The sequence below is a fragment of the Streptomyces sp. NPDC048191 genome, assembly GCF_040652655.1.
Classification (GTDB): Bacteria; Actinomycetota; Actinomycetes; order Streptomycetales; family Streptomycetaceae; genus Streptomyces.
In genome coordinates this window covers 57,672-170,941 of record NZ_JBEZMO010000001.1, presented here as the reverse complement: position 1 = coordinate 170,941, position 113,270 = coordinate 57,672, and the positions used below count along the sequence as shown (strand labels likewise).

Here is a 113,270-nt window from a genome sequence, read left to right as displayed (position 1 = left end):
ATGTTCCGCAGGAAACGTCGGCAGACGGAATCCGCTGCGTCGACCGCCGAACCTGTTACCGGGTAATGCCGGCGTAGGGAGTAGGTCTCATGACCAACAAGGACGCACGCACGCCTGCCTCCGTTCAGGGCGAAAAGTCCCTGGAGGCCGGGAAGTCCATCGGCTGGCACAAGGCGTACGTCGAGGGTTCCCGCCCCGACCTGCGCGTGCCGGTCCGCCAGGTGCACCTCACCAACGGGCAGTCGGTCACCCTGTACGACACATCGGGCCCGTACACCGATCCACTCGTCGACACCGATGTTCGCAGGGGCCTGCCACCGCTGCGGGAGAACTGGATCATCGCCCGCGGCGACACCGAGGAGTACGCGGGCCGTCCCGTCCGCCCCGAGGACGACGGGGTCAAGCACACCTCGCCGCGCGGCGGACTGCGCAACCTCGACGCGGTCTTCCCCGGACGTCCGCGCCAGCCGCGCCGGGGGCGCAGCGGCGAGACGGTCACGCAGCTCGCGTACGCCCGCCGGGGCGAGATCACCCCGGAGATGGAGTACGTGGCCATCCGGGAGAACGTTTCCCCCGAGGTGGTCCGCGAGGAGATCGCGGCGGGCCGCGCGGTGCTGCCGGCCAACGTCAACCACCCGGAGATCGAGCCGATGATCATCGGCAAGCGGTTCCTGGTGAAGGTCAATGCCAACATCGGCAACTCCGCGGTGACTTCCTCCATCGAGGAAGAGGTGGAGAAGATGACCTGGGCGACCCGCTGGGGTGCCGACACGGTCATGGACCTGTCCACCGGCCGCAACATCCACACGACCCGTGAGTGGGTGCTGCGCAACTCCCCCGTACCCATCGGGACCGTGCCGCTCTACCAGGCCCTGGAGAAGGTCGACGGCAAGGCCGAGGAACTGACCTGGGACATCTACAAGGACACGGTCATCGAGCAGGCCGAGCAGGGCGTGGACTACATGACCGTCCACGCGGGCATCCGGCTGCCGTACGTCCCGCTCACCGCCAACCGCAAGACCGGCATCGTCTCGCGCGGCGGCTCGATCATGGCCGCGTGGTGCCTCGCGCACCACAAGGAGTCGTTCCTGTACGAGAACTTCGAGGAGCTGTGCGAGATCCTCGCCGCCTACGACGTCACGTACTCGCTGGGCGACGGCCTCCGGCCGGGGTCGATCGCGGACGCCAACGACGAGGCACAGTTCGCGGAATTGCGAACTCTTGGGGAACTCAACCAGATCGCCAAGCGTTTCAATGTTCAGACCATGATCGAGGGCCCGGGGCATGTCCCGATGCACAAGATCAAGGAGAACATCGACCTTCAGCAGGAGATCTGCGATGAAGCTCCGTTCTATACGCTCGGCCCGCTGACCACGGACATCGCGCCGGCGTACGACCACATCACCTCCGGCATCGGCGCCGCGATGATCGCCTGGTGGGGCACGGCGATGCTCTGCTACGTCACGCCCAAGGAGCACCTCGGCCTGCCCAACCGGGACGACGTCAAGACCGGCGTCATCACCTACAAGATCGCCGCGCACGCGGCCGATCTCGCCAAGGGGCACCCGGGCGCACAGCAGTGGGACGACGCGTTGTCGGACGCCCGCTTCGAGTTCCGGTGGGAGGACCAGTTCAATCTCGCCCTGGACCCGGACACGGCACGGGAGTTCCACGACGAGACCCTGCCCGCCGAGCCGGCCAAGACGGCCCACTTCTGCTCCATGTGCGGACCGAAGTTCTGCAGCATGAAGATCTCGCAGGACATCCGCCGCGAACACGGCAGCAGTCAGGCCGAGATCCAGGACGGAATGGCCCAGAAGTCGAAGGAGTTCGCGGCGAGCGGGAACCGGGTCTATCTGCCGATCGCCGACTGACACGCGGACCGGTGGTCCAGTGCCGGGCCGCGTAGAGCAGGCACTGGATCACCGGCGCGTCGAGGAGTGGGAGGCGGGCTACTCCGGCCGGTGTTCCGGGCCGCCGAAGTCCGGGCTCGTGTAGTCCGGGCTGGTGAAGCTCGGTCGGCCGGATTCGGTGCCGTCGACCGGGCTGCTGAAACCGGGGCGGTCGTATCCCAGACGGGGCATGCGGCCGCGCGGGGTGGGCGGGGTCGTGCGGTGCGGGACGGCCGGTCCGGGCTCGGCGAGGGCCTCCGTGAGGAACGGCAGGATGCCCCGCTCCAGCAGGGCCTCGCGCCAGGCCTCTCTGGCGCTGTCCAGCTCACGGTGCGCCGCGTCCAGCGCCTGGGCCTGTGGCGAGCTGCCGTTGCGCAGGGCGGTGAGAAGCAGTCCGACCGCGGCAAGGAGAATCGTGGCCGCGGTCACCGCGCCGAACACCCAGCCGGCGGTGAGCAGGGTCTGGGCGAAGGTCTGTCCGGGACTCAGCGTCTTCAGGATGTAGCCGACGAGGAGGAAGATCGCCGCGGCGGTTCCGGAGAGGACGGGAGTCAGTACGGCGATGACCGCGACGGCGCCCGCGCCGGTGTTCTCGGCCGCCTCGCCGAGGGTGGTGACGAGCCCGGTCGTGGCCGAACTCGGGTCCATGGAGGTGGGGTCCCCGGTCGTGGAGGGGGCCATCGCCGGGTGCCGCAGCTCCTGGCGGAGCTTCACATAGTGCTGGTATTCGGCCGCGGCGGCGGCCGTTATCAGTGCGGTGGCGTTGAGCGCCATGGTGCGCAGTTGTTCGGGATTGAGCCGCTGTCCGACAGCGGCCAGTTCCGGTCGCTGTGGTGCGGAGCGCAGCGCCTCATCGAGGAGCCGCTCGAATTCCTGGCGGTCCTCGTTCAGCAGGTGCTGCGGAACGCTGTTCATGTGCATCCCCCGATGCTCCGTAGGGCTTGGGGCTCGCACGCCGGCGAGCCGTCGGGCAGAAACGGAGGGGAGCCTGCTACGGATAAGCCGATGGTAGAGCCGTGACGGCGCACGGTGACAGGGGGTTGCCGGAAATTGCCCCAGGGCCTGCGTGTACTCCGCCGGGGGACGCCTGCCCGCGGAACGGTCAGGTAGTCAGGGGCAATTGGCGGACCAGTAGCTTTCCGGCCATGGTCACTCCGCCGTCCATCGCGATGGCGAGACCGTCGGCGTAGACGTGCGGTCCCTCCACGACCGGGCCGGTGCCCTCCTCGCCGTCTTCGGAGCCGACCTCACCCAGGAGGTAGGGAATCGGGCTGTGGCCGTGAACGATACGGGTGCCGCCGTACGTATCGAGCAGGGAGCGTACGGCGTCGGCGCCGCCCTCGTCGCGGAAGGAGAAGCGCTTGGTGAACTTGCGGAACAGATCCCAGCACTCGTCCGCGTCGTTACGGGTGAGGGTCTCGCGGACGGTGTCGTTGACCGCCTCGATGGAGTCGCCGTAGTCGAGGTAGACGGTGGTGTCCGAGTGCACGAGCAGATAGCCGTCGACCTCCTCCATCGCGTCGAGGCGGGCCATCCACTGCAGATGGTGGTCCTGAAGGCGGTCCATGTCGGTCTTCTGGCCGCCGTTGAGCAGCCAGGCCGCCTGGAAGGTGGCGGTGCCCGCCCCGGAGTTGACGGGGGTGTCGCCGAACCGCTTGGCGCCGAGCAGCAGCAGCTCGTGGTTGCCCATGAGGGCCTTGCAGTAGCCGCCGGCCGCCGCGGCCTCGGCGGACAGCCGCATCACGAGGTCGATGACACCGATGCCGTCGGGCCCCCGGTCGGTGAAGTCGCCGAGGAACCACAGCCGGGTGGTGCCGGCGCACCACTGGCCCGAGGCGTCGATCAGCCCCTGTTCCTGCAGGGCGGTCATCAGTTCGTCGAGGTAACCGTGCACGTCTCCGACGACGAACAGCGGTCCGGGGCCGGTCGCGGGCTGTGCGGCCGGGGCGGCGGGTGCCGGTTCGACCGGGACCCGCAGCGTGTCGGACCGGTTGATGACGGGCAGGTCGCGCTGGGTGGGCGTGTAGTCGTCGGGGTACGCCGCGTCGGCGAGCGGCGCGTTGTCGCCCGGCTGGGCGGTGCGGACGTACGGACCGGTCTCGTGGACGTACGCCGGCACCCGGAAGTCGCGCAGTGTCGCCGTCCGCTCCACTTCGGGTCCCTGACCGGCCCCCTGAGTCATCAGACCCCTCCACCATCGCGCCGCATCTGCACCCCTTCGGACTGCCTGGTCGCAGCTGTCCGCGGTGTCGTGGGCCCATCATAGGAATGCGCATCGCGCCGTGTGATGACCCAGGGGTGGTGAATCGGAACAAGACTCCAGTTCACTGCGGCTTTCGCCCCGTTTGGGCAGGGGTTCGGCCGGCTCCGTGCCCACCGAACCCCCGCCCGTCGGCCGTCGGCCCGCCGCTTCCCCTCCATCGGCCGGTGCACGCAGCGGGGTGAGCGCCCCGCTTTCCGGCGCTATTTCTCGTCCGGCGTCCGCGGCGGACTGACCGTCGTGCGCGGCTGACGCCGCTGGGAGGAGGTGCGCACGATCAGCTCGGTCGGTATCACCTGCTCGACCGGCTGGTCGGACTCCACGCCCTCGATCGCGTCGATGAGGAGCTGGATCACCGCGGTGCCGATGCGGCGGGGCTTCAGGGAGAGCGTGGTGATGGGCGGCTCGGTGCTGGCGTACACCATGGACTCGCTGCAGCACACGAGCAGCAGGTCGTCGGGGACGCGGAGCCCGTAGCGGCGGGCGGCGGCCAGCAAGTCGGTGCCGTTGGGGTCGAACAGGCCGTAGACCGCGTCCGGCCGGTCGGGGCGGGCGAGCAGCCGGTCGGCGGCGACGGCGCCCGCGCACGGGTCGTGCGCCGGGTAGGCCTCGTAGACAGGGTCCTGGCCGACCCGCTCGCACCAGCGCAGGTAGGCGGTGGTCGACAGGTGGGTGTACGTGTCCGTCGTCGTGCCCGTGAGCAGACCGATGCGGCGGGCGCCGGCGTCGGCGAGATGGTCGAGGATGCCGAGGACGGCGGCCTCGTGGTCGTTGTCGACCCAGGCGGTGACCGGCAGTGAGCCGGCCGGGCGGCCGTCGGAGACGACCGGCAGTCCCTGCCGGACCAGCTCGCTGACCACCGGGTCCTGATCGGACGGGTCGATGACGACGGTGCCGTCGAGGGCGACGTTGGACCACACGTCGTGGCGGGAGGTGGCGGGCAGGATGACGAGGGCGTAGCCGCGGGCGAGCGCGGCCGAGGTGGCGGCCCGTGCCATCTCGGCGAAGTACGCGAACTCCGTGAAGGTGAAAGGTTCATCCCCGTACGTCGTCACGGTCAGGCCGATCAGGCCCGACTTACCGGTACGGAGTGTGCGGGCGGCGGCCGAGGGACGGTACCCCAGCCGGTCGGCGACCTCACGGACATGGCGCCGGGTGGCATCCGGGAGCCGGCCCTTGCCGTTGAGTGCGTCGGAGACGGTCGTGATGGAGACCCCGGCGGCGGCGGCCACGTCTCTGATGCCCGCCCGGCCCGGTCGGCTGCCTCGCCGTGAGGTTTCCGCGCGGCTCACCTGGTGCTTCCCTGCTGCTGTCATGGCGAGCCGATAGTAGGGCTCATGTGGTGGGGTAGTGCGGACGCATATGCACGCGTTGACAGGCACGTTTCTGCATGGTCGCGGGGGGTCAACTGCCTTAGAAATAAAGGAAGTTGAACGATCCTGCTGCAGGACGTGACTTGTCGACGCGTATGGACCTGCCAAGTGCCCCATGTCTCGAAGAGGTCTCAACTCACCTGCACGGGTGATGCGCGCCACGGCGTGAGCCACCGGCGCATAGATATATGTACGGCGCGCCCCCTGAAACGTACGCCTTCGTACGGCGATGCCCCGTGATGGCGCCGGGTCGGATGCGGTTCGCGTATTGCAGGCTCGCGACCTGTACGCACCGGGGCCGAATCCTCATAAGGTGAGGAGTATTGGAAGCCGGCGGCGTCGACGGTCCGCCGGTGATCGCGAGGAGGACTGCGGTGAGCGAGACGAGCCCCAAGCTGCGCGCCGAGCTGGAGGGTATCCCCACCTACAAGCCGGGCAAGCCTGCCGCGGCCGACGGGCCGGTCGCCTACAAGCTGTCCTCCAACGAGAACCCCTATCCGCCGCTGCCCGGCGTGATGGAGAGCGTGACGGCGGCCGCCTGCGACTTCAACCGTTACCCGGACATGGCATGCACCGGGCTCATGAACGAGCTGTCCGAGCGCTTCGGCGTCCCGCTGTCCCACCTGGCCACCGGTACCGGCTCCGTGGGCGTCGCCCAGCAGCTCGTCCAGGCCACCAGTGGTCCCGGCGACGAGGTGATCTACGCCTGGCGGTCCTTCGAGGCGTACCCGATCATCACGCAGATCAGCGGCGCCCGGTCGGTGCAGGTGCCGCTCACGCCCGGCGATGTGCACGACCTGGACGCGATGGCGGACGCGATCACCGACCGGACGCGTCTGATCTTCGTCTGCAATCCCAACAACCCGACCGGCACGGTGGTGCGGCGGGCCGAGCTGGAGCGGTTCCTCGACCGGGTGCCCGGCGATGTCCTGGTGGTCCTCGACGAGGCCTACCGCGAGTTCATCCGCGACCCCGAGGTGCCCGACGGCGTCGAGCTGTACCGGAACCGGCCCAACGTCTGCGTCCTGCGCACCTTCTCCAAGGCCTACGGTCTCGCAGGGCTCCGTGTGGGCTTCGCCATCGCCCATGAGCCGGTCGCGGCGGCCCTGCGCAAGACGGCGGTGCCCTTCGGCGTCAGCCAGCTCGCGCAGGAAGCGGCGATCGCCTCGCTGCGGGCCGAGGACGAACTGTTCGGCCGGGTGGGCTCACTGGTGTGCGAGCGCACGCGCGTGGTCGACGCGCTGCGCGCCCAGGGCTGGACGGTGCCGGAGACGCAGGCGAACTTCGTCTGGCTGCGACTGGGGGAGCGCACGGTCGCGTTCGCTCAGGCCTGTGAGCAGCACGGTGTGGTGATCCGGCCGTTCCCGGGCGAGGGTGTGCGGGTGACGGTCGGAGAGACCGAGGCGAACGACATCTTCCTGAAGGTGGCGGAGGCGTTCCACAGGGAGCTGTAGCTCTACTCGTGGATCGGTTCCACACGGATGGGGTCGCCGTCTCGTACGGTCGCCAGAACGCCGGCGTCCCCGTCCAGGCTTCCGAGGACATTGCACGGGCTCGCGAGGCGGCACTCCTCGCCTCGCGAGATCGGCGTGGGGCCGTAGGGGAGGGCGAGGGCGTCGCCGTCCGTCCAGAAGGCCACCGTGCCCGGCTCCACGACCTGCCGGGCGTCCGTTTCACGTGAAACGGAGACACCTGTGTCGAAATAGACCTCCTCGCCCCATGTGCAGGCGCTGGAGACGAGCGGCAGTGCCTTGGCGAGCGCCTGTGCGGTCGGTGTGTCTGCGTCGAGGGTCGCGGTGATGCTGCCCGCGGGCCAGGAAATACGTATCTGCATGGCGCGCAATTCAACAAGATGTTGAAGTCGCCGCCAAGGCCTTGACGGGAAGGCGAAGGGGGGACCCCCCGCGGGTTGCCGAAAATCAGTGCGTCATAATAGCTTGTGAATGTGAACGCGTTCACAAGCGCGTCCCGATTGTCCTGTATGTGCGCGATGAACAGGGCAAACCGCCGCTGTACCACGGCGTAGTAAGGAGAGTGACGACGTGGACCTGGCTCTGGCGCCGGAGACACTGGCGCGCTGGCAGTTCGGCATCACCACCGTCTACCACTTCCTGTTCGTCCCGCTGACCATCTCCCTGGCCGCGCTCACGGCCGGGCTGCAGACGGCCTGGGTGCGTACGGAGAAGGAGAAGTACCTCAGGGCGACGAAGTTCTGGGGCAAGCTCTTCCTGATCAACATCGCCATGGGCGTGGTCACCGGCATCGTGCAGGAGTTCCAGTTCGGCATGAACTGGTCCGACTACTCACGCTTCGTCGGTGACATCTTCGGCGCACCCCTCGCCTTCGAGGCGCTGATCGCGTTCTTCTTCGAGTCCACCTTCATCGGCCTGTGGATCTTCGGCTGGGACAAGCTGCCCAAGAAGATCCACCTGGCCTGCATCTGGATGGTCTCGATCGGCACGATCCTGTCGGCCTACTTCATCCTCGCGGCCAACTCCTGGATGCAGCACCCGGTCGGCTACAAGATCGACAAGGCGAAGGGCCGTGCCGAGCTGACCGACTTCTGGGCCGTGCTGACCCAGAACACCGCGCTCAGCCAGGCCTTCCACACCCTGTCGGCGGCCTTCCTGACCGGCGGCGCCTTCATGGTGGGCATCGCCGCCTACCACCTGGCCCGCAAGAAGCACATCCGCGAGATGAAGACCTCGCTGCGGCTGGGCCTCGTCACCGTGGCCATCGCCGGTCTGCTCACCGCGGTCAGCGGCGATACCCTCGGCAAGGTCATGTTCAAGCAGCAGCCGATGAAGATGGCGGCGGCCGAGGCCCTGTGGGACGGGCAGAAGCCGGCACCCTTCTCGATCTTCGCCTACGGCGACGTGGAGAAGGGCCACAACACCGTCGCGATCGAGGTACCCGGCCTGCTCTCCTTCCTGGCCGACGACGACTTCACCTCGTACGTCCCCGGTATCAACGACGTCAACAAGGCCGAGCAGCAGAAGTTCGGGCCCGGCGACTACCGGCCCAACATCCCGGTCGCCTTCTGGGGCTTCCGCTGGATGATCGGGTTCGGCATGGCCTCCTTCGCCATCGGCCTGGCCGGGCTGTGGCTGACCCGCAAGAAGTTCATGCTGCCGCAGCACCTGCGGGTCGGTGAGGACGAAGTGCCGCATCTGGTGCTGTTCAGGAACAAGGCGCTGAGCGCGAAGCTCACCCCCTGGTACTGGCGCATCGCGACCTGGACCCTGGCCTTCCCACTGATCGCCAACTCCTGGGGCTGGATCTTCACCGAGATGGGCCGCCAGCCGTGGGCCGTCTACGGCGTCCTGCAGACCCGGCACGCGGTCTCCCCCGGTGTCTCCCAGGGTGAGGTCCTCACCTCGATGATCGTCTTCGCCTCGTTGTACGCGATCCTCGCCGTGGTCGAGGTCAAGCTGCTCGCGAAGTACATCAAGGCCGGCCCGCCCGAGCTGACCGAGGCCGACCTCAACCCGCCCACGAAGATCGGCGGCGACACGCGTGACGCCGACAAGCCGATGGCCTTCTCGTACTAGGCCGGGGGAACAGTCATGGAACTTCACGACGTCTGGTTCGTCCTGATCGCCGTCCTGTGGACCGGCTACTTCTTCCTGGAGGGGTTCGACTTCGGGGTCGGTATCCTCACCAAGCTCCTGGCCCGCAACCGGCCGGAGCGACGGGTGCTGATCAACACCATCGGACCCGTCTGGGACGGCAACGAGGTGTGGCTGCTCACGGCCGGCGGTGCGACCTTCGCCGCGTTCCCGGAGTGGTACGCCACCCTCTTCTCCGGCTTCTATCTGCCGCTGTTGGTCATCCTGGTCTGCCTGATCGTCCGGGGCGTCGCCTTCGAGTACCGGGCGAAGCGGCCCGAGGAGAACTGGCAGCGCAACTGGGAGACGGCGATCTTCTGGACCTCGCTGATCCCGGCGTTCCTGTGGGGCGTGGCCTTCGGGAACATCGTGCGGGGCGTGAAGATCAACCAGCATTTCGAGTACGTCGGTACCGTCTGGGACCTGCTCAACCCCTATGCCCTGCTCGGCGGTCTGGTGACGCTCACGCTGTTCACCTTCCACGGAGCGGTCTTCACCGCGCTCAAGACCGTGGGAGACATCCGGGTACGGGCCCGGGCGCTGGCTCTGCGGGTCGGGCTCGTCACGGCCGTCGTGGCGCTCGGCTTCCTGCTGTGGACACAGGCCCACAGCGGAGACAGCAAGAGCCTGGTGGCCCTCGTGGTGGCGGTCGCCGCCCTGGTGGCCGCTCTGGTGGCCAACCAGTTCGGGCGTGAGGGATGGGCGTTCGCGCTGTCCGGAGTCACCATCGTGGCCGCGGTGGCGATGCTCTTCCTGTCGCTCTTCCCGAATGTCATGCCGTCCACCCTCAACGGCGACTGGAGTCTGACGGTCACCAACGCCTCGTCGAGCGCCTACACCCTGAAGATCATGACGTGGCTGGCGGCCATTGCCACGCCCCTCGTACTGCTCTACCAGGGCTGGACCTACTGGGTCTTCCGCAAGCGGATCGGCACGCAGCACATCGCTCCCGAAGCTGCGGCCGGCGCCGCGCACTGAGTCCGTCGAGGGGGTGTTTCACGTGAAACACCCCCTCTGGGCCGAAGGGCACGTTTCACGTGAAACCAATCGATCCACGCCTGCTGAAGTACGCCCGCACCACCCGGCTCTTCCTCGTGGCGGTCGTCGGACTGGGAGCCGTCGGCGCGGGGCTGGTCATCACCCAGGCGATGCTCATCGCCGAGGTCGTCGTCGGTGCGTTCCAGCACGGGCAGTCCGTTGCTGGACTACGCACTCCCCTCCTGTTGTTGGCTGCCGTGGCCGTCGGTCGGTCGGGTGTCGCGTGGCTCACCGAACTCGCCGCCCACCGGGCGAGCGCGGCGGTGAAGTCCGAACTGCGGGGGCGGCTCCTGGACCGGACTTCGGCGCTCGGCCCGGGGTGGCTGGCCGGACAGCGCACCGGTTCGCTGGTGACTCTGGCCACGCGTGGGGTCGACGCCCTCGACGACTACTTCTCGCGCTACCTGCCGCAGTTGGGGCTTGCGGTGGTCGTACCGGTGGCGGTACTGGCCCGGATCGTCACCGAGGACTGGGTGTCGGCGGCGATCATCGTCGGCACTCTGCCTCTCATTCCGCTCTTCATGATGCTGATCGGCTGGGCGACCCAGTCGCGGATGGACCGGCAGTGGCGGCTGTTGTCCCGGCTGTCCGGGCACTTCCTGGACGTGGTCGCCGGACTGCCCACGCTCAAGGTCTTCGGCCGCGCCAAGGCCCAGGCCGAGTCCATCCGGCGCATCACGGGCGAGTACCGCCAGGCCACGCTGCGGACCCTGCGGATCGCCTTCCTCTCCTCCTTCGCGCTGGAGTTGCTCGCCACACTGTCGGTCGCCCTGGTCGCGGTGACGGTCGGCATGCGGCTCGTGCACGGCGACATGGATCTGTACATCGGTCTGGTGATCCTGGTGCTGGCGCCCGAGGCGTATCTCCCATTGCGGCAGGTCGGTGCGCAGTACCACGCGGCGGCCGAGGGTCTTGCCGCTGCGGAGGAGATCTTCACGGTGCTGCAGACGCCGGTTCCGGCGTCGGGTACCAGTGCGGTGCCTGCGGGCGCGCTGGCCTTCGAGGGTGTCAAGGTTCGCTACCCGGGACGCTCCGCGGACGCCGTGACGGAGGTGTCGTTCACCGTCGAGCCCGGTGAGACGGTCGCGTTGGTGGGGCCGAGCGGAGCGGGCAAGTCGACGCTGTTGAACGTGCTGCTCGGGTTTGTCGAGCCCACTGGGGGGCGGGTGCGGGTCGGGGGAGCCGACCTCGTGGACCTCGACCTGGAGGAGTGGCGGTCGCGGATCGCCTGGGTGCCGCAGCGGCCGCATCTGTATGCCGGCACCATCGCGGAGAACGTACGGCTGGCCCGGCCCGACGCGGACGACGTCGCCGTACGCCGGGCGCTGCGGGATGCCGGGGCGCTGGAGTTCGTGGACGCGTTGCCCGAGGGGGCCGGGACCGTGCTCGGGGAGGACGGCGCCGGGCTGTCGGCTGGGCAGCGGCAGCGGTTGGCTCTGGCCCGGGCCTTTCTCGCCGATCGGCCTGTGCTGTTGCTGGACGAGCCGACGGCTGCGCTGGACGGGGGGACGGAGGCGGAGGTCGTCGCGGCGGTGCGGAGGCTGGCCGCCGGGCGGACGGTGTTGCTGGTGGTGCACCGTCCGGCGTTGCTGGACGTTGCCGACCGGGTGGTGCGGCTGGAGAGCGTGGACTTGCCTGCTGCCCGGTCCGGCAGTGAGCCCGCCAGGGGACTCCGTCCCTTGGACCTCCAACCCGCCGTCCGGCTCGATGGGTTGGAGAGTGACCCTTCGGCCTCCGGGCTCGCTCGGTGGGAAAGCAGCTCCTCAGCTCCCGAGTTCGCTCGGCAGGAGCGCGGACCGCAGGGCTTCCCGGCTCCGGGGCCGGCAGGCGCGGCGGCAGAGGCGACTACTGGGCGGGATCGGCGTGGACTCGGGTGGGTTCGTGCGCTGGCTGGGCCCTGGCGGGGCCGGCTGGTGCTGGCGTTGGTGCTCGGAAGCCTTGCGCTGGGTAGTGCCGTCGGGTTGATGGCGACGTCCGGGTGGCTCATCTCGCGGGCGTCGCAGCAGCCACCGGTGCTGTATCTGATGGTGGCCGTGACGGCCACGCGGGCGTTCGGGATCGGGCGGGCCGTCTTCCGGTATGCCGAGCGGCTGGTGTCCCACGACGCCGTGCTGCGGATGCTGGCCGACACCAGGGTCGCGGTCTACCGGCGTCTGGAGCGGCTCGCACCGGCTGGGCTGCGCACAGCCCGGCGCGGTGATCTGCTCACCCGCCTGGTCGCGGACGTCGACGAGCTCCAGGACTACTGGCTGCGCTGGCTGCTGCCCGCGTCGGTCGCCGTCGTCGTCTCCGCCGCCTCCGTCGGCTTCACGGCCTGGCTGCTGCCCGAGGCCGGCGCCGTCCTCGCGGCGGGGCTCCTGGCGGCCGGCGTCGGCGTGCCGTTCGTCACCGCGAGCGTGGCCCGCCGGACCGAGCGGCGGCTGGCCCCGGCTCGGGGCGCCCTCGCCACCCGCGTCGCCGACCTGCTCACCGGCACTGCCGAGCTGACCGTCGCCGGTGCGCTGCCCGGCCGTAAGGACGCGGCCCGGCGAGCCGACGGCGCCCTCACCCGGATCGCCTCGCGCGCCGCCGCCGCGACCGCGCTCGGCGACGGGCTCACCGCGCTGATCTCCGGCCTGACCGTCACGGCGACCGCGCTGGTCGGCGCTCAGGCGGTGGCGGCGGGCCGGCTCGGCGGCGTGGCGATGGCCGTGGTCGTCCTCACTCCGCTGGCCGCCTTCGAGGCCGTGCTCGGGCTGCCGCTGGCCGTGCGCCACCGGCAGCGGGTGCGGCGGAGCGCGGAGCGGGTGCACGAGGTGCTGGAGGCTCCGGAGCCCGTGCGCGAGCCCGAACGGCCTCGGCAGGCGCCCGTCTCGCCGTTCCCTGTGGTGGTCAAGGGGCTGGCGGCGCGGTACCAGGGGCAGCAGAACGAGGCGCTGGCCGGGTTCGAGCTCACGCTGCGAGAGGGGCGACGGGTCGCCGTGGTCGGGGCGTCCGGCTCCGGCAAGACGACCCTGGCGCAGGTACTGCTGCGTTTCCTCGACCCGCTGGAGGGCTCGTACACGCTCGCCGGTGTGGACGCCTGCGCCCTGGCCGGTAACGACGTACGGCGGCTCGTCGGACTGTGTGCGCAGGACGCGCATCTCTTCGACAGCTCGGTGCGCGAGAACCTGCTGCTGGCCAGGAAGGACGCCACCGAAGCCGACCTGCGCCGGGCGCTTGACCGGGCCCGGCTGCTGGACTGGGTGGACGGGCTGCCCGACGGCCTGGACACGCTCGTCGGCGAGCACGGGGCGCGGCTGTCGGGCGGTCAGCGGCAGCGGCTGGCGTTGGCCCGCGCGCTGCTGGCCGACTTCCCCGTCCTGGTCCTCGACGAGCCCGCCGAGCATCTGGATCTGCCGACGGCAGACGCGCTGACCGCCGATCTGCTGGCCGCCACTCAGGGCCGCACGACGCTGTTGATCACCCATCGGCTGGCGGGGCTGGAGGCGGTGGACGAGGTGGTCGTGCTCGACGCGGGCCGGGTGGTGCAGCGGGGGACGTACGCGGAACTGGCCGCGGTGGACGGGCCGCTGCGGGCGATGGTCCAGCGGGAGGCGGAGGCCGAGTCGCTGGTGGGGGCGCGGTGAGGGAGCCAGTGAGAAAGTCACCGAGGCGGCCACCAGCGGCTGCTCGGTGAGGGGCTAGCCGCGCCGCGCGAGGAGTTGTTCGATCACGACCGCCACCCCGTCCTCGTTGTTGGCGACCGTACGGCCCGACGCGGCGGCGATGACGTCCGGGTGGGCGTTGCCCATCGCGTACGACTGGCCGGCCCAGGTCAGCATCTCGACGTCGTTGGGCATGTCACCGAAGGCGACGACCTCCTCGTGGGAGATGCCGCGCTCGGCGCAGCACAGGGCGAGGGTGCTGGCCTTGGACACGTCGGGGCCGCTCAGTTCCAGCAGGGCGCTGGGACTGGAGCGGGTGACGTTGGCATGGCGGCCGATCGCGATCCGGGCGAGGGTCAGGAAGGCGTCCGGGTCGAGTTCCGGGTGGTAGGCCAGGATCTTGAGCACGGGCTGGTCGGCGTCTGGGCCGTCGGGGGCGAGGAGCCGCTCGGCGGGCAGGAGGTTGTCCGGTATCTCCATGTGCAGCTTGGGATAGTTCGGTTCCTGGTGGAAGCCGTAGGTCTGCTCGATCGCGAACACCGTGCCGGGTGCCGCCTCGCGCAGCAGCCGTACGGCGTCCAGGGCGTTCCCGCGGGCCAGTTCGCGCACCTTCACGAAGCGGTGGGCGCCGGGGCCGCCGTGCAGGTCGACCACGGCGGCGCCGTTGCCGCAGATCGCCAGGCCGTGGCCGTGGACATGGTCGCTGACGACGTCCATCCAGCGGGCCGGGCGGCCGGTGACGAAGAAGACCTCGATGCCGGCCTCCTCCGCGGCGGCCAGCGCGGCGACCGTGCGCGGGGAGACCGACTTGTCGTCGCGCAGCAGGGTGCCGTCGAGGTCGGTGGCGATCAGCCGCGGCCGTACGGCGGCGGCGGACGGGGTCCCGGACTGTCTGGTCGCTGAGGTCACCCGGCCATTCTCGCGCATATGCCCGCACGGCCGTGCGGAACTGCGCACAGATGAGACACAGATGACGCCCAGCCCTGAGGCGGCCCGGATCAGCCCAGTTGGGCGGCGGCCTCCATGGCGATCTGCTCGAAGACCTTCTGGTCCGCGGCGAAGTCGGAGTCCGGGATGGGCCAGTGGACCACGATCTCGGTGAAGCCCAGCTCCTGGTGCCGGCCGGCGAAGTCGACGAACGCGTCCAGGGACTGCAGCGGCCGGGCGCGGTCCGGGGTGAAACCCGTGAGCAGGATCTTGTCCAGGCCGGTGATGTCCCGCCCGGCGTCCGCGCAGGCCTCGGTCAGCTTGGCCATCTGCCCGCGCAGGGCCTCGACGGACTGCTCCGGGGTGCCCGTCTCGTACAGCTTCGGGTCGCCCGTGGTCACCCAGGCCTGGCCGTGTCGCGCGGCGAGCTTGAGGCCGCGTGGCCCGGTGGCCGCCACCGCGAAGGGCAGCCGGGGCCGCTGCACACAGCCCGGGATGTTCCGCGCCTCGTGTGCGGAGTAGAAGCGGCCCTCGTACGAGACCGCGTCCTCGCTCAGCAGCCGGTCCAGCAGGGGCACGAACTCGGCGAGCCGGTCGGCGCGCTCGCGCGGGCTCCACGGCTCCTGGCCGAGTGCGGTGGCGTCGAAGCCGGTGCCGCCGGCGCCGATACCGAGAGTGATCCGGCCGCCGGAGATGTCGTCGAGGGAGATCAGCTCCTTGGCGAGGGTCACCGGATGCCGGAAGTTCGGCGAGGTCACCAGCGTGCCGAGGCGCAGACGCTCGGTGGCGGCAGCGGCGGCGGTCAGTGTCGGGACCGCGCCGAACCACGGGCCGTCACGGAAGCTGCGCCAGGACAGGTGGTCGTAGGTGTACGCGGTGTGGAAGCCGAGCTGCTCGGCCCGCACCCAGGCCGAACGGCCGCCCTCGCTCCAGCGGCGGTACGGCAGGATCACGGTGCTCAGTCGCAGACTCATGCGTCCGAGAGTAAGCGGCCCCCTGACGACGGACGAAACGGTCACCGTACGCGGCTGCTCAGCCACGGACTGAGCAGGGCCATCGGGACGTACTCCTTGTGCGTGCGGTCGCCGGGCAGCGGGACGACCAGGCGGTAGCCGGGCGGGAAGCGGCGCGCCGTGACATGGGCGAGGCCCTCGAAGACGGAGCGGAGGAAGGCGGGCACGTCGTCGCGGGGGACGTCGGGGCACTCGATGCCCTCGACGGTGATCAGCGCGTCATCCTCCGGGTAGAGCCGCACGCTCACCCGGGGCACGCCCCCGAACTCGACGTACGCCTCGTGCGGCAGGGAGCCGTCGGGGTCGGTGGTCACGCCGATGCCCGCGGCGCTGCGGCGGGAGGTCTGGTCGGCGCCGATGTCGTGGGTCACCTCGATCTCACGCGCGTAGTGGGCGGCGAGGGCGCGCAGCACGGTGACGGCGGCCTCGGTGGTCGGCAGGTGCCCGTTCGAGTGGTCCATACCACCGATCATGAGCGCAGTCGGGTGCCGGTGTCAGCGGGGCCGGGAAACCGCAGGTAACGCGGCGGTACGGCCCGGGTCAGCCAGACCCCGTTGGCGCTGACGTGGAAGACGTGGCCGTCGCGGTGCATGGCGCCGGCGTCCACCGTGAGGATCACGGGGCGGCCGCGTCGTGATCCGACCCGGGTTGCGGTCTCGCGGTCGGCGGAGAGGTGGACGTCGTGCCGGTTCATGGGCTTGAGTCCGTCCGCCCGGATCGCGTCCAGGTTGCGGGCGACGGTTCCGTGGTAGAGGTACGGGGGCGGGGTCGCCGGGGGCAGGCCGAGGTCGATCTCGATGCTGTGGCCCTGGCTGGCGCGGATCCGGTCGCCCTCGATCGCGAAGCGTTGTTTGTCGTTGGTGGTCACCACGTGGTCCAGTTCCTCGCGCGTGAACCGGAAGCCGTGGGCGGCGGCCGCCGTGATCAGCGTGTCGATCTCCACCCAGCCACCGGGATCCAGGGTGAGCCCGATGCGCTCCGGCTGGTGGCGCAGGTGCTTGGAGAGGTACTTCGACACCTTCACGGTGCGTCTTTCGTCGTGCGCTTCGTCCATGCGTCCAGCGTGCGGGAGAGACGCGCGTCACGCAGGTTTTTTTATTCGCAGGTTTGGTCCACAACCAAGTGCGGTTATCCACAGGTAAGTTGGCGATACTGTGGACAAGTGGGGGTCGGATCAAGCCGATTCGTCAACATCCCTGCCGCACAAGGCGTCTGAAGCCAGGACGTCCAAGGCACGTGCACCCACCTCGCGTTTGGCGGCCAGCGCGATGAACTCGGAAACGCGTTCTCGGCCAACGAGCCGTTCCACAGCGGCGACCGTCGCAGCCGGGAGAGCGACGGAACGGGAGCCGGAAGTCGATTCCACCGGCTTCTCGGCGCCCAGGTGGGTACGCAGGTGGCGGGTCGCCAACGAGCGCATGGCGCGGGCCAGTTCGGCGCTCATCGTCTGCTGCGCCAGGGGACGCAGTCGGCGCACGAGTGAGGCGGCTTCCGCCGCGTGCGCGTCCGTGCGGAGCCCGGGATCGCCGAGATAGCCGGCGAAGACGTACTCGGTGGTGAACTCCAGGAACCGGGCGGCGATGTGCTCGACCTGGGCCCTCAACTCCCTCAGGTGGTCCGAGATCGCGGACAGCGGTACGCCGGCGGCGTGCAACTCAACGGCGGCGGACAGCTCTTGGGGGCTCGGTACGAGAAACGTCTCGGCGTCGCCCTCGATCCGCTCCAGCACGCCGAGTTCGACCGCCTCGGTCACGGCGTCGTCGTCGGGGGCGCCGCCGAAGCGGGCGTCCAGTTCGGCGCGGGTGATGCGGTCGGGGCGCTCGTCCGTCCAGGGCCCTTCCACCTCGTTGACCAGACCGAGGACGCCGCCCAGGCCACGACCGGTGTCCCAGGCGTCCAGCAACTCCTTGATGGAGGCCAGGGTGTAGCCGCGGTCGAGGAGATGGGCGATCTGGTGGAGCCGGGTCACGTGCGCCTCGGAGTAGAGGTTCGCCCGGCCCCGGCGTTCGGGGCGGCGGAGCAGACCGCGGTCCTGGTAGGCGCGGATGGTTCTCACGGTGGTGCGAGTGCGGTGGGCCAGGTCCTCTAGGCGATAGGCACTTCGGGGTGGTGGGTCGGTCATGTCCGGGTCCCTCGCTGACGAGTCCACGAGCACCCCGCGAGGGGCGCCGGACCGTGTCCGATGTGCGGCTGCGGCGCGTGGGCGTGACCAGCCACCAGGAAGTCGCGGACGCCCACGCCACGCAACGCGTCGGCGCCGACTACAACTTCGGCTCCACCCGCGCGATGCGCCGCAGCGCGCCCGGCAGCACGCGCGACAGCAGATGCGCGCCCCGCGCCTCCGGTGTCACCGGCACCACTGCCCTGTTGCGGGCCACCGCGTCCAGGATCGCATCGGCGACCTTCTCCGGCGGGTAGTTGCGCAGCCCGTACAAGCGGGCCGAGTTCTTCTGGCGGCGGCGCTCCTCCGTCTCGTCCACGCCGGCGAAGCGGGCCGTGGCGGTGATGTTCGTGTTGACGATGCCGGGGCATATCGCGCTCACCCCGATGCCCTGCCCGGCCAGTTCGGCGCGCAGGCACTCGGAGAGCATCAGCACCGCCGCCTTCGAGGTGCTGTAGGCCGGCAGCGCCCGGGAGGGCTGGAAGGCGGCCGCCGAGGCGGTGTTGACGATGTGGCCGCCCTGGCCGCGCTCGGCCATCCGCGCGCCGAAGACGCGGCAGCCGTGGATCACACCCCACAGATTGACATCCAGGACCTTGCGCCAGTCGTCGGTCGTGGTGGCGAAGAACGAGCCCGACAGGCCGATGCCCGCGTTGTTGACCAGCACGTCCAGCACGCCGTACTCGCGGTGCACCTTCTCGGCGAGCTTCTCCATCGCCTGTTCGTCGGAGACGTCGGCCGTCTCCGCCCAGGCCTCGGGCGCGCCGACCAGCCTGGACAGTTCGGCGGTGCGCGCGGCGGCCTCGGCGTCGCGGTCGACGGCCACCACGCGCGCGCCGGCCTCCGCGAACGCGAACGCCGTGGCCCGTCCGATGCCGCTGCCGGCTCCGGTGATCAGCACCAACTGTCCGCCGAACCGGTCGGCGTGGCGGCCGGTGGCCTTCGGCTCGGGACGGCCGCCGTCCACGGACGTGATGAAATCCTCGATCCAGGAAACGAGTTGGTCGGGCCGCGTGCGCGGGACCCAGTGCTTGGCCGGCAGCGTGCGGCGGGTCAGCCGCGGCACCCACTGCTCCAGGTCGTCGTAGAGGCGCTCCGAGAGGAACGCGTCCCCCTGGGGCGTGACGAGCTGCACGGGCGCGTGCGCGTACGCGTCGGGGCGCGGCCTGGTCAGCCGGGCGCGGACGTTGTCCCGGTACAGCCAGGCGCCGTGCGCCGCGTCGGAGGGCAGGGAGGAGGTCGGGTAGTCGCCGCCGGGGACCTTCTCGACCCGCTCCAGGATCCTCGGCCAGCGCCTGCCGAGCGGGCCGCGCCAGGCCAGTTCCGGCAGGACCGGCGTGTGCAGCAGGTACACGTACCAGGACTTGGCGCCCTGGCCGAGGAGCTGGCCCACCCGGCGGGGCGTCGGACGCTTCACGCGCGCGTTGATCCAGTGCCCGAAGTGGTCCAGGGACGGGCCGGAGATCGAGGTGAAGGAGGCGATGCGGCCCTCCGTGCGGCCCACCGTGACGAACTCCCACGACTGCACCGAACCCCAGTCGTGGCCGACCAGGTGCACCGGGCGGTCCGGGCTGACCGCGTCCACGACGGCCAGGAAGTCGTCGGTGAGCTTGGGCAGGGTGAAGCCGCCGCGCAGCGGCTTGGGTGCCGTCGAGCGGCCGTGGCCCCGGACGTCGTACAGGACCACGTGGAAGCGGTCGGCGAGGCCGACGGCGACCTCCGACCAGACCTCCTTGCTGTCCGGGTAGCCGTGCACCAGCACCACCGTCGGCGCCCCCGGATCGCCCAGTTCGGCCACGCACAGCTCGACCCCGCCGGTCGCCACCCGGCGCTCCCGCGCACCTTTCAGCGTCACTTGTCCTCCGCCCAGCGCCGCACGTGCGGCAGATCGTCGTCCAGCCAGAAGGCGCTCTGTTCGGGATCCTTGGAGTCGGTGACCACGAGGATCTCCTCGAACTTCGCGCCCGTACCCCGGAAGCCGAGGTGCGGTTCGACCGCCCACAGGCCCGGCTGCGGCGGGTGGTCGGAGAAGCGGTACGGCGACCACAGGGGCGACCAGCCCTCGCGGTGGCCGTGCAGCGCGTCGGCGGCCAGGCCCCTGAGGGATTGGGTGCCGAACCCGAAGAGGTGGGGGGAGAAGCGGCGCTGCTTCACCCGGTCCACCTTGTGGGCGATCACGCCGAACGGGTACGCGCGATGCCGGTTGGCGTAGCCCTGGCGGACCATGAGCCGGTCCACGTCCTCGTAGATCTCGCGCAGCGGGCGCCGTTCGCGCACCTCGCGCAGGATCAGCTCGCGGTGCGCCTCCAGGTCGGCCAGCAGCCGGTCCTGTACCGGGTTGACGCCGAGCGAGCCCGAGTAGCCGATGTCCGCCGTGTATCCCTCGTACACCGGTGCCATGTCCAGGATGAACGGCATGCCGGGCTCAAGGGCGCGGTCGGTGGGGAAGAACTGCAGGGGTATGCGGAAGTTGACGAACGCGGTGCGGTCGCCGAACCAGGCGAAGGGGAGGTGGAACCAGTCCCGCACCCCGCGCTCGCGCAGCCACTCGCGCTGCATCCGCGCCGCCTCGCGCTCGGTCACGCCCGGCTCGAGCCGCGCCGCGACCGCCTCCGCGCACTCGTAGGCGAGGCGCTGCACCCGTCTGAACCCCCGCAGCTCCACGGAGAGTTCGCTGCTCACTGCCGTCGTCATGCCGCCCCGTCCCGTCGTGGCGCCGACTCGTCCCGCCGACCCGCCGACTCGTCTGTGGACCGCCGTACTCGTCCGTAACTTGACACTGGTGAATGTGACAGTTGTTAGAGACGGCGTCAATAGGCGGGCCGGAGCACCGGGGACAACTCGGGGTGATCCCTGGGCGGGCCATCCCTTAGGGCCCCGTAATACCTGGGTCTGACGCGAAGACGGCTCTGAGGTCTGACGACCGGCGTGGTCCGGATCACTACCGTCGAAGGCGTGACTGTGATCGCGACCGAAAGCCTGAGCAAGCGGTTCCCCCGGGTGACCGCGCTCGACCGGCTGTCCGTGGACATCGGACCCGGTGTGACCGGACTCGTCGGAGCCAACGGCGCCGGCAAGTCCACCCTGATCAAGATCCTGTTGGGTCTGTCCCCCGCCACGGAGGGCCGCGCCGAGGTGCTCGGCCTCGACGTCGCCACCAAGGGCGGCGCCATCCGCGAGCGCGTCGGCTACATGCCGGAGCACGACTGCCTGCCGCCGGACGTCTCGGCCACCGAGTTCGTCGTCCACATGGCGCGCATGTCCGGCCTGCCGCCCACCGCCGCCCGTGAGCGCACCGCGGACACCCTGCGCCACGTCGGTCTGTACGAGGAGCGCTACCGCCCCATCGGCGGCTACTCGACCGGCATGAAGCAGCGCGTGAAGCTCGCCCAGGCGCTGGTGCACGACCCGCAGCTGGTGTTCCTGGACGAGCCGACCAACGGACTCGACCCGGTCGGCCGGGACGAGATGCTCGCCCTGATCCGCCGCATCCACACCGAGTTCGGCATCTCCGTCCTGGTCACCTCGCACCTGCTGGGCGAACTGGAGCGCACCTGCGACCACGTCGTCGTCATCGACGGCGGCAAACTCCTGCGCTCCAGCTCCACCACCGACTTCACCCAGGCCACCGCCACCCTCGCGATCGAGGTCACCGACAGCGACGCGTACCCCGACGGCACCCGCGCGCTCCGCGACGCGCTGCACGCGCGCGGGGTGGACACTCACCACGACGGCGGCGGGCTGCCCGGTGCCGGACACATCCTGCTGCTCACCGCCCAGGGCGAGGAGACGTACGACCTGATCCGGGACGTCGTCGCCGACCTCGGACTCGGCCTCGTGCGCATGGAGCAGCGCCGGCACCACATCTCCGAGGTGTTCACCAACGACGCCGAGCACAGCGGCGACGAGCAGCGGAAGGAGGCCGTCGGCCATGGCGGTTGAGCACCCCGTGCAGCCCATGACCTCGCCCACGGGCGACCAGACCCGCATCCACGACATCGGCTACCGCGGCTACGACGGCCCGCGCCTCGGCCGGCCCTACGCCCGCCGATCCCTGTACGCGCAGTCCCTGCGCGGCGCGTACGGCCTCGGGCGCTCGGCCAAGTCCAAGGTGCTGCCGATGCTGCTGTTCGCCGTGATGTGCGTGCCCGCGGCCATCATGGTGGCCGTCGTGGTCTTCACCAAGGGGCATGACCTGCCGGTGACCTACACCCGCTACGCGATCATGATGCAGGCCGTGATCAGCCTGTACGTCGCCTCGCAGGCACCCCAGGCGGTCTCCCGCGACCTGCGCTTCAAGACGGTCCCGCTGTACTTCTCGCGGCCCATCGAGACCGCCGACTACGTACGGGCCAAGTTCGCCGCCCTGGCCTCGGCGGTCTTCATCCTGACCGCCGCCCCCCTGGTCGTGATGTACGTGGGCGCGCTGCTGTCCAAGCTGGGCTTTGCCCACCAGACGAAGGAATTCGCCGAGGGACTGGTCTCCGTGGCCCTGCTCTCCCTGCTCTTCGCCGGCATCGGCCTGGTCATCGCCGCCGTCACCCCGCGCCGTGGCTTCGGCATCGCGGCCGTGATCGCCGTCATGACGATCTCCTACGGCGCGGTCTCCACGCTCCAGGCCATCGCCGATGTGCAGAACCACTCCGGCGCCATCCCGTGGATCGGCCTGTTCTCGCCCGTCACGCTCATCGATGGCGTCCAGTCGGCCTTCCTCGGCGCGACCGCCCGCAACCCCGGAGCGGTCGACCCGTCGACCGGCCAGGGCGCGGTCTACGTCCTGGTCGTGCTCGCCCTGATCGCCGGCAGCTACGGCCTGCTGACGCGCCGCTACAAGAAGGTGGGACTGTGACCACGCCCAGCCCGTCCCCCGCCACCACCCTTCCAAGGAACGGGCTGCGCCCATGAGCACTCTCACCATCGACCACGTCTCCCGCTGGTTCGGCAACGTGGTCGCCGTCAACGACATCACCATGACCATCGGCCCCGGCGTCACCGGCCTGCTCGGCCCCAACGGCGCGGGAAAGTCCACCCTGATCAACATGATGGGCGGCTTCCTCGCCCCCTCCACCGGCACCGTCACGCTCGACGGGCAGCCGGTGTGGCGCAACGAGGAGATCTACCGGCACATCGGCATCGTCCCCGAGCGCGAGGCGATGTACGACTTCCTCACCGGCCGCGAGTTCGTCGTCGCCAACGCCGAGTTGCACGGCCTCGGTGACAAGGCGGCGCAGAGGGCGCTCGCCACGGTCGAGATGGAGTACGCGCAGGACCGGAAGATCTCCACGTACTCCAAGGGCATGCGGCAGCGCGTGAAGATGGCGAGCGCGCTGGTCCACGACCCGTCGCTGCTGCTGCTGGACGAGCCGTTCAACGGCATGGACCCGCGCCAGCGCATGCAACTGATGGAGCTGCTGCGGACGATGGGCGACGAGGGCCGCACGGTGCTGTTCTCCTCGCACATCCTCGAAGAGGTCGAACAGCTCGCCCGGCACATCGAGGTCGTCGTCGCGGGCAGGCACGCGGCCAGCGGCGACTTCCGCAAGATCCGCCGGCTGATGACCGACCGCCCGCACCGCTACCTGGTCCGCTCCAGCGACGACCGTGCCCTCGCGGCCGCGCTGATCGCCGACCCCTCGACGGCCGGCATCGAGGTCGACCACACCGAGGGCGCGCTGCGCGTCCAGGCCGTCGACTTCGGCCGCTTCACCACGCTGCTGCCCAAGGTCGCCCGGGACCACGGCATCCGGCTGCTCACGGTCTCGCCGTCCGACGAGTCCCTGGAGTCCGTCTTCTCGTATCTGGTCGCGGCGTAGGAGGCCGAAGATGTACGACCCCACCGTCGCCCGGCTCACCTACCGGGCCCTGCTCGGCCGTCGCCGGGCCCTCATCCTCGGCGCGCTGCCGCTGCTGCTGATCGTGATCTCCGTGGCCGTACGGGCCCTGACGGGAGCGGACGACCAGACCGCGTCCGACGTCCTCGGCGGCTTCGCGCTCGCCACGATGGTGCCGATCATCGGCGTCATCGCGGGCACGGGCGCGATCGGCCCGGAGATCGACGACGGCTCCGTCATCTACCTGCTGTCCAAGCCGCTGAAGCGGCCCGCGATCATCTTCACCAAGCTGATCGTCGCCATCGCCGTCACCATGGTCTTCTCGGCGGTGCCGACCCTGATCGCGGGCCTGATCCTCAACGGCAACGGCCAGCAGGTCGCGGTCGCCTACACGGTCGCCGCGCTGGTGTCCTCCATCGCCTACTCGGCGCTGTTCCTGCTGCTCGGCACGGTCTCCCGGCACGCGGTGGTCTTCGGACTGGTCTACGCGCTGGTCTGGGAGGCGCTGTTCGGCTCACTGGTGCCCGGCGCGCGCACGCTCAGCGTCCAGCAGTGGTCGCTGGCCGTCGCCCACAAGATCGCCGGCGGTGACCTGGTGACCTCGGACGTGGGCCTGCCGACGGCGACCGTGCTGCTGGTGGTGGTGACCGTGCTGGCCACCTGGTACGCCGGGCAGAAGCTGCGGACGCTGAAGCTGGCGGGTGAGGAGTAGGCCTCCGGCGGCTTGACGGGGACTTCACACCGGTCCGGGCACACTGGACAAAGCGGATGGATGGCTAGGAGGCCGTCGATGACAGAGGAGATGCCGGGAAACGACGGGCACGCGCGCTCCGAGGGTGACGTCTGGGATGGTCTGGACGAACTGGTCCTGGACGAGGCCTTCATACGGAGCGCCGAGACCTCCGAGCCGTCCGCGCGGGCCCGGATGCTCGCCGCCCGCTGGCGCGCCGAGGAGCCGGAGCCGCAGCCCTGGCGCTCCGACGAGCCTCCGGCGGGCTGGTTCTTCAGCAGGGCCCGGCGCCGCAGGTGGCGCCGCCGGTAATTCGGTGGCGTTCAACTCGGCGCCGGGGCAGAGTGGTTGTGCCCCATCCGCCGGGATCGTCCCGGCTCCACGATCTGGGAGAGGAGCAGGGCGATGTCCATGCACGGCAGTACGCCCAGCTCCCGACAGGGCGGCCCGAGGCCGGCTCCGGTGTAGTTACCCCACCGTCGAGCTCCGGGAGCTGCCCGGGGCGGCCGCTTCGAGCACGTGAGCGCTCCGCTCGCGTGGGCCGCCTTCCCTGTGGCCCCCACCCAAGGGGGCACCCGTCGCTGGGGTGGCCGGTGAGTCGCGCGACTCGGCGCCGCGAGGCGCTGCCCGCGCCCACCCGTGCCGCCCCAGCGGCAGGTTTCAGCCGGACGGCGACTGCGACTCCCCGAGCCGCACGGCATGCCTCCTACTGCCCCAGCAACCGCTCCAGCACCACCGCGATCCCGTCCTCCTCGTTGGAGGACGTCACCTCGTCCGCCACCGAGCGGAGCGCCTCGTGGGCATTGGCCATGGCCACGCCCCGGGACGCCCAGGCGAACATCGGGATGTCGTTGGGCATGTCGCCGAAGGCGATGGTGTCCGCGGCCTTCAGGCCCATACGGCGGGCGGCCAGGGACAGACCCGTGGCCTTGGACAGGCCCAGCGGGAGAAGTTCCACGATGCCCTCGCCCGCCATCGCCACGCTGACGAAGCCACCGGCGGCCTGCCGGGCGGCCTCCGCCAGCTCGTCGTCGCCCATCGCGGGGTGCTGTATGTAGATCTTGTTGAGGGGGGCCGCCCAGAGGTCGGAGGCGTCCGTGAAGGGGGTCGCCGGGAGGGCGCCCGTGACCGCGTAGCCCGGACCCACCAGCACCTCGCCGTCGAGGCCGTCCCGGCTGGCCGCCAGGTACAGCGGACCCACCTCGGCCTCGATCTTGGCCAGGGCCACGCCCGCCAGCTGCCGGTCCAGGGTGACCGAGGTCAGCAGGCGGTGCGCCCCGGCGTCGTAGACCTGGGCGCCCTGGGCGCAGACGGCCAGGCCGTCATAGCCGAGGTCGTCCAGGATGTGCCTGGTCCACGGGGCCGCGCGGCCGGTGACGACGACATGGGCCGCGCCCGCCGCGGTGGCCGCGGCGAGCGCGTCTCGGGTGCGCTGCGAGACCGACTGGTCGGAGCGCAGGAGCGTTCCGTCCAGGTCGGTCGCGATCAGCCGGTAGGGAAAGCCGGTCACTTGGCGACCGGCTCCAGGACCTCCCGGCCGCCCAGGTAGGGGCGCAGCACCTCGGGGACCCGGACCGAGCCGTCGGCCTGCTGGTGGTTCTCCAGGATCGCCACGATCGTGCGCGGTACGGCGCACAGCGTGCCGTTGAGGGTGGCGAGCGGCTTGACCTGCTTGCCGTCGCGGACGCGGATGGACAGCCGGCGGGACTGGAACTCGGTGCAGTCCGAGGTCGAGGTCAGCTCGCGGTACTTGCCCTGGGTCGGGATCCACGCCTCGCAGTCGTACTTACGGGCCGCGGAGGAGCCGAGGTCGGCGGAGGCGACGTCGATGACGCGGAAGGGCAGCTCCAGCGAGGTCAGCCACTGCTTCTCCCACTCCAGCAGCCGCTGGTGCTCGGCCCGGGAGTCCTCGGGGGCGACGTAGGAGAACATCTCGACCTTGTCGAACTGGTGCACACGGAAGATGCCGCGCGTGTCCTTGCCGTGCGAGCCGGCCTCGCGGCGGAAGCAGGGCGAGAACCCCGCGTACCGCAGCGGCAGCTTGTCGGCGTCGATGATCTCGTCCATGTGGTAGGCCGCCAGCGGGACCTCGGAGGTGCCGACCAGGTAGAGGTCGTCCTTGTCGAGGTGGTAGACGTCCTGCGCGGCCTGGCCGAGGAAGCCGGTGCCGGCCATGGACTGGGGGCGCACCAGCGCCGGGGTGAGCATGGGCGTGAAGCCGGCCGCGGTGGCCTGGGCGATCGCCGCGTTCACCAGGGCCAGCTCCAGCAGGGCGCCGACGCCGGTGAGGAAGTAGAAGCGGGAGCCGGAGACCTTGGCGCCGCGCTCGACGTCGATGGCGCCGAGCAGCTGGCCGAGCTCCAGGTGGTCCTTGGGCTCGAAGCCCTCGGCACCGAAGTCGCGGATCGCGCCGTGGGTCTCCAGCGTGACGAAGTCCTCCTCGCCGCCGACGGGCACGTCGGGGTGGACGAGGTTGCCGAGCTGGAGCAGCAGTTCCTGGGTCTCGGCGTCGGCCGCGTCGCGCTCGGCGTCGGCGGCCTTGACGTCGGCGGCGAGCTGGCTCGCCCGCTTCAGCAGCTCGGCCTTCTCGTCGCCGGTGGCCTTGGGGATCAGCTTGCCGAGCTGCTTCTGCTCGGCTCGCAGCTCGTCGAAGCGGACGCCGGAGGACCTGCGCCGCTCGTCGGCAGACAGGAGGGAGTCGACGAGCGCGACGTCCTCTCCACGGGCGCGCTGGGACGCGCGCACACGGTCGGGGTCCTCACGGAGCAGGCGAAGGTCAATCACGGGGCCAAGGCTACCGGTGCGGGCTTGCCGCTCACGAATCCCTATTCCCAGCGGTTCGGATTTGCCGTCGTTCGCCCGCTTACGCTCCGTTATGGGCGAAATGCGAAACGTGTCAGATCACGTCAAGGAAGAGTGTCTCATTCCCTGGGACGGGGCACGCCTCCGGTGCCCGGTTGACCGGATTCCCTTGTGGAGAACGGGACTTAACGGCCCCGCTGTCCACAGCGATCCACACCCCTCCGGAGAGTTATCCACAGGCTGTGTGGAAGGACTGTGGATTTCGGAATTGATCACTCCGGAACTTGTCGCCGGACTGAGGAATTCCCCGCTCGAACAGCGATGACACCCACTTTCGGGTGGAAAAAGGTCGCTCCAAAAGATGAACCAAAGGAAACGGGTGGACGAAGGGTGACCTGCCGGACGGTGGCCGCATCAGGGACGTGTGGGGCGATTTGTCGACCAGGTCATCCACCCTTGTCGACTTGTCCCCAGGTCGAGAAGCGGACCTGTGGATAACTTCTGTGGATAACGAAGATATGCAGGTAGTACTGGCCCGAAGTAGACTACAGCCGCCTCGGAACCGGCCGTCCCGGCACTCAGAACCGGCCGTCCTGGCAGCGCGCCACCCAGTCCGCCGCCGCCATGAACTCCCCGTCCGAGGTCCCCGCCCGGATCGCCGGAGCCTCGCCCGGAGTGATGTCCGCGCGCGGATAGGAGCCCAGGAAACGCACCTGGAGACAGATCCGCCTCAGCCCCATCAGCGCCTCCGCCATCCGCCGGTCGGAGATGTGGCCCTCCGCGTCGATGCAGAAGCAGTAGTTGCCGATGCCGGCGCCGGTCGGCCGGGACTGCAGCAGCATCAGGTTGATGCCGCGCGAGGCGAACTCGCCGAGCAGGTCGCGCAGCGCGCCGGGGTGGTCGTCACGCTGCCACAGCACCACCGAGGTCTTGTCGGCACCGGTCGGCGCGGCGGGCCGGGCCGGTCGGCCGACCAGCACGAACCGGGTCTGCGCGTTCTCCGCGTCGTGGATCCCGGTCTCCAGGGCCGTCAGGCCGTACCGCGCTGCGGCGAACTCGCCGGCGAAAGCGGCGTCGTATCGGCCTTCCTGGACCAGACGGGCGGCGTCGGCGTTGGAGGCGGCCGACTCCCAGTGCGCGTCGGGGAGGTGTGTGCGCATCCAGTTGCGCACCTGCGGCTGGGCCGCCGGGTGGGCGGAGACCGTCTTGATGTCCGTGAGCTTGGTGCCCGGCCGGACCAGCAGCGCGAAGGTGATCGACAGCAGCACCTCGCGGTAGATCATCAGTGGCTCGCCCGCGACCAGTTCGTCCAGGGTGGTGGTGATGCCGCCCTCGACGGAGTTCTCGATCGGCACGAACGCCGCCTCGGCCTCGCCGGCCCGCACCGCGTCCAGCGCGGACTGCACCGACACATACGGGACGAGTTCCCGGGTGGCCGTTTCCGGGAGCGTCCGCAGGGCGACTTCGGTGAAGGTGCCCTCGGGGCCGAGATACGCATAGCTCGCTGGCATGTCCTCACCCTAATAGCCGCACGCCGCCCGGGCGCGGATGTCTCACGACAGCCACTCGACCGGGTGGTTTGAGTACGGAAAGCCCAGCAGAACCGGTAAACCCCGTGAACCGCCGGGCTCGGGCTACCCCTCCAGCAGTCGCTGCCCCACGTACTCGCCCCGCGCCGCCCCGCCGGGCACCGCGAACAGTCCGCTCGCCTCGTGCCGGATGAACTGCGACAGCGCGTCGCCCCGGTCGAGCTTGCGCTGCACCGGCACGAAGCCGCGCAGCGGGTCCGCCTGCCAGCACACGAAGAGCAGACCGGCGTCGGGCGTGCCGTCCGCGTCGAAGCCGTCGTGGTAGGAGAAGGGGCGCCGCAGCATGGCCGCGCCGCCGTTCTTGTCGGGCCGGGTGATCCGGGCGTGCGCGTTGAGGGGGACGACGTACTCGCCCTTGGCGTCGGTCTTCTCCAGGTCCATCGGGGTCGTCTCGTCGCCCCCGGACAGCGGCGCCCCGTTGGACTTGCGGCGCCCGATGACCGCCTCCTGGGCGGACACCGACAGCTGCTCCCAGTCGTCCAGGAGCATGCGGATACGGCGTACGACGGCATAGGAGCCGTTCGCCATCCAGGCGGGCTCGCCGGAGGCCGGCACGAAGATCCGACGGTCGAAGTCGGACTCGGCCGGCTTCGGATTGCGGGTGCCGTCCAGCTGGCCCATGAGGTTGCGGGCCGTCATGGGGTGCGCGGTGGCGCCCGGCGTGCGGTTGAAGCCGTTCATCTGCCAGCGCAGCCGGGCCGCGCCGCCCGCGTCCTTCTGGAGCGCGCGCAGGGCGTGGAAGGCGACCAGGGCGTCGTTCGCACCGATCTGCACCCACAGGTCGCCGTCGCTGCGCGCCTTGTCGAGGTGGTCGGAGGAGAAGTCGGGCAGCGGGTCCAAGGCGCTCGGCCGCTGCTTCTCCAGGCCGGTCCTCGCGAAGAAGCCGTGCCCAAAACCGAAGGTGACGGTCAGCGAGGAGGGCCCGGCGTCCCGCGCCACGTCGGTGTCCTCGTGGGGCGCGGCCTCGCCCGCCATCAGCCGCTCGGCCGTCGTCGACCAGCGGCGCAGCAGGGCGGCGGCCTCCTTGCGGCCCGCGCCCGCCGTGAGGTCGAAGGCGACGAGATGGCCGCGCGCCTGGAGTCCCTCGGTGATGCCGGGCTGATGTTTCCCGTGAAACATCACCCGGTCGGAGCCCACCGAGGTCAGCGGAGTGGCCGGCGCGGGCGCGGCGGTATAGCCCACGGCCCCGCCTGCCGCGCCGAGCACGAGTCCGGTGGCGCCGGCCGTGCCGAGCAGCGCACGCCGGGAGATGCCGTGGCCGCCCGCGGAATCGGGCTCCCCCGCACCCTCGGCGGAGACACGGACCTGGGGGATGGACTGGTCGGGCATGGTGTGGTTCAGCCGATCTGCGCGTTCTTGGAGACGGTCACCTGGTCGATGTCGGAGGTCCGCACGGTGACGGCGACCTTCCAGTCCCCGGCCATGGGGATCTGCACTCCGCTCGCCGACCAGTGGCCGGTGGTGATGTGGTCGGGGGCCACGGGAAGCGGGCCGATCTTCTTCGCCTCCAGGGTGAAGGCGACCTTCACCTCGGGGACGTCGAAGGCCCGGCCGTTGGGCCGCTGGACGTACACATGCATCTCGTTGCCGCCGACGCGCGCGGGGTCGAGGTCGATGCTGACGACGCCCTTGCCGTCGGTGCCACCGGTGTCGAAGGACATGTCCAGGGTCAGCGCGCCGTTGGAGGGCGCCGTGGCCGAGCTCGAGGACGAGGTGGCGGCCTTGGCGTCCAGCTCGGTGCGGCCCGGCTCGGTCTGGGTCAGCCAGGTGGTGACGGCGAGCAGCACCACGGCGACGCCGGCCTCGGCGAGCACCGAGCGGCGCAGCCCGAAGCGGTGGGTGTCACCGTCCCGCAGGCGCTTCTGCCGGGCGGTGTCCATGGCGGCCCGCTGCCGGGCGAGCTGGGCGGCGCGCTCGGTGTCCCCGGGGCGGTCGCTCTTCCCGGCGGCCTTCGAGGCGGGAACGCGCTCCTTCCCGGACTGCTCGGTGGCCGGTGCCGTCTTCTCGGCCTCCCCCGGGACGGACGCCTTCGCGGGCTGCCGCTCGGCCTCCGCGGCGACGGCGGCCGTTCCGGCGCCGTCGGCGAGCCGGCCCGTCCACCGCCGCGACACCGAGGCGATGCCGACCAGTACCGCCACCAGCCCGATCTTGACCAGCAGCAGCTGTCCGTACCGGGTGTCGGTGAACGCCGACCAGGAGCCCAGCTGACGCCAGGACTGGTAGGCGCCGGTCGCGACGAGCGCGACGACACTGCCGAAGGCCACGCGGGAGAAGCGGCGCACGGCGGCGGCCTCCACCGGTGTCTCGGCGGGCGCCCGGTACAGGGCGACCAGCAGGGCGGTGAGCCCGCCCAGCCATGCGGCGACGGCGAGCAGGTGGACGACGTCGACAGGCATCGCGATGCCCGGCTGGAGCCCGACCGAGGCGTGCTCGGCCATGGCCCAGCTGGTCGCGAGCCCCGCCGAGACGACCACCCCGCCGACCGCGAGCCCGAAGGTCAGATCGCGCTTCTCCTGGCCCTCCTCCCGCTTGGTGTACGCGCCGAAGAGAACCGCGATGAACAGCGCGGCGGCGGCGAGCAGCAGCAGCCGGGAGACCAGGGCCGCACCGGTCTTGGTCTGCAGCACCTGGCCGAGCAGACCGAGGTCGAAGACATCGGCGAGCTTCCCGGAGGTGGTGTAGGAGCCGCGCAGGAGCAGCAGCCACAGGGTGGCCGCGGTGAGCGTGAGCCAGCCGCCGACGACCAGCCGCTGCAGGGCCCGTACGCCCGCGCCGCGCTGCCAGCAGGCGAGCACGAAGGCCGCGCCGCCCGCGAGAACGATGAACCCGGCGTACGACGCGTACCGTCCGAAGGCGTAGAGGCCGCCCACGGTCCAGCCGCCCGCGACCGGACCGGTGCCGGAGACCACGGTCTGCGAGGGCGCCCCGATGGAGAAGGTGTAGGCGCCGGAGACGGGGTGGCTGTCGGCCGAGACGATCTGGTACGTGACCGTGTAGGTGCCCTTGCCCAGGCCGCTCCTGAGCCGCACGGCGTACGTCGTCCCGCTCACGTTGGCGGGTTTGCCGGTCTGCACCGGCTTGCCCCGGGGGTCGAGGACGCGCAGGGAGTCGTCGTTCGTCGCCACCTTCTCGGAGAAGGTGAGCGACACCTGGGTGGGTGCCTGCTTGACCACCACCCCCTGTGCGGGGTCGCTGCCGGTCAGCGCCGCGTGCGCGGAGGCCGGTGCGGCTCCCGCGAACAGGGCGCCGGTGACGGCGAGGAGCAGCAGCACCAGGATGCGCAGGCTGCCCCGCTGTCGTGTGGGGGTGATGGTCCGCGTCACGGTGGTCGGTCCCTCCCTCAGTGGCCGGTCGACGGGTTGTACGTCGCGGACTTCACCGGCATCTCGACGGTGAGGGGCCCGGACTTGGCGAAGGTGAGCTTCACGGTGACCGTCTGGCCCTGCTCCGGCTTGCGCTTCAGCTTCTCGAACATCAGATGGTTGCCGCCGCTTTTGAACACGAGTTGACCGTGGGCGGGTACGGCGAAGGAGCTCTTCTCCTGCATCGCGCCGCCCATGGTGCTGTGCATGGTGACCTGGCCGGCGACCTCACTGGTCACCGAGGTCAGCTCGTCCCCGGCGCCACCCTTGTTGGTGACCGTCAGGAAGCCGGCGGCCATGTCGGCGGAGACCGGCTGCGGCATGTACGGACCGCTCACGGACAGTTCGGCCTCCCCGGAGCCGGAGCCGGAGCCGGAGCCCGACCCGGAGCCCGAGCAACCCGCGAGGGCCAGTGTCCCGGCGAGAGCGGAGGCCGCGGTCAGGACTGCGGTGCGGCGCCTCACGGGTTCGCCCCCTTGACGAGCTTGGGCAGGTCCTTGGTGTAGTCGTCGACCGAGGCGTCCTCGCCGTAGAGGACGTAACCGCCGTCGGTCTTCGGGGAGAAGGCGATGACCTGAGTGCCGTGGACGGAGACCAGCTTGCCGTTCTTGTCCTTCTTCGTCGGCTCCACGGAGATGCCGACGGAGCGGGCACCGGCCTGGACGGTGGCGAAGTCCCCGGTCAGTCCGATGAACTGCGGGTCGATGCCCTTGAGCCACTTGCCCAGCTCGGCCGGGGTGTCACGGCCGGGGTCGGTGGTGACGAACACGACCCGCAGGTCGTTCTGCTCGGCCTTGGGCAGCGCCTTCTTGGCGACGGCGATGTTGCTCATCGTCGTCGGGCAGATGTCGGGGCAGTGGGTGTAGCCGAAGTACAGCAGGGTCGGGTGGCCCTTGGTCTCCTTGCGGAGGTCGTACTTCTTGCCGTGCGTGTCGGTGAGGACGAGGTCCGGCTTCTGGAAGGGCTGGTCGAGGACGGTGGCGGCCTTGCCCGAGCCGGACTCCTCCGAGACCACGGAGACCGGCGACTTGCCGTCGTTCCCGCTGCCGCAGGCGGAGAGGGTCAGGGTGGCGGCGGCGAGCAGCGCGGCCGCGGCGAACGTCTTCTTGCGCATAGGAAAATGTCCCAGATGTGAGTGATCCGGCGCGCACCGGGGTCGTACGACGGCCACGACAGCGTGGCACGCCTCGCACGATCCCCGGTGCGCGGTCCGGAACGGCTTAGGCGGTCCGGCGGCGACCCGCGAGGACGCCGTAGGCGATGCCCGCGACGCCGACGGCGATGCCGACCACGCCGAGCACGCGCGCGGTGGTGTCGGTGTCATGGGGGCCGGAACCGGTGGCGGCGGTCGCGGTCCTGTCGGAGGCGTCCTTGGCGTTCGCCGTGCCGTGCTCGTCGGCCGCGGCGGACAGCTGCAGCACCGGCGCCGGGTTCTCCGGCTCGTCCTGGCCGGCCTGCGGCACCTCGATCCAGCGCACGACCTCCTTGTCGGAGTACGTCTGGAGCGCCTTGAACACGAGCTGGTCGGTGTTCTCGGGCAGGGCGCCCAGGGAGAGCGGGAACTTCTGGAAGTAGCCCGGGCGGATGCCCTTGCCGTCGGCGGCGGTCCAGGTGACCTTGGTGACGGCCTCGTCGATCTTCTCGCCGTGCACGGTCAGCGGCTTGGCCGGCTTGGACTTGGTGATCTTCACGTTCCAGCCGGGGACGGGCTCGGCCATGACCGAGGCGAGCGGGTGGTCGGCCGGGAAGTCGACCTCGACCTCGGTGGTCGAGGCGTTGTCGCGCTCGTTCGGGACCTTGAAGTCGACCACGGCGTAGCCGCCCTTGGCCGCGGCGCCCTCCGGTTGCACGGTGACGTGCGCGAAGGCGGGGACGGACAGCGCCAGTACGGCCGTGCCCGCGACGGCGCCGGCGGCGGCGACACGGGAGACGGCGCGGCGGGAGACGGCGCGACGCGAGACGTTACGGAAAGCCTGCATGGCAGGAGCACTCCACTCTGAGAGTTCGGTGACGAAGAGAGGTACGCGTGCGTGTGGCCGTGCCGTTCGGCGGGTTCACATGCGCACGCGCGCGTGCCGCGCGACGGCGGCAGCCCTCTCACCCGCATCGGTGGAGTGGTGCGCGCGTCGCGTCAGGCGGCGAGGCGGAAACGGGCGGCGGGCGGACCGCGCCGGATCACCGTGTGCTGGAGTGCGGCGGTGTGCGGGGCGGGTCCCTCGTCCCGGTCGGTCCGCCGGCCGCCGGGGCCGGGCTCGGCGGCGGGGAGCAGCCCGGCGCACAGGGCGCGCGTCAGCACGAGCGCCGCGCGCAGGGCCCGTACGAGCGCCCCCTCTGTGACTCCGTGCGCCGACAGCTCGATCAGCCGCAGCAGCGCCAGATCGCCGCGGCGCAGCAGCCAGCCGGCGGCGACGGCGGCGAGGACGTGGCCGAGCAGCATCGGAAGGGAGGGCAGCAGCGCGGCGGAGGAGCCGGTGGCGTCGTACGCGTGGCGCATGCCGCCCATGCCCGCCACGGGCCGACCCGAGCGGTCGACGAGGTGTGCGGCGAACAGCAGATGGAAGGCCCGCCCCGGGGTCAGGGCGGCCGGGGTCGACCCGCACAGGAGCCGTGCGGCCTGCTCGACCAGTGCGGTGTCGCTGAGCGAGGAGCCGCGCGCACCCGGCGCCCCCATCGCCATGCCGCCCGTCATGCCCGCCATCCCGCCCGAGGCCATGGCGGTTCCCTGCTGGCCCAGCCCGAACAGCATGTGCAGCGCGGTCTGGCCGAGCGCGAGGAGCGCGGCGATGCCCGGCAGTGAGCGGGCCCGCCCGGCGAGCGGTACCACGAGCAGCAGACAGCCCAGGAAGCCCGCGCCCAGCGTCCACAGCGGCACGCCCGCGCAGGAGGCGAGGGTGTGCCCGCACGCGGCCAGCGCGACGCAGACCGCGGCGAACACCGCGGCCCGCAGGATCCGGAGCCCGGCTCCGGGTCGCGCCGTGCGCGGGTGGGGGGCAGTCATGGCGGCCCCATCATCGCACTGCCCCTTCGGCGCTCCGCGGCAGGGCGCGGGATCGCCCCTCATACACCGATTCCTCCCTCGGCGCATCGACCATATGGGCGGAGTCACGTCAACGGTGTGCTTACGGCCGCCTACGGGCGGCAATAGGTATCGATATGTCGTACCGCGGCCAGGAGGCTGGAGCATGAGCATCTGGTGGTCACTCCATCTGCGCCGCGAGGCTGCGAGCGTGCCGCTTGCCCGGCGGCTTCTGATCGGCACCATGGAGACGGCGGGCGTCGACCCCGAGATCTCCTACGACCTGTCCGTCGCGCTGACCGAGGCCTGCGCCAACGCCGTCGAGCACGGCGGGGGCGCACCGCACGGCGGTTCCTCGGAGGCGTACCGGGTGACCGCGTACCTCGACGGTGAGAAGTGCCGTATCGAGGTGGCCGACACCGGGCCGGGTATCTCCCTCGCCCACGAGATCCGGCCCGCCCGCACGGACGCCGAGCACGGCCGCGGGCTCTGTCTCATCCGGGAACTCGCCGACCACGTCCACATCGGGGCCAAGCCCGGCCGGGGCGGCACCGTGGTCAGCTTCGACAAGATCCTCAAATGGAAGACGGATCCGTCACTGCTCACGGCATAGTGCGGGCATGGAGATCGAGAGCGGGGACATAGCGTCCGGAGTGACGCTGCGGCTTCTGCAGTCGGCCGACGCGGCCGCCCTGAGTGCGGCCTACGTGGACAACCGTGAGCACCTGCGGCCCTGGGAGCCGCGCCGGCCGGAGTCCTTCTTCACCGAGGCGGGCCAGCGGGAGCGGATCGAGGGGCTGCTGCGGCTGTTCTCCGACGGTGGCGTGGTGCCCTTCGTGTTGCAGGCGGCCGACGGGCGGATCGTCGGGACCATCACTCTGACCGGGGTGGTCCGGGGACCCTTCTGCAGTTCCTCCCTCGGCTACTGGGTGGCCGCCGACCGGCAGCAGCGGGGCCTGGCCACCGCCGCCGTGGAGCGGGTCTGCCGGATCGCGCGGGACACGGCGGGGCTGCACCGGATCGAGGCCTCGACCCTGCTCGGGAACACCGGCTCGCAGCGGGTCCTGGCGAAGTGCGGGTTCGAACCGATCGGCACGGCGCCCAAGTACCTGCACATCGACGGGGAGTGGCGGGACTGCCGGCTCTTCCAGCGGATCCTGCACGACCACGATCCGTCCCTGTGAGCGAGCCTTTCCGGCCGGGCGACCGGCTCCGTACGGGACGCGGGCGGCCACGACCTGGTGTCCGGCGGCGCCGGACCGGGGCGCCGGATGCGCCGGCCGACGGTCACGGCTGTGCGGGGTGCCGGTGCCGCGTGAGCTCCCCGCGGACGCGAGGGCCCTGCCGCTGAGCGGCTCCGCCGCGTGGGCGCCCCCGGTCCGCACACACCCGCACCCGGTGACGGACCACAGCCCCTCCGGTGCGCCCCCGTAGGTCATCGCAGCACTTTCGCCAGCACCTCCAGCGCCTCCGGATACGCCCGCTCGCGGGGCGTGCCGTAGCCGACGATCAGGCCCTGGGGGCGGCCGGGGCCGGGAGCGTGCCAGTGGTCGCCGAGGGTGCCCAGGGCGAGGCCCTCCGCCTCCGCGCGCGTCAGTGTCTCCGCCTCGTCGGGCACGTCGATCAGCGCGTGCAGCCCCGCCGCGATCCCGTGCACGCTCCGCCGAGCGCCCAGCCGGTCCAGCAGTTGGTCCCGGCGGCGCCGGTACCGCAGTCGGCAGGCGCGTACGTGCCGGTCGTAGGCATGGCTGTCGATCAGCTCGGCGAGCGCCAGCTGGCCTATGGTCTCGGTGTGGTGGTCGCTGTGCAGCTTGGCGTCGGCGACGGCGTCGACCAGGTGCGGCGGCAGCACCATCCAGCCGAGACGGAGTGCGGGGCCGAGCGTCTTGGAGGCGGTGCCCAGGTAGACCACCTGGCCCGGTGACATGCCCTGGAGCGCGCCGACCGGCTGGCGGTCGTAGCGGAACTCCCCGTCGTAGTCGTCCTCGACGATCAGTCCGCCACGCGCGCGTGCCCAGTCGCCGAGCGCCCGTCGCCGCTCCGGACGGAGGGTCACCCCGGTCGGGTACTGGTGCGCCGGGGTGACCACCACGGCGGCGGCGTCGCCGAGCTCCTCGGGGCGCACCCCGCGGGCGTCGACCGGCACCGGCAGGACCGTTCCGCCATTGCGCCGCACCACGTCCCGGTGGAACGGCAGCCCGGGGTCCTCCATGGCGACGGCGGCGCCGTCGAGCACGCGAGTGAGGAGCGCGAGGCCCTGTACGTACCCGGAGGTGATGACGATCCGCTCCGGCGGGGCGAGCACCCCGCGCGCCCGGCCCAGGTACCCGGAGAGCGCCGTGCGCAGCTCGATCCGGCCGCGCGGGTCGCCGTAGTCGTACGCCAGTGAGGGCGCCGTCGCTATGGCCCGGCGCAGCGCGCGCAGCCAGGCCGCCGCCGGGAACGCGCCGACGTCCGGGCTGCCGGGGCGCAGGTCGAAACGCGGGGCACGCGCGCGTGCCGCCGCGTTGGGCTCGATCGACTCGACGCTCGGCAGTTCGGCGACCCGGGTGCCCGATCCCTGACGTGCCGTCAGATAGCCTTCGGCGACGAGCTGGTCGTAGGCGGCCTTGGCGGTTCCGCGGGAGATGCCGAGTTCCACGGCGAGCCGCCGGGTGGCCGGCAGCCGGGTGCCCGGGGCGAGCCGGCCGTCCCGTACGGCGTCCCTGAGCGCCCGTTCCAGCCCGGCCCGGCGGCCGTCCGCCGAGTCCGGCTCCAGATGCAGGTCGACGCCGACGCCGGACCAGAAGTCGTTCACGAAAACCTTCCCCCCAGGCACGCGAATGGCCGGGCACTCCCCGGTACCCGGCCATTCAAACGCAGATCAGCCCTTCAGCGAGGCCATCCACGCCTCCACCTCGCCGGAGCGGCGCGGCAGACCGGCCGAAAGGTTCCGGTTGCCGTCCCGGGTCACCAGGATGTCGTCCTCGATGCGCACGCCGATGCCCCGGTATTCCTCGGGGACCGTCAGGTCGTCGGCCTGGAAGTACAGGCCCGGCTCGACGGTGAGCACCATGCCCGGCTCCAGCGTGCCGTCGACGTACGTCTCGGTCCGCGCGGCCGCGCAGTCGTGGACGTCCATGCCGAGCATGTGGCCGGTGCCGTGCAGGGTCCAGCGGCGCTGCAGGCCCAGCTCCAGGACACGCTCGACAGGGCCCTCGACCAGGCCCCACTCGACGAGCTTCGCGGCGAGCACGCGCTGGGCGGCGTCGTGGAAGTCGCGGTACTTGGCGCCCGGCTTCACGGCCGCGATACCGGCCTCCTGGGCCTCGTACACGGCGTCGTAGATCTTCTTCTGGATCTCGGTGTACGTGCCGTTCACCGGCAGCGTGCGCGTGACGTCGGCGGTGTAGAGGGTGTGGGTCTCCACGCCCGCGTCCAGCAGGAGCAGGTCGCCGGAGCGGACCGGGCCGTCGTTGCGCACCCAGTGCAGGGTGCAGGCGTGCGGGCCGGCGGCGCAGATGGAGCCGTAGCCGACGTCGTTGCCCTCCACGCGCGCGCGGAGGAAGAACGTGCCCTCGATGTAGCGCTCGCTGGTCGCCTCGGCCTTGTCGAGGACCTTCACCACGTCCTCGAAGCCGCGGACCGTCGAGTCGACGGCCTTCTGCAGCTCGCCGATCTCGAAGTCGTCCTTGACCAGGCGGGCCTCGGAGAGGAAGACGCGCAGCTCCTCGTCGCGCTCGGCGGTGACCTTGTCGGTCAGGGCGGCCTCGATGCCGGCGTCGTGGCCGCGCACCACGCGCACCGGGCCGGTGGCCTCGCGCAGCTGGTCGGCCAGCTCGCGGACGTCGCCGGCCGGGATGCCGTAGAGCGCCTCGGACTCGGTGAGGGAGTGGCGGCGGCCGACCCACAGCTCGCCCTGGCCGGAGAGCCAGAACTCACCGTTCTCACGGTCCGAGCGGGGCAGCAGGTAGATCGTCGCCTCGTGGCCGTCCCCGGTGGGCTCCAGGACCAGGACGCCGTCCTCGGTCTGGTTGCCGGTGAGGTACGCGTACTCGACCGAGGAGCGGAAGGGGTACTCGGTGTCGTTCGAGCGGGTCTTCAGATTGCCCGCCGGGATCACCAGACGCTCGCCCGGGAAACGGGCGGAGAGCGCGGCGCGGCGGCGCGCGGTCTCGGCTGCCTGCGGGATCGGCTGCAGGTCACGCAGCTCCGTGTCGGCCCAGCCGGACTTCATGTTCTCGGCCAGCTCGTCGGAGACGCCCGGGTACAGGCCGTTCTTCCGCTGCTTGATGGGCTCCTCGGACTCGGTCTCGGGGCCCTCCGCGGTAGCGGTGTCGGGCACGACCGGGTTGAGCTCGTCGGACACGTGATCCTCCTCGATACGCCTTGTGATCTCCCCCGGGGCCCGCGACGCTCCTGCTTGTGGCCGAGCGGGGACCACCATCATCGTACGGTCGTACCAGGAGCGGGCCGGGGCCGGATGCCCTGTTATGCCCGGTCATTACAGGTGGGGTCAGTCGAAGCGGGCCGCCAGCAGCACCACGTCCTCCTCGCTGTCGGCCGCGTCCAGGCCGTCGGGCAGGACGGTGCGCAGGACGTGGTCGGCGACGGCACCGGGGTCGCGGCGCACCGGTCGCGGGATGCTCGCGGCGGCCGTGTGGAGGCGGGCGAAGGCCCGGTCCATGGGATCGCCGGTACGGTGCAGCAGTCCGTCGGTGTAGAGCAGGACCGTCTCCCCGGCCTCGGCCTGGATCTCGACGCTCGGCGCCTCCCAGCAGGCGAGCATGCCGAGCGGTGCGGAGACGGAGGTCTCGGCGAACTGGGTGCGCCGTTCGCCGATCAGCAGGGGCGGGCTGTGCCCGGCGCCGGCCAGGGTGATCTTGCGCAGGGCGGGTTCGCAGTAGGCGAAGAGCGCGGTGGCGGAGCGGGCGGGCTCGGTCAGCCGCAGCAGCAGCTCCAGGTCGGACAGGACGGCGACGGGGTCCTCGCCCTCCATCACGGCGTACGCCCGCAGCGAGGCGCGCAGCCGGCCCATGGCGGCCACGGCGCTCGGACCCGAGCCGGTGACCGAGCCGACGGACAGGCCGAGCGCGGCGTCCGGCAGTGGCAGTGCGTCGTACCAGTCGCCGCCGCCGCGCGGCCCGGTGCGGTGCCGGGCGGCGAGCTGGACGCCGGGCACCCGGGGCAGCCGGGTGGGCAGTAGTTCCTCGGTGAGGGTCGCCATGCGCGCGCGGGTGCGTTCCAGCTCCAGCAGCCGGGCGAGGTGCTCGGTGGCGTGCCGGGTGTAGAGGCCGGCGAGGTGGCGCTGCCGCTCGTGGGGCTCGGCCGGTTCGTCGTAGAGCCAGACGGCGGCGCCGAGGCGGCCGGCGGAGTCGGAGGCGAGGGGCAGGGCGTAGCTGGCGGCGTAACCGAGACGGGCGGCCACCTCGCGGTGCCGGGGGTCGAGGCCGTCCTCGGCGAGCAGATCGGGGTGGACGATCTCGGTGGTGGTGCCGGTGTCGTACGGCAGTGCTCCGCGCGGGACGGTCTCGATGTGGCCGAGGTCCGCGCGGCCGAGGCCCAGGCCGAGGGTGGTGCGCGGGCCGAGCCCGTCGCCGGGCTCCAGGGCGACCAGGCCCCGGCGGGCGCCGACGAGGGCGGCTCCGGCGCGCAGCAGTTCGTGCAGCGCGGGTTCCAGTGCGTCCGTGCGGGACAGGCGCTCGGTGAGTTCGTGGAGGGTCGTGAGGTCCGAGACCCAGCCGGCCAGCCGGTCCTGGAGGAGGGCGCCGGGTGCGGGGGTGTTGGGGGCAGGGACGGGAGCGGCGCCGGCGGCGGGGGGAGTGGGCGCGACAGTGTGTGCGGGCGTGGGAACCGTTGGATCGATTCCGGCCACTTTCGGAGGGTGCGGGGCGTTCATGGCGCCCGGCCTTCAGACCGGTGCGTATTGCTGAAAAGCATCGCAAACCCCCATGTCATTCTGCGCCGCTAGCAGTGTCTCCACATGTACACGCACTCGTGAGGGGATGTCCAGCATTGTCCTGCGGGGATTCCTGGTGTCCATGGGTCGGACGAGGTTTTCTCCGGAACCCCTTGCCTTACTGCCAAGTTGGCTGAAAACTGCACAAGGTATCGGTCCATTGCGGTCGACTGGCCTTGCTCCACGGAGCGTCACAGCGGTCGTGATGGGTACGTACTCGGAGAAGGCCAGGGGTGGTTGGGGGCCACCCGGAACCTGGCGACGGACCCGGGCGTCATAGCCACCGACGGCCGAGCCCCATCCTCCCTGGCGGAGGCGGAGAGAACCACGCGCGACGGCAAAACGCCATACTTCGCCACCCCCGCGCCGCAGCCGTGCTTTTGATGGACGCACTATGGACGCGGACGCGGCCCATGCTCGACCCCTTGGGGTTCCCCCTGCCGTACGCGGGGGCGTGATGCGCCAACAGGTACGCACAGTGAAGTGATCGACACATGGTGTGATGTGGACCACGGTGTTGCCAGCGGTGCAACGGAAAGGAACGAGCGCTCATGCGCGAGATCCTCGGAAGGCGACGCAGGCTCCTGTCCAGGCGGAGCGACGGGAGGCCTGAGCTGATCGGCGCGGCCCTGACCTTCGCGTCCGAGTGGCAGTGGCCCGTACTCCCGGGCGTGGCCCCGGACCCGCAGGGACGGGCCCGCTGCGGCTGCCCCGACCCGGAGTGCACGGTGCCCGGTGCGCACCCCTTCGATCCCGGCCTCCTCGCCGCCACGACCGACGCGCGCATGGTGCGCTGGTGGTGGACCAACCGGCCGAGCGCGCCGATCATCCTGGCCACCGGGGGTTCCGCCCGCACGCGTGGGGGAGGCAGTGCGCCCTGCGCGGTCAGCCTGCCGGCGCTCGCCGCCTCCCGCGCCCTCGCCCTGCTCGACCGGCGCGGCATGCGCCTCGGCCCGGTGATCGCCTCGCCCACCCGCTGGGCGCTGCTCGTCAAGCCGTACTCCATGGAGCAGCTCGGCGAACTGCTCTACGCCAAGGACTTCGTCCCCGGCTCCCTGCGCTTCCACGGCGAGGGCGGCTACCTCGCCCTGCCCCCGTCCGAGACCGGCCAGGGCGGCGTCCGCTGGGAGCGGGCCCCGCTGCCCGGGTCGGCCGCGCCCTGGGTGCCCGATGTGGAGGCCGTGGTGGACGCCGTGGTGGACGCCCTCACTCGTACGGGTGTGAGCGCACCCGAGTTGTAAGGGTGTCGGGCGCGGGCGGGGCGGGTCGGCCCCGCCCGCTCGTTATCTTCCGCACATGCTGCGAAACTCTGGGGGACATGGCCGCCGGTTCTCCGGGCGGCCTGCCGGGGGACATGCTCGTCGGTCGCCGCACCGCGCGGCGACGTCGGCGGGGGTGCGTGGGCCGGATCCCCGAACCGTGCGACTGCTCGCACTCGCCGGAGTGGTGACGGCCGCGGTCGTGCTGCCGCTGGCCGTGGCGTCCGCGGGCCAGGTGGGCAAGGCCGCCCGGCACACGGTGGCCGAAGAACCGCGGCGCGCCGTACGGGCCCGCGGGCACGAGGACCCGGTCGGTTCTCTCGAGGACGTCGTCGGGGCGGGGGACGTCGTCGGGGCCGGGGACGCCGCGGGGGCCGAGGTCGCCGCCGGGTCCGCCGACGCCAAGTACCCCGCTCCCGGCCGTTCCTCCGGGCTGCTCGGGATCGGCCTCGCCACCGCCGCGCGGTGCGGCCCCGAGCTCACCTCGCCCGACGGCATCGAGGCGCAGACCTGCGTACTGACCCAGGGCGCCGACACCTGGGCCCGCACCTACTACCGCAACGCGACCGGCAGGAAGCTGGACTCCGTGCTCAGCCTGATGGGTCCGGGCGGCCACAGCGTGCAGATGCACTGTGTCACGAGCGCCGACGACGAGCCCGCCACCTGTGAGACACCCCGTGAGCACAGCTGGGGCGGGCCGGGCGGCTACACGGCCGTCACGGAGTTCGCCAGGCGGGGCGCCGACGGCGCGCTGCTGCTGCGCTCGGCCAGCGACTCGGCGGATGCGGGCGGCGACTCCGCGGGCGCATCCGACAACTCCGGGAAGAAAAAGGGGAGTTGACGCTCGGCGACGTGCCGGGTGTCGTACGCGGGCACGGAAAGACCCGGTTGCTGGCGACGGGGGATGCACCAGCAACCGGGCTACTGGAACGGTAACAAGAGATCGGCGGTTCGCAAATTCCGCCTGGGGCATTCGGCCACCGATTTCCCTCTCGCCAAGGGGAGTTGTGACAGGAGTCACCTGTTCCGGGGCCCTGCGCCCGCCTCACCGACCGTTCAGTTGCGACGCGCGCGCGGGGGCGGCGTCAGCTGAGCGTGACCTGCCGGTTGGTCAGCCCGCCGCGCGCCCGGCGCTCCTCCCCCGTGAGCGGCTCGGTGACGGCCAGGGCCGCGGCGAGGCGCTCGGCGAATTCCGCGGCCGGCTTCTCCACGTCGTCCGCCGTCACCCCGCTCGGCAGGTCCCAGACCGGCACGGTGAGGCCGTGAGCACGGAAGGAGCCCACGAGCCGGGTGCCCTCGCCCAGGTTCGAGCGGCCCGCCGCGTGCAGCCGCGCGAGAGCGTCCAGAAGCCGCTCCTCCGGATGCGGCATGACCCAGCGCAGGTGGTTCTTCTCCGGGGTCTCGCACCAGTACGCGGCGTCCACGCCGGACAGCTTCGCCGTCGGGATGGCGGCGGCGTTGGCCCGCTCCAGGGAGGCGGTCACCTCCGGGGTGGCGTTCTCCGCGTCCGGCACCCAGAACTCGAAGCCGCTCTGCACCACCGGCTCGAACGGCGCCTCGAGGTCGAGCACGTCCTGCAGCCGCGGACCGTCGGCCGGGGCGCGGCGGCCCTTCACCGGGGTGCCGGGTTCGGCCTGGAGGGCGCGCTGGAGGGTGTCGGCGAGGTCGCGGCTGAGGTCGCCGGAGGCCGTGTCGTTCTGCAGGCCGATCAGGACCGAGCCGTCGTCGCGGCGCAGCGCGGGCCAGGCCATCGGCAGCACCGTGGCGAGCGTGACCGACGGGACGCCCTCGGGCAGGCCCTCCTTGAGGGTCAGCCCGACCGTCGCGGCCGGCACCAGCTCGCGCAGTGCCACCCAGTCGCACTCGCCGGGCAGCCCCTCGAACGGGCGGTGCACCAGCTCGGTCGCCGCGTGCGCCGCGGCCCGGCCGTGACACGCCTTGTAGCGCCGGCCGCTGCCGCAGGGGCACGGTTCACGGGCGCCGACAACCGGGATCTCTCCGTCCCTGAGCTGCGGCCGCTCGGCCTTCGTCTGGGGTCGCTTCTTGGCCATCGTGGGGTCTCCCGGTTACGGCTCTTCTCGTACGGGCGCGAGCCTAGCCGTTCGGGCAGTGACCGGCGGGAACCTGTGGACAACGCACGCCAGCTCGACGCCGACGGTGTGAATCTGTGGACGACTCCGCATGCCGGGCGGCTGCCGCCGCTCCCTCAACCCGGCCCCGTCCCCTCACTTTCCGCGTCCTCGCCACAGGCGCTCGTCCGTGTCCGCCGGCTCAGATCATCGTCCGGGTCGGATGGTTCAGGTCCTCGACCGCGTGTCGGATGGTTCAGGTCCTCGACCGCGTGTCGGATGGTTCAGGTCCTCGACCGCGTGTCGGTCGGCTCAGACTGGCTGCGTGTCGGACGGCTCAGACCGACCGCGTGCCGGACGACGCGGATCCTCGATCGCGTGGCGGTCGGCCTGTGTGTTCGTCCGTGTGCGTCGGATCGGGTGCCTGACCCCGTGCGCGTCGGCCCAGGCGGCGGTCCGTGTGTCGGCCGGAGTCTTTGGCTGTGTCCGTCGGTCCAGGTCCTTGACCGTGTCGCATGGCTGATGTGTTCGTCCGTGTACGTCGGCTCGGGACTTCGACTGCGTCTGTCGGTCCGCTCGACCGTGCCCGGTGGCCCGGGTGCTCGACTGGCTCCGTCGGCTCCGTGCTTGACCGTGTCCGTCGGCTCAGGTGCCGGACCGCGTGGGTCGGCCGGGCCCTTGCCCGCGCCGGTCGGCCCAGACGCCCGTGCGTGTGCGTCGGTCCAGTTGCTTCACCGTGCCCAGTGGCCCGGGCGCATGACCGTGTCGTGCGGCCCGGGCGCCGGACCGTGCCTGGTGGCCCAGACGCCCGTCCCTGTGCGTCGGCCCAGCTGCTTCAGCGTGCCCGTCGGCCCAACTGCTCCGTCAGGTCCGGGAGTCCAGGGTGTCAGGGGCGTCCGTCGACCCGGGTTCTCGTCCGTGCCCGTGCCCGTGTCCGGGGCCCTGTCCGTGTCCGTTCAGTCCAGGTCGTCGAACGCGTCCGCGAAGTCCAGACCGGCCATGTCGGCTATGTCGGCCATGTTGGTCATGTTCGCGAGCGCGGGGGTCGTGACGCGCGTAGCGAAGGCGTCCTGGCGGCACCCGGCGTCGGGATCGTGGACGTCCTCGTGGACCACCACCCAGACCGTCACCTCGCCGTGGATGTCGTCCCGGACGCCCCAGTCGTCGGCGAGGGCCGTGATGATGTTGAGCCCGCGGCCGCCGTGCGCGGTCACCGACGGGGTGGCCGGGGCCGGGCGGGTCGGACCGCCACCGTCCGTCACCTCGACGATGAGCCGGCCCCGCGCGTCGACCCGCCACGCGGCGCGCACGTCACCGTCGCCGGCCAGCGCGTCGCCGAGGGGCCGCCCGTGTTTGCAGGCATTGCTCAGCAGTTCGGAAAGGATCAGTACGGCATCGTCGATGACCGATTCGGATACGCCACCGCTGCGCAACTGCGAACGCATCCGGTGCCTCGCCTTCCCCACGCCCGCAGGGCCATGGGGTACGGCCATGCTCGACGACGTGGGCACCTCCTGTGCCACCACCAACGCCACCCCCGAGACCTCCTTTGCCCCACGCCACGGTGTGGATGCCCCATTGGCCTGAACCGGAAACCGGCCAATCCCCTTCCGGTGACGCATTCGCAACGACCCTGTGCGGAGCGAACGCGCCGGAGCACTCCCTGTGACGAAGGCCTTTCCCGCGGTCGTCGTATGGCTGGATTTCAATGGTGTGGCCGAGACTGGAGGATTCAGCAGGCGCACAGCCGGGTCAAGAGATGCGCACGGCTCTTTACCGGCCTCTTGAGGTCACACGCGCCCCAACCGGTGCAGAACCGCGCGCGGGCGGTTGGTGATGATGGCGTCGATGCCCAGTTCCACGCAGAGATCGACGTCCTCGGGCTCGTTCACGGTCCACACGTGCACCTGGTGGCCGGCGCGTTTCAGCCGTTCCACATAGCCGGGGTGATTGCGCACGATGCGGATCGAGGGCCCCGCGATCCGCACGCCCGCGGGCAGCCGCCCGTCGCGCAGCCGCGGGGTGAGGAACTGCATCAGGTAGACCGTCGGCAGCGTCGGCGCGGCGGCACGCACGCGTTGCAGGGAACGCGCCGAGAAGCTCATGATCCGGACCGGCGACTCGTCGGCGGCGGCCGGGGCGTCCAGGCCGAACCGCTTCAGCAGCGTCAGCAGCCGCTCCTCGACCTGACCGGCCCAGCGCGTGGGGTGCTTGGTCTCGATGGCCAGCTCCACCCGCCGCCCCGCGTCCGCGACCAGCTCCAGCAGCCGCTCCAGGGTGAGCACCGAGGTGTCCGCCGGGTCCTCCGGCCGGTGCACCCAGTCGGGCTCCTCGGTCCGCCCCCGCCAGGCCTCACGCGTCTTCCGGGAGCCGAAGTCGAGGGTGGCGAGATCGGCCAGCTCCAGCGCGGAGACCGCGCCGCGGCCGTTGGAGGTACGGTTCACGCGTCGGTCGTGGACGCAGACCAGGTGGCCGTCCGCGGTCAGCCGTACGTCGCACTCGAGGGCGTCGGCGCCGTCCTCGATCGCCTTCTTGTAGGCGGCCAGGGTGTGCTCGGGCGCGTCCTCGGAGGCGCCTCGGTGAGCGACGACCTTCAGGGAGCGCTGTGGTGCGTGGGTCACCGCGTCATGGTGCCACCGTCCGGGGGCGGGTGGGGCGGCCGGGGAGCGCTCGGTGCCCGTTTATGTAACTTTTGCGATAAAGGCACTATGTAAAGAATCACCATGGACCCACAGCCACCGCTTATGGTGCTCTGACGGCCCGTGGGAAAAACTGACTGCATACAAACGGAACCAGTGAGAACTGACCACAGCACCATGCACAGCTGCCGAGCGTGACCGAGTGCGACCGAGAACAACAGCCGTGGACCGAGGAGAAGAGCTGTGAGCACCGAGAACGAGGGCAACGAGGTACCCCCGGCCCCGTCCGCACCTCCTGTGCCGGTGGCCTCTCCCGCTTCCGGACAGGGCCCCGCGTCCGAGGGGAACGAGCCGACGGCTCCCCTGCCCCCGGTCCCGCAGGCCGCTCCGGCCGCGGCCGAGACGCAGGACGGGCCGGGCACCCCGCACACCCCCGGCTCTGCCCCCGACGGCTCCTGGCCGCCCCCGCCGCCCGCGACGCCGCCGTACGGCGAGGGCCAGTCCTTCGGCGACGGCGGTGCCGGTGCCGCGGGCGGCTTCGGCGGTGCGGGCGGCGCAGGCGGCTGGGGAGCGTCGTACCAGCAGCCCGCCCCCAAGCCGCGCGGTGGGCGCGGCGGGCTCGTCGCCGCGGTCCTGGTGGCCGCGCTGGTCGCGGGCGGCCTGGGCGGCGGCCTCGGCTACACCCTGGCCAAGGACAGCGACAACAGCGGTTCCACCACCGTCTCCGCGTCCGACGGCAGCGCCACGCAGGTCAAGCGCGCGCCCGGCACGATCGCCAACGTGGCCGCCCGGGCCCTGCCGAGCACGGTCACCATCGAGGCCGAGAGCACCAACGGCGAGGGCGGCACGGGCACCGGGTTCGTCTTCGACACCCAGGGCCACATCGTCACCAACAACCACGTGGTGGCCGACGCGCTCGACGGCGGCAAGCTGAGCGCCACCTTCCCGAACGGCAGGAAGTACGACGCCGAGGTCGTCGGCCACGCGCAGGGCTACGACGTGGCGGTCATCAAGCTCAAGAACCCCCCGTCCGACCTCAAGCCGCTCGCCCTCGGCGACTCCGACAAGGTGGCCGTCGGCGACGAGACGATCGCCATCGGCGCCCCCTTCGGCCTGTCCAACACGGTGACGACCGGCATCATCAGCGCCAAGAACCGCCCGGTCGCCTCCAGCGACGGCAGTTCCTCCAGCAAGGCGTCGTACATGAGCGCCCTGCAGACCGACGCGTCGATCAACCCGGGCAACTCGGGTGGCCCGCTGCTGGACGCCTCCGGCGCGGTGATCGGCATCAACTCGGCGATCCAGTCGAGCAGCAGCGGCGGCTTCGGCTCCGGCCAGTCCGGTTCGATCGGCCTGGGCTTCGCCATCCCGATCAACCAGGCCAAGTACGTCGCCCAGCAGCTGATCAAGACCGGCAAGCCGGTGTACGCCAAGATCGGCGCCTCCGTGTCCCTGGAGGACTCCTCCAACGGCGCGAAGATCACCGACCAGGGCGCGGCCGGCTCCGCCGCGGTCGAGTCGGGCGGGCCGGCCGACAAGGCGGGTCTCAAGCCCGGTGACGTGATCACCAAGCTGGACGACATGGTGATCGACAGCGGTCCCACCCTGATCGGCGAGATCTGGACCCACAAGCCCGGCGACAAGGTCACGATCACCTACACCCGGGGTGGCCAGGAGCACACGACACAACTCAGCCTGGGCGCCCGCGTCGGCGACAACTGAACCGACGCACGACCAACGCACGCCGGGTACGGTCCTTCCGGGCTTCCCGTAAGGACCCGCACGGCCCGCCGGACGTTCGATCCCGGTACGCTGTATCCGCTCCGTCCCAGGTGGACGGGGACCAGGTGGGTTGCCCGAGCGGCCTAAGGGAACGGTCTTGAAAACCGTCGTGGCGCGAGTCACCGTGGGTTCAAATCCCACACCCACCGCGCAGGTGAACGGCCCCCGGCCAGCAGGTTGGCTGGGGGCCGTCGGCATGCGCTTCGCCCGTCGGCAACCGCAGTTCCCCGCTGGTTCCTGATCGAACGGGCACGGGAAGGGCACGGTCACCTCGCCCCACCACTCTCCGGCCCCCTTCCCCGTGCCGGGGTGGTCCGGGGTCAGGGGCGGTGTCCCGTCATCCGGGCCGCCGAGGCGATCGTCGCGCGGGCCTCGCGTTCCGTGAGGCCGGTGTTGAGGGCCGCCTCGGTCAGGGGCTCGGCCAGGGCGGGGCCGATGCCGTTCTCGTAGGCGCGGCAGGCCGCCCAGAAGAGGCGGGTGTTGCGCTGGCCCTCGTGTGCGGCGAGGACGAACTGGACCAGGCCGCGGCCGTGATCGCCGGAAGGCGACGGGGACGGGACCGCGTGCGCGGGCCGGGGCGGTGGCACGAGCAGGCGCAGCAGGGACGGTGGGCAGGCGGCGGGGGTCAGGTGCGCGGTGCCGGGGGCGGTCGTGTACACGCCGTGGTCGGTGCGGGAGGCGGGGCCCACGAGGTAGCCGCCGGCGCCGCGGATGTCGATGCCTGGGGCGAGGCGGCCGGCGGAGTTCGGTACGACGACGTCGGGCGGGCCGGTGAGCCACAGGTGCCGGCCCCCGCTGGGCGTGCGGACGACGACCGTCTCCGGAATGGTGAACAGGTGGCGCAGGGCCAGTTCGCGCAGCGCGGTGGAGGAGTCGGTGCCGGACTTGGTGTCCAGGTCGACGCCGATCAGGTGGTACGGCGGCAGGCCGCAGGCGATGCCGTAGCCGGTGGCCCAGGGCGCGGCGGCGAACAGCTCGCGGATGCGGAGCGGGTCGGTCGAGGCGTCGTACACGCCGTGGCCGAGACGACCGCACTCGCCGTGGCAGCGCGGTCCGGCGGGGTCGGGGTCGTCGTGGTGGGGGGAGCGCAGGGCCGGGAGCTTCGTCCGGGACAGGGGGATGACGGCCAGGCCGCGTTCGGCGGCTGACAGGGCGTGTGCGAGGGCCAGCGTCGTGGCCTGCCGGTCGGTGGTGGCCATGCCTCCATGTTCGTACGTACGTTCGAAAAAAGGAAGGGTGGATGGGCGCGGCGCGCCCGGGCGCGGGGAAATTGGCCGGATGTGCGAGGGAACGTTTCATCCCTTGTGTCGCTTGTGAGGGAGGAAGGCGGAATCTCTGCCGTTCCGGGGGCTGAGATGACGAAAGGTGGCGATAGGGGTTTATCGACTTGTCATCACGCTTGCGTGCTAATCGGGGCTTCCGGGGTGGTTCGCCGGGGATTCGGTGGGCAACTCTGATCTCGCGACGTCGCCCAAGACCGTCGGAGCGGCCGGCCAACCGCCCTGACACCAGCCGTACTTCACGTACTTCCGGCCCTAGGGTCGCCTAGTGCCTGGTTCTGGAGGAACAACATGGCAAGCATCCGTACCGCCCGCGTTCTCGCCGCCGTAGCCGCGCTCCCGCTCGCAGTCGCCCTCTTCGGCGGCGTGGCGGCAGCCGACAACGGCGCCGTCGCGGACAACGGATCGAGCGCCAACGCCGGTGTGTCGAGCATCATCGGCAGCGGTGTCGGTCACGACAACAACGGCAACTCTTCCACCACGCAGCAGAACGCGGTCGGCTCCGGTGCCTCGACCCAGAGCAACACCGCCCAGGTCAAGGGCTCCGCGTTCACGGCCGTCCAGCAGGGCAACGAGAACGTGGCCATCCACTTCACCCACCTGTGGTGACCCTGAGGCGAGGCCCCTCCCGTTGAGGGTCCTCGTGGGGTGTGCTTCAGGGTCGCAAGACGTCCGCGCGGCGGTACTTCGGTGCCGCCGCGCAGGCGTTTTCCGGGGACCGGCACCCGGCCGGCCGGCCCAGAACGCCGGCGCTCGGCCTTGACACCCGACCATATCTGACGGACAGTCAGAAACTGTCCTGTCAGGTACGCGAGGCCGGGAGGGTCCCCGCCGTGCACCTCGCCCCCACGGAGCGCCGGCAGTGTCTGCGCGCCGAACTCCGCACGCACCTCGCGGCCGTGCTGCCGGGCCGCGGCGAACCCGCCGACCGGCGCCCCCTGTTGGGCCATGGCTGTCATGAGACGACGATGCGGCTCGGGATGACGAGGGGGCGGCGGTGAGCACGGCAGAGGTGGTTCCCGACCCGCTCGCGGAGCGGCTGAGGGCGTACGAGGGGCGGCCGGCCGCCGTCGCCGGGGTGGGCAAGGACCCGGTGAACGAGCCGATGATCCGGCACTGGTGCGAGGCCATGGGCGACACCAACCCCGCCTACGGCGGTCCGGAACCCATCGCCCCGCCCACCATGCTCCAGGCCTGGACGATGGGCGGCCTGTCCGGCCACCAGGGCCGCACGGGTGCCTACGACGAGCTGCTGGCCCTCCTCGACGCGGCGGGGTGCACGTCGGTGGTGGCCACCGACTGCGAGCAGGAGTACCTACGGCCCCTGCGCCCGGGCGACCGGGTCACGTTCGACTCGGTGATCGAGTCGGTCTCCGACCGCAAGACGACCGGCCTGGGCACCGGGTACTTCGTCACGACCCGTACGGACGTCCGGGTCGACGGCACCCGCGTGGGCACGCACCGCTTCCGCATCCTCAAGTACGCCCCGGCCCGCCGGAAACCCGCCGCCCCGCGGCCCCGCCCGGTGGTGGGCCGGGACAACGCCGGCTTCTGGCAGGGCGTGGCCGAGCACCGGCTCCTCATCCAGCGCTGCACGGACTGCGGGACCCTGCGCCACCCCTGGCTGCCGGGGTGCAACGCGTGCGGCTGCCCGGACTGGGACACGGTCGAGGCGAGCGGCGCCGGGACGGTCTACTCGTACGTGGTGATGCACCACCCGCCCTTCCCGGCCTTCGATCCTCCCTACGTGGTCGGTCTCGTCGAACTCGCCGAGGGCGTGCGGATGGTGAGCAACGTGACCGGGGTGCCGTACGACAAGGTGCGCATCGGTCTGCCGGTCCGGCTGGAGTTCCGCACCTACGAGGACGCGGAGGGCCCGCTGGTCCTGCCGGTCTTCCGGGTCGTCGAAGGGCGGGGAGCGGGCTGACGGCGCGGGGTGGAGACCGGCAAAACTCCGGGGAGTTGATCGCGAGTGGGGAGCGGCTCATGAGGACGGCGCCGGCGACGGCACTCACGGCGGGCGCCGAGCTGCCCCCGCTGGAGATCCCGGTCACGCGGACGCTGATCGTGGCGGGGGCGATCGCGTCGCGGGACTACCAGGACGTGCACCACGACGCCGAGTCGGCCAGGCGGAAGGGCTCGCCGGACGTCTTCATGAACATCCTGACGACGAACGGCCTGGTCGGCCGGTACATCACGGACCACTTCGGCCCGACGGCGGTGCTCCGCAGGGTCGCCATCAGGCTGGGGGCACCCAACTACCCGGGGGACACGATGGTGTTGACGGGCAGGATCGAGACGGTCGACGGCGACACCGCCACGGTGTCGGTCGTCGGCGCCAACGCCCTCGGCAGACATGTGACGGGCACGGTGACGGTCACGGTCCCGGCACGGGCGCCCCGGGAGGCCGGGTCATGAGCGTCCGCACCCGTGACGCCCTGGCAGGGCGTGCCGCGATCGCCGGGATCGGGGCCACCGAGTTCTCCAAGGACTCCGGGCGCAGCGAGCTGCGGCTGGCCGTGGAGGCGGTGCGGGCCGCGCTGGACGACGCGGGGCTGGCACCGGCGGACGTGGACGGGATGGTGACGTTCACGATGGACACCAACCCGGAGATCACGGTGGCCCAGGCCTGTGGGATGGGCGAGCTGTCCTTCTTCTCCCGGGTCCACTACGGCGGCGGCGCGGCCTGCGCGACCGTGCTGCAGGCGGCGCTCGCGGTGGCGACGGGCCTGGCGGAGGTGGTGGTCTGCTACCGCGCCTTCAACGAGCGGTCGGGCCGCAGGTTCGGCGCGGGCGTGCAGCACCGGGAGCCGTCGGCGGAGGGGGTGGCGCTGGGCTGGGTGCTGCCGTTCGGGCTGCTCACCCCGGCCTCCTGGGTGGCGATGGCGGCCCAGCGCTATCTGCACGCGTACGGGCTGACGCCGGAGGCGTTCGGGCACGTGGCGGTGGTGGACCGCAAGTACGCGGCGACGAACCCGGCGGCGTACTTCCACGGCCGCCCGATCACCCTCGCCGAACACGCGGCGTCCCGCTGGATCGTGGAGCCGCTGCGGCTGCTGGACTGCTGCCAGGAGACCGACGGCGGGCAGGCGATCGTCGTCACCTCCGTGGAGCGGGCCCGCGACCTGCGGCGCCCCCCGGCGGTGATCGCGGCGGCGGCTCAGGGGGCCGGCCGGGCGCAGGAGCAGATGACCAGCTTCTACCGGGACGACCTGACCGGCCTGCCGGAGACGACCGCGCTGGCCCGCCGGCTGTGGCGCGGCTCCGGCCTCGGGCCGGCCGACATCGACGTGGGGATCCTGTACGACCACTTCACGCCGTTCGTGCTGATGCAGCTGGAGGAGTTCGGCTTCTGCGGGAAGGGGGAGGCGGCGGACTTCGTCGCGGAGGAACGGCTGCCGCTCAACACACACGGGGGCCAGCTCGGCGAGGCCTATCTGCACGGGATGAACGGCATAGCGGAGGCGGTACGCCAGCTGCGGGGCACGGCGGTGAACCAGATCCCGGGAGCGGCCCGAACCCTGGTGACGGCGGGCACGGGAGTACCGACCTCGGGGCTGGTCCTGACGACGCAGGACTGAGGGTCGGCCCACTCACAGCCGGGGCCGACGGGCCCCCACCGGTCACCCCCACCCTCTCCCCAGGGGGATCGGGGTGGTGTCAGGGTCGTACCCGTAGACGAGGTGTGCCCGCCGTCCACCTTCAGGAGGTGCAGCCGGCCCCAGCCCTACAACCTGAGGGGGACTCCGCTTCGGGACCTGCGGCCGATCCGCCCGAGGGGCATCCGCTCCTAGCGTGGAGCCATGACCACACCCGTCTGCACCAGCGCCTCGGCCGCCGCCGCACCAAGGCGGCAGGCCCTCCCCCACCCCCGGCTCCGGCCGGGCGGGGAGACTCCCGCATACCCGACGTTCGCGTCGTACGTGCGGGCCCGCCAGACGGTCCTGCTGCGCACCGCGCGCTCGCTGACCGCGAACCCCAGCGACGCCGAGGACCTGCTGCAGACCGCGCTCGCCAAGACCTATGTGGCGTGGGAGCGGATCGAGGACCAGCGGGCGCTCGACGGCTATGTGCGCCGGGCCCTGCTGAACACCCGTACCTCGCAGTGGCGCAAGCGCAGGGTGGACGAGTTCAGCTGCGACGAACTGCCCGAACCGGAGCCCCTGCCCGGCGACGACGACCCGGCCGAGCGGCAGGCGCTGCACGACGCGATGTGGCGGGCGGTCATGAGGCTCCCGGCGCGGCAGCGGGCGATGGTCGTCCTGCGCTACTACGAGGACCTCAGCGAGGCCCAGACCGCGGAGGTGCTCCAGGTGTCGGTGGGCACGGTGAAGTCGGCGGTGTCGCGTGCGCTCGGCAAGCTGCGCGAGGACCCGGAGCTGGAGCTGGTGCGTTAGCCCGGCGTTTCCCTCCCCCTGGCTCCCCGTCGGGGCTCTCCTCGCCGGTTTTTTTCCTCCGGAGTGACTCACCCCCTAGTGACATACCGCGCGGTATGTGAGCAGAATCAGCGGAACCTCTACCACCGCCTAGGCAACGCCGCCCCGGGAGGACTCCGTGCTGAGCACCATGCAGGACGTACCGCTGACCGTCACCCGCATCCTCACGCACGGGGTACTGGTGCACGGACGGTCCCAGATCACCACCTGGACCGGTGAGGCCGAACCGCAGCGGCGCAGCTTCGCCGAGGCCGGAGCACGCGCGGTGCAGCTGGCGAACGCCCTGCGCGACGAACTCGGCGTCCGGGGCGACGACCGGGTGGCCACCCTGATGTGGAACAACGCCGAGCACGTCGAGGCGTACTTCGCGATCCCCTCCATGGGCGCGGTGCTGCACACGCTCAATCTGCGGCTGCCCGCCGAGCAGTTGGTGTGGATCGTCAACCACGCGGCCGACAAGGTCGTCATCGTCAACGGCTCGCTGATCCCGCTGCTCGCGCCGCTGCTGCCCAAGCTGCCGACCGTCGAGCACATCGTCGTCTCCGGCCCGGGTGACCGCTCCCCGCTCGCCGGGGCCACCGCGCGGGTGCACGAGTACGAGGAGCTGATCGCGGACCGGCCGAAGACCTTCGACTGGCCGGAGCTCGACGAGCGCCAGGCCGCCGCCATGTGCTACACCTCCGGCACCACGGGCGACCCCAAGGGCGTGGTGTACAGCCACCGTTCGATCTACCTGCACTCCATGCAGGTCAACATGACCGAGTCGATGGGCCTGACCGACCAGGACACCTCGCTGGTCGTGGTGCCCCAGTTCCACGTCAACGCCTGGGGTCTGCCGCACGCGACCTTCATGACCGGCGTCAACCTGCTGATGCCGGACCGCTTCCTGCAGCCCGCGCCGCTCGCCGAGATGATCGAACGCGAGAAGCCGACCCACGCGGCGGCCGTCCCCACCATCTGGCAGGGCCTGCTCGCCGAGCTCACCGCCAGGCCGCGCGACGTCTCGTCCCTGACCCAGGTCACCATCGGCGGCTCCGCCTGTCCGCCCTCGCTCATGGCGGCCTTCGACAAGCTCGGCATGCGGGTCTGCCACGCCTGGGGCATGACGGAGACCTCCCCGCTCGGCACGGTGGCCCGCCCTCCGGCCCACGCGGTCGGCACCGAGGAGGAGTTCGCCTACCGCCTCACCCAGGGCCGTTTCCCGGCCGGAGTCGAGGCCCGGCTCACCGGCCCCGGCGGGGAACGCCTCCCCTGGGACGGCGAGTCGGCGGGCGAGCTTGAGGTGCGCGGCAACTGGATCGCCGACGCCTACTACAACGGCCCCGACGCCGAGCCGCTGCGCCCCGCCGACAAGTTCAGCGAGGACGGCTGGCTGAAGACCGGTGACGTCGGCACCATCTCCCCCGAGGGCTTCCTCACCCTCACCGACCGCGCCAAGGACGTCATCAAGTCCGGCGGTGAGTGGATCTCCTCGGTGGAGCTGGAGAACGCGCTGATGTCCCACCCGGATGTGGCCGAGGCCGCGGTGGTCGCCGTACCCGACGACAAGTGGGGCGAGCGCCCGCTGGCCACGGTCGTCCTGCGGGAGGGCGCCACCACCGACTTCGAGACCCTGCGCACCTTCCTCGCCGAGGAGGGCCGCATAGCCAAGTGGCAGCTGCCGGAGCGCTGGACGGTCGTCGAGTCGGTGCCGAAGACGAGCGTGGGCAAGTTCGACAAGAAGGTACTGCGCCGGCAGTACGCGGACGGCAGGCTGGACGTCACCCACCTCTGACCACCGTCCGGCACCCACGCCGGACCCGTTCCGGCGGGGCGGGGTCACCCCGCCCCGCCGGCCGACGGCCGGGGCGCCCCCGCAGCGGCCTAGTTGGTGCCGATCCGCGCCAGCAGGTCCACGATCCGGCCCTGCACCTCGCCGCTCGTGGAGCGCTCCGCGAGGAACAGCACCGTCTCGCCCGAGGCCAGCCGGGGCAGGTCGGCCTGGTCGACGGCGGCGGTGTAGACGACCAGCGGGGTGCGGTTGAGCTGACCGTTCGCGCGCAGCCAGTCGATGATCCCGGTACGGCCGGCCTGCCGCCGCTGCACCTGCATCAGATCCATCACCACGAGGTTCGGCCGGAACTGCCCCGCCAGCGTCACCGCGTCGTCGTCGCTCGCGGCCCGCGCCACCTGCATCCCGCGCCGCTCCAGCGTCGAGGTCAGCGCCAGCGCGATCTCCGCGTGCTCCTCGATCAGCAGCACCCGCGGCGGATGCTGCTCACTGTCACGCGGCGCCAGCGCCTTCAGCAGAACGGCGGGATCGGCGCCGTACGCCGCCTCGCGCGTCGCCTGTCCGAGACCGGCCGTGACCAGCACCGGCACCTCGGCGGCCACGGCGGCCTGCCGCAGCGACTGCAGGGCCGTGCGCGTGATGGGCCCGGTCAGCGGATCCACGAACAGCGCGGCCGGGAACGCCGCGATCTGCGCGTCGACCTCCTCACGGGAGTGCACGATCACCGGCCGGTACCCACGGTCGCTCAGCGCCTGCTGGGTCGTCGCGTCCGGCGCCGGCCACACCAGCAGCCGGCGCGGGTTGTCCAGCGGCTCCGGCGGCAGCTCGTCGTCGAGCGGCTGCGGCAGCGGCGCGTCCGCGACCTCCACCGCCCCGCCGGGACCGTCCAGCGGCTCGGGCCCCTCGGCGGCGTCGGCGTCGGGTGCGCCTATGGCGTACGACCGTCCGGCCCCCTCCGTCGCCGGGGCGAGCCGGGACTGCCCGGCGAGCGACGGCTGTGCCTGCCCGGCAGCCACCGGCTCGGCCGGCGGATGCGGCCGGACCGCCTGCTCCGGCTGCTGCTCCGCGGGGTTGGCCGGGTCGGGCCGTGTGCCCAGCTTGCGCCGGCGGCCGGAACCGCCCGGCGCGTGCGGCGGCGGGGTCGCCGTCGGCTGCTGGACCTGGGCGGCTTGCCGGGAGAACGGCACGCCCTGGCCGAGCGTGCGGACGCTGATCGCCCGGCCCTGCGTCGAGTTGGGGTCGACCCCGGCACCTTCGGCGGGCAACGGCTGCGCGGCCCGCGGCGACTGGACGGCGGCGCGCTCCGCGGGGAGCGGGGTACCGGGGGCCGGCGTGCCGGACTGCGGTACGGGCGTGCCCCCACCGGACGTGCCCCCGGCGCCGGGCCACTGCTGGGGCACGTCGGGCGCCGGTACGGCCGGCGGCACGGGCCCGGCACTGGCCTCCGCGGGCAGCGGCTGGGCGCTCGGGGTACCACCGGGCGGAGTCGCGGCGGGCTGCGCCGGGAGTGCCTGACCGGGGGCCGCGGGTACGGGCCGGCCGGCGGTGTCCTGCGCGGGTGCGGCCGGGTGCGGCGCGGCGGGCGCCGGCTGCCCCGCCGCCGCGGGAGCGGCCTGCGCGGGGCTGCCCTGCCCGGCCGTACCCTGCGCCGGAACGCCGTGAACCGCCGTGCCCCGGCCCGGAGTCGGCGTCACCGCGGGATGCGGCCCGGCCTGCCCGGGAGCGACCGGCACTCCCTGAGGAGGAGTCACCTGCCCCGGCACGGCCGGGTCCGCCGGTACGGGCGCGGCCTGCGCCGGAGCGGGAGGCGTCGCCGCCGGAGCCGGCTGGGCGGCGCCCGGAGCGAGCGCGGTTCCCTGCGCCGGCGTCCCGGCGGGGTCCCCCGGCCGGGCCACGGCCCGGCGGCGCCGGCCGGTCGGCGCGCTGGTCGGATGCGGCTGCGGCGGAGTGTGGTCCGCGGACTGGTCGAGCGGTACGGCGTCGTGCCGGCCGTCGTCACCGGGCGACACCTCGGCGGACACCGGAGGCTGAGCCGGCACCTGCACCAGCCCGGCACCCTGAGCGGAAACCTGCGGCTGCACCACGGCGGCACCCGGAACGGCACCCGGGCCCGGACCGACCGGCACCCCCACCCCGTTCGCCGACTCCGCGGACCCCGGCGAGCGGTCGGCCTCGGCCGGCGGCAGGGCGAAGACCGTACGCGCACCGCCCGCCTCCGCCGCCGCGGCACGCTCCGCCGCGGCGGCCAGCGCACGCCGGCGGCGCCCCGTCGGCTGCGCGCCCTCGGCCGGAACGACCTCCGCACCCGTGACGGCCTCGGCACCCGGCGCCTGCTCGCCGCCCGCGGCGGGCAGGGCGGGCGGCAGGGCGGCCTGCGGCGCGCCGGAACCCGGACGGGCACGCCTGCCCGTCGCCCCGGGCACGCCCTGCGGCGGAACGGCGGCGCCGAGTCCCGTACCGGAGGCCGCGGCACCCGCGGCATGCTCGGCCGCGGTCACCACCGCGCCCTCGCTGACACCCTCGCCGGCCCCGGCGTCACTCTCGGCGGGCCGGCCACGGCGCCGCCCGGTACCACCCGACCCGGCCTCCGCGCCCTCGGCCGGGACCGCGGCGGGCTCCTCGGCGGACGCGGCCGCACGCCTGCGGCGCCGCCCGGTCGGTGCGGGCGCCTCGGCCTCACCGGCCGGGCCCGCGCCGGGCACGTCACCCTCCAGGAAGGCGTCGGTGGAGGACCGCCGGGCACGCCGCCGTCCGCCGCCGACGCCCTGCTCGGCGCCACCGGCCCCGTCCGTCTCACCGGTGCCGGCCGGCTGCCCGGACGGCCCCTGCCCGTCCGGCTCGGGCACGGCCGGAAGCGCGGCGACGGGCGCCTGTCCGGCGACCGTCCCGGCGCCGCCGCCGAGCGGGACCTCCAGCACGTACGCGCTGCCGCTCATGCCCGGCACCTCGTGCGTCTGCAGCACGCCGCCGTGGGCGCGGACGATCCCGCGCACGATCGGCTCGTGCACCGCGTCCCCCCCGGCGTACGGCCCGCGCACCTCGATCCGTACCACCTCGCCGCGCTGCGCGGCGGCGACCACGACCGTGTTGTCCAGGTAACCGCCCGCGGACACGGGCGAGTTGCCGGTCGCGTCGACACCGGCCACGTCCGCCACGAGATGGGCGAGCGCGGTGGCGAGCCGCTGCGGGTCGACCTCGGCCTCGATCGGCGGCGCGTGCACGGCGAACTGCACCCGCCCGGGGCCGACCAGCTCCACCGCGCCCTCGACACCGGCGGCGACGACGGCGTCCAGCAGCACCTTCGCACGGGTGATGTCCTCGGCGCCCGCGTCCAGCCGCTGGTACCCCAGGACGTTGTCGATGAGGGTCGTGATCCGCGAGTAGCCGGCCGAAAGGTGGTGCAGCACCTGGTTGGCCTCGGGCCACAGCTGCCCGGCGTCGTCGGCGGCCAGCGCCGCCAGTTCGCGCCGCAGCTGCTCCAGGGGACCGCGCAGCGACTGACCGAGCAGCGTGAGCAACTGCTCGTGCCGCCCGGCGAGGGCCTCGTACCGGTCCTTCTCCCGCTCGGCGAGCGCGGCGTACCGCTCCTCGCCGGCCGCCAGCTCCTCCGCGTGCTCCTCGCGCAGTTCCTCGAGTTCGGTGACGTGCTGCTGGCGCAGCGCCGTCAGGTCGGAGGCGTGCTCCTCGGAGAGCCGCTCCACCTCCTCGGCGTGCGCCTTCTCCAGCGCGGACTTCTCCTCGGCCAGGGTGTCGAGCGGCCGCCGGTCGGTGAAGGTCATCACGGCGCCGACGAGCTGCTCCCCGTCGCGCACCGGAGCGGTGGTCAGGTCGACGGCCACCTTCTCGTCGCCCTTGGACCACAGCACCTGGCCGCGCACCCGGTGCTTGCGACCGGAGCGCAGGGTGTCGGCGAGCGGCGACTCCTCGTACGGGAAGGGGGAGCCGTCGGCGCGCGAGTGCAGCACGAGGGCGTGCAGCTCCTTGCCGCCGAGCTCCCCGGCCCGGTAACCCAGTATCTGGGCGGCGGCCGGATTGACGAGCACGATCCGCCCGTCGGTGTCGGTGCCGACGACACCCTCGGCCGCGGCCCGCAGGATCATCTCGGTCTGCCGCTGCGAGCGGGCCAGCTCCGCCTCGGTGTCGACGGTCCCGGACAGGTCCCGGACGACGAGCATCAGCAGCTCGTCACCCGTGTAGCCGTAACCGTCGTACGCCTGCTGACCGTTCTCCAGATTCGCACTCGTGACCTCGACGGGGAACTCGGACCCGTCGGTCCGCCGCGCGATCATCCGCGTGGGCTTGGTCCGCCCCTGGGGATCCATGTGATCGGGCCGCCGCATGGACCCGGGGATCAGCCTGGAGTCGAACTGGGGCAGGAGATCGAGAAGCCCTCGCCCCACGAGAGCCGTGCCCGGCGCCTCGAAGGCCTCCAGCGCGATGGTGTTCGCGTTGACGACGGTGCCGTTGGCGTTGACCAGGACCAACGCGTCCGGCAGCGCGTCGAGTATGGCCGCGAGGCGAGCAGCGCCTCGGGATGGCCTGCTGCTCACGAGACGCTTCCTCCCTGTTACCGCACCTTGCCGACCGCTCGGGCCATCTTGCCAACCGGCCCGCGACGTGTCACGCGAGGGAGTCTAAGGGCACTCGTTGCGCCGGCGACGCCGGATGAGAGGGAGGTCCCACTACGAAGTGACACCGATCCGGCCACCACGCGCCGACCATGGCCTGAAGGCTCCGCGAGACCTTCGCGGGACCTTTACGGGACCGGTGATTCGGCCAGGGAAACCCATGGCCGCCGGACCGTCCCGGCCTAGGCGGGCGAGTCCGGCCTCGGCAGCAGCGGCACCATCCGGTCCCACCGGCCGATCTCGCATCCGTTGCTGCGGTCGTAGCCGGTGTCGACCCTGCGGCCGGCCCAGGTGCCGGTCACCCGGGCGGTGGCCGGTCCGCCGTAGAGCATGGTGCACGTGGTGCCCGGCGGCGCCACCCGGGCGAAGAGGTCCCGGCCCCACTGCGTCTGCCCGTCCAGCACCCGGCAGGCCTCCGCCGCGTCCGGGTGACTGCCGCCGTCCGGATGACAGAACAGCTCGTACGTCCCGTCCCGCCCGGCCCCGGCGTGCCGCACCACGACGGTGAGGTGATCACCGGCCCGGTCCTCGGGCGGCACGGGCGGCGGCATGACGGGCGCGGCGACGGCGGCGACGGCGGGTACGACGGAGAGGCCGAGGAGAGCCGAAACGGCTCCGAGAACGCAGAGGGCGGCTGGGCCCGGGGCGGCGCCGGCGGTCCGCCCGGGGCCCCGCTGAGGAAGAAAGACCATGCCCTGCCCAACGCCCGCGCCCGCCGGATGTTGCGTCCGCGCCTCGCCGAGCGGGAAGCCCTTTGCCCTGCGACCCGACTGCCTAGTACCGTGGGGGGCGATTGGTGACAGGGCGCTCGGCTGTGTCATCATCTGCACGCACCACTCGCGCGCTCGCGTGAGCGGTTGTGCTGGAGGCGTCGCCTAGTCCGGTCTATGGCGCCGCACTGCTAATGCGGTTTGGGCCTTAAAGCCCATCGAGGGTTCAAATCCCTCCGCCTCCGCACCGATCCCGAAGCCCCGGTCCCCAGGACCGGGGCTTCGGTGTTCCCGCCCCCTGTCACGCCTGTGCCCGCCTGAGGGTATTTCCGCAGGTCACAAGGGGTGTGCCAATCGGATTTCACATGTCGGCGGCAGTCATGTAATGTTCTTCCTGTCGCCGGGACGGGCCGAAAGGGCCGAAACGGAGAGACAAGAACAAAAGAACAAGCACTCGTAGCTTAACGGATAGAGCATCTGACTACGGATCAGAAGGTTGCAGGTTCGAATCCTGCCGAGTGCGCACAGACCAGAGGCCCCGGAGAGATCCGGGGCCTCTGGCGTTCCCTCGTGCGTGTCTGATCGACGCGGGCCCCGGGAGGGTGCGGGGCCTGGGCGGCGGGCGGGTGCGGGGCCTGGGCGGCGGGCGGGGCCGGCGTGGCGTGTCAGCACTCCTCGTCCGGGTCGTTCCGGTTCAGCTTCTCCAGATATGAGTGCGCGAGGGCGGTGGCCCGGGTGAACCAGTCCGTGATGATTGCCAGTTCCGCCGGGGAGTAGTCGGAGAACAGCTCCGTCAGGCGTTTGTAGTGACCCGCGTACACCGCCTCGACACGGGTGACGGCGGACGGTACGGCGGCCACGCGCACCCGGCGGCGGTCCGTGGGGTCGGGGCGGCGGGTGACATAGCCGGCGCGTTCGAGGCGGTTGAGGATGCCGGTCACCGCGCCGGTGGTGACGTGGGCGCGGGCGGCGAGGTCGCCGGCCGTCAGCAACTCGTCGCCGGCCTCCAGGACGAAGGCGAAGCAGGTCAGGTCGGTGACGTTCAGACCCAGCCGCCGGGCCAGTTCCTGCTGTCCGATCAGGTGGGCGGCGATGAGGTGGTCCATCGCCGACAGCGCCTGGGTCGGAGTGGCGGGCGGTCGCGGCGTGCCGTGCATCTGTCAAAATCCCTTAGCTCGTGAGATATTCGGCATGGATAACTTCTTAGCTCGTGAGGGAAAATCTCCCGGAGGCAGCCGTATGAGTCTGTACGACGAGGGTCACACGATCGCCGGCTGGACCGGCTTCGGTGTCGCGACGATGGGAAGTGCGGTGGTCGGCCTGGGGGTGTGCGAGACCTCGCTGCCGGTGGTCGACGGGGGACTGGCGGTGGTCGCCGTGAGCGTTCCGGTGACGTGGGTCCTGCATCTCATGGGCTGGGGGAAGCCGCCGGGGGTGCGGCCGCGGGGCGAGTGGGGGATGCGGGTCCGGGACGGACGGGCCCGGGAGGGGCATGCGGAGTGCGTGAGCTGCCGCGTGGCGGGGCGGGGACGGCGGACCGTCCCGGTTTTGGAGGCGGTTCCTGCCGAATCGACACCTCTGTCACCCGTCGAGTGAATGGGCTTTCGACGAACGGCAGTTGGTGATCGTCGTCCCTGGCATTCCGCGAAGAGGCCCAAGGCGCAGGACGGGGTTTCGGCTTCGGGTCTTTGCACGGCCTGCGCCGGTCCGCCGCCCGGGCCCCGTTGTCAGACCCACCCCATACCCTCACGAGTGATGGCACACGTATGGAAGTGCACGGGGCTGCGCTGGTCGTCCGACGGGCCCGTGCTGGTGTGGGACGGCGGGCGGCGCAGCGGGCTGCCCCGGGGGAAGCGGGTCGGCTTCGCGGTGCCGGAAGGCGCTGTGCGCACGTGCGTGGGGGCGCGGGGGCATGCCTGTCCGGTGCGGGCCGGGGTGCCGGGGCGGAGTACGGGAGCCCGGTGCGAGGAGTGCGCGCGTCTGGACCGGGCGCACTCGGTGGCCGCCGACACGATCGCCGACGATCCGCGGCCGTACCGGGTCTATCTGGCGTGGTTCGGGCCGGGCCTGGTCAAGGTCGGGATCACCGCCGTGGAGCGGGGCAGCGCGCGGCTGCTCGAACAGGGCGCCGTCTGTTTCAGCTGGCTCGGCACCGGCCCGCTGATGGCCGCCCGGCGCACCGAGGAGCTGCTGCGGGCCGCGCTCCAGGTACCGGACCGGATTCCGTACGCCGAGAAGCGGGCGGTGCGGTCGGCGCTGCCGCAGGCCGCGGCGGAGCGTGCCGCGGAGGTGCGGGCGCTGCACGCACGTGCCGTGGCGCTCGCCGGATGGCCGGACTCCCTGCGCCCGGAGCCGTGTGAAGTCACCGACCACGCAGGGGTGTTCGGGCTCGGCTCCGGCCCCGCGGCCGTCGGTGAGGTGGTGGAGCTCGTGCCCGGCGGGAGCGTGAGCGGTGAGCTGGTCTCGGCCGCCGGGCCCGATCTGCATCTGGCGGTCACCGGCCGCGGGGTCGTCGTCCTCGACACGCGGCTGATGAGCGGATGGGAGCTGGTGCCGGCGGCCGCTTCTGGGGTGGACGGACTCACCTTCCCCCTCAGGGAGTTCACGCGGGAGCAGGAGCGCCTGTTCTGAGGTGACGGGGAAGGCCCGGATCCCCTGTTGATCCCCTTCGGCAGTCCCAGGTGCCGCCTGAGAGATGCCTGTGTGTTTCTCAGGCAAATCACAGACAGGGGAAAGCGTCCTCTCAGAGGACGGCGACAGGGTGTCCACCATGACCACGACCTCGCCCCAGGGGCGCACCGAACTGCTCAGGCCGGACGGGAGCCCCGTCCGAGTGCTTGTGGTGGACGACGAACTGTCGATCACCGAACTGCTGAGCATGGCTCTTCGTTACGAGGGCTGGCAGATCAGGAGTGCGGGGGACGGGCAGGGAGCCGTCCAGACCGCCCGTGAGTTCCGGCCCGACGCCGTCGTGCTCGACATGATGCTGCCCGACATGGACGGGCTGACCGTCCTCGGGCGGCTGCGGCGCGAGCTGCCGGACGTGCCGGTGCTGTTCCTGACCGCCAAGGACGCCGTCGAGGACCGTATCGCCGGGCTCACCGCCGGTGGCGACGACTACGTCACCAAGCCGTTCAGCCTGGAGGAGGTCGTGGCCCGGCTGCGGGGGCTCATCCGGCGGTCCGGGGCGGCCGACCGGCGGTCCGACTCCGTGCTCGTCGTCGGGGATCTGACCCTCGACGAGGACAGCCACGAGGTGTCGCGGGCCGGGGAGTCCATCCACCTCACCGCCACCGAGTTCGAGCTGCTGCGCTTCCTGATGCGCAACCCGCGGCGCGTGCTCAGCAAGGCCCAGATCCTGGACCGCGTCTGGTCGTACGACTTCGGCGGGCAGGCCAATGTCGTCGAGCTGTACATCTCGTATCTGCGCCGGAAGATCGACGCGGGCCGCGAGCCCATGATCCACACCCGGCGGGGGGCCGGTTATCTGATCAAGCCCGCCGTGTCATGAGCAGGCGACGACGGCCGGGTCCCGAGCAGCGGCAGAAGCGGCGTGCAGGTCCCCTCGCTCGAGCCAGGTCGGGACCGCGCAAGGGACAGCCGCGCACCCTGCGGACCCGGCTCGTCGTCGCGTCGGTGGTGCTGATCGCCGTGGTGTGCGCGGTGATCGGCACGGTGACCACGCTCGCGCTGCGGTCCCATCTGTACGCCCAGCTCGAGGCCAAGGTGGACGAGACCGCCGCCCGGGCGGTCGGCCACATGCAGGCGCCGGGCGGCGCGAACCCCGGTGTGGGCCCGCGCAGTCCGGGCCTCCCGGCGGCGGACTCCGGCACACCGGGCGAGAAGGTCGTCAACCTGCTCACCAAGGGCCCGACCCAGCCCCACACGGTCGCGGCGTACGTGAAGGACGGCTCGATCGCCTCCGCCGCCGTCGCCCAGCAGCAGAACGACGACTACGGCCTGTTCAAGCGGATGCGTGCCGACGGGCTCACCAGCGCGCAGAAGGCCGCCCTGAACGCCGTGCCCAAGAACGACAAGGCGCACAGCGTGGAGATCCCGGAGCTCGGGAACTACCTCGTGAAGTACGTGACGAGCCGGGACGGCAGCGACGCCTTCTACATCGCGCTGCCCACCAAGGACGTCGACGACAACATCGACACGCTGATCCTCGTCGAGATCAGTGTCACCGCCGCCGGCCTCATCGCCGCCACGCTCGCGGGGACCGTCATCGTCGGTGTCGCCACCCGCCCCCTGCGCAAGGTCGCCAACACCGCCACCCGGGTCTCCGAACTCCCGCTGCACACCGGCGAGGTGATCCTCAGCGAGCGGGTCCCGGACTCGGAGTGCCACCCGCACACCGAGGTCGGCCAGGTCGGCGCCGCGCTGAACCGGATGCTCGACCACGTGCACGGCGCCCTGCACGCCCGGCAGCAGAGCGAGACGCGGGTACGGCAGTTCGTCGCCGACGCCAGCCATGAGCTGCGGACGCCGCTCGCCTCCATCCGCGGGTACGCCGAGCTGACCCGGCGCGGACGGGAGCAGGTCGGGCCCGACACGCGGCACGCCCTCGGGCGGATCGAGTCCGAGGCGGGCCGGATGACCCTGCTCGTCGAGGATCTCCTCCTCCTCGCCCGGCTGGACGCCGGGCGGCCGCTGCAGTTCGAGCAGACCGACCTCATCCCGCTGGTCGTCGACACGGTCAGCGACTCCCGCGCGGCGGGCATGGACCACAACTGGCGGCTCGACCTCCCCGACGAGCCCGCCCTCGTCTCCGCCGACGCGGCCCGCGTCCAGCAGGTCCTGGTCAATCTGCTCGGCAACGCCCGCAAGCACACACCACCGGGTACGACCGTCACCGCGCGCGTCCAGCGGCGCGGGCCGTGGATGTGCGTCGACGTCGAGGACAACGGGCAGGGGATTCCACCGGACCTGCTGCCGCACGTCTTCGAGCGGTTCGCGCGCGGGGACTCCGCGCGTTCGCGGTCCACCGGGTCGACCGGTCTGGGGCTCGCCATCGTGCAGGCGGTCGCCGCCGCGCACGGCGGTGCCGTGACCGTCGACAGCGTTCCCGGCCGCACGGTGTTCACCGTGCACCTGCCCGCGCTCGCCCCCGCCGTTCCCCGGCCCGCGCCCGAAACCAACTGGCAGTCGCACTCACAGGCACAGCACAGTGCCACCTCACGGGTGCGACAGGGAGCTTGACGAGAGTCGGTCCCATGCGAACCGACTCTTCTCCCGGCACCCTGCCGGCACGGGAGCACCTCCCGGCCGGAAACGCCGGTACGCCTGTCCTGGACGTAGTGATCCCTGTCTACAACGAGGAGAAGGACCTCCGGCCGTGTGTGCTCAGACTCCACGAGCACCTCACGCGCACCTTCCCGTACGCCTTCCGCGTCACGATCGCGGACAACGCGTCCACGGACAGCACCCCGCTGGTGGCGGCGCGGCTGGAGGCAGACATCCCCGAGGTCGCCAACTTCCGCGTGGAGCAGAAGGGCCGGGGGCGGGCGCTGCGGACCGTGTGGTCGGCGTCGGACGCGCCGGTCCTCGCCTACATGGACGTCGACCTGTCCACCGACCTCAACGCCCTGCTGCCGCTGGTGGCGCCGCTGATCTCCGGTCACTCGGACCTCGCGATCGGCTCCCGGCTGGCCCGCGCCTCCCGGGTCGTACGCGGCCCCAAGCGGGAGTTCATCAGCCGGGCCTACAACCTCATCCTGCGCGGCTCGCTCCAGGCGCGGTTCTCCGACGCGCAGTGCGGGTTCAAGGCCATCCGGCGCGATGTGGCGCAGGTGCTGCTGCCGCTGGTGGAAGACACCGGCTGGTTCTTCGACACCGAGATGCTGGTGCTCGCCGAGCGGGCGGGCCTGCGCATACACGAGGTGCCGGTCGACTGGGTCGACGACCCGGACTCCACCGTGCACATCGTCAGGACCGCGACCGACGACCTCAAGGGCGTGTGGCGGATCGGCAAGGCGCTGACCACCGGTTCGCTCCCGCTGGACCGGCTCACCCGGCCCTTCGGTGACGACCCCCGCGACCGCGAGCTGACCAACGTCCCCAAGGGGCTGGCCCGTCAGCTCGTCGGGTTCTGCGTGGTCGGCGGCCTGTCCACGCTCTTCTATCTCCTGCTCTACAGCGTCTTCCGGCAGTTCTCCGGCGCGCAGATCGCCAACGCGCTCGCCCTGCTGGTCTCCGCGGTCGCCAACACGGCCGCCAACCGCCGGCTCACCTTCGGGGTGCGCGGCGGCGGCGCCGTACGGCACCAGGCGCAGGGCCTGGTCGTCTTCGGCATCGGACTCGCCCTGACCAGCGGTTCCCTGGCCGCCCTGAACGCGGCCGGCGGCCACCCGGCGCACTCCACCGAGCTGGCGGTGCTCATCGCCGCCAACCTCGCCGCGACCGTGCTGCGCTTCCTGCTCTTCCGTGCCTGGGTCTTCCCGGACCGTGGCGAGATCGGCCCGGACGTGTCCACGGTGGTCGCCGCACCCACCCCGTCCTCCCCGGCCTACCGCACGAGCCCGGCCCCCGGCACCCCGCCGTACGGCACGAGCGCTCCGTACGCACCGCTGCCGCACCGGCGGCCGGTGCCCTACGCACAGCCCCACCCGACCACCCAGGTCCGCGCCGGTGAAGCCGCGGACGGCAGCTGGAGGGACGCCACCATGCAACTGCAGCCCGTGCGCCCTCACGACACCGATCCGGGGGACCCCCGATGACCACCCAGTACGAGCCGAGCGGTACGAGCGTGTGGGGCCCGCCCCGGACCGCTCCCCCGCACGCACCGCACGCGCGTCCTGCCGGTGAGCCCGGGCAGCCGTTCGTGCGCGGACTGTGGCGCGGCCGGCCCGAGGACCCCCGCTGGGCGCGCCCGGCCCTCCTCGGCCTGCTGGCCGCCACCCTCCTGCTCTACCTGTACGACCTCAGCGCCTCCGGCTACGCCAACTCCTTCTACTCGGCGGCCGTTCAGGCGGGCAGCAAGTCGTGGAAGGCCTTCTTCTTCGGTTCGCTGGACGCGGGCAACGCGATCACGGTGGACAAGCCGTCGGCGTTCCTGTGGCCGATGGAGCTGTCGGTCCGGGTCTTCGGCCTGAACTCGTGGGCGATCCTCACGCCCGAGGTCCTCATGGGCGTGGGCACGGTGGCGGTGGTCTACGCGGGCGTACGGCGCCGGTTCAGCCCGGTGGCCGGTCTGGTCGCGGGCGCGGTGCTCGCGCTCACCCCCGTGGCCGCGCTGATGTTCCGGTTCGACAACCCGGACGCGATGCTGGCCCTGCTGATGGCGCTGGCCTGCTACTTCGTCGTACGGGCGGTGGAGGACGGCCGCACCGGGTGGCTGGTCGCGGCGGGGGCCGCGATCGGTTTCGCCTTCCTCGCCAAGACGCTCCAGGCGTTCCTGATCCTGCCGCCGCTGGCGCTCGTCTACGCGGTCTGCGGTCCGGTGAAACTGAGGAAGCGCCTGGTCCAGCTGGGCCTCGCGACCGTCGCGCTGGTCGTCGCCGGTGGCTGGTGGGTGGCGATCGTCGAGCTGTGGCCGGCCTCCTCCCGCCCCTACATCGGCGGTTCGCAGAACAACAGCTTCCTGGAGCTGACCTTCGGCTACAACGGGCTCGGCCGGATCAACGGCGACGAGACCGGCAGCGTCGGCGGCGGTGGCGGCGGGAACGGCTCCGGCCGCTGGGGCGCCACCGGCTGGGACCGGATGTTCAACTCCGAGATCGGCGGCCAGATCTCCTGGCTGTTGCCGGCCGCGCTGATCCTGCTGGTCGCCGGTCTCGTGGCCACCCGCAGGCTCACGCGCACGTCCGTCACCCGGGCCTCGTTCCTGGTGTGGGGCGGCTCGTTGCTGATCACCCTGGTGGTCTTCAGCTACATGGCGGGCATCTTCCACCAGTACTACACGGTGGCCCTCGCCCCCTACCTCGCGGCCGTCGTCGGCATGGGTGCCGGGCTGCTGTGGGAGAAGCGGCAGGAGCTCTGGGCGTCGATCACCCTCGCCGCGTCCGTGGTGGCCGCGGCGGCCTGGGGTTACGTCCTGCTGAACCGGACCTCGGCCTATCTCCCGTGGCTGAAGTGGCTGGTGCTGACCGGCGGTCTGGCGGCCGCGCTGGGCCTGATCTTCGCCGGGCGGCTCTCCCGGCAGCTCGCCTTCGGGACGGCGGCGGTGGGGCTGGTGGCCGCGCTGGCCGGTCCGACGGCGTACACCCTCAGCACGGTGGACTCCGCGCACACCGGCTCCATCCCGACGGCCGGTCCGGCGGGCGCGAGCACGATGGGCTTCGGCGGCGGCATGCGCGGCGGCTTCGGCGGCGGTGCCATGCCGGGGCAGAACGGCCGGCAGAACGGGAACGGCTTCCCGGGCGGCGGCACCGGCGGCTTCCCGGGCGGGGGCATGCCGGGCCAGAACGGCCAGAACGGCCAGAACCCGCAGGGCCGGCAGGGGCAGAACGGCTTCCCCGGCGGTGCCGGGACGGCCGAGGGCGGCCGGATGGGCGGTGGCGCCGGCGGTCTGCTGAACGGCGCGACCGTGTCCTCCGCCGCCAAGCGGCTGCTGGAGAAGGACGCCTCGAAGTACACCTGGGCGGCCGCGGCCGTCGGTTCGCAGAACGCGGCCGGCTACCAGCTCGCCACCGGTGACCCCGTGATGGCGATCGGCGGCTTCAACGGCACCGATCCCTCCCCGACCCTGGCGCAGTTCGAGAAGTACGTGGCGGACGGCAGGATCCACTACTTCATCGCGGGCGGCGGCATGGGCGGAGGCATGGGCGGCAGCGGCAACGGCACCGCCTCTCAGATCAGCGCGTGGGTCCAGAAGAACTACCAGAAGGTCACGGTCGGCTCGGCCACCTTCTACGACCTCACGCGGAAGAACAGCTGACGGAAAACCGAGTTGTACACCGTATAGCGACCGCTATACGGTGTACAACATGTCTACGTCCTCAGGTCACCCCCAGCGCTGGCTGATCCTCGGCGTCATCTGTCTCGCCCAGCTCACCGTGCTGCTCGACAACACCGTCCTGAACGTGGCCATCCCCTCGCTCACCCGCGAGCTGCACGCGGCCACCTCGGACATCCAGTGGATGATCAACGCCTACTCCCTGGTGCAGTCCGGACTGCTGCTCACCGCCGGCAGCGCCGCCGACCGCTACGGCCGCAAGAAGATGCTCGTCGCCGGGCTCGCCCTGTTCGGGACCGGCTCGCTGGCGGCCGGACTCGCCGGTTCCACCGGCCAGTTGATCGCCGCACGGGCCGGCATGGGCATCGGTGGCGCGCTGCTGCTCACCACCACGCTCGCGGTGGCCATGCAGATCTTCACGCCCGAGGAGCAGCCGAAGGCGATCGGTGTCTGGAGTGCGGTCGCCGCGCTCGGCTTCGCGGGCGGTCCGCTCATCGGCGGCTTCGTGCTGAACCACTTCTGGTGGGGCGCGATCTTCCTGATCAACCTCCCGGTCGCGGCGCTGGCGCTGGTCGCGGTCGTGGCCCTCGTACCCGAGTCCAAGAACCCGCGCGGCGACCGGCCGGACCTGCTCGGCGCGCTGCTGTCCACCGTCGGCATGGCCTCGCTCGTCTACGCGATCATCTCCGGCCCCCACCACGGCTGGACCTCGGCGCGGGTGCTGGGCACGGCCGCCGCGGCGGTGGCGGTGCTCGGTGTCTTCGCCTGGTGGGAGAGCCGCGTGGCCGAGCCGATGCTCGACGTCCACTTCTTCCGGGACCAGCGGTTCGTGGGTGCGGTCGCCGGGGCCGTGCTCATCACCTTCGGGATGGGCGGAGCGCTGTTCCTGCTGACCCAGCATCTGCAGTTCGTGCTCGGGTACGGGCCGTTGGAGGCGGGACTGCGGACCGCTCCGCTGGCGTTGACCGTGGTGCTGCTCAACTTCACGGGGCTGGCGGCGAAGTGGTCCGGCCGGCTGGGTACGCCGGTGTCCGTCGGGCTCGGGATGGTGCTGATGTCCTCCGGACTGGTGGCCATCGCGGTCGCCTCCGGCGGTTACACCGGGTTGCTGCTCGGCCTGGTGCTGATCGGGGCGGGCTGTGCCGTCGCCAACCCGGCGATGGCGCACGCCGTCATGAGCGCGATCCCTCCGGAGAAGGCGGGGGTGGGGGCCGGGATCAACGGAACGTTGGCCGAGTTCGGGAACGGTCTTGGTGTTGCCGTTCTGGGGGCTGTGCTCAGCTCTTCCGTGGCGTCGGGGGAGTCGTTCTCGGCGGGACTCGGTGCCGGTCAGCTGGTGGGGGCGGTTGCCGTGCTGGTGGGGGGGTTCCTCGCGGCGGCGTTGCTGCGGCGGGCGGAGCGGCAGGTCGCCTGAGAGCCAGGGGCGTGCGCGCCCCGTGCCCCTTAGGTTGGATCAGTGAGCGGAATCGAGAGAGGTGCGCCGGTGGCGAAGGACGCGGGACGGTCGGCGCGGGCCAGTGTGTGGCTGGAGGCGAAAGCCCGCCGGGGCGGTCGCAGCGGCGGCCAGCCCTCCGGACTCGACCGTGAGCGGATCACGACCGTGTCCGTACGGCTGCTGGATGCCGAAGGGCTCGAGAAGTTCTCCATGCGGCGGCTGGCCGCGGAGCTGAACGTCACCGCGATGTCCCTGTACTGGTACGTCGACACCAAGGACGACCTGCTCGAACTCGCCCTGGACGCCGCCTTCGGGGAGCTGCGGCTGCCCGACCCGGACGCCGAGGGGCAGGACTGGCGGGAGCAGTTGCGGGCGCTGGCGACCGACTACCGGGCGCTGCTGGTGCGGCACCCCTGGCTGTCGCCGCTGGCGGGGCGCTATCTCAACATCGGCCCGAACTCGCTCGCCTTCTCCCGCGTGGTCCAGCGGGTCGTCCGCCGGGCCGGGCTGCCCGCTCACGGGGTGACGGGGGCGATCTCGGCGGTCTTCCAGTTCGTGTACGGCTACGGCACGATCGAGGGCCACTTCAGCGCCCGGATCGCGGACACCGGGCTGAGTGCCGACGAGTACTACCAGCAGGCCATGGCCATGGTGGCCGAGGTCCCGGAGACCGCCGAGGCCATCGAGGAGTCCAAGGACCTCATGGCGGCCCGCGGCGGGGACACGGTCGCCGAGATGCTGGACCGCGACTTCACCTTCGCCCTGGACCTGCTGATCGCCGGCATCGAGGCCATGCTCGACCGCGACTGACGCCCCCGCTCACCGGTCGTCGCTCAGCCGCGCGGGGAATCCGCCGGTTGCCACCGGTCCCCAGCGTTCGGGCGTCACCCGGATGATGGACTTGCCCTGCTTGACCATCGCCTCCCGGTACTCGTCCCAGTCCGGGTGTTCGCCCGCGATGTTGCGGTAGTACTCGACCAGCGGTTCCACCGAGTCGGGGCTGTCGAGGACCTCGGCCGTGCCGTCGATCTGGACCCAGGGGCCGTTCCACTCGTCGCTCAGGACGACCAGGCTGACCCGGGAGTCGCGCTTGGCGTTGCGGGTCTTGGCGCGCTCGGGGTAGGTGGACACGACGATCCGGCCCGAGTCGTCGACCCCGCAGGTCAGCGGGGAGGCCTGCGGGCCGCCGTCGGCGCGGCGGGTGATCAGCAGGGCGCGGTGGCGGGGTCGTACGAAGTCCAGCAGCTCGTCCAGCGACACACGGGTGTTGGTAGCGATGTTCGGTGCCATGGGGGCAGCCTAGGGGCAGTGCGTGCCCCCGTGGCTGACCCTGCTGTGCCTACGCCTGGGGCAGCGAGTCGCCCTGCACGGCCTGGATGTCCAGCTCCACCTTCAGCGTCGTACCGATCGCGGCGATGCCCGCCTGGAGGACCTGGTTGTAGTTCATCGCGAAGTCCTCGCGGTGCAGTTCGGCCGTCGCACGGAACGCGGCCCGCGTGCCGCCCCACGGGTCGGCGCCCGTGCCGAGGTAGGCGAGGTCCAGGTCCACCGGTCGTACGACCCCGTGCATGGACAGCTCGCCGTGGACCGTCCAGCGGTCGGAGCCGGCCGCCGTCACGCCCGTGGAGCGGTAGGTGATGTCCGGGTGCTGCTCCACGTCGAGGAAGTCCCCGGACTTCAGGTGCGTGTCGCGCATGCCGTTGCCCGTGTCGATGGACGCGGCCTTGATCACCGCCTCCACCCGCGACTTGGTGACGTCGTCCGGCGCGATCTCGATGGTGCCGCCGAACTCCGTGAACCGCCCGTGCACGCTGGAGATCCCCAGGTGCTGGGCGACCGCGGCGACGGACGAGTGCACCGGGTCGATGGTCCAGGGCCCGGGCGGCGGCAGCTCGGTGCCGCCCTGCCGGGCCAGCGTGATCGTGCCGACCTCGGCCCGGCCGCTCGCGGTGACGATCGCGGAGGACGCCGCAGGCGCGTACCCGACGGCCGTCACGATCACGGTGTACCCGCCCGGCGCCAGCTCGGTGACGTCCCGTACGGCCCCCTCGGCGTCCGCCTCGGCGCGCAGCACCTGCGTACCGGTCATGTCGGTCACCGTGACGATCGCGTGCGACACGGCCCACCCGTCCCGCGTACGGATCTTCGCGGTCAGTCCCATCCCGTTTTCTCCCTGTAAAGCCTTACAAATTGGTCATATGACGAACCGGCCCGTGGCGGGGCGTCTCCGCTGGAGCGTGCCCCGCCACGGACCGGCCGGAACTACTCGCCGGGGTGGGCGAGTTCGATGTCGTGGCCGTCGACTCCGGGGCCGGCGACGGTCAGCGCGGTGGCCACCGGCGGGTAGCCGGTCGCGATGACCGTGTACTCGCCGCCGTCCAGGTCGGTGAAGGCGTACGCGCCGTCCGCACCGGTGGTGGCGCTGCCGACCACGTTGCCCGCCTGGTCGACCAGGGTCACCCGGGCGTCGGCCAGCGGGCCGTGCGGGGCCCGGACGACACCCTGGAGCTGGGCGCCGGCGTCCAGGTCGATCTCGGTCCGGGTGATCCCGGTGGCGCCGATCTCGACCGGCAGTGCGCGCGGCCGGAAGCCGCTCGCGTTGACGGCCAGGGTGACCGTGCCCGGCACCAGGTCGGTGAAGGCGAACTGGCCCTGCTCGCCGGTGGCGGCGGTGGCCAGCAGGTCACCGCGCACATCGGTGACGATCACCATGGCGTCCTTGACCGGCAGCGCGCTCCCGGCGGCCCGGACCACACCGGTCAGCCCGCTGGTGCCGCTGAGCAGGATGTCGTACGACAGCGGCTCCTGGCCCACCACGACGGTGGAGGCCTGCGGCTGGTAGCCGTCGGCGGAGGCGATCAGGACGTACGACCCCGTGCCCGGGGCGTCGACGGAGTAGGCGCCGTCGGCCTGGGCGACCGCGCGGCCCAGCTGGCGCCCGGCCAGCGAGATCAGGGTGATCGCGGCCTGCGGGACCGGGGCGCTCTCGGCGCCGCGGACGAAACCGTGCACCGGGGTCCCGCCACCCGTGCCGGGCTCGGCGATCGTGGCGACGGCGGTCGCCACCGGCTGGGCGGCCGTGGCCTGTGCCCCGGGGGAGCCCGCCGCCGACACGACGGGCTCGGCCCAGCTGGGCACCTTCTGCTGTGCGGGTTCCTGCACGGTGTTCTCCACGATCGTTTCCACGGGGGTGGCGGCTTCCGCGATCACCCCGGCCTTCTCCTGCGCGGCCTGGGCCAGCGCGCCGGACGTCCGCAGCGGGACCTCCTTGATGAACAGCACCGTGATGAACGCGATCAGGGCGAAGGGGGCGGCGTAGAGGAAGACGTCCGCGATGCCGTGGCCGTAGGCGCCCTCCAGCCAGTTGCGCACCGGCTTGGGCAGCGCGTTCATGTCCGGCAGATCGCTTCCGCCCACGGCCTTGGCGGCGGCCATCCGCGCCTTCGGGCTCAGGTCGGTGATGCTGTCCTTGGCGTAGTGGGTGATCCGCTCACTCATCACCGAGCCGAGCACGCCGACGCCGACCGCACCGCCGAGGGAGCGGAAGAAGCTCACCGTGGAGGAGGCGGCGCCCAGGTCCTTCGGGGCGACCTGGTTCTGCGTGGACAGCACCAGGTTCTGCATCATCATGCCGACGCCGATCCCGAGCAGCGCCATGTAGACGGACAGCTCCCAGTAGGGGGTGTCGTAGCGCATCAGGCCGAGCAGGGCCAGACCGGCCGTCAGGAACACACCGCCGGAGACCAGCCAGCCCTTCCAGCGGCCGGTGCTGGTGATGAACCGGCCGGAGACCATGGAGGCGACGAACAGACCGCCGATCATCGGGATGGTCATGACGCCGGACATCGTCGGGGACTTGTCGCGGGCCAGCTGGAAGTACTGCGAGAAGAAGACGGTGCCCGCGTACATGCCGACGCCGACGAACAGTGAGGCCAGCGAGGCCAGCGAGATCGTGCGGTTGCGGAACAGACGCAGCGGGATGATCGGCTCGGAGGCCCTGGTCTCGGTGAACACGAACAGCAGCGCGAGCACGATCGTGCCGCCCACCATCGTGTACGTCTGCCAGGACAGCCAGTCGTACTTGTCGTTGGCGAAGGTCACCCAGACCAGCAGCAGCGAGGCGGCGGCGGTGATGAAGAAGGCGCCGGTCCAGTCGACCTTGACCTTCCGCTTGGTGACCGGCAGGTGCAGCGTCTTCTGCAGCACGACCAGCGCGATCAGCGCGAAGGGGATTCCGACGTACAGGCAGTAGCGCCAGCCGAGCCAGGAGGTGTCGGTGATGACACCGCCGAGCAGCGGGCCGCCGACGGTGGCGACGGCGAAGGTGGCGCCGGTGTAGCCGGAGTACCGGCCGCGCTCCCGCGGGGAGATCATCGCGGCCATGATGACCTGCACCAGGGCGGACAGACCGCCGGCGCCGAGGCCCTGGATGACACGCGCGCCGATCAGCATCGCCGGGTTCTGCGCGAGACCCGCGACGACCGAGCCGATGATGTAGATGACCAGGGATATCTGGACGAGGGCCTTCTTGCTCACCAGGTCGGCGAGCTTGCCCCACAGCGGCACGGAGGCCGTCAGGGCGAGCAGCGCCGCGGTGACGACCCAGGTGTAGGCGGACTGGCCGCCGCCGAGGTCCTTGATGATCGTCGGCAGTGCGTTGGTGACGATCGTCGAGGAGAGGATGGCGGCGAACAGGCCCAGGAGCAGGCCAGACAGCGCCTCCATGATCTGCCGGTGCGTCATCGGGGCGTGCTCAGCGGAGGAGCCTCCCCCGTGCTTGGCATGAGCCCGCACACCGGCTGGTGTGGTCGTTGCCATGGGCTTCCTTTTCTTACGTGCTTGCGGGTGTACGGGTGGTCTCTTCGACTACGGGAGCGGCTGCGGCGGCCGGGAGCCGGACCGGGGCGGACCGGCAGTCGCCGAAGGACGCGCGCAGGCGGGTCATCAGCCGGATCAGCTGGGCCACCTCGTCGTCGGTCCAGTCGGCGAGCCGCTCGGCGAGCAGATGCGAGGTCCGCCGGGACAGCTCGTCGAGCTGCTCCAGGCCGGCGGGCGTCAGGCGCAGGATGCGCGAGCGCTTGTCCGCCGGGTCCGGATGCCGCTCGATCCAGCCGCGCGCGGCGACGTGCGCGACATGCCGGCTGGTGACCGACATGTCCACGGCGAGCAGCTCGGCGAGCTTGCTCATGCGCATGTCTCCGTGGCGGCCGAGCAGAGTCAGCACGGCGGCCGAGCCGGTCGGGCAGTCGGGCGGCAGGATCCGCCCCAGGTCCCGTTTCACGGCTCCGACGGCACTGAGCTGACGTGCCAGCTCTTCGAACTGCGCCTGCCCGGCCATCACACCTCCCGTATTCGTTGCTTGGGGCAACCATAGGCCTGTTTGGTTGCTGCAGGCAAATAAATCGGTGGTCCGAGGGTGCAAAAACTTGGCAAAGGCAAGTATTGCGACCGTAAATGCGCAGGTGGCTGCGGGTGAGGTGCCCCCGTCTGTCCCGGTGGCCCCGCACTTGGGTCGGTCACGTGGATTCGCTAGTGTCTCGGGCCATGGCTAACACCCAGGGCCCCCAGGGCAATTACGACCCCGCCGGCAGCACCCAGATGTTCCGCGCGTTCGTCGACGAGGCCCCCCAGGGCCGGCAGCAGCAGGCGGCCGCCGCCTCCTCCTCGGGTCCCCGCATCGGCGTGATCGTCGGTGTCATCGTGGCCCTCGCCGTGGTCGCCGGTGTCGCCTGGCTCGCGCTGAAGTAGGACTCACCGGCCAGGACCGCCCGGGACCACCGGGTCCCGGCGATCACTCCCACCGGACGGACACGTCCCGCGTCTCGATGTGCATGCCGAGCGGCACGCGCCAGGCGTCGACGCACACCGTCCAGGTGGGACGCCTGCGCGCGCCCGGCGCGATCGGCACCGGGAGGTCCACCGTCGAGTCGACCGTCGCCCAGTCGATGCCGAGCGAGCCGATGACGTGTGTCCCGAACGTCACCGAGCCCGAACGCACCGCCGTGCCGCCGGAGTTGTGGAAGGCGACGGTCACCTTCTGGCACCAGCGCTGATCCGTGGCCTCGGTCGCCGGCCTGCCCCAGGAGAGGGCGGCGGGTGTGGGCGGGGTGCTGTGACCGGGCGTCGGCGTGGACGGGTCCGGTGCGGGTGGCGCCGGCGTCGTACGACCGGACGGGCCGGGCGTGCCCGGCGAGGGTGCGGTCTGCTCCGGGCCGCCGGTGCCGGACGAGCCGCTCGGGCGGGCGGATCCGGGCGCGCCCGCCGCGGAGCCGGGCTCTTGGGGGCTGCCGCTCGGCGTACCCCCGCCGCTCCTCGCTCCGTCCAGCGGCACCAGGGACACCGAGCCCGTCGGTGTGGCCGCCGCGCCCTGCCCGTCCGGACCGCCCGCCGGGCCGACCGCGGCGTAGCCGCCGTCCGGGCCGTGGCTCCCGCACGCGGCCACGATCCCGCCCAGGACGACGACGGCCGCCGACGCTGCCGTAACGGCGCCTCGGCGGCCACGTGTCCATGTCGCACGTGTCGTTCGCTCGCTGTCGTCCGGCCCTGTCGCTCGCGGCATCGGGCCAGTGTCACTGACGTACCGTCAGATGTGAACCCTCAGTCCGAGATCAGGCCGTCCCGCAGCTGGGCCAGGGTCCGGGTGAGCAGGCGGGAGACGTGCATCTGGGAGATGCCGACCTCCTCGCCGATCTGCGACTGGGTCATGTTGGCGAAGAACCGCAGCATGATGATCCGGCGCTCCCGGGGCGGGAGTTTGGCCAGCAGGGGCTTGAGCGACTCGCGGTACTCCACGCCCTCCAGGGCCGCGTCCTCGTAGCCGAGCCGGTCGGCGAGCGAGCCCTCGCCGCCGTCGTCCTCGGGGGCCGGGGAGTCCAGCGAGGAGGCGGTGTAGGCGTTGCCGACCGCGAGGCCGTCGACCACGTCCTCCTCGGAGACGCCGAGCACCGCGGCCAGCTCGGTGACCGTCGGGGAGCGGTCCAGCTTCTGGGACAGCTCGTCGCTGGCCTTGGTCAGGGCCAGGCGCAGCTCCTGCAGGCGGCGCGGGACGCGGACCGACCACGAGGTGTCCCGGAAGAAGCGCTTGATCTCGCCGACCACCGTGGGCATCGCGAACGTCGGGAACTCCACGCCCCGTTCGCAGTCGAAGCGGTCGATCGCCTTGATCAGGCCGATGGTGCCGACCTGGACGATGTCCTCCATCGGCTCGTTGCGGGAGCGGAAGCGGGCCGCCGCGTAGCGGACCAGCGGCAGGTTCAGCTCGATCAGGGTGTCCCGGACGTAGGCCCGCTCGGGGCTCTCCTCGTCGAGCGCGGCGAGCCGCAGGAACAGGGAGCGGGACAGAGTGCGGGTGTCGATGTCCCCCGAGGCGGGCGGGGCCGCCGGGAGGTCGGCGGTCGCCGGGAGGTCGGCGGCCGCCGGTGCGGGCGGGGCCGGCACGGCGTCGAGGGCCGTGACGCCCTCGATGCCGTCGAGGACGTCGAAAGCGTCGAGCTCCTTGGGCGCTGCCTCGCTGGTCGCGGGCGTCAGCACCTTCGAGCTGCCCTGTTCTGCGGACATGCCACCCCCTTTGGGTCGCGGGACGGTCGTGGCGGGCGCCGCCTTTCGAGCAACGCAGCCTTCACCTGAATACCGGAGCCGAAGGCCCGGCAAACGCGTCTCCCGCAGAATGTCACATGTCGGCAACACGCTGTAGTGACATGTCGACATGCAAGATGCGAATCCGCCCTGGAAAGACGGGGTCTGACGCTTTTTCGGGTCCCAACTGTCGGCATCTGCGCTGGTGAGCGATTCGCTCGCGGCGGTGAGGGATCGATCGGGTTTGCGATGCAGGGGGCGTTCCCGGGTGTGCTTCCGTGCGCCCGCCGTGCTCCGCCCCGGGCGCTTCTACGCGTCGATGCGATTCGCGGAGCGCAACCGCTGGAAGCTGCGGGCGAGGAGCCGGGATACGTGCATCTGGGAGACGCCGAGTTCCGCGCTGATCTGTGACTGGGTGAGATTGCTGTAGTAGCGCAGGAGGAGGATCCGCTGTTCGCGCTCGGGGAGTTGGACGAGCAGATGCCGGACCAGGTCGCGGTGTTCCACGCCGTCGAGGGCCGGGTCCTCGTAGCCGATCCGGTCCAGCAGGCCGGGCAGCCCGTCGCCCTCCTGCGCGGCCTCCAGAGAGGTGGCGTGGTACGACCGTCCCGCCTCGATGCAGCTGAGCACCTCCTCCTCGCTGATCCGCAGGCGCTCGGCGATCTCGGCGGTGGTCGGGGAGCGGCCGTGGAGCGTGGTGAGGTCCTCGGTCGCGCTGTTGACCTGCACCCACAGCTCGTGCAGCCGGCGCGGCACGTGGACCGTGCGGACGTTGTCGCGGAAGTACCGCTTGATCTCGCCGACCACGGTCGGCATCGCGAAGGTCGGGAACTGCACGCCCCGGTCCGGGTCGAAGCGGTCGATCGCGTTGATCAGGCCGATGGTGCCGACCTGGACCACGTCCTCCATGGGTTCGTTGCGGGAGCGGAAGCGGGCGGCGGCGTAGCGCACGAGCGGGAGGTTCGCCTCGATCAGCGCCCCCCGCACCCGGTGGTGCTCCGGCGTGCCCGGCTTGAGCTCCTTCAGCTCGCCGAAGAGCACCTGGGTGAGGGCGCGGGTGTCGGCGCCGCGCCGTTTCTCGGGGGGATCGGGGGGCGGATCCGGGGCGGGACCGGGCGTGGCGGCGGGGGCGGGGGAGGCGGCCTCCTCCTGGGGTGGCGCAGTACTGGCCGACACGGTCAACGCCACCTCTCCCTCGGTCAATGATCCGTCAAAAGCGGTCATAGCATCACAAGACATGTGCACTGTGTGCAAGCACCGCATAACGCCGTGTTGTGTTCAAATTTCCACAAGTTGGGGCGTAAGACGTAGAAAGGCCCCCCGCCGTTCCGGCGGAGGGCTGCGTCCCGAAAAAGAGGGGGCCGGGCTCAGAACTCGTAGTCGGCGATCACCCACGTGGCGAACTCGCGCCACACCGCCACACCCGCCTGATGGGCCGGGTGCTCCAGGTACCGCTTGAGGGCGTCGGCGTCCTCGACGGCCGAGTTGATCGCGAAGTCGTACGCGATCGGCCGGTCGCTGATGTTCCAGGCGCACTCCCAGAAGCGCAGCTCCTCGATCTGGCCGTCGAGCGCCCTGAAGGCGTCCACGCCCGCCACGACCCGCGGATCGTCGCGTTCGACGCCCTCGTTGAGCTTGAAGAGGACCAGATGGCGGATCATGGGGGCGTACCTCAGCTCTTTCCTCCGTTGGCGACCCAGGTCATGAACTGGCCGATGGCCTTGGCCGCGTCCGATATGCCCTCGAAGCCTATCTGGACGTAGTCGGCCGCCTTGGCCGGGTCCGTGATGATCACGTACAGCGCGAAGACCACGAGCGCGTACACGGCGATCTTCTTGGCGTTCACCGCCACCGCGGCCTCCCCTGTACTTGCGCCCTGTGGGCCCCTGCTGCCGGCGGCGAGTGTAACCTTCATGCCTCTTTCAAGGACCAACGGCCCGCCGCCGGGCGACTTTTGCCGGTGCGCGCGAGGACGCACGAAGGGCCCCGTCTTTCGACGGGGCCCTTCTTCGAGCGGTAGCGGAGGGATTTGAACCCTCGGTGACTTGCGCCACACTCGCTTTCGAGGCGAGCTCCTTCGGCCGCTCGGACACGCTACCGAGGGAGACCTTACAGCACGGCGGGGCCTGCTCTGAAATCGGTATTCAGCGGTCCCGGAAAAACTCGGTGAGGAGCCGGGCGCAGTCCGCCGCCATGACGCCCCCGACGACTTCCGGACGGTGATTGAGGCGCCGGTCCCGGATCACGTCCCACAGCGAGCCCGCCGCGCCCGCCTTCTCGTCGCGGGCCCCGTAGACGACCCGGTCGACACGGGACTGCACGATCGCGCCCGCGCACATCGTGCACGGCTCCAGGGTGACCACGAGGGTGCAGTCGGTGAGCCGCCACCGGCCGAGCAGGGCGGCGGCCCGCCGGATGGCGAGGACCTCCGCGTGCGCCGTGGGGTCGCCGGTGACCTCGCGTTCGTTGTGCCCGGCGGCGAGCACCGTCCTGCCGTCCGGGGACAGCACGACGGCGCCGACGGGGACGTCCCCGCCCCCGGTGGCCCGCTCGGCCTCGGCCAGGGCGAGCCGCATCGCGGCCCGCCAGCGGTCGCGTACCGGGTCCGGGACGGCCGGCGGGTTCTCGACGGTCAGCGGACGGTCTCCAGGACCTCCGAGGCACCGAGGGCCTCGGCGATCGCGCCCAGCGCCTCCTCGGCGTCCAGCGAGCGCAGCTCCTTCTCGCCGATGCCCAGGTCGTCGAGGATCCGGCTGTCGCCCACGGGGCTGTGCGGGACCGCGTCGGCGGCGGGGCTCTCCTCGTCGTCCTCGTCGGCCTCGGACTCGCCGTCCTCCGTGCCGTCCAGGTCCAGGGAGTCCAGGTCGGGACCGTCGTCGGCACCCGGCTCCCGGCCGAGCAGCTCGTCCGTGAGCAACAGCTCGCCGTACGCGCTGCGCTGGGCGGCGGCGGCGTCCGACACGTAGATGCGAGGGTCGTCCTCGCCGTCCACGCGGACGACGCCGAACCAGGCGTCCTCCTGCTCGATCAGGACGAGCACCGTGTCCTCTTCGGGAGAGGCTTCCCGGGCCAGGTCGGCCAGATCCGACAGGGTTTCCACATCGTCGAGCTCCGTGTCGCTCGCTTCCCACCCGTCTTCGGTGCGCGCGAGCAGTGCGGCGAAGTACACCGTGACTCTCCCACTGGTCGTAGGCGTGCCGGTTGGGGGTCCCCCCGGCGGAGGTACATGGGCGGGAGAGCTCGGGCTCCGAGCCCCACCCACTCGGAATCGTGGCAGAAACAAGGCGCTCAGGGGACGTCTTCGGCTCCCTGTGTCTTGCCGGCCACCTGCGGATCGTACGCGGCTTTTCCAGGCACCCACGCACGTCCGCCACGCAAACGCCCGGTGCGGGCGCGGATCTTCCTTACCCCGGAACTTCCCTACCGGATCCTGCCCAAGCGCTTTCCTCCCTGCAGACGGCCTACCAGCGGAACGTCCGCATGCGCATCTCGTGGCGCAGCCGGGCGGCCTTGGCGCGCCTCGGCTGGACCCGGGCACGCAGCTCACGGGCTTCGGCGAGGTCACGCAGGAACTGGGCGCGCCGCTGCCGGCGCTCGGCGTCCGTCCCGGGTGCGTCGGCCGCACGTGTCGCGGGCTCGTCGCGGGCCCCGGTGTCCTCGGTGCCGCCGGGCGCGTCCTCGGGAAGGTCAGGCAGGTCGGCCACGTTCACACCACCCCAGTTCCGTCCCTCCCACTTTCCCTCGGACGGCCGCTTCGACGCCAGGGCCGCAGGGGTGCCGGGCGCAGGTACCGTTAGGGGCATGCGTCTCCATGTCGTCGACCACCCCCTGGTCGCCCACAAGCTCACCACGCTGCGCGACCAGCGCACCGACTCCGCGACCTTCCGCCGACTGGCCGACGAGCTGGTCACCCTGCTCGCCTACGAGGCGACGCGGGACGTGCGCACCGAGGCCGTCGACATCCAGACCCCGGTCGCCCGGACCACCGGCGTCAAGCTCGCCCGGCCCCGCCCGCTGGTCGTGCCGATCCTGCGGGCCGGTCTCGGCATGCTGGACGGCATGGTCCGGCTGCTGCCGACCGCCGAGGTGGGCTTCCTGGGCATGATCCGCAACGAGGAGACGCTGCAGGCCTCCACCTACGCCTCGCGCATGCCGGAGGACCTCTCGGGCCGCCAGGTGTACGTCCTGGACCCGATGCTGGCCACGGGCGGCACGCTGGTCGCGGCGATCCAGGAGCTGATCAAGCGGGGGGCCGACGACGTCACCGCCGTGGTCCTTCTCGCCGCACCCGAGGGCGTCGCGGTCATGGAGCGGGAGCTGGCGGGGACGCCGGTGACCGTGGTGACGGCGGCCGTGGACGACCACCTCAACGAGCACGGGTACATCGTGCCGGGGCTGGGCGACGCGGGGGACCGGCTCTACGGGGCCGCCGAGTAGTCGTTGCACCCAAGGGAGTGCGGCACCACCGCCGTTCGCCCGGCTCAGCAGCTCTTCTTCGTGGATGCCGTCGGTGCGGGCGCCGTCAGCCTGGTCAGGGCCTGGTCCGCCGCCGCCGGCTGGGCCAGGCCCTTGAAGGCGTCGCCCAGGATGAGGTCGACGTCGGTGCCCTTGCGCGTGTCGGTGCGCTGCTCGGCGCTGGCCAGCTGGGTCGCCAGCACCGGCAGTGAGCTGTTCCGGGCGGCGGCGGGGCCGAGCAGTACCCCGGCGCTCTTGACCTTCTTGTCGAACTGCCCGGGCGCGTTGCCCACGTCACCGATCTTGAAGCCGCGCTTCTTCAGCTCGTCGGCGGTGTCCTTGGCGAGGCCGGTGCGCGCGGTGGCGTTGTAGACGTTCACGGTGATCTGGCCCGGCTTCGGCAGGGCCTTCACCTGACTGGCCGTATCCACCTTGGGATGGCAGTCGGTCTTCGAGCTTGCCGTGGTGCTCTTCTTGGCGCCGCCGGTGAAGACGTCGATGAGCTGCAGCGTGCCCCAGCCGATCAGGCCGAGCACGGCGACGGACGCCACCACGGCGGCCACGAGCCTGGCGCGTCGGCGCGGCGGACGCATCCGGGGGTATTTGTCCCCCGTGATCCGGTACTGGCCGCCCATGCCAGGAGGAGTGAGCATGCTCATGGGCGCAGCGTAGTGCGCCTGAGCGGCGATGCCTATTAGATGATCAGTCGATGCCGCTCAGCGGAACCCGAAAGGGTCAAGGGCCAACAGCCGTGTCGCGCCGGGTCAGTCGAGTTCGAGCACGCGCGCGTGCAGCACCTGGCGCTGCTGCAGGGCGGCACGTACGGCGCGGTGCAGGCCGTCCTCCAGGTAGAGGTCGCCCTGCCACTTCACGACGTGTGCGAAGAGGTCGCCGTAGAACGTCGAGTCCTCCGCCAGCAGGGTCTCCAGGTCGAGCTGCTGCTTGGTGGTCACGAGCTGATCGAGGCGGACCGGGCGCGGCGCGACGTCCGCCCACTGCCGGGTGCTTTCCCGGCCGTGGTCGGGGTACGGCCGGCCGTTTCCGATGCGCTTGAAGATCACACGGAAAGCCTACCGGTCAAGACGTTCCGGGCGCAGCCATGGCGGCGGAGTGCACCGCCTGAAAAGGTGTCGCAAAAGGGTCATACATACCTCTATCCGGATGAGGGGGTCGCGATGAGCGACGGCGGGAGCGTGGCCGCCCCCGCCGACTCCTGTTCATGGCGGGCTTCTTCGGGGGAGCCGGAATCCGGTACGCGGATTTCCTCCGAACGGCTGAGGCCGGACGGGGGACCACCCGCTCGTTCGGCACCCGGCCCGGCCGGGCGATCACCCGCCCCCCGCGCGGCACGGCCCGGCGGAGGCGGTGGCCCGCCTCCGCCGTACCGGGTTCAGCGATTGCGATCGTCGGGCCCTCGCTGCGGTTCTTCCTTCTGCTCCGGCCTGGGTGCCGCGGCACGCCTGGCCTCCGCGCGCAGCAGGGCGCGCAGCACGGCATAGGGATCCATGGGCATGGTGATGCTGCTCCTTGTGTCTGACTGACCTGTTGACCGACCTGTCGCGGGGAAACGGGTCCGTCAGCAGCGCAGGACCACCGTGCGGAGCAGGGGCGGGGCGTACGGCACCCGCGGTGTGGTGGGGTACGGGCGCGCCGCCGGGCGGGTGGGCGCCGGGTCGGGCAGGGGTGCGGGGCGCTCCTGCGCGTCGGCCCGGTGCACGGCCGGGGCGGGCGGTCGCAGGAGTGTGTCGAGGACTTCGTGCTCGAAGGCCTCGGCGGACGCGCCGAACGCGGGGGCCGCCTGGGCCTGCGCATGGGCGTAGGGCACCCACAGGGCGAGGAGCAGCACGAGGACCCGCAGCCAGGTGCGGCTGCGGGTCAGGCCCGTGATCCCGCTCATGACAGGTGTCTGCCCGGTACGAGCGGGGGGTGCGGCCGGTTCGGCCGGGGATCCGCCCGCACGGCGTACCCGGGCGTCCCGGGATTGACGGCGGTGCTCACAGCGTCCGCGGAACTGCCCTGGCCCGGCTGCGGATGCTGAACGCGGTGACGATCTCGGCGATGCCGACGACGACCAGCCAGATGCCCGCCACCAGGGTCAGTACGGCGACCGAGTGGAACGGCGAGTCGATGAGCACGATCCCGGCGATGAAGGTGATGACCCCGAGGAAGATCTGCCAGCCCCGGCCGGGCATCCGGGGGTCGTGGAGGGCGGCCAGGGTCTGGGTGATCCCGCGGATCAGCCAGCCGATGCCGATCCACAGGGCGAGCAGCAGGATCGACTGCATGGGCCCGCGGAAGCAGAACAGGCCGAGCAGGATCGACAGCGCGCCGCTGATGAAGGCCAGCACCCGCAGCGAGGTCGCCATGTGCGTGCCGAAGGCGGAGGCCAGCTGGAAGATGCCGCTGATCAGGAGGTAGAGGCCGAAGAGGACGCCGGCGGCGAGCAGGGAGGCGCTGGGCCAGACGAGGACCAGGACGCCCAGGATCAGCGAGGCGATCCCGGTGACCAGGACGACCTGCCAGGCGGCCTTGGACAGGGCGTGCAGGGGCCCCTCGAACGGCGGCTCGGGCTCGCGCCGCTCGCCCGGCGGCGCGGCCGCGTGGACGTTCCGGTCGTCGTACTCACGGCCCCAGTCCGGGCCGCTGTTCGGTGCCTCGGTCATGGTTCATGCTTCGACCGAGCAGGACGGGGGTGCCATCGGGGAGGGGCCGGCCGGGTGACGGGAACGGGCGCGCACGTGCACCCGTCCTCAGAGCCTCGGCCCTACTTGCCGGAGGTCCTGGCCGCCTTGGCCGCCGCCTTCAGCTCCTGCTTGTGCGCGCGCACCTTGGCCAGCGACTCGGGCCCGGTGATGTCGGCGACCGACCGGAAGGACGAGGGCTCGCCGTAGGCCCCCGCCGCCTCCCGCCAGCCCTCCGGGGTGACCCCGAGCTGCTTGCCGAGCAGCGCGAGGAAGATCTGGGCCTTCTGCTTGCCGAACCCGGGCAGCGACTCCAGCCGTCGCAGCAGCTCGGAGCCGGTCCGGACGCCCCGCCAGACCGCCTCCGCGTCCCCGTCGTAGTGCTCGGTGAGGTACTGACACAGCTGCTGGATGCGCTTGGCCATCGAGCCCGGGTAGCGGTGCACGGCCGGCTTCTCGGAGAGCAGCGCGGCGAAGGCCTCCGGGTCCATGGCCGCGATGTCGTGCGCGTCGAGATCACCGGAGGCCGCGACGCCGAGCCGGTCGGCGATGGTCCGGGGACCCTTGAACGCCCACTCCATCGGGACCTGCTGGTCGAGCAGCATCCCGGTGAGCGCGGCGAGCGGGGACCGCCCGAGCAGCGCGTCGGCCTCGGAGTCCTGGGCGAGGTGCAGGGTGACGTCCATGACCCCGATCATGCCCCGGCGCGGGTCAGAGCTCCACGTGGGCGCTGGTCGTGGCCGCCCCGAAGTAGCCCTTCACGTCGTACACGCCGATGCCGGCGCTCTTGCCGCACACGTTGAAGGAACCCTTGGCCACCGGACCGGAGGCCGAGCCCCGGGCGACCCAGACACAGCCGTCGCTGTTCTCGGTGGGCGCGCCGACGACCGTCTCCGCCTTTCCGTCGTGGTCGAGGTCGGCCAGGTGCACCGCGGCCCCGAACTGGTCGCCGGTCTCGACCGCGCCGGGCACGTCGGCCGTGTCCTGGGTGTAACCGGTGGCCTTGGCGGTCGTCAGGCCGGAGGCGGAGCCGCGCAGCAGGACGGCCGTGCCGGCACTCATGTGCGTGCCGACCGCCTCGCCGGGGGAGCCGACGAGGACGTCCGCGTAACCGTCACCGTTGACGTCGCCCACGCTGAGGGACTGGCCGAACTCGTCGCCGTTCTCCGCCGTGCCGGGGACGCCCGCGGTGTCCTGGTGGAAGACCTCGGGGTGCTGGTCGGCGGTGATGCCGTGCGGGCCGCCGTAGAGGACCTGGATCTCGCCGCCCTTGTGCGCCCAGCCGGAGGGACCGCCGGACATGGAGTCGTCGGACGAGATCCCGGTGATCAGGTCGCCGTAGCCGTCGCCGTTGACGTCGCCGATCACGCCGGCGTGGCCGTCGGCGTAGGGGAGTTTCACGCCGAAGCCGCTGTCGGCGTCGTCGTACCGGACCGGCCCGCGCAGGTCGCCGTCCGTCGGCCCGGGCATCCAGAACCGCTCCGCCTTGCCGTCCCCGTCGACGTCGCCCATGGCCACACCACGGCCCTCGCCCATGTCCCGACGCCGTTCCACACCGGCGGCCTGCCCGGTGCGGGTGAACGGGCCGCCGTACGCCGCCCCTTCACAGGAGGAGCCGACCGACAGCTCGGGCGCGCCGTCGCCGTCCATGTCACCGGTGGCCAGGGACATCCCGAAGCGGCAGTACGTCAGCCCGTCCCCGAAGCCCGTCGGCGGCGCGATGGTCGTGCCGCCCCGCAGCCCCTTCGGCCCGCCCCACACCACGGTCACCGAGCCCCGCGACTCCTTGCTGCCGACCCCCTCGTGCGGCGTGCCCACGATCAGGTCGGCGTACCCGTCGCGGTCGAGGTCGGCGGCGGCCACCGCGGTGCCGAAGCGGTCGTACTCCTCGGGGTCCCCGGGGATCCCGGCGGTGGCCTGGGTGATCACCGTGCGGTGGGTGGCGCTGACGGTGGCGGAGGAGCCGTAGAGCACCACCACGGCACCGGCCGCCTCCACACCGCCGTTCGCCGCGTCCGGCGCGCCGACGACCAGGTCACGGTAGCCGTCGCCGTTGAAGTCGTCCTGTACGGCAGCGGTGTTGGCCCCCTTGTAGGGCGTGGCGGCGGACGCGACCGGGGTGAGCGGAACGGCGACGACCGCGGCGGCCACGGCTGCCGCCGTGAGGACTCTGCGCAACGGGACTCCTTGACTCGGGGCGGTGGGGCGGACGGCCGGCGCCCGCGGCCGGGCGAACGCCCGGCCACGCACGGGACGCACGATGTGCTCACTGGACGCACGGATCACTCGAAAGGTTGTACGCCCCCCGTCCCCTGGTCCCGCCGTCCCTCGCGTACGATCCTCACCAGAAAGTTAGGCAAGGCTTACCTAAAACAAGGGGTGCTCCCGGTGACCACCGAGACCTACCGCGACGCCTGGGGCATCCCCCACCTGCGGGCCTCCAGCGCCCTCGAACTGGCCCGCGCCCAGGGCCGGGTGACCGCCCTCGACCGAGCCTGGCAACTGGAGGTCGAGCGCCACCGATCCCAGGGCACCTCGGCCGCGTTCCTCGGCGCAGGCGCCCTCTCCTGGGACGTCCTGGCCCGCCGGGCCCGTCTCGACGACACGGCCCGGCGCTGCTTCGCCGCGCTGGAACGCCGGGACCCCGAAACCGCCGACTGGGTCCGCGCGTACGTCGACGGCGTCAACGCGGGCCTGCCGGCCGGTGCGCGCCGGGCGCCCGAGTTCGCCCGCACCGGCCTCACCCCCGCCCCTTGGCGGCCCTGGACCCCGCTCGGCGTCTGGCTCGCGACCCACATCCTGTTCGCCGGGTTCCCGGCCAAGCTCTGGCGTGAGCAGGCGATACGGCACCTCGGGCCCGAGGCGGTGGCCCTGTTCGCCACGGACGGCCCCGGCACCGCCGGCAGCAACGGCTGGCTGCTCTCCGGCGCGCGCACCGCGACCGGCCACGCCCTGATCGCCGGCGACCCGCACCGCTTCATCGAGGACCCCGGTGTCTACCAGCAGACCCACCTCTCCTGCCCCGAGTTCGACGTCGTCGGCCTCGCCGTGCCCGGCGTCCCCGGCATCGCCCACTTCGGCCACACCGGCACGGTCGCCTGGGCCATCACCAACGCCATGGCCGACTATCAGGACCTCTACCGCGAACGGCTCCGCCGCACCGGCGCCGGCGTCCAGGCCCTCGGCCCCGACGGCCACTGGCACCGGGCCGCACGGCACACGGAGACGGTGGAGATCGCCGGAGAGCCACCACTCGAGATCGAGATCGTCGAGACGGCGAGGGGGCCGGTGATCGCCGGAGGGCCGGAGGGTCTGGAGGCCGGGGTCACCGTCCGAGAGCCCGAGGCCGCCGAGGGCGAGAAGGCCCCGCAGGGGCTGCCCGCCGGCGGTGAACGCCGCACGGGGGGTGCGGAGGTGAACGAAATCCCCGCCGGAGGCGAAGCCGAGGCGCTCGCCCTTCGCTATCCGCCCCGCGTCACGGAGGACCTCGGCTTCAGCGCCCTCCTCCCCCTCCTGAGGGCCCGCACGGTGCAGGACGTCGACCGAGCCCTGGACGACTGGGCCGAGCCCGTCAACGTGGTCCAGGCGGCCGACACCGCCGGGGGCACCCTGCACCGCGTCGCCGGCCGCGTCCCCCTCCGCGCGGAATCCAACCGTCTCCGTCCGGTCCCCGCCTGGCAGCCCGGCCACGACTGGCACGGCTGGCACGCGATGCCGTACGCGCCCGTGCCGGACGGCACCGCCGTGATGGCCAACCAACGCGGCCCCGCCACCCCCCTCGGCGTCGAGTTCGCCCCACCGCACCGCGCCGACCGCATCCGCGCCCTGCTCGGAGCGCGCCGCACCTGGACCGCCGACGCCATGGCCACGATCCACACCGACACCCACCTCGCCTCCGCCGCACCCCTGCTCGACCACCTCGCCGCCCTCGACGGCCTCACCCCCGCCGCGGCCCGCCTGCGCGACCGCCTGCTCGCCTGGAACCGGCACATGGACGCCGGCAGCACCGACGCGGCCGCCTTCGCGGCGGTGCGCGGCGCGGTCGTACGCCGTCTCGCCGCGCACCCGGCGTTCGCCCCGCTCGCCGAGCCCCCGGCCTACCCGGAGGTCCTGCAGCCCTGGCTGGCCCTCGTCCCGCGCATCGGACACGCCCTCGAACACCTGCTGCGCGCCGAGGAGTTGTACGGCGTCGACCGTCCGGCCGCCGTCCGCGCGGCCCTGGAGGAGGTGGCCGCCGCACCCCCGGCCGGCACCTGGTCCGACACCCACCGCCTCGCACCCTGGCGCGCCCTGCCGTACCCGGACGCGGAGCAGGACGCGGGGCCCGGGCTCGCCGGTGATCACGACTGCGTGCTGTGCACCTCCGCCGTACCCGGTCTCACCGACCGTGTGGCCCGTGGCCCGGCCGCCCGTTACGTCTGGGACCTGGCCGACCGCGCGGGCAGCCGCTGGGTCGTCCCCCTCGGCGCCGACGGCGTTCCCGGCGCACCCCACCACCGCGACCAACTCCCCCTGTGGCGCACGGGAGAGCTGGCCCCCGTCATCACCGACTGGACCCTGCTGGAACGCACGGAGGAAACCCGATGACCGACCTCACCGACCCCTACGAACAGCACGTCGGCGGCTTCGGCACCGTCCGCGTCCGCCCCCTCGACCCGGTGTCCGACGCGGACGTCGTCCACGGCTGGGTGAGCGAGGAACGCGCCGTCTTCTGGGGCATGAACGGCCTCACCCGGGACCAGGTCACCGAGATCTACGCCCACATGGCCGGCCTCGACACCCACCACGCCCACCTCGTCACCAAGGACGGCACACCGGCCGCCCTGTTCCAGACGTACGAGCCGGCCGCGGACCGGGTCGGCGAGTGCTACGACGTCCGGCCCGGCGACCTCGGTGTCCACGTCCTCCTCGCCCCCGCCGGACCCGACGGCCCACGCCCCGGCTGGACTTCGGCGCTGCTGACGGTGATGACGGCGTACGCGCTGCGGGCCCCGGGCCGGCGCCGGCTCGTGGTCGACCCGGACGTGCGCAACACGGGGGCGATCGCCCGCTTCGAACGCCAGGGCTTCGTACGCGGTCCGGCGGTCGTGCTGCCGGAGGTGGACCTCCCCGACGTGTACCTGCCGGAGAAGCACGCCCAACTCGCCTTCCTGGAGCCCGCGGTAGCTCTCCCCGGGTGACGATGCCGCCGGAGGCCCGTCCCGGCGCACCTGGGAGGGGCCCGGCACGGTGAGCACACCGGCCGGTCTCCGCGTACTCATGGGGAGGGCACGCGGCGAAGGAGGGACGAAGTGCGCGAGGCGCTGCGCGACGGACACCGATGGTCACGACGGCTGGCCCTGCTGGCCGCGGGCCTCTTCCTCCTCCTGCTCGGCACCGCCGCCCCGGCCTCGGCCCACGCGGCCCTGCGCACCACCGACCCCGCCGACGGAACCGTCCTGCGCACGGCCCCCCGGCTGGTGACGCTGACCTTCACCGAATCGGTCGGCCTGCTCACCGACTCCTTCCGCGTCTACGACCCCACCAACCACCGCCTGCGCACCGGCCCCGCCGAGCACGCCCCCGGCCGCCCGGACACCGCCCGCGTCTCCCTGCCCGCCCGGCTCGCCACCGGCACCTACACGGTCGCCTGGCGCGTGGTGTCGGCGGACAGCCACCCGGTGTCCGGCGCGCTCACCTTCTCGGTCGGCAAGCGCACGGCAACGACCGCGAGTCCCGCCGCCGACCGTACGGAGAACCCCGCCACGGCGGCCCTCTACAACATCGCCCGCTACCTCGCCTACCTCTCGCTGGCCGTCCTCCTCGGCACCGCGACGTTCGTGGCCTACTGCCGCCCGCCCACCGCCGTCCCGCTGCGCACCCCGGTCCTGGCCGCCGCCTGGACCCTCCTCGCCACGACGACCGCCCTGTACCTCCTGCGCGCCCCGTACGAGGAGGGCTCCGCGCCCACGCTCACCCTGGACTCCCTCACCCGCACGGCCACCACCCGCCCCGGCGCGCTCCTGCTCGTCCGGCTGGCGCTGCTGCTCCTGGCCGGCGCCGCCGTGGCGCTCGTGCGGGCCCGCCGCCGAAGGCTCCCGCGCCGTACGACGCTCGCCGTGGCCGCCGCCGTCTCCCTCCCGCTCACCCTCACCTGGACGGCGGCCGAACACGCCTCAGCGGGCCTCCAGGTCCCCCTGGCCATCACCTCCGCCACCCTCCATCTGCTGGCCATGGCGGCCTGGCTGGGCGGTCTGGCGGCCCTGCTGCGCACGCTCCAGGGCACCTCCCTCGCCACCGTGGCCCGCTTCTCCCGCCTGGCAATCGTCTCGGTGGCGGTCCTCGTCCTGACCGGCGTCTACCAGTCCTGGCGCGGCCTGGGGTCCTGGCAGGCGCTCACGGACACCACGTACGGCCGGACCCTGCTGGCCAAGCTGGCGGCGGTCACCGCGCTGCTGCTGGCGGCGGCCTGCTCCCGCAGCTGGACGAACCGCGTGCTGAAGGACCGGGCGACGGCGACGGCGCCCCCCGCCCGCGTCCCCGCACCGGCCGGCGGCCCCCCGCTCCCCCCGGAACCCCCCGCACCGCCCCCGCGGCCGCCCTTCCACCTCCTGCGCCGCTCGGTGCTGGCGGAGGCGGGTGTCGCCGTGGTGGTCCTGGCCCTGACCACCCTGCTCACCAACACGGTGCCCGGCCGCGCCGCCACCGAGGCCGTACAGACGGCCACCCCGACGGCCGGTGTCCCGACGGCCTCCGTCACCACGATCCCCTTCGACGCCGGCACCCCCGGCGGCCACGGCAAGGTCCAGATCACCCTGGACCCGGGCCGGGTGGGCCGCACCTCCGTCCAGGCGGTGGTCTACGGCCCCGACGGCGGCCTGTCCACGGTCCCCGAACTCCGCGTCACGCTGACCCTGGCGGCGCAGAAGATCGGTCCCCTGGACACCAGGATCACCGACCGCGGCGGCTACTGGAGCGCCGACTCCTTCGACCTGCCCCTCCCCGGCACCTGGACGATGAAGGTGACCGTCCGGATCTCGGACCTGGACCAGGTGACGGTGTCGGCACCGGTGCGGGTGACGCGGTAGCGGACAGCCGGTGAGCCGGTCGGGGCCGCGATCACGGGTGGGAGCCTGGGGGAGCGGCGCGGATGCGCGCCCGGTACGTGCATGTGACGGGAGTCATGCTCCGGAAAGTCGCTCAGCAGGTCGCTCAGCAGGCCGGAGACACCCTCTGGGCACCGCCCGGAGTGGGCCGGGAAGCAGCTGAGACGGAAACCGAGACGGAGAAACGCCAGAGGGCCGGGCCGCTTTCGCGGTCCGGCCCTCTGGGCTGGCGGAGGATACGAGATTCGAACTCGTGAGGGGTTGCCCCCAACACGCTTTCCAAGCGTGCGCCCTAGGCCTCTAGGCGAATCCTCCGCCGGAAACATTACATGACCGAGGGGAGTGCTCGCGAACCCGTTCCCGCAGGCCCGCATCGGGTGCTTCCGCGGAACCCGATCGGTTACTGACCGCGGGCCGCGATCGGGTACTGTGGGGCGCAGCCCCTCACGCGGCGCTATCTGACTGAACTCCCCCAGGGCCGGAAGGCAGCAAGGGTAGGTTGGCTCTGGCGGGTGCGTGGGGGGCCCTTGCGTTTCCGGGATCCTTGGCCGGGACCAGTTGTCAGTGGGCGCCTATAACCTCGTATGCGTGTCGTCTCTCGCGCTGTACCGCCGCTATCGCCCGGAGACCTTTGCCGAGGTCATCGGGCAGGAGCATGTCACCGACCCGCTGCAGCAGGCGCTGCGGAACAACCGGGTCAATCACGCGTACCTGTTCAGTGGTCCGCGCGGCTGCGGCAAGACGACCAGCGCGCGCATCCTCGCCCGCTGCCTCAACTGTGAGCAAGGTCCCACTCCGACCCCCTGCGGGGAGTGCCAGTCCTGTCGGGACCTCGCGCGCAACGGCCCGGGTTCGATCGACGTCATCGAGATCGACGCGGCCTCGCACGGTGGTGTGGACGACGCCCGTGAGCTGCGCGAGAAGGCGTTCTTCGGCCCCGCGAGCAGCCGGTACAAGATCTACATCATCGACGAGGCCCACATGGTCACGTCGGCCGGCTTCAACGCGCTGCTGAAGGTCGTCGAGGAGCCGCCGGAGCACCTGAAGTTCATCTTCGCCACGACCGAGCCCGAGAAGGTCATCGGCACCATCCGGTCCCGGACCCACCACTACCCCTTCCGGCTCGTGCCGCCCGGCACCCTGCGGGACTACCTCGCCGAGGTGTGCCAGAAGGAGGACATCCCGGTCGAGGACGGCGTGCTCCCGCTCGTCGTGCGCGCCGGCGCGGGCTCCGTGCGTGACTCGATGTCCGTCATGGACCAGCTGCTCGCCGGTGCCGGAGCGGAGGGTGTGACGTATGCCATGGCCACCTCCCTCCTCGGTTACACCGACGGCTCTCTTCTCGACTCCGTCGTGGAGGCCTTCGCCACCGGTGACGGGGCCGCCGCCTTCGAGGTCGTCGACCGTGTCGTCGAGGGCGGCAACGACCCGCGCCGCTTCGTCGCCGACCTGTTGGAGCGGCTGCGCGACCTGGTGATCCTCGCCGCCGTTCCGGACGCGGTGGACAAGGGGCTCCTCGACGCCCCGGCCGACGTCCTGGAGCGCATGCAGGCCCAGACCGCCACGTTCGGCGCCGCCGAGCTGAGCCGTGCCGCCGACCTCGTCAACGAGGGCCTGACGGAGATGCGCGGCGCCACCTCGCCCCGCCTCCAGCTGGAACTGATCTGCGCCCGCGTGCTGCTCCCCGCCGCCTACGGGGACGAGCGGTCGGTCATGGCCCGCCTCGACCGCCTCGAACGCGGCGTCAGCTTCTCGGGCGGCGGCAACGCGCCCGCCATGGGGTACGTCCCCGGCCCCGAGGCCCACACCGGCGGCGCCCCCGTATCCCCCGGCGGCGGCCCGGCGGCGGCCCGAGCGGCCGTACGCGCGTCGAACGGTCCGGGCCCGGGCGGTCCGGGTGCCGGCGTGCCCGGCGGTCCGGGTGTCGGCGTGCCCGGCGGTCCGGGTGCCCCCGGCCCGGGTGTCGGTGGTCCGGCTCCAGCCGCCCCCGCGCCCGCCCCTGCCCCCGCATCAACGACCCCGGCGGCCACGACCAGCCCCGCCGCACCACCCACTCCCGCCACCCCCGCGCCTGCCCCGGCAGCGGCGCCTCCGGCCACCCCGGAGACCCCCGCGCCCGCCGCCGCCCAGGCCCCGGCGCAGCCTTCGGCGGCCTCCGCCGGTCCCGCCGGTCCTTCCGCCCCGGCTCCCGCCGCACCCGGCGCCTGGCCCACCGCTGCCGTTGCCGGAAGCGGCCGGCGCCCCGGTGGCTGGCCCTCGGCCGCGGCACCGGCGGGCGGTGGCGCACCGGCGGGCGGCGCACCGCAGGGCCAGGCCGCCCCGGGCCGCCCCCCGGCCGCCCAGCAGCAGCCCCCGGCCTCCCCTGCGCCGCCGGCACCGCCCGCCCCCGGTGCCGCCGGTGGCCTCGACCCCCGCACGCTCTGGCCGAACATCCTGGAGGCCGTCAAGAACCGCCGCCGCTTCACCTGGATCCTGCTCAGCCAGAACGCCCAGGTGACCGGTTTCGACGGCACCACCCTGCAGCTCGGCTTCGTCAACGCCGGCGCGCGCGACAACTTCGCCGGCAGCGGCAGCGAGGACGTGCTGCGGGCGGCGCTGGCCGAGCAGTTCAACGTGCAGTGGAAGATCGAGGCGGTCGTCGACCCGTCCGGCGGCGGCTCCGCACCCTCGTCCTCCGGGGGCCCGGGCTTCGGCGGCGGAGGCGGCTACGGCAGCGCTCCCGCCGCGGGCTCCGGTGGCTACGGCGCCCCGGCCGCCCCCCGCCCCGCGGCTGCCCAGCCCGCCCCGCAGGCCCCCGCGTCCGCGCGGCCCGGCCCGGCGGCCACCGCGTCCGCCCCGGCCCCGGCCCACCAGCCCCCGGCCGCCCCGGAGCCGGTCCCGGTCGCCCCCGAGGACGACATTCCCGAGGACGACGACCCGGACCTCGACGAGTCGGCCCTCTCGGGTCACGAGCTGATCGTGCGGGAACTGGGCGCGACGGTGGTGGAGGAGTTCTCCAACGAGTAGGGCGGTCCCGCCGCACCCCTGCCTCACAGCACCCGTGCCGCTTCACGGCAACCCCTTCGCTTCTCGGCTCTTGTAGGAAACCCCAACAAACCCGCCCCCCAACCTTCGGCGACCTTGCCATTAGGCTGACCCCGTGAAGGTCCTCGTCATCGGCAGCGGCGCCCGCGAACACGCCCTGTGCCGCTCCCTGTCCCTCGATCCCGACGTCACCGCGCTGTACTGCGCCCCCGGCAACGCCGGCATCGCCGAGGTCGCCGAGCTGCACCCGGTCGACGCGCTCGACGGCAAGGCGGTCGCCGAGCTGGCCGTCGGCCTCGGTGCCGACCTGGTCGTCGTCGGCCCGGAGGCCCCGCTGGTCGCCGGCGTGGCCGACGCCGTCCGCGCGGCGGGCATCCCGGTGTTCGGCCCCTCGAAGGAGGCCGCGCAGCTGGAGGGCTCCAAGGCCTTCGCCAAGGACGTGATGGCGACGGCCGCGGTGCCGACCGCCCGCTCCTACGTCTGCGGCAGCGCCGAGGAGGTGGCCGAGGCCCTCGACGCCTTCGGCGCCCCCTACGTCGTCAAGGACGACGGCCTCGCCGCGGGCAAGGGTGTCGTCGTCACCGAGGACCTCGACGAGGCCAAGGCGCACGCCGCCGGCTGCGACCGGGTCGTCATCGAGGAGTTCCTCGACGGTCCCGAGGTCTCCCTCTTCGCGATCACCGACGGGGAGACGGTCGTACCGCTGCAGCCCGCCCAGGACTTCAAGCGCGCCCTGGACGGCGACGAGGGCCCGAACACCGGTGGCATGGGCGCGTACTCGCCGCTGCCGTGGGCCGAGCCGAAGCTGGTCGACGAGGTGCTGCAGACGGTCCTGCAGCCGACCGTCGACGAGCTGCGCCGGCGCGGCACCCCCTTCTCCGGTCTGCTCTACGCGGGCCTGGCGATCACGAGCCGCGGTGTCCGGGTGATCGAGTTCAACGCCCGCTTCGGCGACCCCGAGACCCAGGTCGTGCTGGCCCGGCTGAAGACCCCGCTGGCGGGTCTCCTGATGGCCGCGGCCACCGGCAACCTCGCCGATCTGCCGCCCCTGCGCTGGAGCGAGGACGCGGCCGTCACCGTCGTCGTCGCCTCGCACAACTACCCCGCCACCCCCCGCACCGGCGACCCGATCTCCGGTCTGGACGAGGTCGCGGCCGAGGACGCCCCGCACGCGTACGTGCTGCACGCCGGGACCAGGCGGGACGGCGAGGCCGTCGTCAGCGCGGGCGGACGTGTGCTGTCCGTCACCGCGACCGGCGCCGACCTGACCGAGGCGCGCGAGCGGGCGTACCGGGCGGTGGGCCGGATCCGGCTGGACGGCTCCCAGCACCGCACCGACATCGCCGCGCGGGCCGCGGCGCAGGCGGCAGGCGCCTGACCTGCCCTCCTCCCGACGCAGGCCCCGGATCCCCGATCCGGGGCCTGCGCCTTGCTGTCTGTCACCCACCTCTGACCAAAGCCATTCCATCGAGTGAGCCGATCGCCCATACGGCTGACGGGGGCCGGGGCCCCAACTAGGGTGCCGCGCAAGCGTTCCGGCACTTGGCCCACCGGCATTGCGATGTCAGTCGCGGGTGCCACAGTGGGGGAGTGAGCACCACCAGGACAGCACTGCATCGGCGGCAAGGGGGTGAGGTCGGCACGTGAGCGGAATCGGTGCGGAGGCGGGTGCGCAGGCCGCGCGCTCCCGGGCCCTCGCAGTACTGCGGGTCCGGGGCCGGGCGCTGGCCGTGGCCCTGCTGCCCGCGGCCGCCTCGGTGATCCTGCTGACGGGCGGTTCCACCGGCCACTTCGTCGGCCGGGGCTGGGACCTGGCCCGCTGGGTCGTGGGCGGGTTCGCGGTGCTGGTGCTGCTGGCCGCCGTGGGCATCTCCCTGGTCGTGGCCCGCTCCCGGCCCGCCATCAGCCCGACGGTGCCGATCCCCGAGGAGTCCGCCCCGGACCTGTACCGGATGGTGCGCGACCTCGCCGACCGTCTGGACGTGCCGATCCCCTCGGCCATAGCCGTCACCCCGGACTGCGACAGCTGGCTGGAGGACCGCACGCACTCGGCCCACGGCCCGCCCCCACGCCCCGCGTCCGACGAGCTGGCCGGCCCGGGCCGCCGTCGCGCGCCCGCCGCGCCGGTGCTCGTCATCGGCTCCCCGTTCCTGTGGTGGATGCGGGTCGGCGAGCTGCGCGCGGTCCTCGCCCCGGTCATCGCCGGTACGGGCCCTTCGGCGCACCCGGACATAGCCGCCGCCCGGCGCTTTGTGCGGGGCCTGGACGCGGCGGTCGCGGTCGCCGCGACACCGGGCCGCTGCCCGCTGACCCGCGGGGTCTGCGCGGCTCTCGGCTGGGTGGCCCGGCTGCTGCTGCGCGGCTGCCGGGAGCACGCGACGCAGATGGAGCGCGGGGTCGCCGCGGCGGCGGCCGAGCGCGCCCAGGCCGTGGACTACGGCCTGCGGATCGTCGCCCAGGAGCAGGTCGGCCTCGCCTACGCAGGCTGGGACCGGTTGCTGACCCGGGTCGCGGTGCCCGCCTGGCGCATGGGCCGCTGGCCCTCCGGGCTGGACGCGGGCGTGGTGTCGGCGCTCACCGAGCTGTCCCGGCGCGACCGCCTGGCCGAGGGCTTCACCTCACGGCTGGGTGAGCGCCCCGCCTGTGACCTGCTGGAGGAGCCCGGCGCGGTCGACGAGGCGGTCTCGCTGCTCGCCGCGCGTCTCTTCCACGGCGGCCCCGCGGAGTCCGGCCCGGACTGGGCCCCGGTGGACTGGCAGGCGTATCCGGAGGAGGTCGTGGACCGCACCTGGCGCGCCGACGCGGCCAGGCTGCACCGCGTCCTGGACTCCCTCGGCGTCCGTCCCTGCCTCGACCCTTCCGCCCCCGACCCCGGCGGCCCCACCCTGGCCCGAGTCCTGGACCACCTGACCGAGCCGGGCACGAACCCCGCGCAGCAGCACCCGCGAGCCGCCGACGGCGAGAACACCACACAGGGGGCATGCGCACCCGGCGACGAAAGCCGCCCGGGCGGTGCGAGCGGGAGCGACACCCCCACCGACGCCGAAGCCGGGGCGGACGCCTCCGGCGCTGAGGCGCCGCAGTCAAGCCGTGAGGCTGGGGCGGATGCCGTCCGCGCCGGGGCGCCGCAGGGGACCCGTGAGGCTGGGGCGGAAGCCGTCCGCGCTGAGGCGCCGCAGCCAACCCGCGAGGCTGGGGCGGAAGCCGTCCGTGCCGATGTGCCGCAGTCGACCCGTGAGGACGGGGCGGACGCCCTCTGCGCTGAGGCGCCGCAGTCAACCCGTGAGGCTGGGGCGGAAGCCGTCCGCGCTGAGGCATCGAAGTCAAGCCGTGAGGCCGGGGCGGAAGCCGTCCGTGCCGATGTGCCGCAGGCGATCCGTGAGGCCGGCGTTGAACCCGCCGACGACTACCCGCGCCCGGAGCGCAGTGCCGCCCTCGCCGCCGGCCTGAGCGCCGAGCTGGCCCGGGAGGAGGCCGGCGCGCCCGGGAGCGGGGCGACGGCAACCGGCCAGAGTCCCGAGAGCGCCCTGTGGGACGACGGCGGTCTGCCGCTCTTCCCGCTGCAGCCCCCGCGCACGGCCCGCGACCTGCTCACCGACCACGTCACGGCGATGGTGTGCTGCGCGGCCGTCGACACCGCCGACGCGGTCCCCGCCCTGGACTGGCTGGACGGCCCCTCCCTGCTGCTGGGCGGCGAGCGGGCGGCCGACCTCACGCCCCGGGTGCTCAGCCTGATCGAGGAGGGAGACCCGGGCCCGCTGCGCGACTGGCTGGCCGCGTCCGGGATACGCCCCGAGAAGCCGGTACGGCTGGTCTAACGGGAGCCCTGTCTTCCACTTCAGGTCAATTCGCAACGAGTAGTGACCGAGCCCGTGCGTTATGTGATGTGCTGGGAGCGACCACGCACCTGGCAAGGGCGTGCGACATACGACAGCACGGTCGAGGACTGCGCGACCACCGAGCACCGCGAGCACCACCGAGACAGGACGACACGGGGGCTGAGGGAGGGGAGCGACCATGGCCTCGGACCACATTCGACGCTGGGAGTCAGGAGCGCTCGCGCACGCCGTCACGGACCCCTTCGGTCAGGGCCCGGTGCCCTGGCTGCGCGGCAGTGAGACCTACTTCGACGACACCGGTCACGTCGTGCCCTGGTACGTCGACCCGAGCCCGCCACCGCTCGCCGGAGACCGGCGCCGGGTGCCCGCGCCGCGCTCGGCCGGCAGCGGGCCCCGCTCGGCCGACGACGTGCACCGGCAGATCAAGGGCTTCACCGCCACCGGCGCGGTCACGCCCGGCGAGGCGATCGACTTCCACATCACGGTCGACCCGCCCCAGGAGTTCGGCGTCGACATCTACCGGATCGGCCACTACGGCGGCGACGGCGCCGCGAAGATCACCACCAGCCCCCGCCTGTCCGGCATCGTCCAGCCCCCGCCGCTGGCCGCCGACCGCACGGTCTCCTGCCACCACTGGTGGCTGTCCTGGCGCCTCCAGGTACCCGCCCAGTGGCCCATCGGGGCCTATGTGGCCGTCCTCACCACCGCCGACGGCTACCGCTCCCACGTGCCCTTCACGGTCCGCGACGACCACCCCGCCGACCTGCTCCTGCTGCTGCCCGACATCACCTGGCAGGCGTACAACCTGTATCCGGAGGACGGCCGTACGGGCGCCAGCCTGTACCACGCGTGGGACGAGAAGGGCCGCCTCCTCGGCGAGGCCGACGCGGCCACCACGGTCTCCTTCGACCGTCCCTACGCGGGCGCCGGCCTGCCCCTGCACGTCGGCCACGCCTACGACTTCATCCGCTGGGCCGAGCGCTACGGCTACGACCTCGCCTACGCCGACGCCCGCGACCTGCACGCCGGCCGTGTCGACCCGGGCCGTTACCGGGGCCTGGTCTTCCCGGGGCACGACGAGTACTGGACGGTGCCGATGCGCCGGGCCGTCGAGCAGGCCCGCGACCGCGGCACCTCGCTGGTCTTCCTCTCCGCCAACACCATGTACTGGCAGGTGGAGTTGGGCCCCTCCCCCTCCGGTGTGCCGGACCGGCTGCTGACCTGCCGCAAGCGCAGGGGCCCGGGAAGGCCGGTGCTGTGGCGCGAGATCGACCGGCCCGAGCAGGAACTGGTCGGCATCCAGTACGCGGGCCGGGTGCCCGAGCCGCATCCCCTGATCGTCCGCAACGCCGGCCACTGGTTGTGGGAGGCGACCGGAGCGCACGAGGGCGACGAGATCGAGGGCCTGGTCGCCGGCGAGGCCGACCGTTACTTCCCGCGCACCCCGCTGCCCGCGCACGAGGAGCGCATCCTGCTCGCCCACTCCCCCTACACCGACAGCGAGGGCGCCCTGCGCCACCAGGAGACCTCCCTCTACCGCGCCCCGTCCGGTGCCTGGGTCTTCGCCTCGGGCACCTTCGCCTGGTCCCCGGCCCTGGACCGGCCCGGTCATGTGGACCCGCGCATCCAGCGGGCCACGGCGAACCTGCTGGACCGTATCTGCAAACGCGACTGACCCCGGCGCCCCCCAGCCGGCACCCACCACCGCCCCTGGCCGAAACCGATCGTCCCCATAAGGGAGAATCGAGGTCATTGGACAGAACCACGGGGAGGAACCGTGTCCGGATTCGTAGAAAAGCCCGAGCCGATCCAGGTTCCGGGCTTGGTGCACCTGCACACCGGAAAGGTGCGCGAGCTGTACCAGAACGAGGCGGGCGACCTCGTGATGGTCGCCAGCGACCGCATGTCCGCGTACGACTGGGTGCTGCCGACCGAGATCCCCGACAAGGGCCGGGTCCTCACCCAGCTCTCCCTGTGGTGGTTCGACCAGCTGCGCGACCTGGCCCCCAACCACGTGATCAGTACCGAGGTGCCCGAGGGCGCCCCCGCCGACTGGGCGGGCCGCACGCTGGTCTGCAAGTCCCTGAAGATGGTCCCGGTCGAGTGCGTGGCCCGCGGCTACCTCACCGGCTCCGGCCTGCTGGAGTACAACGAGTCGCGCACGGTTTGCGGCCTCGCCCTCCCCGAAGGCCTCGTCGACGGCTCCGAACTGCCCGGCCCGATCTTCACCCCGGCCACCAAGGCCGAGGTCGGCGAGCACGACGAGAACGTCTCCTACGAGCAGGTCGCCCGCCAGGTCGGCGCCGAGACCGCCGCCCAGCTGCGCCAGGCCACCCTCGCCGTGTACTCCCGCGCCCGGGACATCGCCCGGGACCGCGGGATCATCCTGGCGGACACCAAGTTCGAGTTCGGCTTCGACGGGGACACGCTCGTCCTCGCCGACGAGGTCCTCACCCCGGACTCCTCCCGCTTCTGGCCGGCCGACCGGTGGGAGCCGGGCCGGGCGCAGCCGTCGTACGACAAGCAGTTCGTCCGGGACTGGCTGACGTCCGCCGAGTCCGGCTGGGACCGCAGGAGCGAGCAGCCCCCGCCGGCGCTGCCCGAGGAGGTCGTCCGGGCGACCCGGCAGAAGTACGTGGAGGCGTACGAGCGGCTGACGGGCATGAGCTGGGCGTAACGCAAAAGGCCCCCGGGGAACCGGGGGCCTTGCTGGAGCGGACGACGAGGCTCGAACTCGCGACCTCAACCTTGGCAAGGTTGCGCTCTACCAACTGAGCTACGTCCGCGTTGCGCCGTGGCGCGAGAGCAACTATACCCAACCTCGCTCGCGTGCGAGACGCACCGCCGTATGACGGTTCTCGGCGCCGAGCTTCGTGACGGCCGAGGAGAGGTAGTTCCGCACGGTCCCCGGGGACAACGCGGCCCGCTCGGCGATCTCCGCGACCGGCGCCCCGTCGGCCGCCAGCTCCAGCACCTCGGCCTCCCGCGCGGTCAGCGGGGAGTCCCCGGCGGAGATCGCGTCGGCGGCCAATTCGGGGTCGACGTAACGGTTTCCGGCGTGCACGGTCCGGATGATCTCGGCGAGCCGCTGGGCGCTGACCGTCTTCGGGACGAACCCGCGCACACCTGCCGCGAGCGCCCGCTTCAGGTGGCCGGGCCGCCCATGACCGGTGACGATCAGTACCTGGCAGCCCGGCAGTTCGGTACGCAGGGATGTGGCGACCTTCACACCGTCGGCGCCCGGCATCTGCAGGTCGAGCACGGCGACATCGGGCTCATGGGCCCGCGCCATCGCGAGGGCCTCGGGCCCACTGGCCGCCTCCGCGACGACGAGGAGATCGTCCTCCAGCGACAGCAGCGCGGCCAGCGCGCCCCGGATCAGATGCTCGTCGTCGGCGAGCAGCAGCCGTACCGGAGAGCTCATGACGTGACTCCGCTCACTTCCTGCTTCAGGGGCACCTCGGCCACCACCCGGAACCGGCCGCCTGCGGCCACCCCCGCCTCCAACGTCCCGTCGACGGCCGCCAGTCGCTCCCGCAGCCCGGCGAGCCCGGAACCCCCACCCCCGTCGGGGGTTCCGGCCAGCCCGTCGTTCTCCACCGTCAGCACCACCGACCCCTCCAGCACCCGCAGGCACAGCGTGCAGCGCCCCGCGTCCGCGTGCCGCAGCACATTGGTGGTCGCCTCGCGCACCACCCAGCCGAGCGCGGACTGCACACCGGCGGGCAGCGCCGCCGGCGCCGCGCGGACCTCGCAGTCGATCCCGGCGGCCGCCAACACCCCCTGCGCACCCGCGAGTTCGACCCCGAGATCGGCCTCCCGGTAGCCCCGTACGACGGCCCGTACCTCCCGCTGGGACTCCTGCGCGACGCGCTGCACCTCGATCATCTGCTCCACGGCCTCCGGCCGCCCCCGTCGGGCCAGTTGCACGGCCAGCTCGCTCTTGAGCGAGATCACCGACAGGTTCCGCCCCAGTACGTCGTGCAGATCCCGCCCGAACCGCAGCCGCTCCTCGACGACGGCGAGCCGCGCCTCGACCTCGCGGGCGCGTTCGGCCTCCCACAGCACGGCCAGGGTCCAGGCGCCGCAGCGGCCGGCGAGCAGCGCGAAGACCGCCTGGAACGCGGTCACCACGGCGGTCCCGACCAGGCCGATGCCGTCGTGATCGGCGATCCCGACGGTCACCGTGAGCAGGACCGTGAGTACCGCCGACCGGCGCAGGAACACGCGGACCGGGACGGTGAGTCCGTAGAGCAGCGCGAACGGCAGCAGACAGCCGGAGAGCGCCATCCGGACCAGCATCGGGGTCCCGGCGTCCAGTGCGGCGATCGCCACGATCAGTCCCAGGGCCAGCCCCAGCAGGACGGCCGGTGCCCGCCGAGCTCCGGCCGGCAGCTGGGCGCGGCCCAGGTAGTGGTCGAGCACGGTCCTGGTGAGCCGGTTGGCGAGGACGCACTGCGCGACCGCCACGAGCGCGAGGAGGGTTCCGAGGACGGCCGCCACGGGCCGGTGGGCGAGCGCGCCGAGCAGCGGCAGCAGCACCCAGCAGGCCATGATGAACCAGACCGTGCCGTGCCAGGTGACGACGCTGAACAGCTCGACCCGCTCGGCCTTGCTGCGCTCCCCCCAGTGCCGCTGCTGCCACCGCCGTATGCGCCCCGTCATCCGCGCGTCCCCCGTCCCTCAGCGCCGCGGCTCCCACCGGAACCGCCGCTGTACAGCAAACACCGCCAGCAAGATCCAGGCCAACGCGATCGCGAGGGCGCCGAGCGTCTCGCCCGTGCCCAACTGGCCCGTCCAGCCGCCGCGGAAGAGCCGGATCGCCGGGGACAGCGGGAGTAGTTGGCAGACGGCTGCCAGTTTGTCGGGCAGGACCTCGGTCGGGACGGTGATCCCGGAGCCCGTCATCGACAGGACCATGAGCGGCAGCGCGGTGACCTGGCCGCTCTCCACGGTCCTGGTGAAGGACGCGGTGAGCGCGGCGAGCGCGGCACTGACCAGGTAACCGGCCACCAGCGCGGGCAGGAGCAGATACGGCGCCCGGGGCGCGCCGGTGTGCAGCAGGGCCGCGCACCCGGCGCACAGCACCAGTGCCTGGGCGAGCCCGATGGCGAGGGCGGGCAGGGCGGTGCCGGTGAGGATCTCGGCGTCGGAGAGTTCGCCGGTGCGCAGCCGTTTGAGGACGAGTTCCTCGCGGCGGGCGACATAGGTGTTGACCAGGGACGTGTACACCGCGAAGAGGAAGGAGAAGCCGATCGCGGCCGTCAGCAGGGTGCTGCCGACGGTCAGCCCCTGCTTCTTCAGGTCCAGCTGGTCGAGGGCCGGCCGCACACTGAAGGGCAGCAGCAGCGGCACGGCCAGCGCGGTGAACACGACCCCGCGGTTGCGGCCGAGCAGAGCGAGCTCCGCCCGCCCCAACGCCGCCAGCCGCCGCCGGGCCCCCGTCCGGCGACCACTGCCCGCCACGCGCCCGACACCCCGAACCCCACTGACCCCGAGTCCCTCAGTCCTCACTTCAGCCCTGCTCATCTCTCCAGTCCCGTTCATGCGGCCTCCTCCCGCTCCCGCGCGATCCCGAGGAACGCCTCCTCCAGTGAGGCGGAGCGCACGTCCAGGCCGGTCAGTTCGACACCGGCGCGCTCGGCCCAGGTCAGTACCGCGGTCGCGGTGCGCTGCAACCGGGTCGTGCGCAGCCGTACGACCCTGCCGTCGATGTCGTGCTCGCAGACACCGAGGTCGGCCAGGGGCGGCAGATCGCCGAGGAAGTAGCCCTCGGGCAGTTCGAAGGACATCCGGGAGGGCCGGCCGGCGGTGACCTCGGCCGGGGTTCCGGAGGCGGCGATCCGGCCCTCGTGCAGGATGGCGAGCCGGTCGGCGAGGCCCTGGGCCTCCTCCAGATAGTGCGTGGTGAGCAGCACGGTCGTGCCCGCGTCGCGCAGTGCGCGCACCAACTCCCAGGTGTCCCGGCGGCCTTCGGCGTCGAGCCCGGCCGTCGGCTCGTCGAGGAAGAGCACCTCGGGGTCGCCGAGCAGGGCGAGCCCGAGGTCCAGCCGTCTGCGTTCCCCGCCGGACAGCTGCTTGACCCGCACCGCGTGCTTGTCCGCGAGCCCCACCATCCCCAGCACTTCGCCCTCCGGCCGCGCCCCGCTGGTGCACCCCGCCCACATCCGGGCGGTCTCGGCGACGGTCAGCTCGGCCGGAAAGCCGCCTTCCTGCAGCATCACGCCGGTGCGGGGCCGTACGGCGGCCCGTTCGCGGTAGGGGTCGTGGCCGAGGACGCGGATCCGCCCGTCGGCCGGTGCGGCGAGGCCCTCCAGCAGTTCGACCGTCGATGTCTTGCCGGCGCCGTTGGTGCCGAGCAGGGCGAAGATCTCCCCGCGTGCCACCGAGAAGGTGATTCCGCGTACGGCCTCGAACCCGCCCCCGTAGACACGTTTGAGATCGGTGACCTCGATCACGCGCTCGTCGATAACCATGCGGCCAGCGTCCCGTCGGCCGGACCGGGTCGGCAGTGCGCGGTGTCATCGCTCGCCATGACAAATGTCAGTGAGCGGGAACGGGTGGGAGCGGACAACGAAGAGACCCCGGTCCAGTGGACCGGGGTCTCTTTCCCGAGCGGACGACGAGGCTCGAACTCGCGACCTCAACCTTGGCAAGGTTGCGCTCTACCAACTGAGCTACGTCCGCACTGCTCCCGACCGGCTCCCACCGATCGGTGCGAGCACCAGCCTACCTGATCCACAAGAGTGGTCGTGACCGGTGCCAGAGCGGGTGACAGGAATCGCACACTGCGCCTTCCCCCTGGAAGGGGGATGTTCTGCTACTGAACTACACCCGCACGGTCCTCGGGGTTCCGGCCTTTCGGTCTCGCCCCTCGGCGTGTCCCAGACATTAGCTGATCAACAGGGGGGTAGCGCAAGTCGGCTCCCCGCATGACCCGCCGCAGACCGCCGCCGGCCAAGTGCGCGGCCCTCAGGGTCCGCTGACGGACCCTGAGGACTGCCCCTTCGCGGGCTCATGAGGCCGGCCGCTCGCACGGCTGCCGGCGCGCCTCACTGCGCGGCGCTGAACGCCTCGTAGACCTTCTTGGGGATGCGTCCGCGGGCCGGGACGTCCATCTTGTTGGCCTGGGCCCAGGCGCGGACGGCCGCCGGGTCGGGGGCGACCTCCGTCTGCTTGTACGCCTTGCCGGACCGCGACCGCTTGCGGCCGGCCTCGACGTAGGGCGCGAGTGCCTTGCGCAGTTTCTTGGCGTTGGTTTCGTTCAGGTCGATCTCGTACGACTTGCCGTCGAGTCCGAAGGCGATCGTTTCCGCCGCTTCCGAGCCGTCGATGTCGTCAAAGAGCGTGACCACGACCTTTTGCGCCACGAATATCGGTCCCTTCGTGCGGCACGTCGATACAGCTCAACGGCGATGACGTGCCGAGTATCGGCTATTGCCAATTCATTTGTACAGTGCCCGGCAATGCAAAGTGAAGCCCGACTAAATCCGTCCGCGTGTCCGAAGACAATAGGTGAACGGGACGGACTGTGGAACTTTCCCAGAACTTTTCACGGAGGTACCGCTCCGACACCCGATCGTGATGCGCCTCACGTAGTTTCCTACAACTCTACTCGCGTAGAAATTTTGTGCGGGTAGTCTGAAGGAACCTGCTCAGCACCACACACCGGGAGTGCCAGTGGCACGCGTCGTAGTCGACGTCATGCTCAAGCCGGAGATCCTCGACCCCCAGGGCCAGGCGGTCCAGCGTGCGCTGCCGCGTCTGGGTTTCGAAGGGATCTCGGACGTCCGCCAGGGAAAGCGATTCGAACTGGAAGTTGACGGGCCGGTCGACGAGGCCGCGCTCGCCCGCATCCACGATCTTGCGGAATCCTTCCTCGCCAACACCGTGATCGAGGACTTCACCGTCAAGGTCGAAGAAGTCGCGGAGGCGGCCAAGTGACCGCTCGTATTGGCGTCGTCACTTTCCCGGGCAGCCTCGACGACCAGGATGCCCAGCGCGCGATCCGTCTCGCGGGCGCCGAACCGGTTGCCCTGTGGCACAAGGACAAGGACCTCAAGCAGGTCGACGCCGTGGTCCTGCCCGGCGGTTTCTCCTACGGCGACTATCTGCGCGCCGGTGCCATCTCCCGGTTCTCGCCGGTGATGGAGTCCGTGATCGAGCAGGCGAAGGCCGGCCTTCCGGTCCTCGGCATCTGCAACGGCTTCCAGATCCTCACCGAGGCCCACCTCCTCCCGGGCGGGATGCTCGGCAACGACCACCTCCACTTCATCTGCCGCGACCAGAAGCTGCGGGTGGAGAACGCGGAGACCGCCTGGACCGCCGACTACCGCGCGGGCCAGGAGATCCACATCCCGCTGAAGAACATGGACGGCCGGTACGTCGCCGACCGGTACACGCTGGACAAGCTGGAGGCCGAGGGCCGCGTGGCCTTCCGGTACCTCGACTTCAACCCGAACGGCTCGCTCAACGACATCGCCGGCATCACCAACGAGGCCGGCAACGTCGTCGGCCTGATGCCGCACCCCGAGCACGCCGTGGAGCCGCTGGTCGGTACGGGCCGTACCGACGGGCTCCCCTTCTTCACCTCGATCCTCAAGAAGCTGGTGGGCGCATGAGCCGGACGCCTCTGGACACGGTCGAGCACGCGGCCGCGACCCCCGACGTCGAGCTGCCCTGGGCCGAACTCGGCCTGAAGAAGGACGAGTACGAGCGCGTGGTCGAGATCCTCGGCCGCCGGCCCACTGGTGCCGAGCTCGCCATGTACTCCGTCATGTGGTCCGAGCACTGCTCGTACAAGTCCTCCAAGGTTCACCTCCGCCAGTTCGGCGAGAAGGCCCCGCAGAGCGACGCGCTGCTCGTCGGCATCGGCGAGAACGCGGGCGTGGTGGACGTCGGCCAGGGTTACGCCGTGACCTTCAAGGTCGAGTCGCACAACCACCCCTCCTACGTCGAGCCCTACCAGGGCGCGGCCACGGGTGTCGGCGGCATCGTCCGCGACATCATCGCGATGGGTGCCCGCCCGGTCGCCGTGGTGGACCCGCTGCGCTTCGGCGCCGCCGACCACCCCGACACCAAGCGCGTCCTGCCGGGCGTGGTCGCCGGCATCGGCGGCTACGGCAACTGCCTGGGTCTGCCCAACATCGGCGGCGAGGTCGTCTTCGACGCCTGCTACCAGGGCAACCCGCTGGTCAACGCCGGTGCCATCGGTGTGATGCGGCACGAGGACATCCACCTCGCCAAGGCCTCCGGCGCCGGCAACAAGGTCATCCTGTACGGCGCCCGGACCGGCGGTGACGGCATCGGTGGTGCCTCGATCCTCGCGTCCGAGACCTTCGACGACGCCAAGCCCTCCAAGCGGCCCGCCGTCCAGGTCGGCGACCCCTTCCAGGAGAAGCTCCTCATCGAGTGCACCCTGGAGGCCTTCCGGGAGAAGCTGGTCGTCGGTATCCAGGACCTGGGTGCCGCCGGTCTGTCGTGTGCCACCTCCGAGCTCGCCTCGAACGGCTCCGGCGGCATGCGCGTCACCCTGGACGACGTTCCGCTGCGCGACTCCACGCTCTCGCCCGAGGAGATCCTCATGAGCGAGTCGCAGGAACGCATGTGCGCGGTCGTGGAGCCGGAGAAGGTCGACCGCTTCCTGGAGATCTGCGCGAAGTGGGACGTCATCGCCACCGTCATCGGTGAGGTGACCGACGGCGACCGTCTGGAGATCTTCTGGCACGGCGGGAAGATCGTGGACGTCGACCCGCGCACGGTCGCCCACGAGGGCCCGACGTACGAGCGCCCGTACGCCCGCCCCGACTGGCAGGACGCCCTCCAGGCCGACGACGCGGGCAAGCTGCCGCGGCCGGCCACTTCCGAGGAGCTGAAGGACCAGGTCCGCAAGCTGGTCGGGTCCCCGAACCAGGCCTCCAAGAAGTGGATCACCCAGCAGTACGACCACCTCGTGCAGGGCAACACCGTCCTCGCGCAGCCGGAGGACTCCGGCATGATCCGCGTGGACGAGGAGACCGGCCTCGGTGTCGCCATCGCGACGGACGGCAACGGCCGCTACGCCAAGCTCGACCCGTACACGGGCGCGCAGCTGGCCCTGGCGGAGGCGTACCGCAACGTGGCCACCACCGGTGCCAAGCCGCTCGCGGTCTCCGACTGCCTGAACTTCGGCTCGCCCGAGGACCCGGCCGTGATGTGGCAGTTCGCGGAGGCCGTGCGCGGTCTGGCGGACGCCTGTCAGCAGCTGGGCACCCCGGTGACCGGCGGCAACGTCTCGCTCTACAACCAGACGGGCGAGGCGGCCATCCACCCGACCCCGGTGGTCGCGGTCCTCGGCGTCATCGACGACGTCGCGCGCCGCACCCCGGTCGCCTTCCAGGAGGAGGGCCAGCTGCTCTATCTCCTCGGCGACACGCGTGAGGAGTTCGGCGGCTCGGCCTGGTCCCAGGTGGTCCACGACCACCTCGGCGGTCTCCCCCCGCAGGTGGACCTGGAGCGCGAGCGGCTGCTGGCCGAGATCCTGATCTCCGCCTCCCGCGACGGCATGATCGACTCCGCGCACGACCTGTCCGACGGCGGCCTGGTGCAGGCGGTCGTGGAGTCCGCGCTGCTCGGCGGCAAGGGCGCCCGGCTGGTCGTACCGGACGGCCTGGACGCGTTCACCTTCCTGTTCTCCGAGTCGGCCGGCCGCGCCGTCGTCGCCGTGCCGCGCTCGGAGGAGGTCCGCTTCACCGACATGTGCGGTGCGCGGGGCCTGCCGGCCACCCGCATCGGTGTCGTGGACGGCGACTCCGTGGAGGTCCAGGGCGAGTTCGCGCTCGGCCTGGAGGAGCTGCGGAAGCTCCACGAGGAGACCATTCCGGCGCTGCTCGGCTGACCGGCCCGCGTCGACGGCGGCCTGCGCCACCCCCGCCGGGTGGCGCAGGCCGCCGTCGTGTCCGGGAGAGGGCCGGGTTCACAGTTCGCCGAACTGTTCGAGCAGCACGTCGACCGGCAGGTGGGCCGCGGCGGAGGCCGTGCCGTTGTGGAGGGTCCGTTCCGCCCAGATCACCTTGCCGCCCGCGGTGTACCGCGTGCCCCACCGCTGGGCGAACTGCGCGACGAGGAACAGGCCCCGGCCGCCCTCGTCCGTGGTCGCCGCCCGGCGCATGCGCGGGGAGGTGCTGCTGGCGTCCGAGACCTCGCACATCAGACAGCGCCCGTAGAGCAGCCGCACGGTGACCGGCGGGGCGCCGTACCGGATCGCGTTCGTGACCAGCTCGCTGAGGATCAGTTCCACGCTGTACGCGACCTCCCCCAGCCCCCACTCCTCCAGCTTCTCCCGGCAGCGCGCCCGCACCGAGGGCACCACGGCCGGGTCGGGCGGCACCTCCCACTCGGCCAGGCGGGAGCGCGGGAACAGCCGGGTGCGGGCCACCAGGAGCGCGATGTCGTCGCGGCGGTGCGCGGGTTTCAGGGCGTCGATCACCGTCTGGCACGTCTCGTCCGGAGTGCGCCCCGGAGCTGCGCCCAGCGCCCGGCGCAGTGCGTCCAGCCCGACGTCGAGGTCGCGGCCACGGTCCTCCACCAGGCCGTTGGTGTACAGCACCAGCTGTGCGCCCTCCGGCAGGTGCAACTCGGCCGTCTCGAAGGGATAGCCCCCCAGACCGAGCGGAGCCGAGACCGGCACCTCGGGACAGAGCACCTTCCCGTCCGGGCCGACCACCACCGGGACGGGGTGCCCCGCACGGGCCACGGTGCAGATCCCGCTCACCGAATCGTAGATCGCGTACAGGCAGGTCGCCCCGGTCACTCCCTCGCCCTCGCGGCCGTCGGGGTGGTCGTCGGCGAAGTCCTCGTCGTCCATGCGGACGACCAGGTCGTCCAGGTTGCCGAGCACCTCGTCCACCGGCAGGTCCAGCGAGGAGAAGTTGTGCACCGCGGTGCGCAGCCGCCCCATCGTCGCCGCCGCCTGCAGGCCGCGACCGACGACGTCGCCCATCGCCAGCGCCACCCGTGCGCCGGGCAGCGGGATGACGTCGAACCAGTCCCCGCCCACCCCTGCCTCGGCCGGCAGATACCGCCAGGCCACCTCCAGCGCGTCCTGCTCCGGCTGCCCCCGCGGCAGCAGACTGCGCTGCAGGGTCACGGCCGTCGCATGCTCCCGGGTGAACCTCCGGGCGTTGTCGATGGCCACGGCCGCCCGCGCGGTGAGCTCCTCCGCGAAGGACAGGTCCTCCGGCTCGAACACCGGGGACTTCTCGGTCCGGTAGAAGTTCGCCACGCCCAGCGACACGTCCCGCGCCCGCAGCGGCACGGTCACCAGGGACCGTATGCCCTGCTCCAGGGCCGTGCGCGTCCGCTCGGGATCCTGCTCCCGCCAGCCGGGCGCCCGCCGCAGGTCCGGCTCCAGCACACCGCTGCCCTGCCGCAGCGCCAGCATCTGCGGAGTCCCGGAGGACAGGGCGATGACATCGTTCAGCGGATAGACCGGCAACACGTCCTGCGCGCCGCCGATCGCCGTGCGCCGCAGCCGGTGCCAGCCTTCCGCCGTCGGCTCCC

The 113,270-nt window shown here is 72.0% G+C and carries 96 protein-coding genes, 8 tRNA genes, 1 other RNA gene, 1 pseudogene and 1 riboswitch (2 of these 107 cut by a window edge); of the genes and pseudogenes, 47 read left to right on the top strand and 59 right to left on the bottom strand.

Going from position 1 to position 113,270, the window contains the following annotated elements:
- Positions 1-97, top strand: a riboswitch (TPP riboswitch); it begins 81 nt to the left of the window's first position.
- Positions 90-1,874 (top strand): phosphomethylpyrimidine synthase ThiC, encoded by a 1,785-nt coding sequence (thiC, locus tag AB0D93_RS00785; protein ID WP_362110628.1) that lies wholly within the window; start codon positions 90-92, stop codon positions 1,872-1,874. It overlaps the preceding riboswitch by 8 nt.
- A 78-nt stretch (positions 1,875-1,952) precedes the next feature.
- Here the strand turns inward: thiC and AB0D93_RS00780 are convergent, their stop codons facing one another.
- From AB0D93_RS00780 to AB0D93_RS00770, 3 genes are all read right to left on the bottom strand, one after another.
- The gene (locus AB0D93_RS00780; protein WP_362110625.1) at positions 1,953-2,813 is read right to left on the bottom strand and encodes a hypothetical protein; all 861 of its coding nucleotides are present in this window, start codon (positions 2,811-2,813) and stop codon (positions 1,953-1,955) included.
- A 181-nt stretch (positions 2,814-2,994) separates the two neighbouring features.
- Entirely contained in the window at positions 2,995-4,074 is a 1,080-nt protein-coding gene (locus AB0D93_RS00775) for a metallophosphoesterase (protein WP_362110622.1), read from the bottom strand.
- 281 nt (positions 4,075-4,355) lie between these two features.
- Positions 4,356-5,468, bottom strand: coding sequence for a LacI family DNA-binding transcriptional regulator (locus tag AB0D93_RS00770; protein ID WP_362110618.1), 1,113 nt, complete (start codon positions 5,466-5,468; stop codon positions 4,356-4,358).
- A gap of 431 nt (positions 5,469-5,899) precedes the next feature.
- Between AB0D93_RS00770 and hisC the strand changes: the two genes are divergently transcribed.
- Positions 5,900-6,979: a histidinol-phosphate transaminase gene (gene hisC / locus AB0D93_RS00765; protein ID WP_362110615.1), complete on the top strand. Its 1,080-nt coding sequence runs from the start codon at positions 5,900-5,902 to the stop codon at positions 6,977-6,979.
- 2 nt (positions 6,980-6,981) lie between these two features.
- Here hisC and AB0D93_RS00760 read toward each other — a convergent pair whose 3' ends face one another.
- A complete protein-coding gene (locus tag AB0D93_RS00760) occupies positions 6,982-7,359 on the bottom strand; it encodes a cyclophilin-like fold protein (RefSeq protein ID WP_362110612.1) in 378 nt (125 codons plus the stop codon).
- 208 nt (positions 7,360-7,567) lie between these two features.
- Between AB0D93_RS00760 and AB0D93_RS00755 the strand changes: the two genes are divergently transcribed.
- The 3 genes from AB0D93_RS00755 to cydD are packed head-to-tail and all read left to right on the top strand — an operon-like array spanning position 7,568 to position 13,779.
- On the top strand, positions 7,568-9,076 hold the full coding sequence (locus AB0D93_RS00755) for a cytochrome ubiquinol oxidase subunit I (protein WP_362110609.1): 1,509 nt from the start codon (positions 7,568-7,570) through the stop codon (positions 9,074-9,076).
- A 15-nt stretch (positions 9,077-9,091) separates the two neighbouring features.
- On the top strand, positions 9,092-10,111 hold the full coding sequence (gene cydB / locus AB0D93_RS00750) for a cytochrome d ubiquinol oxidase subunit II (protein WP_362110605.1): 1,020 nt from the start codon (positions 9,092-9,094) through the stop codon (positions 10,109-10,111).
- A gap of 59 nt (positions 10,112-10,170) precedes the next feature.
- Positions 10,171-13,779: a thiol reductant ABC exporter subunit CydD gene (gene cydD, locus AB0D93_RS00745; protein ID WP_362110602.1), complete on the top strand. Its 3,609-nt coding sequence runs from the start codon at positions 10,171-10,173 to the stop codon at positions 13,777-13,779.
- Between the two features lie 54 nt (positions 13,780-13,833).
- Here cydD and AB0D93_RS00740 read toward each other — a convergent pair whose 3' ends face one another.
- The 7 genes from AB0D93_RS00740 to AB0D93_RS00710 form a co-directional block, all read right to left on the bottom strand.
- The gene (locus AB0D93_RS00740) at positions 13,834-14,724 is read right to left on the bottom strand and encodes an HAD-IIB family hydrolase (RefSeq protein ID WP_362110599.1); all 891 of its coding nucleotides are present in this window, start codon (positions 14,722-14,724) and stop codon (positions 13,834-13,836) included.
- Positions 14,725-14,795: 71 nt separating this feature from the next.
- A complete protein-coding gene (locus AB0D93_RS00735; RefSeq protein ID WP_362110595.1) occupies positions 14,796-15,698 on the bottom strand; it encodes an LLM class flavin-dependent oxidoreductase in 903 nt (300 codons plus the stop codon).
- A 41-nt stretch (positions 15,699-15,739) separates the two neighbouring features.
- Positions 15,740-16,210, bottom strand: coding sequence for a hypothetical protein (locus tag AB0D93_RS00730; protein WP_362110592.1), 471 nt, complete (start codon positions 16,208-16,210; stop codon positions 15,740-15,742).
- Positions 16,207-16,791 (bottom strand): RNA 2'-phosphotransferase, encoded by a 585-nt coding sequence (locus tag AB0D93_RS00725; protein WP_362110589.1) that lies wholly within the window; start codon positions 16,789-16,791, stop codon positions 16,207-16,209. The genes AB0D93_RS00730 and AB0D93_RS00725 overlap by 4 nt, the downstream gene beginning before the upstream one ends.
- A 120-nt stretch (positions 16,792-16,911) precedes the next feature.
- On the bottom strand, positions 16,912-17,859 hold the full coding sequence (locus AB0D93_RS00720; RefSeq protein ID WP_362110586.1) for a MerR family transcriptional regulator: 948 nt from the start codon (positions 17,857-17,859) through the stop codon (positions 16,912-16,914).
- Between the two features lie 139 nt (positions 17,860-17,998).
- Positions 17,999-19,753 carry an SDR family oxidoreductase gene (locus tag AB0D93_RS00715; protein ID WP_362110583.1) on the bottom strand — a complete coding sequence of 585 codons (1,755 nt, stop codon included), beginning with the start codon at positions 19,751-19,753 and terminating at the stop codon, positions 17,999-18,001.
- Positions 19,750-20,592, bottom strand: coding sequence for a M24 family metallopeptidase (locus AB0D93_RS00710; RefSeq protein WP_362110580.1), 843 nt, complete (start codon positions 20,590-20,592; stop codon positions 19,750-19,752). Before AB0D93_RS00710 ends, AB0D93_RS00715 begins: the two co-directional genes overlap by 4 nt.
- Before the next feature lie 267 nt (positions 20,593-20,859).
- On the opposite strand from AB0D93_RS00710, the gene AB0D93_RS00705 reads away from it, so the two are divergent.
- From AB0D93_RS00705 to AB0D93_RS00685, 5 genes are all read left to right on the top strand, one after another.
- Positions 20,860-21,840: an ABC transporter ATP-binding protein gene (locus AB0D93_RS00705; protein WP_362111822.1), complete on the top strand. Its 981-nt coding sequence runs from the start codon at positions 20,860-20,862 to the stop codon at positions 21,838-21,840.
- On the top strand, positions 21,830-22,747 hold the full coding sequence (locus AB0D93_RS00700) for an ABC transporter permease subunit (protein ID WP_362110577.1): 918 nt from the start codon (positions 21,830-21,832) through the stop codon (positions 22,745-22,747). Before AB0D93_RS00705 ends, AB0D93_RS00700 begins: the two co-directional genes overlap by 11 nt.
- Positions 22,748-22,799: 52 nt before the next feature.
- Complete coding sequence (locus AB0D93_RS00695; protein ID WP_362110574.1) at positions 22,800-23,711, top strand: ABC transporter ATP-binding protein; 912 nt, start codon at positions 22,800-22,802, stop codon at positions 23,709-23,711.
- Between the two features lie 10 nt (positions 23,712-23,721).
- A complete protein-coding gene (locus AB0D93_RS00690) occupies positions 23,722-24,441 on the top strand; it encodes an ABC transporter permease (protein WP_362110571.1) in 720 nt (239 codons plus the stop codon).
- A gap of 78 nt (positions 24,442-24,519) precedes the next feature.
- The gene (locus AB0D93_RS00685) at positions 24,520-24,771 is read left to right on the top strand and encodes a hypothetical protein (protein WP_362110568.1); all 252 of its coding nucleotides are present in this window, start codon (positions 24,520-24,522) and stop codon (positions 24,769-24,771) included.
- Between the two features lie 394 nt (positions 24,772-25,165).
- Here AB0D93_RS00685 and AB0D93_RS00680 read toward each other — a convergent pair whose 3' ends face one another.
- The 9 genes from AB0D93_RS00680 to AB0D93_RS00640 all read right to left on the bottom strand — a co-directional run bounded on the left by AB0D93_RS00680 (position 25,166) and on the right by AB0D93_RS00640 (position 35,210).
- A complete protein-coding gene (locus tag AB0D93_RS00680) occupies positions 25,166-25,969 on the bottom strand; it encodes a Cof-type HAD-IIB family hydrolase (RefSeq protein ID WP_362110565.1) in 804 nt (267 codons plus the stop codon).
- On the bottom strand, positions 25,966-27,243 hold the full coding sequence (gene serS / locus AB0D93_RS00675) for a serine--tRNA ligase (protein WP_362110562.1): 1,278 nt from the start codon (positions 27,241-27,243) through the stop codon (positions 25,966-25,968). Before serS ends, AB0D93_RS00680 begins: the two co-directional genes overlap by 4 nt.
- Before the next feature lie 596 nt (positions 27,244-27,839).
- Positions 27,840-28,772, bottom strand: coding sequence for a prephenate dehydratase (gene pheA, locus AB0D93_RS00670; protein WP_362110559.1), 933 nt, complete (start codon positions 28,770-28,772; stop codon positions 27,840-27,842).
- Between the two features lie 123 nt (positions 28,773-28,895).
- The gene (gene efeB / locus AB0D93_RS00665; RefSeq protein ID WP_362110556.1) at positions 28,896-30,179 is read right to left on the bottom strand and encodes an iron uptake transporter deferrochelatase/peroxidase subunit; all 1,284 of its coding nucleotides are present in this window, start codon (positions 30,177-30,179) and stop codon (positions 28,896-28,898) included.
- Positions 30,180-30,187: 8 nt separating this feature from the next.
- Complete coding sequence (locus AB0D93_RS00660; RefSeq protein WP_362110553.1) at positions 30,188-32,173, bottom strand: copper resistance protein CopC; 1,986 nt, start codon at positions 32,171-32,173, stop codon at positions 30,188-30,190.
- 17 nt (positions 32,174-32,190) lie between these two features.
- Positions 32,191-32,676, bottom strand: a complete 486-nt coding sequence (locus AB0D93_RS00655; RefSeq protein WP_362110550.1) for a copper chaperone PCu(A)C — start codon at positions 32,674-32,676, stop codon at positions 32,191-32,193.
- Positions 32,673-33,326, bottom strand: a complete 654-nt coding sequence (locus tag AB0D93_RS00650) for an SCO family protein (protein ID WP_362110547.1) — start codon at positions 33,324-33,326, stop codon at positions 32,673-32,675. The genes AB0D93_RS00655 and AB0D93_RS00650 overlap by 4 nt, the downstream gene beginning before the upstream one ends.
- Before the next feature lie 106 nt (positions 33,327-33,432).
- Positions 33,433-34,191 (bottom strand): YcnI family protein, encoded by a 759-nt coding sequence (locus AB0D93_RS00645; protein WP_362110544.1) that lies wholly within the window; start codon positions 34,189-34,191, stop codon positions 33,433-33,435.
- Positions 34,192-34,343: 152 nt separating this feature from the next.
- Complete coding sequence (locus AB0D93_RS00640; RefSeq protein WP_362110541.1) at positions 34,344-35,210, bottom strand: hypothetical protein; 867 nt, start codon at positions 35,208-35,210, stop codon at positions 34,344-34,346.
- Positions 35,211-35,394: 184 nt separating this feature from the next.
- On the opposite strand from AB0D93_RS00640, the gene AB0D93_RS00635 reads away from it, so the two are divergent.
- Together AB0D93_RS00635 and AB0D93_RS00630 are read left to right on the top strand one after the other, a co-directional pair.
- Complete coding sequence (locus tag AB0D93_RS00635; protein WP_362110538.1) at positions 35,395-35,841, top strand: ATP-binding protein; 447 nt, start codon at positions 35,395-35,397, stop codon at positions 35,839-35,841.
- Positions 35,842-35,848: 7 nt separating this feature from the next.
- Positions 35,849-36,412, top strand: a complete 564-nt coding sequence (locus AB0D93_RS00630; protein WP_362110535.1) for a GNAT family protein — start codon at positions 35,849-35,851, stop codon at positions 36,410-36,412.
- Positions 36,413-36,663: 251 nt separating this feature from the next.
- On the opposite strand, the gene AB0D93_RS00625 is transcribed toward AB0D93_RS00630, so the two are convergent.
- The 3 genes from AB0D93_RS00625 to AB0D93_RS00615 form a co-directional block, all read right to left on the bottom strand.
- Complete coding sequence (locus tag AB0D93_RS00625) at positions 36,664-38,025, bottom strand: PLP-dependent aminotransferase family protein (protein WP_362110532.1); 1,362 nt, start codon at positions 38,023-38,025, stop codon at positions 36,664-36,666.
- Between the two features lie 66 nt (positions 38,026-38,091).
- Entirely contained in the window at positions 38,092-39,576 is a 1,485-nt protein-coding gene (locus AB0D93_RS00620; RefSeq protein WP_362110529.1) for an aminopeptidase P family protein, read from the bottom strand.
- A 147-nt stretch (positions 39,577-39,723) separates the two neighbouring features.
- Complete coding sequence (locus tag AB0D93_RS00615; RefSeq protein WP_362110526.1) at positions 39,724-41,106, bottom strand: PP2C family protein-serine/threonine phosphatase; 1,383 nt, start codon at positions 41,104-41,106, stop codon at positions 39,724-39,726.
- 611 nt (positions 41,107-41,717) lie between these two features.
- On the opposite strand from AB0D93_RS00615, the gene AB0D93_RS00610 reads away from it, so the two are divergent.
- The gene (locus AB0D93_RS00610) at positions 41,718-42,407 is read left to right on the top strand and encodes a bifunctional DNA primase/polymerase (protein WP_362110523.1); all 690 of its coding nucleotides are present in this window, start codon (positions 41,718-41,720) and stop codon (positions 42,405-42,407) included.
- A 178-nt stretch (positions 42,408-42,585) separates the two neighbouring features.
- On the top strand, positions 42,586-43,266 hold the full coding sequence (locus AB0D93_RS00605; protein ID WP_362110520.1) for a hypothetical protein: 681 nt from the start codon (positions 42,586-42,588) through the stop codon (positions 43,264-43,266).
- Positions 43,267-43,510: 244 nt separating this feature from the next.
- On the opposite strand, the gene AB0D93_RS00600 is transcribed toward AB0D93_RS00605, so the two are convergent.
- The 3 genes from AB0D93_RS00600 to AB0D93_RS00590 form a co-directional block, all read right to left on the bottom strand.
- A complete protein-coding gene (locus tag AB0D93_RS00600; protein ID WP_362110517.1) occupies positions 43,511-44,476 on the bottom strand; it encodes a DUF5926 family protein in 966 nt (321 codons plus the stop codon).
- Between the two features lie 974 nt (positions 44,477-45,450).
- The gene (locus tag AB0D93_RS00595; protein WP_362111819.1) at positions 45,451-46,116 is read right to left on the bottom strand and encodes an ATP-binding protein; all 666 of its coding nucleotides are present in this window, start codon (positions 46,114-46,116) and stop codon (positions 45,451-45,453) included.
- Between the two features lie 168 nt (positions 46,117-46,284).
- Positions 46,285-47,115: a glycerophosphodiester phosphodiesterase gene (locus AB0D93_RS00590; protein WP_362110514.1), complete on the bottom strand. Its 831-nt coding sequence runs from the start codon at positions 47,113-47,115 to the stop codon at positions 46,285-46,287.
- Between the two features lie 261 nt (positions 47,116-47,376).
- Between AB0D93_RS00590 and AB0D93_RS00585 the strand changes: the two genes are divergently transcribed.
- Together AB0D93_RS00585 and AB0D93_RS00580 are read left to right on the top strand one after the other, a co-directional pair.
- Entirely contained in the window at positions 47,377-48,855 is a 1,479-nt protein-coding gene (locus tag AB0D93_RS00585) for a trypsin-like peptidase domain-containing protein (RefSeq protein ID WP_362110511.1), read from the top strand.
- 124 nt (positions 48,856-48,979) lie between these two features.
- A tRNA-Ser gene (locus AB0D93_RS00580) sits at positions 48,980-49,064 on the top strand.
- A gap of 171 nt (positions 49,065-49,235) precedes the next feature.
- Here the strand turns inward: AB0D93_RS00580 and AB0D93_RS00575 are convergent.
- Positions 49,236-50,114, bottom strand: coding sequence for a bifunctional DNA primase/polymerase (locus AB0D93_RS00575; RefSeq protein ID WP_362110508.1), 879 nt, complete (start codon positions 50,112-50,114; stop codon positions 49,236-49,238).
- Positions 50,115-50,486: 372 nt separating this feature from the next.
- On the opposite strand from AB0D93_RS00575, the gene AB0D93_RS00570 reads away from it, so the two are divergent.
- From AB0D93_RS00570 to AB0D93_RS00545, 6 genes are all read left to right on the top strand, one after another.
- Positions 50,487-50,804, top strand: a complete 318-nt coding sequence (locus AB0D93_RS00570) for a hypothetical protein (protein ID WP_362110505.1) — start codon at positions 50,487-50,489, stop codon at positions 50,802-50,804.
- 388 nt (positions 50,805-51,192) lie between these two features.
- Positions 51,193-52,122, top strand: coding sequence for a bifunctional MaoC family dehydratase N-terminal/OB-fold nucleic acid binding domain-containing protein (locus tag AB0D93_RS00565; protein ID WP_362110502.1), 930 nt, complete (start codon positions 51,193-51,195; stop codon positions 52,120-52,122).
- Positions 52,123-52,181: 59 nt separating this feature from the next.
- Positions 52,182-52,613, top strand: coding sequence for a MaoC family dehydratase (locus AB0D93_RS00560; protein WP_362110499.1), 432 nt, complete (start codon positions 52,182-52,184; stop codon positions 52,611-52,613).
- A complete protein-coding gene (locus tag AB0D93_RS00555; RefSeq protein WP_362110496.1) occupies positions 52,610-53,776 on the top strand; it encodes a lipid-transfer protein in 1,167 nt (388 codons plus the stop codon). Before AB0D93_RS00560 ends, AB0D93_RS00555 begins: the two co-directional genes overlap by 4 nt.
- Before the next feature lie 222 nt (positions 53,777-53,998).
- Complete coding sequence (locus tag AB0D93_RS00550; RefSeq protein ID WP_362110494.1) at positions 53,999-54,592, top strand: SigE family RNA polymerase sigma factor; 594 nt, start codon at positions 53,999-54,001, stop codon at positions 54,590-54,592.
- Positions 54,593-54,749: 157 nt separating this feature from the next.
- Positions 54,750-56,405, top strand: coding sequence for a long-chain fatty acid--CoA ligase (locus tag AB0D93_RS00545; protein ID WP_362110492.1), 1,656 nt, complete (start codon positions 54,750-54,752; stop codon positions 56,403-56,405).
- Between the two features lie 89 nt (positions 56,406-56,494).
- Here the strand turns inward: AB0D93_RS00545 and AB0D93_RS00540 are convergent, their stop codons facing one another.
- Together AB0D93_RS00540 and AB0D93_RS00535 are read right to left on the bottom strand one after the other, a co-directional pair.
- Positions 56,495-60,952, bottom strand: a complete 4,458-nt coding sequence (locus AB0D93_RS00540) for a PAS domain-containing protein (RefSeq protein WP_362110489.1) — start codon at positions 60,950-60,952, stop codon at positions 56,495-56,497.
- A gap of 260 nt (positions 60,953-61,212) precedes the next feature.
- A complete protein-coding gene (locus AB0D93_RS00535; protein ID WP_362110485.1) occupies positions 61,213-61,722 on the bottom strand; it encodes an SSI family serine proteinase inhibitor in 510 nt (169 codons plus the stop codon).
- A 172-nt stretch (positions 61,723-61,894) separates the two neighbouring features.
- Between AB0D93_RS00535 and AB0D93_RS00530 the strand changes: the two genes are divergently transcribed.
- Together AB0D93_RS00530 and AB0D93_RS00525 are read left to right on the top strand one after the other, a co-directional pair.
- Positions 61,895-61,985: transfer RNA gene (locus AB0D93_RS00530), tRNA-Ser, on the top strand.
- A gap of 205 nt (positions 61,986-62,190) precedes the next feature.
- A tRNA-Arg gene (locus AB0D93_RS00525) sits at positions 62,191-62,263 on the top strand.
- A gap of 142 nt (positions 62,264-62,405) precedes the next feature.
- On the opposite strand, the gene AB0D93_RS00520 is transcribed toward AB0D93_RS00525, so the two are convergent.
- A complete protein-coding gene (locus tag AB0D93_RS00520) occupies positions 62,406-62,897 on the bottom strand; it encodes a MarR family transcriptional regulator (protein ID WP_362110482.1) in 492 nt (163 codons plus the stop codon).
- Positions 62,898-62,979: 82 nt separating this feature from the next.
- On the opposite strand from AB0D93_RS00520, the gene AB0D93_RS00515 reads away from it, so the two are divergent.
- From AB0D93_RS00515 to AB0D93_RS00480, 8 genes are all read left to right on the top strand, one after another.
- A complete protein-coding gene (locus tag AB0D93_RS00515) occupies positions 62,980-63,336 on the top strand; it encodes an HGxxPAAW family protein (protein ID WP_362110479.1) in 357 nt (118 codons plus the stop codon).
- 159 nt (positions 63,337-63,495) lie between these two features.
- A complete protein-coding gene (locus AB0D93_RS00510) occupies positions 63,496-64,371 on the top strand; it encodes a DUF2797 domain-containing protein (protein WP_362110476.1) in 876 nt (291 codons plus the stop codon).
- Positions 64,372-64,510: 139 nt separating this feature from the next.
- The gene (locus tag AB0D93_RS00505; RefSeq protein ID WP_228624329.1) at positions 64,511-65,251 is read left to right on the top strand and encodes a response regulator transcription factor; all 741 of its coding nucleotides are present in this window, start codon (positions 64,511-64,513) and stop codon (positions 65,249-65,251) included.
- Positions 65,248-66,942: a HAMP domain-containing sensor histidine kinase gene (locus AB0D93_RS00500; protein WP_362110472.1), complete on the top strand. Its 1,695-nt coding sequence runs from the start codon at positions 65,248-65,250 to the stop codon at positions 66,940-66,942. Before AB0D93_RS00505 ends, AB0D93_RS00500 begins: the two co-directional genes overlap by 4 nt.
- 14 nt (positions 66,943-66,956) lie before the next feature.
- Entirely contained in the window at positions 66,957-68,459 is a 1,503-nt protein-coding gene (locus AB0D93_RS00495) for a glycosyltransferase (RefSeq protein WP_362110469.1), read from the top strand.
- The gene (locus AB0D93_RS00490) at positions 68,456-70,618 is read left to right on the top strand and encodes a glycosyltransferase family 39 protein (protein WP_362110466.1); all 2,163 of its coding nucleotides are present in this window, start codon (positions 68,456-68,458) and stop codon (positions 70,616-70,618) included. Before AB0D93_RS00495 ends, AB0D93_RS00490 begins: the two co-directional genes overlap by 4 nt.
- A gap of 49 nt (positions 70,619-70,667) precedes the next feature.
- Positions 70,668-72,050, top strand: coding sequence for an MFS transporter (locus AB0D93_RS00485; RefSeq protein ID WP_362110463.1), 1,383 nt, complete (start codon positions 70,668-70,670; stop codon positions 72,048-72,050).
- Between the two features lie 69 nt (positions 72,051-72,119).
- Positions 72,120-72,881: a TetR/AcrR family transcriptional regulator gene (locus AB0D93_RS00480; RefSeq protein ID WP_362111816.1), complete on the top strand. Its 762-nt coding sequence runs from the start codon at positions 72,120-72,122 to the stop codon at positions 72,879-72,881.
- A 9-nt stretch (positions 72,882-72,890) separates the two neighbouring features.
- Here AB0D93_RS00480 and AB0D93_RS00475 read toward each other — a convergent pair whose 3' ends face one another.
- The 4 genes from AB0D93_RS00475 to AB0D93_RS00460 all read right to left on the bottom strand — a co-directional run bounded on the left by AB0D93_RS00475 (position 72,891) and on the right by AB0D93_RS00460 (position 77,409).
- Positions 72,891-73,361: a PPOX class F420-dependent oxidoreductase gene (locus AB0D93_RS00475; protein WP_362110460.1), complete on the bottom strand. Its 471-nt coding sequence runs from the start codon at positions 73,359-73,361 to the stop codon at positions 72,891-72,893.
- 49 nt (positions 73,362-73,410) lie between these two features.
- On the bottom strand, positions 73,411-74,232 hold the full coding sequence (locus AB0D93_RS00470) for a YceI family protein (RefSeq protein WP_362110457.1): 822 nt from the start codon (positions 74,230-74,232) through the stop codon (positions 73,411-73,413).
- 101 nt (positions 74,233-74,333) lie between these two features.
- Positions 74,334-76,889, bottom strand: coding sequence for an MFS transporter (locus tag AB0D93_RS00465; protein ID WP_362110454.1), 2,556 nt, complete (start codon positions 76,887-76,889; stop codon positions 74,334-74,336).
- A 13-nt stretch (positions 76,890-76,902) separates the two neighbouring features.
- Positions 76,903-77,409 (bottom strand): MarR family transcriptional regulator, encoded by a 507-nt coding sequence (locus AB0D93_RS00460; protein WP_362110451.1) that lies wholly within the window; start codon positions 77,407-77,409, stop codon positions 76,903-76,905.
- Positions 77,410-77,615: 206 nt separating this feature from the next.
- On the opposite strand from AB0D93_RS00460, the gene AB0D93_RS00455 reads away from it, so the two are divergent.
- The gene (locus tag AB0D93_RS00455; RefSeq protein WP_362110449.1) at positions 77,616-77,819 is read left to right on the top strand and encodes a hypothetical protein; all 204 of its coding nucleotides are present in this window, start codon (positions 77,616-77,618) and stop codon (positions 77,817-77,819) included.
- Positions 77,820-77,862: 43 nt separating this feature from the next.
- On the opposite strand, the gene AB0D93_RS00450 is transcribed toward AB0D93_RS00455, so the two are convergent.
- The 9 genes from AB0D93_RS00450 to AB0D93_RS00410 form a co-directional block, all read right to left on the bottom strand.
- On the bottom strand, positions 77,863-78,630 hold the full coding sequence (locus tag AB0D93_RS00450; protein ID WP_362110446.1) for a hypothetical protein: 768 nt from the start codon (positions 78,628-78,630) through the stop codon (positions 77,863-77,865).
- Between the two features lie 38 nt (positions 78,631-78,668).
- Positions 78,669-79,628 (bottom strand): RNA polymerase sigma factor SigF, encoded by a 960-nt coding sequence (locus tag AB0D93_RS00445; protein ID WP_362110443.1) that lies wholly within the window; start codon positions 79,626-79,628, stop codon positions 78,669-78,671.
- Between the two features lie 327 nt (positions 79,629-79,955).
- Positions 79,956-80,828, bottom strand: coding sequence for an RNA polymerase sigma factor SigF (locus AB0D93_RS00440; protein ID WP_362111813.1), 873 nt, complete (start codon positions 80,826-80,828; stop codon positions 79,956-79,958).
- Positions 80,829-81,013: 185 nt separating this feature from the next.
- Positions 81,014-81,307: a Dabb family protein gene (locus AB0D93_RS00435; protein ID WP_362110440.1), complete on the bottom strand. Its 294-nt coding sequence runs from the start codon at positions 81,305-81,307 to the stop codon at positions 81,014-81,016.
- Positions 81,308-81,318: 11 nt separating this feature from the next.
- Positions 81,319-81,498 carry a hypothetical protein gene (locus AB0D93_RS00430; RefSeq protein WP_362110437.1) on the bottom strand — a complete coding sequence of 60 codons (180 nt, stop codon included), beginning with the start codon at positions 81,496-81,498 and terminating at the stop codon, positions 81,319-81,321.
- 162 nt (positions 81,499-81,660) lie between these two features.
- Positions 81,661-81,745: transfer RNA gene (locus AB0D93_RS00425), tRNA-Ser, on the bottom strand.
- 45 nt (positions 81,746-81,790) lie between these two features.
- A complete protein-coding gene (tadA, locus tag AB0D93_RS00420; RefSeq protein WP_362110434.1) occupies positions 81,791-82,222 on the bottom strand; it encodes a tRNA adenosine(34) deaminase TadA in 432 nt (143 codons plus the stop codon).
- A gap of 56 nt (positions 82,223-82,278) precedes the next feature.
- The gene (locus AB0D93_RS00415; protein WP_362110431.1) at positions 82,279-82,815 is read right to left on the bottom strand and encodes a hypothetical protein; all 537 of its coding nucleotides are present in this window, start codon (positions 82,813-82,815) and stop codon (positions 82,279-82,281) included.
- Positions 82,816-83,107: 292 nt separating this feature from the next.
- Positions 83,108-83,350, bottom strand: coding sequence for a hypothetical protein (locus AB0D93_RS00410; RefSeq protein WP_362110428.1), 243 nt, complete (start codon positions 83,348-83,350; stop codon positions 83,108-83,110).
- Between the two features lie 97 nt (positions 83,351-83,447).
- Between AB0D93_RS00410 and upp the strand changes: the two genes are divergently transcribed.
- Positions 83,448-84,083: a uracil phosphoribosyltransferase gene (gene upp / locus AB0D93_RS00405; protein WP_362110425.1), complete on the top strand. Its 636-nt coding sequence runs from the start codon at positions 83,448-83,450 to the stop codon at positions 84,081-84,083.
- A gap of 44 nt (positions 84,084-84,127) precedes the next feature.
- Here upp and AB0D93_RS00400 read toward each other — a convergent pair whose 3' ends face one another.
- From AB0D93_RS00400 to AB0D93_RS00375, 6 genes are all read right to left on the bottom strand, one after another.
- Positions 84,128-84,760: a LytR C-terminal domain-containing protein gene (locus AB0D93_RS00400; protein WP_362110422.1), complete on the bottom strand. Its 633-nt coding sequence runs from the start codon at positions 84,758-84,760 to the stop codon at positions 84,128-84,130.
- A gap of 105 nt (positions 84,761-84,865) precedes the next feature.
- The gene (locus AB0D93_RS00395; RefSeq protein ID WP_004943146.1) at positions 84,866-85,162 is read right to left on the bottom strand and encodes a type II toxin-antitoxin system VapB family antitoxin; all 297 of its coding nucleotides are present in this window, start codon (positions 85,160-85,162) and stop codon (positions 84,866-84,868) included.
- Between the two features lie 515 nt (positions 85,163-85,677).
- Positions 85,678-85,998, bottom strand: a complete 321-nt coding sequence (locus AB0D93_RS00390; RefSeq protein ID WP_362110419.1) for a hypothetical protein — start codon at positions 85,996-85,998, stop codon at positions 85,678-85,680.
- 97 nt (positions 85,999-86,095) lie between these two features.
- The gene (locus AB0D93_RS00385; protein WP_362110415.1) at positions 86,096-86,764 is read right to left on the bottom strand and encodes an HdeD family acid-resistance protein; all 669 of its coding nucleotides are present in this window, start codon (positions 86,762-86,764) and stop codon (positions 86,096-86,098) included.
- A 101-nt stretch (positions 86,765-86,865) separates the two neighbouring features.
- Entirely contained in the window at positions 86,866-87,468 is a 603-nt protein-coding gene (locus tag AB0D93_RS00380) for an HhH-GPD-type base excision DNA repair protein (protein WP_362110412.1), read from the bottom strand.
- Positions 87,469-87,493: 25 nt separating this feature from the next.
- Complete coding sequence (locus tag AB0D93_RS00375; RefSeq protein ID WP_362110409.1) at positions 87,494-88,960, bottom strand: FG-GAP-like repeat-containing protein; 1,467 nt, start codon at positions 88,958-88,960, stop codon at positions 87,494-87,496.
- Positions 88,961-89,170: 210 nt separating this feature from the next.
- On the opposite strand from AB0D93_RS00375, the gene AB0D93_RS00370 reads away from it, so the two are divergent.
- From AB0D93_RS00370 to AB0D93_RS00355, 4 genes and pseudogenes are all read left to right on the top strand, one after another.
- Positions 89,171-91,369 (top strand): penicillin acylase family protein, encoded by a 2,199-nt coding sequence (locus AB0D93_RS00370; RefSeq protein ID WP_362110406.1) that lies wholly within the window; start codon positions 89,171-89,173, stop codon positions 91,367-91,369.
- Positions 91,366-91,962, top strand: a complete 597-nt coding sequence (locus AB0D93_RS00365) for a GNAT family N-acetyltransferase (RefSeq protein WP_362110403.1) — start codon at positions 91,366-91,368, stop codon at positions 91,960-91,962. The genes AB0D93_RS00370 and AB0D93_RS00365 overlap by 4 nt, the downstream gene beginning before the upstream one ends.
- 123 nt (positions 91,963-92,085) lie before the next feature.
- A complete protein-coding gene (locus AB0D93_RS00360; protein ID WP_362111810.1) occupies positions 92,086-93,849 on the top strand; it encodes a copper resistance protein CopC in 1,764 nt (587 codons plus the stop codon).
- 35 nt (positions 93,850-93,884) lie between these two features.
- A pseudogene (locus AB0D93_RS00355) lies at positions 93,885-94,124 on the top strand (hypothetical protein); the annotation flags it as partial.
- Here AB0D93_RS00355 and AB0D93_RS00350 read toward each other — a convergent pair.
- Positions 94,095-94,182: transfer RNA gene (locus AB0D93_RS00350), tRNA-Ser, on the bottom strand. The pseudogene AB0D93_RS00355 and the gene AB0D93_RS00350 sit on opposite strands and share 30 nt — an antisense overlap.
- 120 nt (positions 94,183-94,302) lie before the next feature.
- On the opposite strand from AB0D93_RS00350, the gene ffs reads away from it, so the two are divergent.
- From ffs to AB0D93_RS00320, 6 genes are all read left to right on the top strand, one after another.
- An RNA gene (ffs, locus tag AB0D93_RS00345) (signal recognition particle sRNA small type) lies at positions 94,303-94,399 on the top strand.
- Positions 94,400-94,455: 56 nt separating this feature from the next.
- A complete protein-coding gene (locus AB0D93_RS00340) occupies positions 94,456-96,873 on the top strand; it encodes a DNA polymerase III subunit gamma and tau (RefSeq protein ID WP_362110400.1) in 2,418 nt (805 codons plus the stop codon).
- A gap of 133 nt (positions 96,874-97,006) precedes the next feature.
- Positions 97,007-98,269 (top strand): phosphoribosylamine--glycine ligase, encoded by a 1,263-nt coding sequence (gene purD, locus AB0D93_RS00335; RefSeq protein WP_362110397.1) that lies wholly within the window; start codon positions 97,007-97,009, stop codon positions 98,267-98,269.
- A gap of 265 nt (positions 98,270-98,534) precedes the next feature.
- Positions 98,535-100,709 carry a hypothetical protein gene (locus AB0D93_RS00330; RefSeq protein WP_362110394.1) on the top strand — a complete coding sequence of 725 codons (2,175 nt, stop codon included), beginning with the start codon at positions 98,535-98,537 and terminating at the stop codon, positions 100,707-100,709.
- 199 nt (positions 100,710-100,908) lie between these two features.
- A complete protein-coding gene (locus AB0D93_RS00325) occupies positions 100,909-102,405 on the top strand; it encodes a N,N-dimethylformamidase beta subunit family domain-containing protein (protein ID WP_362110391.1) in 1,497 nt (498 codons plus the stop codon).
- Positions 102,406-102,507: 102 nt separating this feature from the next.
- Positions 102,508-103,407 (top strand): phosphoribosylaminoimidazolesuccinocarboxamide synthase, encoded by a 900-nt coding sequence (locus tag AB0D93_RS00320; RefSeq protein WP_362110388.1) that lies wholly within the window; start codon positions 102,508-102,510, stop codon positions 103,405-103,407.
- A 33-nt stretch (positions 103,408-103,440) separates the two neighbouring features.
- On the opposite strand, the gene AB0D93_RS00315 is transcribed toward AB0D93_RS00320, so the two are convergent.
- From AB0D93_RS00315 to AB0D93_RS00280, 8 genes are all read right to left on the bottom strand, one after another.
- A tRNA-Gly gene (locus tag AB0D93_RS00315) sits at positions 103,441-103,516 on the bottom strand.
- A 23-nt stretch (positions 103,517-103,539) separates the two neighbouring features.
- Positions 103,540-104,154 (bottom strand): response regulator transcription factor, encoded by a 615-nt coding sequence (locus tag AB0D93_RS00310; RefSeq protein WP_362110385.1) that lies wholly within the window; start codon positions 104,152-104,154, stop codon positions 103,540-103,542.
- Positions 104,151-105,395: a histidine kinase gene (locus AB0D93_RS00305; protein ID WP_362110382.1), complete on the bottom strand. Its 1,245-nt coding sequence runs from the start codon at positions 105,393-105,395 to the stop codon at positions 104,151-104,153. Before AB0D93_RS00305 ends, AB0D93_RS00310 begins: the two co-directional genes overlap by 4 nt.
- A gap of 18 nt (positions 105,396-105,413) precedes the next feature.
- The gene (locus AB0D93_RS00300) at positions 105,414-106,196 is read right to left on the bottom strand and encodes an ABC transporter permease (protein ID WP_362110379.1); all 783 of its coding nucleotides are present in this window, start codon (positions 106,194-106,196) and stop codon (positions 105,414-105,416) included.
- 77 nt (positions 106,197-106,273) lie between these two features.
- A complete protein-coding gene (locus AB0D93_RS00295) occupies positions 106,274-107,206 on the bottom strand; it encodes an ABC transporter ATP-binding protein (RefSeq protein WP_362110376.1) in 933 nt (310 codons plus the stop codon).
- 138 nt (positions 107,207-107,344) lie between these two features.
- Positions 107,345-107,417, bottom strand: a tRNA-Gly gene (locus tag AB0D93_RS00290).
- A 79-nt stretch (positions 107,418-107,496) separates the two neighbouring features.
- A tRNA-Gly gene (locus AB0D93_RS00285) sits at positions 107,497-107,568 on the bottom strand.
- A 214-nt stretch (positions 107,569-107,782) separates the two neighbouring features.
- Positions 107,783-108,100 (bottom strand): Lsr2 family protein, encoded by a 318-nt coding sequence (locus tag AB0D93_RS00280; protein WP_031164632.1) that lies wholly within the window; start codon positions 108,098-108,100, stop codon positions 107,783-107,785.
- 310 nt (positions 108,101-108,410) lie between these two features.
- Here AB0D93_RS00280 and purS point away from each other — a divergent pair, with 310 nt between their 5' ends.
- Genes purS through purL form a run of 3 tightly spaced genes read left to right on the top strand, consistent with a single transcriptional unit; the run spans position 108,411 to position 111,606 of the window.
- On the top strand, positions 108,411-108,674 hold the full coding sequence (gene purS / locus AB0D93_RS00275) for a phosphoribosylformylglycinamidine synthase subunit PurS (RefSeq protein ID WP_015659417.1): 264 nt from the start codon (positions 108,411-108,413) through the stop codon (positions 108,672-108,674).
- Positions 108,671-109,351 (top strand): phosphoribosylformylglycinamidine synthase subunit PurQ, encoded by a 681-nt coding sequence (gene purQ, locus AB0D93_RS00270; RefSeq protein ID WP_362110373.1) that lies wholly within the window; start codon positions 108,671-108,673, stop codon positions 109,349-109,351. The genes purS and purQ overlap by 4 nt, the downstream gene beginning before the upstream one ends.
- Positions 109,348-111,606, top strand: a complete 2,259-nt coding sequence (purL, locus tag AB0D93_RS00265) for a phosphoribosylformylglycinamidine synthase subunit PurL (RefSeq protein ID WP_362110370.1) — start codon at positions 109,348-109,350, stop codon at positions 111,604-111,606. Before purQ ends, purL begins: the two co-directional genes overlap by 4 nt.
- 78 nt (positions 111,607-111,684) lie before the next feature.
- Here purL and AB0D93_RS00260 read toward each other — a convergent pair whose 3' ends face one another.
- Positions 111,685-113,270 carry the 3' portion of a SpoIIE family protein phosphatase gene (locus AB0D93_RS00260; protein ID WP_362110367.1) on the bottom strand. It continues 1,099 nt past the right edge of the window, so the window shows 1,586 of its 2,685 coding nt (coding positions 1,100-2,685); the start codon falls outside the window, past its right edge — the gene reads right to left on this strand; its stop codon occupies positions 111,685-111,687.

What these genes read in the sequence shown, in the direction of transcription:
- thiC (WP_362110628.1), top strand. Translation starts at nt 90, where the DNA reads ATGACCAACAAGGACGCACGCACGCCTGCCTCCGTTCAGGGCGAAAAG.
- AB0D93_RS00780 (WP_362110625.1), bottom strand. Translation starts at nt 2,813, where the DNA reads ATGCACATGAACAGCGTTCCGCAGCACCTGCTGAACGAGGACCGCCAG.
- AB0D93_RS00775 (WP_362110622.1), bottom strand. Translation starts at nt 4,074, where the DNA reads ATGACTCAGGGGGCCGGTCAGGGACCCGAAGTGGAGCGGACGGCGACA.
- AB0D93_RS00770 (WP_362110618.1), bottom strand. Translation starts at nt 5,468, where the DNA reads ATGACAGCAGCAGGGAAGCACCAGGTGAGCCGCGCGGAAACCTCACGG.
- AB0D93_RS00760 (WP_362110612.1), bottom strand. Translation starts at nt 7,359, where the DNA reads ATGCAGATACGTATTTCCTGGCCCGCGGGCAGCATCACCGCGACCCTC.
- cydB (WP_362110605.1), top strand. Translation starts at nt 9,092, where the DNA reads ATGGAACTTCACGACGTCTGGTTCGTCCTGATCGCCGTCCTGTGGACC.
- AB0D93_RS00740 (WP_362110599.1), bottom strand. Translation starts at nt 14,724, where the DNA reads ATGCGCGAGAATGGCCGGGTGACCTCAGCGACCAGACAGTCCGGGACC.
- AB0D93_RS00735 (WP_362110595.1), bottom strand. Translation starts at nt 15,698, where the DNA reads ATGAGTCTGCGACTGAGCACCGTGATCCTGCCGTACCGCCGCTGGAGC.
- AB0D93_RS00730 (WP_362110592.1), bottom strand. Translation starts at nt 16,210, where the DNA reads ATGATCGGTGGTATGGACCACTCGAACGGGCACCTGCCGACCACCGAG.
- AB0D93_RS00725 (WP_362110589.1), bottom strand. Translation starts at nt 16,791, where the DNA reads ATGGACGAAGCGCACGACGAAAGACGCACCGTGAAGGTGTCGAAGTAC.
- AB0D93_RS00720 (WP_362110586.1), bottom strand. Translation starts at nt 17,859, where the DNA reads ATGACCGACCCACCACCCCGAAGTGCCTATCGCCTAGAGGACCTGGCC.
- AB0D93_RS00710 (WP_362110580.1), bottom strand. Translation starts at nt 20,592, where the DNA reads ATGACGACGGCAGTGAGCAGCGAACTCTCCGTGGAGCTGCGGGGGTTC.
- AB0D93_RS00700 (WP_362110577.1), top strand. Translation starts at nt 21,830, where the DNA reads ATGGCGGTTGAGCACCCCGTGCAGCCCATGACCTCGCCCACGGGCGAC.
- AB0D93_RS00695 (WP_362110574.1), top strand. Translation starts at nt 22,800, where the DNA reads ATGAGCACTCTCACCATCGACCACGTCTCCCGCTGGTTCGGCAACGTG.
- AB0D93_RS00690 (WP_362110571.1), top strand. Translation starts at nt 23,722, where the DNA reads ATGTACGACCCCACCGTCGCCCGGCTCACCTACCGGGCCCTGCTCGGC.
- AB0D93_RS00685 (WP_362110568.1), top strand. Translation starts at nt 24,520, where the DNA reads ATGACAGAGGAGATGCCGGGAAACGACGGGCACGCGCGCTCCGAGGGT.
- pheA (WP_362110559.1), bottom strand. Translation starts at nt 28,772, where the DNA reads ATGCCAGCGAGCTATGCGTATCTCGGCCCCGAGGGCACCTTCACCGAA.
- efeB (WP_362110556.1), bottom strand. Translation starts at nt 30,179, where the DNA reads ATGCCCGACCAGTCCATCCCCCAGGTCCGTGTCTCCGCCGAGGGTGCG.
- AB0D93_RS00650 (WP_362110547.1), bottom strand. Translation starts at nt 33,326, where the DNA reads ATGCGCAAGAAGACGTTCGCCGCGGCCGCGCTGCTCGCCGCCGCCACC.
- AB0D93_RS00645 (WP_362110544.1), bottom strand. Translation starts at nt 34,191, where the DNA reads ATGCAGGCTTTCCGTAACGTCTCGCGTCGCGCCGTCTCCCGCCGCGCC.
- AB0D93_RS00640 (WP_362110541.1), bottom strand. Translation starts at nt 35,210, where the DNA reads ATGACTGCCCCCCACCCGCGCACGGCGCGACCCGGAGCCGGGCTCCGG.
- AB0D93_RS00635 (WP_362110538.1), top strand. Translation starts at nt 35,395, where the DNA reads ATGAGCATCTGGTGGTCACTCCATCTGCGCCGCGAGGCTGCGAGCGTG.
- AB0D93_RS00630 (WP_362110535.1), top strand. Translation starts at nt 35,849, where the DNA reads ATGGAGATCGAGAGCGGGGACATAGCGTCCGGAGTGACGCTGCGGCTT.
- AB0D93_RS00615 (WP_362110526.1), bottom strand. Translation starts at nt 41,106, where the DNA reads ATGAACGCCCCGCACCCTCCGAAAGTGGCCGGAATCGATCCAACGGTT.
- AB0D93_RS00610 (WP_362110523.1), top strand. Translation starts at nt 41,718, where the DNA reads ATGCGCGAGATCCTCGGAAGGCGACGCAGGCTCCTGTCCAGGCGGAGC.
- AB0D93_RS00600 (WP_362110517.1), bottom strand. Translation starts at nt 44,476, where the DNA reads ATGGCCAAGAAGCGACCCCAGACGAAGGCCGAGCGGCCGCAGCTCAGG.
- AB0D93_RS00595 (WP_362111819.1), bottom strand. Translation starts at nt 46,116, where the DNA reads ATGCGTCACCGGAAGGGGATTGGCCGGTTTCCGGTTCAGGCCAATGGG.
- AB0D93_RS00575 (WP_362110508.1), bottom strand. Translation starts at nt 50,114, where the DNA reads ATGGCCACCACCGACCGGCAGGCCACGACGCTGGCCCTCGCACACGCC.
- AB0D93_RS00570 (WP_362110505.1), top strand. Translation starts at nt 50,487, where the DNA reads ATGGCAAGCATCCGTACCGCCCGCGTTCTCGCCGCCGTAGCCGCGCTC.
- AB0D93_RS00560 (WP_362110499.1), top strand. Translation starts at nt 52,182, where the DNA reads ATGAGGACGGCGCCGGCGACGGCACTCACGGCGGGCGCCGAGCTGCCC.
- AB0D93_RS00555 (WP_362110496.1), top strand. Translation starts at nt 52,610, where the DNA reads ATGAGCGTCCGCACCCGTGACGCCCTGGCAGGGCGTGCCGCGATCGCC.
- AB0D93_RS00550 (WP_362110494.1), top strand. Translation starts at nt 53,999, where the DNA reads ATGACCACACCCGTCTGCACCAGCGCCTCGGCCGCCGCCGCACCAAGG.
- AB0D93_RS00535 (WP_362110485.1), bottom strand. Translation starts at nt 61,722, where the DNA reads ATGGTCTTTCTTCCTCAGCGGGGCCCCGGGCGGACCGCCGGCGCCGCC.
- AB0D93_RS00520 (WP_362110482.1), bottom strand. Translation starts at nt 62,897, where the DNA reads ATGCACGGCACGCCGCGACCGCCCGCCACTCCGACCCAGGCGCTGTCG.
- AB0D93_RS00515 (WP_362110479.1), top strand. Translation starts at nt 62,980, where the DNA reads ATGAGTCTGTACGACGAGGGTCACACGATCGCCGGCTGGACCGGCTTC.
- AB0D93_RS00510 (WP_362110476.1), top strand. Translation starts at nt 63,496, where the DNA reads ATGGCACACGTATGGAAGTGCACGGGGCTGCGCTGGTCGTCCGACGGG.
- AB0D93_RS00505 (WP_228624329.1), top strand. Translation starts at nt 64,511, where the DNA reads ATGACCACGACCTCGCCCCAGGGGCGCACCGAACTGCTCAGGCCGGAC.
- AB0D93_RS00500 (WP_362110472.1), top strand. Translation starts at nt 65,248, where the DNA reads ATGAGCAGGCGACGACGGCCGGGTCCCGAGCAGCGGCAGAAGCGGCGT.
- AB0D93_RS00495 (WP_362110469.1), top strand. Translation starts at nt 66,957, where the DNA reads ATGCGAACCGACTCTTCTCCCGGCACCCTGCCGGCACGGGAGCACCTC.
- AB0D93_RS00490 (WP_362110466.1), top strand. Translation starts at nt 68,456, where the DNA reads ATGACCACCCAGTACGAGCCGAGCGGTACGAGCGTGTGGGGCCCGCCC.
- AB0D93_RS00485 (WP_362110463.1), top strand. Translation starts at nt 70,668, where the DNA reads ATGTCTACGTCCTCAGGTCACCCCCAGCGCTGGCTGATCCTCGGCGTC.
- AB0D93_RS00475 (WP_362110460.1), bottom strand. Translation starts at nt 73,361, where the DNA reads ATGGCACCGAACATCGCTACCAACACCCGTGTGTCGCTGGACGAGCTG.
- AB0D93_RS00470 (WP_362110457.1), bottom strand. Translation starts at nt 74,232, where the DNA reads ATGGGACTGACCGCGAAGATCCGTACGCGGGACGGGTGGGCCGTGTCG.
- AB0D93_RS00465 (WP_362110454.1), bottom strand. Translation starts at nt 76,889, where the DNA reads ATGGCAACGACCACACCAGCCGGTGTGCGGGCTCATGCCAAGCACGGG.
- AB0D93_RS00460 (WP_362110451.1), bottom strand. Translation starts at nt 77,409, where the DNA reads ATGGCCGGGCAGGCGCAGTTCGAAGAGCTGGCACGTCAGCTCAGTGCC.
- AB0D93_RS00455 (WP_362110449.1), top strand. Translation starts at nt 77,616, where the DNA reads ATGGCTAACACCCAGGGCCCCCAGGGCAATTACGACCCCGCCGGCAGC.
- AB0D93_RS00450 (WP_362110446.1), bottom strand. Translation starts at nt 78,630, where the DNA reads ATGCCGCGAGCGACAGGGCCGGACGACAGCGAGCGAACGACACGTGCG.
- AB0D93_RS00445 (WP_362110443.1), bottom strand. Translation starts at nt 79,628, where the DNA reads ATGTCCGCAGAACAGGGCAGCTCGAAGGTGCTGACGCCCGCGACCAGC.
- AB0D93_RS00435 (WP_362110440.1), bottom strand. Translation starts at nt 81,307, where the DNA reads ATGATCCGCCATCTGGTCCTCTTCAAGCTCAACGAGGGCGTCGAACGC.
- tadA (WP_362110434.1), bottom strand. Translation starts at nt 82,222, where the DNA reads ATGCGGCTCGCCCTGGCCGAGGCCGAGCGGGCCACCGGGGGCGGGGAC.
- upp (WP_362110425.1), top strand. Translation starts at nt 83,448, where the DNA reads ATGCGTCTCCATGTCGTCGACCACCCCCTGGTCGCCCACAAGCTCACC.
- AB0D93_RS00400 (WP_362110422.1), bottom strand. Translation starts at nt 84,760, where the DNA reads ATGAGCATGCTCACTCCTCCTGGCATGGGCGGCCAGTACCGGATCACG.
- AB0D93_RS00390 (WP_362110419.1), bottom strand. Translation starts at nt 85,998, where the DNA reads ATGAGCGGGATCACGGGCCTGACCCGCAGCCGCACCTGGCTGCGGGTC.
- AB0D93_RS00385 (WP_362110415.1), bottom strand. Translation starts at nt 86,764, where the DNA reads ATGACCGAGGCACCGAACAGCGGCCCGGACTGGGGCCGTGAGTACGAC.
- AB0D93_RS00380 (WP_362110412.1), bottom strand. Translation starts at nt 87,468, where the DNA reads ATGGACGTCACCCTGCACCTCGCCCAGGACTCCGAGGCCGACGCGCTG.
- AB0D93_RS00365 (WP_362110403.1), top strand. Translation starts at nt 91,366, where the DNA reads ATGACCGACCTCACCGACCCCTACGAACAGCACGTCGGCGGCTTCGGC.
- AB0D93_RS00325 (WP_362110391.1), top strand. Translation starts at nt 100,909, where the DNA reads ATGGCCTCGGACCACATTCGACGCTGGGAGTCAGGAGCGCTCGCGCAC.
- AB0D93_RS00310 (WP_362110385.1), bottom strand. Translation starts at nt 104,154, where the DNA reads ATGAGCTCTCCGGTACGGCTGCTGCTCGCCGACGACGAGCATCTGATC.
- AB0D93_RS00305 (WP_362110382.1), bottom strand. Translation starts at nt 105,395, where the DNA reads ATGACGGGGCGCATACGGCGGTGGCAGCAGCGGCACTGGGGGGAGCGC.
- AB0D93_RS00295 (WP_362110376.1), bottom strand. Translation starts at nt 107,206, where the DNA reads ATGGTTATCGACGAGCGCGTGATCGAGGTCACCGATCTCAAACGTGTC.
- purL (WP_362110370.1), top strand. Translation starts at nt 109,348, where the DNA reads ATGAGCCGGACGCCTCTGGACACGGTCGAGCACGCGGCCGCGACCCCC.